The following is a 115,343-nucleotide window of genomic DNA, read 5'->3' as shown; positions in this document are numbered from 1 at the left end:
TCAACACAGTGGTATTGCCGGTCGCTACATCGGGCAGCACGGTGCCGAAACTCTTGATGGCAGCTTTGGCAATGGCAGGCATTTGAAGAAAGGGTTCCGGGCCGTAGAGATAGAAGCGATCGTGCCACTGGGCCAGATAGCTGCAGGCTCTGTCTGCCATTCCTTGCCAACCTAGTTGTTGCCACGCCTCCATATCTTGTGGGGTAGCAGCGGCTTGGGTGATAGCTTGCAGCAGCTTCAGAATGGCGGCCTTTTGCACCGGATTACCACCCAGAGTTCGGTATTCGGGGTGGGTGAAGATATCCTTGAGCCCGACCCGTCCCTTGTCGGCTACCGGGATCCAGGGTTCGTCGATCAGATTGAAGCGATGTTCCAAGGCTTACTCCTTGTATTTGGTAATGGTGAGACCCATGTCATCCCGATAGCGATAAGAGAGGCGATCGCTTAAGGGGAGTGAGCAACCATCGACGGCATGCAGTTGATGATCTGTAGTGACCAGGGCAATAGATATAGCGGCGTCATCATCATCCGGATGACCGAGATAGAGCACATTGCCCAAACCGGCTTTTTGACACCAGAGCCGTGCTGGTGGCCGAGGCAGTTGGCTTAAACGGCAGCTGACCAGATGCTGGGTCACCTGTGCCGCGCGGCCTCGCCACTCTGTTGGGGTAAGGCGATGGGTATGCCATGGAATAACAACCTGCTCACCGTCGAGAAAAGTCAGGAGTGTGGCCTGGTCGTGGTTGTCCAGAGACAGTTCAGACAGGAGCAGCAAATCACCACTCTCCTGCTCGCTATAGCGGGTTTGCGCTTTGGCCTCGGGTAGGGTCTTGCCCCCTTTGGAGAGCGTAAGCCGTGCAAGTTGCCGAAGACCGTTGACCCCTTTACGCAGGCGAGAGCCGTCAAAGAGCTCTCGTTTCCAGCGAGCCATCACGTCATCTTCGCTGCGATCCTGATAGGTGAGTTCCACCAGCGTGCGGATATGCTCGGGTAAGGAGACTGCCCCCTCCCTTACCTGGACAAGCCAAACCTCCAAAGAGCGGCAGAGCAAATAAGGGGAATAAACGTGGGCTGTGGCGCCAAAGGCCTGATAGGGGTCTTGGCGCGCAGCATCGAGGTCAGGGGTAAGGAGCCAGGCTTCTCTGCGGGCATTGGTGGGTCTGGGGGTTTGTTCATGACGCCAGAGACGGCCAAGACGCTGAAACAACATATCGGTGGGCGCCATGCGGCTGACCAGAAAGTCGGCGTCGATATCAAGAGATTGCTCCAGTACCTGAGTGCCGATCAAGATGCGGCCTTGCTTCTCACGGGCTGCTCTGCCCGCCTTGCCATAGCAGCTAACCCAATGTGTCTCATTGTTTTGCCGATGCCGTGCGGTAAAGCGAGAGTGCAGTAAACCACAGGCCACTCCCACTTCCTGTGCTCTGGCAGCGAGATCGAGATAACGTTCCTGTGCCTCAGCCACCGTATTTTCAATCCAAAGCACCTGCTGGCCCTGGGTCGCTCGCATGAGCGCTTCCTCTAACACACTCTGGTCTGCCATGGGTTTGCATTGCAGATGAACTGAGCGGGATTCCTCTGGTGTTACCGCCAGCTCTTGCAGCAGTGATGGCGTGATACCCGTTGATACGGATATGAGAGGGTAGGAGTCTTGCTGTGTCGGCTGCCCGAGCAGCTCGCTGCGGCGAGCCTGACTCAGAGTGGCGCTGAGAATAATTACGATGCAGTGCAGGGTTCGAAGTAGATGGATCAGCTCGTCGAGGATCACACTCGTGTAGGCATCGTAACTGTGCACCTCATCGAGGATCACCACCTTACCCGCTAGGCCAAAAGCCCTGACAAAACCGTGCTTGACGTTCATGGCGGCCATCAATGCCTGATCGAGGGTGCCCACGGCAAACGGTGCCAGCAAACCACGCTTCGCACTGTCAAACCAGCTACGGCCGGGTTTGCCCTCTTCTCCCAACGCCTGATTGATCAACCAGGCACTGCCATGAAGTAGTAGGGAGTGACGGTGTGGACTCTCTTCGGTCAGGATCTGCTTGAGGTAGTCATTGAAGCGGTCTAACAGCTTGTTGGATGTCAGTTGAGTGGGTAGAGCAAAATAAATGCCCGTGGCCTTGCCTTCTTCCAACATTTTATAGGCTGCATAGAGTGCGGCCTCGGTCTTGCCGAGCCCCATTGGCGCCTCAAGCACATAGACACCTACTCCCTGGATATGCTGGTGGAGAAGCTGTTGAGGTTCATTGGGTTGATAAGGTGTCCCATCCTCAGTCCTAAAAATATCACCAAAGGCCAGCCCTTTACGCACCTGGGGCAAGACAAACCCAGCATCATCCAATGCTTGTTCTATTCTTGGCTGCCAGGGGATTGTTGGGTCTTCAAAGTGATGACCAGAGCCAATCCAATCTGCCACAGTGGTCAGCCCTGCCAATAGTCTTGCTTGTTCCGGCGTCGTGATAGTGGGGATTTCTTCCCCCATAACCCGTTGTAACTCCTCCACCAGCCTGCACCGTTCTGCTTGCCAGGATTTCCCACCAAGCTGCTCGGCACTGGCGCTTAACATCGTATCAGGCGGATTAAAACCGTGGTGCTGCCCGGCGACTCGAGGAACAAACGGGTTGTCTGTGATTGCGGCGAGGGCCAGCTCACTGACACCGGCATGACCACCCCAGTCACGTTCCTGTATTGCTCTGAACTGAGGCATTCGTTGCAGCCAAGAAGAGTGCTCCCCCTCCACCGCACACTGTAATTTGAGGAAAAATACGGGGCTGATCTTACCGATGTCGTGAAGGGCGGCCTGTAGGGCGCTCCCTTGTGGAAAGAGGGCCTGTCGAATCGTCGTTGGCATGCGATCCAGCAAAGCCCGTGCAGTTTCCCCCACTATCTGACAGTGGTTAAACACACTCCGGCCCAAATGGGGTTCGCCTTGCCGATCTTGGTAGGTCTTGGCCGGGCACAATTCAAAGGGGACTGCTGTGATTTCTGACTCCGTGTCCGTCGTTTTTCGTCTTCGGTTCATCATATTGCTGCCGCCCTTTGTTTCATCACGTTGGCCATTATCTTCCTCTCACTGGCTCACCGGCTGGGCTACTGATGTGGTTGCTCCATGTTTTTTTAATCCCGCGTTCATGGCTGCTATCACGCGGTGACGTAGTTCCGGTGGTGCCAGTACTTCGAGCTCACCGCTAAAGCGCATCAGGTCGCGCACCAGTTCGCGTTGGTCGGCATAGGGGAAGCTCAAGCGAATATGGCCGCTCTGCTCTAGAGTCTGGATTTGATCGCGATGCCACTGCACATCTCTGACCCAAGGGGCCGCGCTTGGATCAAAGCGCAACTCGGCTTGCTGCATGGTGTTGCCTGTGAAGATGCCATAGCCGTTGGAGAAGAGTGCATCCAGCTCCTGCGTTTCGCAGTCGTAGGCGACCTCATCAAGTTCAAGGGGGTCGGCAATGCGGCTCAAAGCGAAGATTCGGAGTGCCTTTCGTTCGTGGCACCAGGCGAGCAAGTACCAGTTGTCCCGATACCAGCACAGGCGCTGGGGAGAGATGTGCCGGATTTCGGCCTGATGCGAGGTGGCACTATAGTGGAATTGGAGTTGGCGCCTGGCAAACATGGCCTGCACCAGCGGCAGGAATAGTTCAGGTGCTACATACTGGCGCCCTATGCTCTCAACTCGCAGCCGGTCTGCCTGACTCTGCCACTGGGGACCAAGTAATGTACCGATACGGTCCTGCAGTTGGGCTAGTCCTTGTTGGTGTAGGCCGGGCTGCACATCTTGTAGCAGGCGATTGGCCATCAACAGGGCGAAGGCTTCTGATTCGGTAAGCCAGACACCTGGCAAGGCAAATCGGCCATCATCGGTATCGTAACGATAACCTCGGGCGATCGGATCCCAGATGATCGGAGCCTGATAGCGGTCTCTCAACAATTCCAGTAGCCGTTTGAAGGTGCTGGCTGAGCACGCAAGTCGTTCGAGTATGACGGAGCGTGGAACAGGGTAACGGAAGTCCAATAGTAACTGGTGTAAGGCAAGGGCTCGGTTAAGTTGTTCCATCTCGTCGTTAACGGATTGATAAATATTGACTAGGCTATCACCTCAATGGAAACAAAACCCTATCGAGTCTCACATATGTCATTACTAGATACGGCGATATCGAACTCTATGCTGTCATTGCGAAAGGCTCTCTCGAGAGAGCTAGAGCTAAGGCATGTGCGAGAGGGAAAGGATCGTTTTAGTGATCACTGAGGGATCGGGGCATTGAAAAGCGATCGTTGAGCACGCTATTAACACTTTGAAATATATTAATATTTTTTATAGTGGTAATTTTTTACATGGTTTTTCAGACCTTGCGATGGCCTGAAAATGATCGTTTTTTTCGTATGTAGCGCCGGGCGGTGGAGGGATTCAAATTGTTCTCTACCGCATACTGGGCAATGGTGATTCCTCTGCTATCGTACTGCCACTCGTAACGGCGGCAGTGTATGGCCCACTTTTCACCCATCGGTTGGCGGTTCAACTCAAGCCTAGCTGTCTTATGTTGCAGTTTATGGGCCTGGATATATGCCTCAACGGTAATGCCAGTCTGGGCTCGTTCAGCCTGAAACTGCTGGCGTTGTTGTTCCCAAAACCTGCGCCTCAGAGTGGCGGCCCCCAGCGGTTGGAATTTCACATATGTCAGGCGTACGTCGAGACGGTATAGTTCGGCATCTCAGAGATCCCCTCATTTTTAGAGACTCAAATAATTCCAAGTGTGCGGGTATATAAGCGGTGTTGCTTCAGGTAGTAGATAAATTTATCCATCAACAAGACCGCATTGGCTTCTTTCATTTTAGGTAACAACTGGTAATAGATGACCCCTTGCCGAAAGAACGAATAGGTTCGGCTCTTGCTGGTATTGACCTTGATCGTTCTCTCTAGACCGACACTGTCTCCAGCCTTACCCAGCAGCGTCAGCAAGACGATGGCCAGGGCACTGAATAAAAACAGTCGGTCGCGCCGGACCGGATTACTGATGTGCACATCTCCCATACCCATGCCGAATTTGTAATCTTTGATATCACGAAAACTGGTCTCGATACCCCAGCGCTGGCCGTATAGTTGCAACGCCTTGGCGGCGCTCAGGTCGGTCCGGTTACTGGCCAGAAACCACGCGTCTTTCATGCCACTCTTATGACAACAATAGACCCGTTCGACAGGCTGTCGCTGCCCAGTTAGCTCCACCGCTTTGAGGGTTCGGGTGCGCCCGGTCGGCGTTAGCCAGTCCCGAGCTGGAACCTGCTCTACACCAGGGTAACCAACCAAAACATTTCCTTTAAATCTAATGAGATAAGCAAAGCCTAGCTCTTGCTCCAGGCGTTCGAACAGCTCCATGTAACCAAAGCCGCGGTCAGCTACTACCGTCACGAAGATACCCTCTGGCAACGTCTGCTTGAGCTTGGTGAGCAGCTCTTTCTCATGGGCATTGCGTTGCCCTTTGAGCAACGATTTCCGATGGGTTTTCCACAGCAGCGGAGTACTGCGACCGTGGTTGGTTTGCAGGCTGATAACCAAGGTACTGTGATCATCGGCATCGAATTCGGTCCAGTCCATGGAGACTACGATCTCGGTACGTTCACCGACCACATAGGGCACCCAATCGTCAAAGAGGCTCCAGACATTGAGCTTGGTGTTAGTGAGCAGGCGATCCACCTGTTTAACCGCATGTTTACGTTCGAGACCGTTGGCCAAGGAGAGGCCACTACCGATGGCGTGGATGGCCAGTGAACCTGACTCGATAACCCCGAGGGTAGCATTGGCGAGGGAAAGAACACGCTTAGCATGCATGTCCTGTCCAAATATATCGTCGATGTGGTTGAGGATTAGTTCGTGGTTAAACATGGGGATAGTCTGTTGGGTATTAGCTGGTCAAGGATGGCGATCATACCTCAGAAGCCGCGCCACGCCTCGCTCATATGAGGGGATGGTTAAGGTTCGGCATACGTCTTTATACTAATACCTTGCAGCAGCACCAGAGTGGCAAAGTTCTCTTGATGGTAACGCCAGAATACCTTGCGTTCACATAACCCCATTTCTCTCGGTTTCCTAATACGATTTGGTATTCTTGGTGCATAAATTCGGCTTTTCATTATTTACTGTATCCTGATGCTGCGGCTAATCTGGTAATCCTTGACGGCTGGTGGCCGATCTCCTTTGGTTTCTGCTTTGGCCAAATAACTCAAGCGGTAGATCAGCAGACGATGCTCGTCTAGACGGTCATGGTGAACGTGATAAAACGGATTTTCAGGTAGTGAAAGATAACCATATGTCCATTCCGCTTTGGCTAAACGGTAAACATTGTCTGAGTGTTTAACCTTTTGCCCATCTAGTAGCAGTGCCAGGTGGTAGTGCTGGGCTTTTGACCTTGCTGTCTCTCTGACCCAGATATAGCCGTGGTAGCAGGGACCATAATGTCGGATCAGTTTGGGTTTAAGCTGTTTGAAGAAATGGCTGATTGGCCGGTTGTCTATTGTCCCTTGCTTCATTTTTAGCTCCATACGAATGGCGGTAAGCTTGCTGGTTTTGCTGAAGAACTTTTCTAGTAATCGAAAAATGCCATCCATGATCTCTCGCCTGATATGGATGTGATTGATTACGGCCCAAGCATGGCCTTGATACTCATAGTTGAGGGGCAATGTTAAAGACGAGTTATTATTAATATTGGGCATATATTATTAATATCCTAGCGGTTCGGGTTAATACCGAAGACAGCTACCCCCCGTCATTGATGGTCGGACAGCTTTTCTGTGGCGTTTTCTGATTCAGAAAAAACGGCTTTAATGTTCCAGTTCGTTACATTAAGTGCCAAATAAAGGAGGCGATTGCCTCCTATTGTGGCTTCAGTGTGCCGTTAACCAAGCTTCAATCTGCTGCCTAGTCCATCCCATGATCCGCCCGTTGTTATGCTTAAGCGGTGCGGGAAGTTTTGATAATTCGATCCAGCGATAGATCGTCGTTCTTGAGCATCCCAGTACTCTTTGTAGATCTTTATGCTTGAGTATTGGTTGCAGCGTGCCGCTATCTGCTGCGGCTAAACTGCGATAGCTAAACGGAGCTCTAGCCATTATTGCCCCTCCATCAGCTCTGCTACCCATTTCTGGTAAACCGATTCAGGCCACCCTACGGTTTTACCGTGAACCTTAATCGGTTCAGGGAACACGCCATCGCGAACCCATGCCCACAGGGTTCGGCGATTGCGTCCGACAAGTTCACAAACTGCTGTAATGGATAGGATTTTTTGAGAAATCATTGCTCACCTCGTCTCGTTTGATTTGATAGAGGCAATGTTAGCGAGACGGATTTTTTACACCTCCGAAAAACAGACAGATAAAATTTCGGGAAGTTGGTTTAAAAGTGAGCAGCAGATTTGTAACTTACTGTTTTAACTCAATTCATGTTTGACAATCTTAGTTCCATGTCCCTGATCACACCATCTTCTGATGGCAGCTTGATAGTCATGTTCAGCAAATTTAAGTGCATTTGGCCGCCGAGTATCACTGATGTGTTTGGCTGTTATCGGATTGTCTGGATTGCCCAGGTGGCTGGGATACAGGATGTCGGCTAATTGATCATCCGTGTACTGGAAGCCGTTATGGCGAGCCCAGAGCATCAAATCCAGCATTGGAATGATGCTTTGTTCAATGATGTTCTTGATGATGCTGTTGCGCTTAGATTGATTTGGCTGTGGACAACCTAGTTGTTCCCGCCATATGGGGAGTAATGCCTTCAGGTCGGCAAGAATATCCTCATCTGCTGCGCTGAGATCAATGTCATTCAGCACCTGTGTTACATGATGTGGCATTGCAGCCGCGACACTGGCATGCAGGTTAACCAACGCGGGCTCCCTGTTAGCAAACCTATCTTTTTCATCCTGAATCGTTGTAGGAAATTGTTTTTCGATCAGTTGATGCAGATCGCTTAACGCCATAATCGAGATGGGACGGATTGATTGCGACGATGGCAGCTGAGCATCAGATTGTGCTGCAAAAACTCGGCTTCGTGGCTCATGCAGCAAACGAATCTGACCAGAGGCTAATCGTGTAATCAGATTTGATAGATCGCAAAAATGCGTCAACTTATAGGCTCTGTAAAAGGTTTCTTCACATAGTTGGTTGTTTGTTATTTCTAGTAAATCCGCGTATGAATCTAGTTTGAACCACGTTGGGGGGCGGCGGGTTCGTTCTTTTCTTGTCGCCATAGATGAGCCCTTTAATATAAATAGCGCGATGAAAGCTGTTGAATTTATATACAGCCAGTTACTGTCTACCTGCATGGCGAAGGGGGGTGACATTATCGCTGGTGGGACAATCCCAGATCATTGACTGCCATAGTTCCAGCGCAACTTTCTGTTCTGACAGGCGATGATCATGGATGTAGTGGCTCATTACACCTTTAAGGCTATGGCCCGAGATGATCTCGATAACATGGGGCGCAATGCCTGCTGCAGTGAGATGGGTGGCTAGAGAGCGTCGCAGGTCGTGAAAGGTCCAAAAGGGGGTGTGACCAAGCCGCACGGATAATTTATGGCCATAGGTGGACACTGTATTCAGTTTCTTCAGCGAGCCGAGGAGATAGTGGGTTTTGTTCTGTTTCGCTTGAGCGATTAGTTCGGCTATCACTGGTTTGATCTGTTCTGGTATGGCGCGAACAATCTTGTGATTTGTTTTTGAGTGTTCGATTGGAACAGTCCATATCCCAGCGGACAAGTCCCACTCCGTGATATGAGATTCCCGTACTTCTCCCGTTCTCGCGCCAAAAGTCAGTAGCAAGAGCGATAGTGCACGATAGTAGGAGTTGGAGGAGGGGCTTTTTATCCACTCCATGAGAGTGTGGATTTCCGTGAGGCTTAGAACACGATCCTTTTTCCCACCTCGTTTACCTACATCCGCAATGGTCAGGTCATTGAGTGCGTCAGAGAATGCATAGCGCCGAACACGGCAATACTTCAGTGCTTGTTTTGAGATCTGGAAGAGCATACCAGCAGAAACAGGCGCCTGCTTGTTGCATGCATCAAAGACCACCAGCCAGTGTCTGGCTTCACAATCGACTAGGGGGAGATCGCCTATCTTGGGAAAGAGCCACTTTTGGAACAGTTGCCTGATTTTTGGGGCGTTCTTCCTGTTCTGGGCAGCGTAGTTATCAAGCCAGTAACAAATCGCATCTTTTACCGTCACTGGTTTTAGCCGTTCTTCTTTGGCCAGTTTGAGCATCAGTGCTGGATTGTGGCCAGCGGCTAACCATCCTTTGCACTGTTCTGTCTTTCGACGAGCTTCTTCAAGGTCGATCCCTGCGTTGTTGTTGGTGAACTTCCCCAGGGTGACTTCCAGATTTTTGCCATCGAAGCGATAGCGAAAGACAAAGCTTACCTTTCCGCTCGGATGCCAGAACGCATTTAACCCATCTCCGCGATCAACCTTCCGGATTGGCTTGGAGCCATCATGCTTGGTGCCAAGCATTTTTCTGAGCGAGGTGATCCCTAGTGCCATTTCAAAACCCCACTAAACCCCATAAAAAACCCCACACATGTATCCCTAACTGATATCACAACCCATCACAAGATAGGACGATGATTCTCACTGGGCCTTATATATCATGGGGCTTTAGGAGGCAAGGCGGGTTTTCTTTGGACGAGGTGAAACGTCAGTTGAGGTCTTCGATGGAGAACTCGCCAGCGATACCATCACAGGAGATGGCGAAACCGCCGCTGAAGCGGGTGCTGAACTGGATCAGAAACGCATCATTGTCGTGCTCTTGCACAGGCAGGTTGATGGGCTTGCTGCGACGCAGGGGCTTGTGTGTTTGTACTGCTTTCATCATGGTATTTCTCTATATAAATTAGGTGTTTGCTCCTTGTATTGGCAAATGTCAGGTCAATGGGCGCGGTCGATTGGGTGAACGACAAGCGCGCAGGAATACCCAGCCCGGTTAAGGGGCGTCTGCACTTTCAAGGAATATGCTGATGCATAAATCAAATTGGGTGGGCAGATCGGGTCTGCACCGTGAGAGCCGGGCAACGCAGGCAGACAGCCTGACGGTTCTCAAGGCGAGTAAATCAGAAGAAGGTTATGCGGGTACTGGCAGGATTCATCGTGAGGTGAAGCATTGCAGGGTAAACATAAACAGGGCTGATTAACTAGCCGACGCGCATTCTCTCCTCGAAATGAATAAAAAGCAAACAATAATTTGCCGATGTTGAAGCCAGTACGCTTTTCCTCTGTGTAATCAAGGTGCTATCAGCAGCAAATATTCGCAACTATCCGCCATAAAAAGAGGGCTCCCGACGGGAGCCCTCTCTCATTCTGCAATCAGCACAGTGGACCGACTCAGTAGTCGCCACAGGCCTTTTTGGCAGCCGTGATCATCGGGGTGATGGTCATGCCTTGCACCACGATGGAGAACATCACCACCGAGTAGGTCATCACCAGGATGACCTGACGCAGGTCGACGCCATGTTCCGGGATCATCATGACGCCGGAGGGGAGTGCCAGTGCCATCGCCATCGCCAGACCACCGCGCAGGCCACCCCAGGTGAGGATCCGCACCGAGAAGGTGTTGTAATTGCGGAATCGGCGGAAAGCCACATAGGGCAGCGACACGCTGATAAAGCGGGCGCCCAGGCAGAGCGGCACCGCAATGACCAGCAGGATCCAGTCACGCCAGGCGAGATCCAGCAGTACCAGCGCCAGACCGATCAGCAGGAACAGCAGGGCGTTGAGGAACTGGTCCATCAACTCCCAGAAGTGATCCAGGTGATGGCTGCTCTGCTCGGAGAAGCCGGAGTGACGGGTCCAGTTGCCGATCATGATGCCGGTGACCACCATGGCCAGTGCGCCGGAGACGCCGATCATGTTGGCAAAGGCGAAGCCGGCGGTCGGGATGCAGAGGGTCAGCAGCAGCTCCAATGAACCATCGTCGGTGGCGCTGATCATCACGTGGGCGATGAGGCCCAGCACGGCACCGAACAGGATGCCGCCGAGGGCTTCGTGCAGGAACAGACCGGCTACGCTACCGAAGGTGGGCTCGACACCGCCAAAGGCGACGGCAAACACGGTGGCGAAGATGACGAGGCCAACACCGTCGTTGAACAGGGATTCCCCTTCGATCTGGATGGCGATCTGGGGTGGCGCTTTCATCTTCTTGACGATGGCCAGTACGGCAATCGGGTCAGTGGGGGAGATCAGCGCGCCGAACAGCATGCAGTAGACCAGCGGCAACTCCCAGCCCAGCAGCTTGGCGATAAACCAGAAGCCGTAGCCGATGAGGAAGGTGGAGAGCAGGGTGGCAATGATGGCCAGAATGGTGATCTCCCACTTCTGGCTACGCAGCGCCTTGAGGTTGATGCCGAGGCCACCGGCGAACAGCAGGAAGCCCAGAATCCCCTTCAGCAGGAAGTTCTGGAAGTCGATGCTCTCCATGGTCTTGACGGCAAGAGGTTCCAGGTTGAACCAACCCAGTTTGCCAAACAGCACCAGCAGTGCGGAGATCAGCATGGAGCCCGCAGTGATGGCGATGGTGGTCTGGATCTTCACAACATACTGGTTGGCAAAGGCGATAAAAATCGCCAACGCTGCCAGAAAACAGAGTGTGTAGTAGACGCTCATAGTTATTTTTTTCTCGTTGGTAGACAGCAAGCACGTATCCCTATGCAGGACGGGCATAGGTTACTCTCGGGCCCTATGTTACTCATTACCCATAAATGAGTATATGGTGACGCATTTGGACTGATAGACGGCTAGATTTCCATTTTATTTGTTTGCTGTTAGGATGCTGTTTACGCAGTTGCATGGATGTAAGAGGAACACGCGGTGTCGAACGTAATGTCGAGCAGAGAGCCGAGCAAGCAGTCGGACGTAACAAAGAAGCTGGAAGCCTGCCTCAGGGAGCGGATCCTGATCATCGACGGGGCCATGGGCACCATGATCCAGGGCTACAAACTCGGTGAGGCGGATTATCGGGGTGAGCGGTTTGCTGACTGGCATACCGACATCAAGGGTAACAACGATCTGCTGGTGCTGACTCGTCCGGCGGTGATCCGCGAGATCCACGAGCAGTATTGCGCTGCCGGAGCCGACATTCTCGAGACCAACACCTTCAACGCCACTCGCATCGCCATGGCCGATTACGAGATGGAAGAGTTTTCCGCCGAGATCAACCGGGAAGCCGCCCGTCTGGCCCGCGCCGTGGCAGACGAGTGGACGGCAAAAGATCCCGCCAAGCCGCGTTTCGTGGCAGGGGTGTTGGGCCCCACCAACCGCACCGCCTCCATCTCGCCGGATGTGAACGATCCCGGCAAGCGCAACGTCACCTATGACCAGCTGGTGGCCGCCTACACCGAATCGACCCATGCCCTGATCGAGGGCGGCGCCGACATCATCCTGATCGAGACCATCTTCGATACCCTCAACGCCAAGGCCGCCGCCTTCGCGGTGGAAGGGGTGTTCGAGGCGCTGGGCTACAGCCTGCCGGTGATGATCTCCGGCACCATTACCGATGCCTCCGGCCGAACTCTCTCCGGCCAGACCACCGAAGCCTTCTACCACTCGCTGCGCCACGTCAAACCGGTATCGTTTGGCCTCAACTGTGCGTTGGGGCCCGATGAGCTGCGCCAGTATGTGGAGGAGTTGTCTCGCATCAGCGAGACCCATGTCAGTGCCCACCCCAACGCCGGTCTGCCCAATGCGTTCGGTGAGTACGACCTCGATGCGGGTGAGATGGCAGAGCATATCCGCGAGTGGGCCCAAAGCGGCTTCCTCAACATGGTCGGTGGCTGCTGCGGCACCACCCCGACCCATATCCGCGCCATGGCCGATGCCGTGGCGGGCATCAAGCCGCGTGTGCTGCCCGAGCTGCCGGTAGCCTGCCGCCTGTCGGGTCTCGAGCCCCTTATCATCACCCCCGAGTCCATGTTCGTGAACGTGGGTGAGCGCACCAACGTTACCGGTTCGGCCAAGTTCAAGCGGCTGATCAAGGAGGGGCTCTACGACGAGGCGCTCGATGTTGCCAAGCAGCAGGTAGAGAACGGCGCCCAGATCATCGACATCAACATGGACGAGGGGATGCTGGACGCCGAAGCGGCCATGGTGCGCTTCCTGAACCTCATCGCCGGTGAGCCGGATATCGCCCGGGTGCCCGTGATGATCGACTCCTCCAAGTGGGAGGTGCTGGAAGCGGGCCTCAAGTGCGTGCAGGGCAAGCCGGTGGTCAACTCCATCTCCATGAAAGAGGGGGAGGAGAAGTTCATTCAGCAGGCGAAACTGCTGCGCCGCTACGGCGCCGCCGTCATCGTGATGGCGTTCGATGAAGCGGGTCAAGCCGATACCCGCGCCCGCAAGTTCGAGATCTGCCAGCGTGCCTACCGGATCCTGGTGGATCAGGTCGGTTTCCCGCCGGAAGACATCATCTTCGACCCCAATATCTTCGCGGTAGCGACCGGCATCGACGAGCACAACAACTACGCGGTGGACTTCATCGAGGCGGTGAAGGACATCAAAACGCACCTGCCCCACGCCATGATCTCCGGCGGCGTCTCCAACGTCTCGTTTTCGTTTCGCGGCAACGAGCCGGTGCGCGAAGCCATTCACGCCGTCTTCCTCTACCACGCCATCAAGAACGGCATGGACATGGGGATCGTCAACGCCGGTCAGCTCGCCATCTATGAAGACATTCCGGCGGAGCTGAAAGAGAAGGTCGAGGCGGTGGTGCTCAACCTCAATGACAACGCCACCGAGGAGCTGCTGGCCATCGCCGAGAAGTATCGTGGTGCCGGTGCCCAGGCTGAGGATCCGCGGGATCAGGAGTGGCGCAGCTGGCCGGTGGGCAAGCGGCTGGAGCACGCGCTGGTCAAGGGGATCACCGACTTTATCGAAGAGGATACCGAAGAGGCACGCGCTGGCGCCGAGAAGCCGCTGCACGTCATCGAAGGGCCGCTGATGGATGGCATGAACGTGGTCGGCGACCTGTTCGGGGCGGGCAAGATGTTCCTGCCGCAGGTGGTGAAATCGGCGCGGGTGATGAAGCGGGCTGTGGCCTATCTGCAGCCCTATATCGAGGCGGAAAAATCGGGCGGCTCCAGCAATGGCAAAATCGTGCTGGCCACCGTCAAGGGTGATGTGCACGACATCGGCAAGAACATCGTCGGGGTGGTGCTGCAGTGCAACAACTTCGAGATTGTCGACCTCGGGGTCATGGTCTCCTGCGAGATGATTCTCAAGACTGCGCGGGAGGTCGGCGCCGATATCATCGGGCTGTCGGGTCTCATCACCCCGTCGCTGGACGAGATGGTGCACGTGGCCAAGGAGATGGAGCGTCAGGGCTTCAAGCTGCCGCTGCTGATCGGCGGTGCTACCACCTCCAAGGCGCACACTGCGGTGAAGATCGAACAGAACTACTCGGAGCCCGTGGTCTATGTCTCCAACGCCTCCCGTGCGGTCGGGGTGGCCCAGAGCCTGCTCAGCCCGGATCTCAAGGAGGCGTTTGTCGCCCGCATCGACAAGGAGTACGAGATCGCCCGGGATCAGCATGCCCGCAAGCAGCCGCGCTCCCGCCCGGTCAGTCTGGCCCATGCCCGTGCCAACCGGCACCAGCTGGATTGGGTTGGCTACCACCCCCCCAAGCCCCGCGAGCTCGGGGTGAAGAAGTTCGAAGATGTGGCCATTTCGGTGCTGCGCCCCTACATCGACTGGACGCCGTTCTTCCTCAGCTGGGAGCTGGCGGGCAAGTATCCGCGAATCCTCGAGGACGAGATCATCGGCGAGGAGGCGACCAAGCTGTTTGCCGACGCCAACGCCATGCTGGACCAGCTGGAAAAGGATCAGAGCGTGCGCTGCGCCGGGGTGATCGGCCTGTTCCCGGCCAACGCGGTAGGAGACAGTATCGAAGTTTACAGTGACGAGTCGCGCACCGAGGTCATCAAGGTGCTGCATCACCTGCGCCAGCAGAGCGAGAAGCAGGGCTTCCCCAACTACTGTCTGGCGGACTATGTGGCGCCGAAAGAGAGCGGCAAACCCGACTGGATCGGTGCCTTCGCGGTGACCGGCGGTATCGGTGAGGAGGCCATCGCCAAGGCCTACAAGGCGCAGCACGATGACTACAACGCCATCCTTATTCAGGCGGTGTGCGACCGTCTCGCCGAAGCCTTTGCCGAGTACCTGCACGAGCAGGTGCGCAAGGTGCACTGGGGTTATGCTCCCGACGAGGCCCTCAGCAACGAGGAGCTGATCCGCGAGAACTATCAGGGCATCCGTCCGGCGCCCGGTTATCCGGCCTGCCCGGAGCACACCGAGAAGGGGAGCATCTGGGAGTTGCTGGATGTCGAGCAGGCCATCGGCATGCAGCTGACCGAATCCTACGCCATGTGGCCGGGGGCGGCGGTATCGGGTTGGTACTTCTCCCATCCCGAGAGCAAATACTTCGCGGTGGCGCAGATCCAGCACGATCAGGTGGAAGATTACGCTGTTCGCAAGGGGATGACGCTGGCAGAGGCCGAGCGCTGGTTGGGGCCAAACCTGAACTGACTCCCGCGTGACATCGGTTGATCTTTAACGAGAAACGGCGGCATCCTTGCTCGGGTTGAACAACCTGCGCAGAGCCGCCGTTTAACCTGTTGGTCACAGTGATGTGGTAGCGTGCGGTTTGGTGTGGTTTGTCTTGTTGTCAGGATAAACAATTGGCGTTGTCTTGGCGCTGTGGCACCTTATACTCTCCCGCCCCATCCTGCCCAGGCATAGCCTTCTAGCGGAATTGTCATGAAGATCGCCATTTTATCCCGTGAGCCGAAAAACTACTCCACCCGCCGTCTGGTCGAGGTGGCGCAGGCGCGCGGTCATCAGGTAGAGGTGCTCGACACCCTGCGCTGCTATATGAATATCGCTTCCCACAACCCCTCCATTCACTACGAGGGTGGGGAGCTGGGAAGTTATGACGCCGTGATCCCCCGGATCGGGGCCAGCATTACCGCCTACGGCACCGCCGTGCTGCGTCAGTTCGAGATGATGAACACCATGGCCCTCAACAGCTCGGTGGCCATCAGCCGTTCCCGCGACAAGCTGCGGGCGATGCAACTGCTCTCCCGCCACGGCATCGGCCTGCCCATCACCGGCTATGCCCACAGCACCCACGACGTGCCCGACCTCATCACCATGGTGGGCGGGGCGCCGTTGGTGGTGAAGCTGCTGGAGGGAACCCAGGGGATTGGCGTGGTGCTGTGCGAGACCCAGAAAGCCGCCGAGAGCGTGATCGAGGCCTTTATCCAGACCAACAACAACATTCTGGTGCAGGAGTATATCCGCGAGGCCAATGGCGCCGACATCCGCTGTCTGGTGGTCAACGGCAAGGTGGTTGCCGCCATGCGCCGTCAGGCCCAGCCGGGGGAGTTTCGCTCCAACCTGCACCGTGGCGGCACCGCCGAGGCGATCAAGATCACCCCGGAAGAGCGCGCGACTGCCGTGCAGGCCGCCAAGATCATGGGGCTGGATGTAGCGGGGGTGGATATCCTGCGTAGCGCCCGTGGCCCGCTGGTGCTGGAGGTCAACTCCTCCCCCGGCCTGCAAGGGGTGGAAGCCGCCTCCGGTAAGGATGTGGCCGGCAAGATTATCGAGTTCCTCGAACTCAAGGCGAGCCGCAAGAACAAACCGGCGGAGTGAGCCTCGGGCTTGCAGCTATCAGATAACAACAGGGCGCCATCGGGCGCCTTGTTGCTATCTGGCTGGTGCCGCAGTTCCCTCACCCTTGCCCTCTCCCAAAGGGAGAGGGAACTGTTCGGCAGTGATCATCGCCAGCCGGGCGCTAAATACGCCATCCTCGAGCCGGGTGTCGATCTGCCAGCCCAGCTTCTCGCAGATGCGCTGGATGATGGTGAGGCCACAGCCGTAGCCGAGGATCTGATCCGGTGCCGCCGCCGTCGGGTTGCTGATGGTGAGCACCGGGCCGCACAGCTCGATGTCGATATGTCCCTCGGCATAGCTCAGGGCATTTTTCAGCAGGTTGCCGAGGGCGATGGCGAGCAGGGAGAGGGGGGCGTTTACTTCGCTGCTCTCGTCCAGATTAAGCCGGATATCGAGCGCCTCCCGCTGCAACAGTGGGGCTAGGCGGGCCAGCTCCTGACGGATCAGCGGGGTGACCTGTTGCAGCGGTCGCTCCACAGCCTCCTTGCGGCCCAGTAGCAGGAATGTCTCGGTGAGCAGCGCCATCTCGTCGGCGGCGGCGCGGATGCGGGTGGTGGCGCGGGCGGCCGGTGCGGGCAAGTCCGTCACCTTGCCGAGCAGGGCCGCCGAGCCCTGGATCACCATGTTGGGGGTGCGTAGCTCGTGGCTGGCGAAGCGGCTGAACTCCTGCTCGCGAGCGAACACTGCGCTAACCTCCTGCTTGCCGGCCAGCAGCGCCAGCTCGATATCCCGCAGCTCCTGCCAGGGGGCATCGGGCTCGAAATCCGCCTGATCCGGGGTGAGGTGGGCGACCCTCTGTTGCAGCCGTTGCAGCGGCCCTGTGATATGGCGCACCAGCCAGATGCCGAAGCCGAGGCAGGCGAGCAGCAGCGCCAGCCCGATCAGTCGGGTGGCCAGATGCAGCTTGTCTTCGTAGGGGTCGAGGTAGTCGTCGGCGTCGTCGTTGAAGACCAGATAGAGCAGTCCCTCGCCGGAGGGGTGACGGGCCACCAGAAAGTGTTTGTCCTCCTTGCCCAGCTGGTGCTCGAAAAAGCCGGGGGTCTGGTAGGGCTTCAGCCATTTCGGCAGGCGGCCCGCTTCGGTCCAGTAGCTGGAGAACTGTCTGGGGCTCGGGGCAGCGGCGGCCGGGCCGAGTCGCAGCCAGTCATCGCTGTAGCGGGTTACTTCGGCTTCCAGCCAGTGGCGCAGGCTCAGCTCCTCCATCTTGTCCTCGGCCACCAGCATCAGGCCGGAGAGCAGGATCAGCAGCACCACCCCGGCGCCGCCGAGCGCCATGATCAGGCGGCGGCGCAGGCTCGGCAGGTTCATGCGTTCACCAGTCGGTAGCCCTGGCCGTGCAGGGTCTCCAGCATGGGAGTGGGGAAGGGCTTGTCGAGCGCGTTGCGCAGGGCGTAGATATGGCTGCGCAGGGCATCGGAGTCGGGCTCCTCATCCCCCCAGACGGTGTCGAGCACCTCCTGACGGCTGACGATGGCAGGGGCGCGGCGGGCCAGCAGGGCGAGGATCCGGAACGGGATCTTGCCGAGCTTGAGGGGCTCACCGGCGCGGGTGGCGCGGCCGCTGGCGACATCGACCGTCAGATCGCCAAAGCTGATGGCCCCCACATCGCCGCGCGGGCCACGCAGGCTCAGAGCTTGCAGCCGTACCTCCAGCTCCTCCATGGCGAACGGCTTGACCAGATAGTCGTCGCCACCGGCCTTGAACCCCGCCAGCTTGTCCTCCAGGCTGTCGCGGGCGGTGAGAAACAGCACGGGAGTGGCAATCCCCTGCTCGCGCAGGCGCGCTACTGTGCTGAGGCCATCGAGGCGCGGCATCATCACATCCATGATGATGACGTCGAAACGCTGCTCCTCCAGCAGTTGCAGCGCCGCCTGACCGTGATAGGCACAATCGAGGCGGTGACCGGCCAGCTCCAGATAATCCATGATGGTTTCCGCCACCTGAGGATTGTCTTCCACTACCAAAATCTTCATGCTTTGCTCTCCTGGTTGGCGAGCGTTTCACGCTCTTTTCACACCGGATTCGGCATCCTGTTTGCCAGTGTAACCCCGAGGATCCCTGATGAAGAAGTCTCTCTGCGCCCTCCTGTTGCTGATCTTGTTGCCACTTGGCACCGCACAGGCGACCGAATTCAAACTGACCGGCCGCACCACCTGGCAGCTTGGCCAGTTGATGGTCAACGGCATGCCGTTCGTGATCGACGACCAGACCCGCTTCAAGGATTGGCTCAACGAGGATGATCTCGGCGGTACCTGGGTCGAGATGAAGGGGGTGGTGGAGAACGGCGTGCGCTATGTACGCAAGGTCGAAGCCCTCGACGAAGATGACAAGGACGAGATGGATCTGGAGGGGCCGGTGGAAGGGGGGCGGATCTGGGGCTACACCACCTCTGACAACAGTCTGGCGCCGTTTGAAGGGCGCTGGCTGGAGCTGGAGTGCAAGTTTGACGGCATGCGCCTGAGCCGTTGCCGCGAGGATGACTGATCCGATCTCTGCGTTCCGATTAGAAATGCTCCCGAATGAAGCCCATGCTTGTCCAGCATGGGCTTTTTGTTCAGGGACGAACGAAGATGGAACAATCGAGAAAGTGGTGTGCATGGATGCTGGGTCTGCCGCTCTGGGCGGCGCAGGCGGGAGCCGACGAATTGTGGCTGGTGGAGCTGGAGCACAGCGATGGCATCCGCCTGCAATTTCAGGGGGCCGAAGTGGAGCTGGGCAGTGCCGCCGTCTGGCGACTGGGGGAGATTTGGCCACAGCCACTAAAACCCGGCGACCAGCTCGCCCTGCTGGTGGCCGATGGCGTTGCCACCCGGATCGAGTTGCTGGCCGCCAGAGCTCCGCTGGCCAATCAGCCTTGGCAGCGGGCGCAAGATCGCCTGCAATCCTTCGATGACCGGCAGCTCACGCTGGCCACCCTGGGCACTGTGCTACTCAATCCGCAGGTGCGCTGGGTCAACGGCTCGGTCGCCGATCTGCACGCCGGGAGCGAGCTGGTATTGATCCGTTCGGCGGATGGAATATTGCAGGGAATTGAAGTGATCAATCCGGAAGAGTAATTCAGCATCTTCTTATTTAATATGGTTTCACCATATTGTGGCAGCCATTAAATAATGGCTGCCACAATATTTATGATTTATTTCTCAATAAAGTCATCACTCTAATTATTTTCTTATACCACCATTATTTTGTTTGTCATGGATGTTTTTTGGTGGTTTATTTTATTTGTGTCAGGTTTTGTCGGAGTCCATACCTGTCAAATGAAAAAGGATATTTCTACACAATAACAATTATCGTATGTCTGAAAGAGGGATAAATGATGAATAGAATAATTACCGCCAATCTGGCGTTTTTGGCGTCTTCATTGATGCTCGCTCAGGTGCAGGCGGCTGAACCTGTCTACCCTGATCAGGTCAAGTGGGCGGGCCTTGGCACGGGCGTCTGTGCCAGTGGTTACCGTCCTCTGACCCGCGATGAAGCCATGAGTATCAAGGGTAATCTGGTCAGCCGCATGGGGCAGTGGCAGATAACCGGGCTGGCTGATCGCTGGGTGATTATGGGGCCGGGATATAATGGTGAAATCAAACAGGGCACTGCCGGAGAAACCTGGTGCTATCCCAATTCACCGGTTTCCGGAGAAATACCAACACTCTCTGACTGGAATATTCCGGCGGGTGATGAGGTCGATGTGCAATGGCGGCTTGTCCACGACAATGATTATTTTATCAAGCCAGTCAGTTATCTCGCCCATTATTTGGGATACGCCTGGGTGGGTGGAAATCATAGCCCCTATGTCGGGGAAGATATGGATGTTACCCGGGTTGGCGATGGCTGGCTGATAAAGGGAAATAATGACGGCGGCTGCTCCGGATATCGTTGTGGGGAGAAGAGTTCCATCAAGGTAAGCAACTTCTCATATACCCTGGAACCCGACTCCTTCAGCCATGGTCAGGTCACCGAGAGCGGCAAGCAGCTGGTCAAGACCATCACGGCCAATGCGACCAACTACACGGATCTGCCCCAGCAGGTGGTGGTGACCCTGAAGTACGACAAGGCCACCAACTGGTCGAAGACCGACACCTACAGCCTGAGCGAGAAGGTGACCACCAAGAACAAGTTTCAGTGGCCGCTGGTGGGGGAAACCGAACTGGCCATAGAGATCGCCGCGAGCCAGAGCTGGGCTTCCCAACACGGGGGCTCGACCACCGAGACTGTCTCGGTTGAAGCGCGCCCCACGGTGCCACCTCACTCCAGCCTGCCGGTGCGGGTTGCCCTCTACAAGTCCAACATCTCCTACCCCTACGAGTTCAAGGCCGAGGTCAATTATGACCTGACCATGAAGGGCTTCCTGCGTTGGGGCGGCAATGCCTGGTATACCCATCCTGATAATCGTCCGACCTGGGAGCACACCTTTGCCGTCGGCCCGTTCCGCGACAAGGCGAGCAGCATCCGTTACCAGTGGGACAAGCGTTATATCCCGGGTGAAGTGAAGTGGTGGGACTGGAACTGGACCATCAGCGAGTATGGTTTGTCGACCATGCAGAATAACCTGGGTCGTGTGCTGCGCCCGATCCGTTCGGCGGTGACCGGTGACTTCTATGCCGAGAGCCAGTTTGCCGGTGATATCGAAATCGGTCAGCCCCAGACCCGTTCCGCGAAGTCTGCCCAGTTGCGCAGTGCCTCTGCCGATGAGGTGGCGCTTACCGGTGTGGATCTGGACAGCGAGGCCCTTGCCAACGAAGGCTTTGGCAACGTATCCCTGACCATAGTTCCGGTTCAATAACCTCACTCGCAGGCCCCTTTCATAGGGGCCTGTTTCTGTTTGCCCTGCGCCCCTCGATTTTCCCTCTTTTTCTCCTCTTGTCCCTGAATGATCACAACAGGAAGCTATGGCTTGCCAAGGTGATGCCTACGCAGGTTTGACCTGTAGTTGGGGTGGCCCCGTGAGCGAGGCATCGTTCACTCATTTGTTGAAAGAGGCGTGTTGGCCAGATTGTTAACGGCTTGTGCTTTAGATTTTCCCCCTTATACTGGCGCCATCTTGTCGGAGTGCTGACCGTCGAACGACGCGAAGCTGAGACCGTTAATTCGGGATCCGTGGAACCTGATCAGGTTAAAACCTGCGAAGGGAACAAGGGTAAACTTGCGGGTTACCGCGCCGGAGGAGGAACAAGCCTCTTCCGCTCATCGAAGGGGTAACCCTGATGGGTCAGGGCGCACAGGAGGGAGTCTGTCCCGTCCGGTTGTCCAGCACGTGGGGGCCTTGCTCACAGAGTGCAGAGAGCGGGAAGCGACAGAACAGCAGCGCGGAGATCCATCCCGCGCGCACTCCCTCCCGAGATAAACACCCCGCCGCAAGTTCATCTTCTCCTCGAACTCCAGACAAGCAAACACCCATAACTTCAACCAGTTAATGTGAGTTTTGCTATGTCTACTTCTGTATCTGATACCAATAAATCCAGCCGCCGCGAGCAGCGCTCCAGCGCTCAGGCCTTTATCGACAGCCTCAAAGGGATGGCTCATCCCAACTCCCGTCGCATCTTTATCGAAGGCTCCCGCCCCGATATTCGTGTTCCCCTGCGGGAGATCCAGCTGGCCGACACCTTCGTCGGCGGCACCAAAGAAGATCCCCGGTTCGAGCCCAACGAGCCGGTGCCGGTCTACGACACCTCGGGCCGTTACGGGGAGGAGGGGGTCGCCATCGACGTGCGCCACGGCCTGCCGCGCCTGCGGGAAAACTGGGTGCTGGAGCGGGATGATACCGACGAACTGCCGGGGCTCAGCTCCACCTTCACTCAGGAGCGTCTGGCGGACGAGGGGCTCGACCACCTGCGCTTCGAACATCTGCCAAAGCCGCGCCGTGCCAAGCCGGGCCGCCGGGTGACCCAGCTCCACTACGCCCGCGCTGGCATCGTCACCCCCGAGATGGAATTTATCGCCATTCGCGAGAACATGGGCCGCGAGCGGGTGCGATCCGAGCTCCTGCGCACCCAGCATCCGGGCCGCGATTTCGGTGCCCGTTTGCCCCAGAACATCACCCCCGAATTTGTGCGCGATGAGGTGGCCGCCGGTCGCGCCATCATCCCCAGCAACATCAACCACCCGGAAGCGGAGCCCATGATCATCGGCCGCAATTTTCTGGTGAAGATCAACGCCAACATCGGCAACTCGGCGGTCACCTCCAGCATCGAAGAGGAGGTGGAGAAGCTGGTCTGGTCGACCCGCTGGGGCGCCGACACTGTGATGGATCTCTCCACCGGCCGCTACATCCACGAGACCCGCGAGTGGATCTTGCGCAACAGCCCGGTGCCCATCGGTACCGTGCCCATCTATCAGGCGCTGGAGAAGACCAACGGCATTGCCGAAGAGCTCACCTGGGAGCTGTTCCGCGACACCCTGCTGGAGCAGGCCGAGCAGGGGGTGGACTACTTCACCATCCACGCCGGCGTCTTGCTGCGCTTCGTGCCGATGACCGCCAAGCGCCTCACCGGCATCGTGTCGCGCGGCGGCAGCATCATGGCCAAGTGGTGCCTGTCGCACCACAAGGAGAACTTCCTCTACCAGCACTTCCGCGAGATCTGCGAGATCTGCGCCGCCTATGACGTGGCGTTGTCGCTGGGCGACGGTCTGCGTCCGGGCTCCGTCTATGACGCCAACGACGAGGCCCAGTTCGCCGAGCTGCGCACCCTGGGTGAGCTGACCAAGATCGCGTGGGAGTACGACGTGCAGGTGATGATCGAGGGGCCGGGTCACGTGCCGATGCACATGATCGAGCGCAACATGACCGAGCAGCTGGAGCACTGCCACGAGGCGCCTTTCTATACGCTGGGCCCGCTCACCACCGACATCGCGCCGGGTTACGATCACTTCACCTCCGGCATCGGTGCCGCGCTCATCGGCTGGTACGGCTGCGCCATGCTCTGCTACGTCACCCCCAAGGAGCATCTGGGGCTGCCCAACAAGGAGGATGTGAAGCAGGGGCTGATTACCTACAAGATCGCCGCCCACGCCGCCGATCTGGCCAAGGGTCACCCGGGCGCCCAGATCCGCGACAACGCCATGTCCAAGGCGCGCTTCGAGTTCCGCTGGGAGGATCAGTTCAATCTGGCCCTCGACCCCGACACCGCCCGTGCCTACCACGACGAAACCCTGCCGCAGGAGTCCGGCAAGGTGGCTCACTTCTGCTCCATGTGCGGGCCCAAGTTCTGCTCCATGAAGATCACCCAGGACGTGCGTGACTACGCGGCGAAGCTGGAAGCCGTGGAGATCAAGCTGGTCGGCATGGATGGCCAGCAGGAGCAGGTAGTGGCTCAGGTGGAGAGCGGCATGGCCCGCATGGCTGAGACCTTCAAGGAGACCGGTGGCGAGATCTACCATCAGGCGGCGGCACTCAAACAGGCCGCAGGGGAGGAGGCGTGAGCAGCGCAAGCGGGGCTGTCAGCCCCGCCGACTTGTCGCCCGTGACCGACTCGCTGCCTGTGGTCTGGACCATCGCCGGTTCCGACTCCGGCGGCGGTGCCGGCATTCAGGCCGACTTGCACACATTGCACGACCTCGGCGTGCACGGCTGCTCGGTCATCTCCGCCATTACCGCCCAGAACTCGGTGGCGGTGAAGATGGTCGACCCCGTGCTGATGCAGACCTTCACCGCCCAGATCGACGCCCTTGGCGTCGATCTGCCGCCCGCCGCCATCAAGATCGGCCTGCTGCCGACCCGGCTCCATGTGGAGGTGCTGGCCCGCCGACTGGCGGCCATCGAGGCCCCCTTTGTGGTCTACGATCCGGTGGCCATCGCCAGCACCGGCACCCCGATGGCGGAGCCCAATATGCTGGAGGCGGTGCGCGAGCAGCTGTTGCCACGTCTGTCGCTCATCACCCCCAACGGCCCCGAGCTGGAAGCCCTGACCGGCATTCCCGCGACCAGTCCTGTGCTGGTGCGCTTCGCCGCCCAGCGGCTGCGCGAACTCGGCGTCCGTGCCGTGCTGGTCAAGGGCGGCCATCTGGGCTGGAGCGGGGAGCTGTGTCTGGACTACTACCAGGATGAGACCCGCGAATTCTGGCTCGCCGCGCCGCGCCTGAATACCCGCCATGGCCACGGCACCGGTTGCTGCTACGCCAGCGCCATCGCCGCCGTGGTGGCGCAGGATTATCCGGTGGAGGACGCAATCACCCTGGCGCGTGCCTACCTGCAACAGGGCTTGGCGGCGGCGCAAGGAGTGGGCGCAGGCCCTGGGCCCATCGCCCATCTTGGCTGGCCAGCCGATCTTGCTCACTTCCCCCGTGCCGTGCTGGCAGGGTCTGCCCTCGACCGTCGTTTCGGGCTTTATGAGACAAGCAGCGCCCGCCTGCCGCAGGGCCCCTTCGCGTCGACCGAACCCAACCTCGGTCTCTATCCGGTGGTGGATTCGGTCAAGTGGCTGCGCCGCCTGCTGGGACAGGGGGTCAAGACAATCCAGCTGCGGATCAAGAATCTGCCTGCCGCAGAGGTGGCACCGGCCATTCGTGATGCGGTAGAGCTTGGTCGCCGTTATGGGGCGCGGCTCTTTATCAACGACTACTGGCAGCAGGCCATCGAGGCGGGAGCCTGGGGCGTGCATCTGGGGCAGGAGGACATGGAGACGGCGGATCTCGCCGCCATTCAGGCGGCCGGGCTGCGCCTTGGCATCTCAACCCACGGCTACTTCGAGCTGATGCGGGCCCGCGAGCTGGCCCCCTCCTATATGGCGCTGGGTCATATCTTCCCGACCAACACCAAGGCGATGCCTTCGCGCCCGCAGGGGCTGGTGCGGCTGCACCGCTACCGCGTCCTGATGGCGGAGTGGCCGACGGTGGCCATCGGCGGCATCAGCGAGGAGCGGGTGGCGGCGGTCAAGGCAAGCGGGGTGGGCAGTATCGCGCTGGTCTCGGCCATCACGGCCAGCGACGACTGGCAGGGGGCGACCGAGCGGCTGCTTGCTGCCGTGGGGGCGGGTGATGAGCCGCGCTCGGCCACCGTTATACGGGAGGCTGAACATGCGCTCTGATGGTGCGTCTCTTAGTGACCAAGAGTATCTGAGATACGGCCGTCAGCTGATGCTGGCGGAAGTGGGCGAGGCGGGGCAGGCGCGGCTCAAGGATAAATCCGTGTTGATCGTGGGCTTGGGCGGGCTCGGCTCGCCGCTGGCCCTCTATCTGGCCGGGGCCGGGGTGGGCACCTTGTGGCTGGCCGATGGCGATACCGTCGATTCCAGCAATCTGCCGCGCCAGATCCTGTTCGATAGCGAGGCGGTCAACCACTCCAAGGCGGAGCTGGCCCGCGAGCGGTTGGCGGCCCACAACCCGCTGGTGGAGCTGATCGCCATCAACCAGCGGCTCGATGCCGCCAGCCTGCCGGAGTTTGTGGCCGAGGTAGATCTGGTGATCGACTGCTGCGACAACCTCGCCACCCGCCAGACCATCAACGCCGCCTGCGTGGCTCAGGGCAAGCCCTGGATCTCTGCCGCCGCAGTGGGTTGGCAGGGGCAGCTGATGGCGCGAACCAGCAGTGAGCACGCCTGCTACGCCTGCCTCTATCCGCTGGATACCAAGCTCGCCCAGAGCTGCGAGACCAGCGGCGTCACCGGCCCGCTGGTCGGAGTGATGGGCTCTTTGCAGGCGCTGGAGGCACTGAAACTGCTGCTCGGGATGCCGAGCCCGGTCGCCGGCACATTGCGCCGTTTCGATGCTTTGACCCATCAGTGGCAGACCCTCACTCTGGCCCCGGATCCCGATTGCCCGGTTTGCGGACAGCGCCGATGCCCGACACACGATAAGGAGATCACCCCATGACCCTCACCATCCGACTCAACGATAAAGCGCAGCCTCTGACGGCAGGGCAGAGCGTGGCCGACCTGCTGGCGGCGCAAGACGTTAATCCACAGGGCGTAGCGGTGGCTCTCAACGGCGCCGTGCTGCCCCGTGGCCGCTGGGCCGAGACCCGTCTCAATGACGGGGACGAACTTCACCTCTTTACCGCCATTGCCGGAGGCTGACATGCTGACCATTGCCGATCACACTTTCTCTTCGCGCCTCTTTACCGGCACCGGCAAGTTTGCCCGCCCTGACCTGATGGCTGCCGCCATCGAGGCGAGCGGCTCCCAACTGATCACCATGGCCATCAAGCGGCTTGAACCCGGCAAGGCCCACGACGATATCCTGAGCCCCTTGTTGCAACTCGGGGTCAAGCTTCTGCCCAACACCTCAGGCGCCAAGACCGCCGCCGAGGCAGTGTTTGCCGCCCACCTCGCCCGCGAGGCGCTGGGGACGAACTGGCTGAAGCTGGAGATCCACCCCGATCCGCGCTATCTGCTGCCCGATCCCATCGAGACGCTGAAAGCCGCCGAGCAGCTGGTGAAAGAGGGCTTTGTGGTGCTGCCCTACTGCGGCGCCGACCCGGTGCTCTGCAAACGGCTCGAAGAGGTGGGCTGCGCCGCCGTGATGCCGCTCGGTGCGCCCATCGGTTCCAATCAGGGGCTGGTGACCCGGGAGTTTCTCGCCATCATCGTCGAGCAGGCCAATGTGCCTGTGGTGGTGGATGCGGGCATCGGTGCGCCGAGCCACGCCGCCGCCGCCTTTGAACTGGGCGCCGATGCCGTGCTGGTCAACACTGCCATCGCGGTGAGCGGCGACCCGGTCGCCATGGGCCGCGCCTTTGCGCTGGCCTGCACTGCTGGTCGCAGCGCCTATGAGGCGGGGCTTGGCGCCCGCGCCCTGCAGGCGCAAGCCTCCAGCCCGCTCACCGATTTTCTGGGGGCGTTATGAGTCATGATGCTGGCTCGGGGCAAGAGCCAATGGCCATGTCCTCTTTCTCGGTTTCTCCCGAGGCTGATGTGTTTAGCCCCCCTCTCCCTCTGGGAGAGGGGCTGGGGGTGAGGGCACTGGGTGTAAGGGCTAAGGAGCCCTCCTTTCTCGACCGTTGGCAGGAAATGGAGTGGGACGATATCGGCATGCAGATCCGCGCCAAAACTGCCGCCGATGTGGCCCGCGCCCTGAGCGCACCGCGCCGCACCCTGGCCGATTTTATGGCGCTGATCTCGCCAGCCGCCGAGGCGTATCTGCCGCAGATGGCGGTCGAGGCCGAGCGGCTGACCCGCCAGCGCTTTGGCAACACCATCGGCTTCTATGTGCCGCTCTATCTGTCGAACCTCTGCGCCAACGACTGCACCTACTGCGGCTTCTCCATGAGCAACCGCCTCAAGCGCAAGACCTTGAATGCAGAGGAGATTGAGCGCGAGTGTCTGGCCATCAAGGCACGCGGTTTTGACAGCGTGCTGCTGGTGACCGGCGAGCACGAGCACAAGGTGGGGCTCGCCTATTTTCGCGAGATGATGCCCATCATCCGCCGCCACTTCAGCACGGTAGGGATGGAGGTGCAGCCCCTCTCGCAGGCCGAATATGCCGAGCTGAAGAGCCTCGGCCTCGACGCCGTCATGGTCTATCAGGAGACCTACCACGCCCCCACCTACGCCCGCCACCATCTGCGTGGCAACAAGCGGGACATCGCATGGCGCCTCGCCACGCCAGACCGCCTTGGCCGTGCCGGTATCGACAAGATCGGATTGGGGGCGCTGATCGGCCTCTCCTCGGACTGGCGCGCCGACAGCTACTTTGTCGCCGAGCACCTGAGCTGGCTTGAGCGCCACCACTGGCAGAGCCGCTATTCCCTCTCCTTCCCGCGCCTGCGCCCCTGCACCGGCGGGCTGGAGCCTGCCGTGGTCATGTCGGATCGCCAGCTGGCCCAGCTTATCAGCGCCTGGCGCCTCTTCTCGCCGACTCTGGACTTGTCCCTATCCACCCGCGAGTCCGCCACCTTTCGTAACGGTGCGGTGCGCCTTGGCATCACCCAGATGTCGGCCGAGTCGCGCACCCAGCCGGGTGGCTATGCCGAGGGGGATTCAGAGGAGCTGGAGCAGTTCGCCATCCACGACGACCGCCCGGTGGGGGAAGTGGCCGCCGCCGTGCGGCAGGCGGGGTTGCAGCCGGTGTTTAAAGATTGGGAACCCTTCTTGGGTCGCTAAAGAGGCGTATCCCCAGTGATAACAGACTGTGGCAAGCAGATCGGAGGGGCAGCTCCTCGCCACTGCTTGCCGTTTTGCTTTGTGTGCGGCCACAGGATTATCTCTCTGGTGTAACAATGGTCGTTGGCATTGTGTTGCTGGCGTAAAAATAGCGGTGGGTGAATGGAACTCTGTGCGAGGGGCTGCCTTATCCACCCTATGCCCGATTTTGAGCTGGGTTTAGGAACATAAAAGGGCTTCCAGTTCCTCTGTAGGCCATCGATGTTGAACAATCAAAAATGAGATGACATTTTCTCGGCAGCTTGACAAATCAAGGAAAGCGCAAGATCATGCAAGGACATTTCACCGAGCACCCTTCTGGGCTACACCAACTCCTTGTTAGAGGATCTCTAAGTATGCAAAAACCGTGGGAATTAAATCCGGCATTATCACAAGAGCGACTAAAACGACTTGCATCTCTTATCCGAGATGTCAGAGATGATGTTATTGACAGGCATGATGATGAGCTTGGTGATACTGCCCGTGCGACAGGTATGAGAGCGTATGAGTGCTCGCGTAACAGAATTATTCGTGCGGCTGCAGATAATGCGGGATGGCCATGGCTTGGAATTGTCAAACCGGATGGAAAATTTACCTTCTCTGTTGGTTCTGTTCCCGTTCGGCTATATCGTGGGAGACCATCTTCCCCAGAGGAACGCAGATTAATTCCTTCTGTTGAAGCGATGAAACAAATGTCGCTATTGCCCCCAGAGATTGGGGATGCCGCAACTGTGCTTTGGTTTTTTGCCATCGAAGTAGATGAGTTTCGCTATGTAGAACGAGTCACGTTTGCCGGTTTTCAGAATAGTGTTCAAGTTTCCTGTTGGGAAATTGCACTTGATGAGCGTGTAACAGCTATGGGTCTTATTAACGAAGACCTTCCTGAGCCTATTAAAACTGATAAAGCATCAATCTCCATCAAGAGAAAAATCAAAAAAGTGGAGGATAGTGACAATGGTTAGTAGATTATGTCCATGACTTTCTATGGTGAGCGACTTCGTCTGGCTCGCATATTAAATGGCTTTACCCTGCAAGAGTTGGGTGAAGCTGTATCTGTATCTAGGCAAAGCATACATCAGTATGAAAGTGATATTCGCGCTCCTGCGTCTGATGTCACGAATGCTCTTGCTGAGTATCTAAGAGTACAGCCAGATTTTTTTGAAAGACCTCTGTCTGGTGATGTGAAACCAGAACAATGCCATTTTAGAAAGAGACAGACCACCCCTGTGGGTGTGAAAGAACGAGTTCAGGCATACAGTACAATCCTCGAGCAATTAGTGACAGAGTTGCATGAGCATTTGGATATGCCTGAGAATAAATTTAATCTTATCGACAACAGTAAAATAGATGTATTGACTTCGCCGATAATTGAAAAGATTGCGGAAGGGGCAAGAGAAAGATGGGGACTATCGTTAGATGCACCCATCGATAACATGATCAATGTTGTTGAAAATCAGGGGGCAATTGTTACTTGCTTTGATGGTGTTTCTGAAAAGGTTGATGCTTTATCAGTTAATAGAAAATATCCAATAATAATTCGAAACTCCGCCAAAGAAAGTGTATGCAGAATGCGTTTTGATCTAGCCCATGAGTGTGGGCATCTAGTTATGCATGATGGGATTGAAACTGGTTGCAAGCAAACTGAACGTGAAGCGGATGCCTTTGCTAGTGCCTTTCTTTTTCCTCGAAGCTCTTTTGCAAGAGAGTTTCCATCTTGCTTGGGAAGAGATGGCATTATTAATTGGAAAAAAATATATGATCTCAAGATTAGATGGAAGGTTAGTGCAAAGGCAATAATATATCGCGCCCATTTTTTGGGTTTTATTAACGCGCAGCAATATAGAGGTGCCAATGTTTGGTTTAGTCAGACACGGCAAACAAGGAAAGAAAGATTAGATGATGAGCTGGCTATGGAAGAGCCACATGTTTTACAGGAGAGTATCTCGTTACTTAAGAATGAATTAGGAATATCATTTGATATGCTTGCTAAAAAGCTTGGGGTACATGCAAGACTGTTAGCAGATATCTGTGGTGTTGACTATGAAGAAGTTGATGAGATTGAATTTGACGATGTAGTTGTTCCTTTCAACTTCTGACTTTTATCGATGGCCCCTATAGGGGCCATTACATACAGTACATGATTTATTTAAAAATAATTTCTTATAGTTTTTGTGAAAAACATCTACTCTAAATCTAAAAAGTGTGTAACGATTTTTATAAATTAGAGTGAACCTATTACTCTAGATAATAGTCTTTTGCTTATCCGGTGTAATAATCTGATTTAGTGTTAATTTTCCTGTCAATTAAATACTCGAGCTTGAAGGTTTTATTTTAGAGATGAAAAGGATTACTAGCCCCTATTGCCAGATATTCCTATATCCAAAGTACGTAGGGTATCTTTTCCAACTCAAAGCTGCTTGAGGTATTCGGTTAGTGAGAAGGGCTGAGCAAATTCCTTCATACCCGTGAATTCAGATAATAAGTGCAATGCCCATGGTGCATAGGAGAGAGGCGGTCAACTACCAGTTAGGGTACGCTTCTTCTCGCCAAAGAAACAAAGCGATACACCATGAAATACCAGCAGTTGACCGAGGGGCTACGATACCAGATTGCCTGCCTCCGTGACCATGGCCTGTCACAGGCCCGCATTGCCAAACAGCTCGGGGTTCATCCATCGACTATCAGTCGTGAGCTTCGTCGTAATTGTGCTGGGCAGGCCTATCAGCCGCAGCAGGCTCACCAACTTGCCACGGCACGACGGCTGACGAGTCAGAAGCGTACTGTCCCGTCTGATACCATCGACTTTGTTTGCATGGCGCTGGTCGCGGACTGGAGTCCCGAGCAAATCAGTGGCGTTGGAGACATGATTAACTGCCCGGTTAGCCACGAGTGGATATACCGCTATGTGGCACGCGACAAGGCCAACGGTGGCACGCTATACCGGCATCTGCGTCAGGGTCACAAACGCTATCGCAAGGGTAAGAACAGCAAACGCAGTGTCATTCCCAATCCGGTATCGATTGATGAACGCCCTGCGATAGTCAATGAGCGGAGCCGTGTGGGAGATTGGGAAGTCGATACCGTGTTGGGTAAGCAAGGCAGCGGTGCAATAGTGAGTCTGTTGGAGCGTAAGAGCCGGCTCTACCTGGTTCAATACGTTCCCAGCAAAACAGCCAGCGCGGTGGCGGACACCATTATCAGCATGCTGAAACCCTACCAGGCACATGTCCATACCATCACAGCTGACAATGGTAGCGAGTTTGTCGAACATGAACGTGTTGCAGCAGAGCTGGAAGCGCAGGTGTACTTTGCGCATCCATACAGTGCATGGGAACGGGGACAGAATGAGAATAGCAATGGTCTGCTGCGGCAATATGTGCCCAAAGGCAGTGATTTGAGTGTGGTGACAGCAGAGGCACTGTCAGCCGTCGAAAAGCGGCTGAACTTCAGGCCGCGCAAATGCTTGGGATTCAAACAGCCACAGGTGGTTTTTGACGAACTTCTGAAAGCAGCCTGATTTTTAATCGGGAATTGCACTTCGAAGTTGAATTCGCGCCTGCCAACCTGTCCAGCTCTGTCTGACCAATTTTCTGTAACTGGGTTTGCTGGGCGGGAGTGAGCGTGGTGGCTCTCGCCTTGATCAAGGTGTCGAGAAAACTGCGGTTTCCCTCTACCGCCTGATGGAACGCCTTGAGCGCCAGCGCATCGACTTCTGCTGCGGTGCAGCGCTCCATGCTTTTCTCATGCAGATAGATCAGCACGGTCGCCTGCTGTGCTTTCTCCAGTGACCAGAAGGGGTCGCTTTTTGCGGGCAGTATGGCGCTGTGTTGTGACTTGATCGCTTCACATCGCTCAAATGCCGGATCCAGATCGTGTAGTGACAGGGCAAAGGCGCTGGCGCTGGTTGCAAGCAGCGCAAAGAGCAAGGCAAGGCGTCTGTAGAAGGAGAGACTCCTGCTACCCGGCGCCTTGTCTATTGCAGGGCTGTTGCGGCTGCTCATCGGCTTATGACTGCTTTTTCAGAAAGTAACTGATATGCCCCGGCGGCATATCGGGCAGCTGGCCAAAGACTTCGTAACCCTGCTTCTGATAGAAGGGGAGAGCCTGAAAACTGGTGGTTTCCAGATGGTAGTTGCTGATGCCCTTGCTTTGGGCGTACAGCTCCATGGCGCCGAGCAGGCGGCCGCCCCAGCCATCGCGGCGGATGCTTTCATCGATCCAGAGCCAGTCGACATGCAGCCAGCCCCACTTGATGTCGGCGATGATGCCGCCGTGTACCTTGCCCTCTTCATCCTTGATAAAGCTGGCGATCCGCTCGCGCCGAAGTTCGTACAGTTGAGGGCCTGCCTGGCTTACGTTGTAGCCCGTCAGGCCAATGCGCAGCGCTTCAACATCATCGTCCTGCGGCGGTTGGGGTAGGGTTAGTTGCATATGGGCTCCTGCGGTATGGGTTGTGGCGGCGTCAAAGGGTTAAAGCAATACCCGTTTGGACTCTGTTTGGTCAAGTGCTCTGGTCGCTCGCCACCAGCGTGCATGGCATGGCGGCCAGTCAATGGCCCTTGCAACTACCATCCCCCTTGCATCACCCCAGAGTGAGGCGCAGACTGTTTGGCCTTGTTTTTATGCGATTCGATTCAAGGCAACCATCATGACTCCTGCCATCAACCTGCTGAAGAAGCTCAAAATCCCCCACAAGCTCTACCCCTACGAGTGCGAAGCCCACGACGATTTCGGCAAGCATGCCGCGACCCAGCTTGGGCTGCCGGAGGCGCAGGTGTTCAAGACCCTGGTTGCCCATCACGACAAGCAAGCAGTTGTGGCCATCGTTCCCTCATCCGGCATGTGCAGCCTGAAACAGCTGGCCAAGGCGACCGGCCTCAAGAAGGTGGAGATGATGAAACCGGCGGAGGCGGAGAAGCTGACCGGTTACAAGGTGGGTGGTATCAGCCCGCTAGCCCAGAAGAAATTGCTGCCCACCGTGCTCGACGAGTCGGCGCTGCAGTTTGACGAGATCCTGGTGAGCGGCGGCAAGCGCGGTCTCTCGGTCGGCGTGGCGCCGCAGGATATGCTGACGCTGATGAAGTGGATCGCCGCACCTATCGGCGAAGAGTAGTGCCGGGCACGGTGTGAACCTGCTCTCCGGGCCTGTGGTGGCCCGGAGGCGATGTGACTCGTGAGGATATCTGCCCGCATCCTCCTGTTTGTCGTGTTGCTTATCCTCGCACAGGCCGCGCCAAGGTGGGGGGCCCACGCTCAGGGCTACACTGAAAGTAACCCTTCAACCAAGGCGCGGTTTATGTCACCCCTGCATCTGCTGGCTGCCGCTCTGCTCTGCATGTTGTCGCTGACCGGACAGGCGGCCACCCGGTTTACCCATATCAGCCCGGAGAGCGAGCGGGATCCGCGTACCACCTATGATCGGGAGCTGCTGCGGCTCGCCCTCGACAAGACCCGCGACCAGTTTGGCGATTATCTTCTGGAGCCTGCGCCGCCCATGACCAAGGCGCGCGAGCGGCTCAGCATGCAGCTCGACAGCTATCCCAACCTCTTTGTGATGGACAGCTACAGCAGCACCCGCGAGGATCTGGGGCTCGCCTATGTCCGTTTTCCCATCCATCTGGGGATCGTCAGCTACCGCATCTGTTTTGTCAGCCCGCAGCAAAAGGCTGCGGTGAGCAAAGTGACCGACCTCAAGGGGCTGCGGCAGTTCACCTTCGGTCAGGGCAAGGAGTGGCTGGATGTGGATATCCTGCGTTACGCCGGGATGGAGGTGGTGGAAGTGGAGGGGTACGAGAAGCTGTTCAAAATGGTGGCGCGGGGCCGCTTCGATCTCTTCTGCCGCGGGGTGAGCGAGCTGCGCAGCGAGCAGCTGACCCACAAGGAGATGACGGATCTGCTGGTGGATGACGCGCTGTTGATCTACTACCCGCTGCCCCGGGTTTTCTACACCAATCCCAACAATCGCGAGGCTCTGCAGCGGGTCGAGCGGGGGTTGCAGCTGGCGTGGCAGGATGGCTCGCTACAGGCGCTGTGGCGCAAGAGCTTTGGCCCGGCCATCGCCTTTGCCAAGCTCTCCCAGCGCCGAATGTTGCGTCTGGATAACCCCTTCCTCGACGGGATCAGCTTCGATTACCGCCCCTACTTCTACAATCCGCAAACCGATCGCTTCGGCGATTACTGAGGCGCCTGCCGCTGGCGGCAGAGGGCCAGCCAGGCCTCGGCGGTGCGCGACAGATAGCGTTCGCTCGGCCAGATCACCCCGAGTCGCCAGCTCAGTTCTGGTTCCAGCGGTCGCAGCACCAGACCATCCGGGGTCAGCCGGTTGCAGACCGGCTCCGGCAAGAAGGCGACCCCCATGCCGCTGCGTACCATGGCGGTGAGAAAATCCCACTGGCTGCTGCGCGCCGCCACCTGTGGCACAAAGCCCGCCTCCTGACACGCCTGCTCCAGCCGCTCGCTCAGGGTAAACGCCTGGGTATAGAGCAGGAAGGGCTCCTCCTGCAGGGACTCCAGCCGCAGCGGCGCCTCGCCATGCCAGCGGGGTTGATCAGGCAGCACTACCCGGATCGGGTATTGATCCAGCTCCAGCGCGCTGAGGGCGCCCCCCTCTTTGGTCGGCAGCATGGTGATAGCGAGATCCAGCTCCCCCTCCAGCACCGCCTGTTCGATGCGGCGACCGCCGTACTCCACCAGGGTCAGCTCCACCTTGGGATAGCGGCTGCGGTAGGCGCGGATCAGATCCGCATAGACGTGACCCACCATGGGGGGAATGCCGAGGGTGAGGCGACCATGTTGCAGGCTCTGCAGATCCGCCAGTTCGGCCTCCAGCTGCTGCATCTCTGCCAAGATGGTCTGGGCCCGGTTGAACAGCACCTGGCCGCTGTCGGTCAGGGTGAAGCGGCGCCCTTCCCGGTTGAGCAGGGGTTGGCCCAGCTCCTCTTCGATATTGCGGATCATCTTGCTGATGGTGGGCTGGGTGACGAACAGCTTTTCAGAGGCGCGGGTGAAGCTTTTTTCCCGCACCAGTTCGACAAAATAGCGCAGGGCGCGAATATCCATGGACTCTCTCGACTCGTGTTGGCGGGTACAGGATGAAGTATGCCTATGCGGCATGAATTTGATAATTTTAATTCATTTCTGGCAGGTTTTGCTCAACTCTATACTGTGAGCCGGTTCACAGAAAGACGATGATCATGAAAGCCCTCTGCTTGCGCTGGTTACAGACTCCCTTCCAGATTGTGTTGCTGGCAGCCATCTGGCTGCTGGCCGATACCGCGGTGCGTACCCTCCATCTGCCGCTGCCCGCCAACCTCACCGGCATGCTGTTGCTGCTGGCCTGCATCCTGCTCGGGGTGGTAAAGGCCGAGTGGTTCAGCGCGGGGGCTCGCTGGCTGCTGGCGGAGATGCTGCTCTTCTTCGTGCCCGCCGTAGTCGCGGTGGTCAACTATCAGGATCTGCTGTTACAAGAGGGGTGGCGCATCATGGTGGTGCTGCTGGTGAGCACTACGCTAGTGCTCGGCACCACAGCGCTGGTGGTGGATCGGGTCTACCGCCTCGAACTGAAACTGGCCCGCCGGAGTCGCCGTCATGTCTGATACCCTGCTCGGGCTGATCTGTTTCGCCCTCACCCTGCTCTTCTACTACGCCAGCAAATGGCTCTACGGCAAAAAGCGGATCCTGCCGCTGATGCCGCTGCTGCTGGCGCCAACCCTGCTGGTGGCCGTGGTGCTGCTGTTCCACATCCCCTATCAGGATTACATGGCGGAATCCCACTGGCTGCTCTGGCTGCTGGGCCCAGCGACCGTCGCCTTCGCCGTGCCGGTCTACGAGAACCGCCAGCTCATTCGCCGCCACTGGCTGTCGCTGTCGGTCGGGGTGGTCGCCTCGGTCATCATGGCAGTGGGGAGTACCGTGCTGCTGGCTCGCTGGCTGGATCTCTCCGACATGCTGCAACGCAGTCTGGCGATGCGCTCCATCACCACGCCGTTTGCGGTGGAGGCGACCCGCGCCATCGGTGGTCAGAGCGACCTCACCGCGCTGTTTGTGGTGCTGACCGGCGTCATCGGCATGGCGGTGGGGGAGAGCGTGCTCACCGTGCTGGCCATTCGCAGTCGTCTCGGCAAGGGGGCGGGCTTTGGTGCCTCGGCCCACGGCGCCGGCACCGCCAGGGCCTATCAGATGGGCAACGAAGAGGGGGTGGTCTCCAGCATGGTGATGATGATCGCCGGCATGGTGACCGTGTTGCTGGCGCCCCTGCTGGGCCGGATGTTCTGGTAGGCCGAGCTTCCCTTTACAAGGCTGCTCGTCCCGGCGCTACACTCTAGTGAGCGTGTATTTCCGGGATGAGCAGTATGACCTTTCATCGCCTCGCTTCCTGCTTGCTGCTGTGCAGTCTCTTCCTCTTTGCCACTCCCCTACGGGCGAGCAACGTTTTTACCCACATCAGCCCGGAGAGCGACCGGGACTTGCGTACCCTCTATTTTCGCGACCTGTTGCAACTCGCGCTGGAGAAGACCCGCGACAGCTTCGGTGACTACGAGCTGCGAACCGCGCCGCCGATGAACCGTATCCGGATGCGACAGATTGTGCAGACTCAGCAATACCCCAATCTGTTTGTGGCCGACAGTCTGCGCCCGGCCGCAGAGAGCGGAGCGTTGGATTACGTCCGTTTTCCGGTGGAGCTGGGCATCCTCGGTTATCGCATCTGTTTTGTCAGTCCGCAGCAGGCCGATGCGGTGGCAAGGGTCAATACCCTGACCGAGCTGCAGCAATTTCTGCATGGGCAGGGGCGTGGCTGGCAGGATGCGGAGATCCTGCGTCAGGCCGGTTTCAAGGTGCAGGAGATCGACGGTTACGAGCGGCTGTTCAAGCTGGTGGCGCGCGGTCGCATCGACCTCTTCTGCCGCGGGGCCAACGAGCTCTTTATCGAGCAGGAGCAGCACAGTGATCTGCCCGGCCTCACCGTGGATCGGCGAGTGGCGCTGCACTATCCCTTCCTCCATCTCTTCTACACCCACAAGGAGAATCAGGCCGCCATCCGCCGCCTCTCGGTCGGCCTCAAGCTGGCGTGGCGGGATGGCTCGTTGCAACAGCTCTGGCTGCGCCACTTCAAACCTTCCCTCGAGCAGGCGCAGCTCCCCAGGCGCCTGTTGTTCGAGTTGGCCAATCCGCGCTTGGATAAGGTGGACTTTGATTATCGGGCCTACCACTACAACCCCGTCGACGGGACGTTCGGGCCCGGGCTGCCTTGATCCTGATGGGGCTGTTCCCGGATAAAGGGCCGTCTCTGCTGATGTACTAAGTCATGCCAAAAAGGCATGTTTTTTATTATTTAAATTCATTTTTTGAAGGTTGGTGCGCTGCATATACTGGGGGTCGCTTCACGGTTCAGGTTTGCTCCTGCCCGCTTCTGGCTTGTGTGAGTGAGCCTGAATCGTCCTGCTGCGGCGTCTTGATGTTCTGCATGAAGGCGTCCATCACTGGGCCGGGATCGATCCCGGCAGGTATTACAGCTGACGGAGCCTTGTTATGTTTAATCCCCACTCTTGCGCCCTGATTGTCGAAGGGGGCGCGATGCGCGGCATCTTTGCCAGCGGCGTGCTCGATGCGTTTGTCGAAAGTCACCACTACCCGTTCGATTTCGTCATGGGCGTCTCGGCCGGTGCCACCAATCTGGTCTCTTATCTGAGCGAGCAGCCGCGCCGCAGTCACCACATCATCACCGAGCTGGCTTGCAGCTCCCGGTTTCTCGATCCCCTGCGTTTCGTCAAAGGGGGCGATCTGGTGGACATCGGCTGGCTGTGGCAAGCCAGTCGCCATCGCTTCCCGCTTGATCTCGACACTTTCTGCGCCCGCGACATTCCCTTCTACGCGGTGGCGACCGATGTGGCGAGCGGCAAGGCCATCTATCTGCCGGTGCGGCCCGACAATATGGATGAGGTGCTGACTGCCACCTGCGCCCTGCCGGTGGTGCAACACGATACCCCCTGCGTTGATGGTCGCCCGATGGCCGATGGCGGCATCAGCGACTCCATTCCGGTGATCGAGGCTTATCGTCGCGGGGCGCGGCGGATGACGGTGGTGCTGTCTGAACCCTGGGGATATCGCAAGAAGCCGGCCCGTTTCTGCTGGATGGTCAAAGCCTTGCTGAAAACCCAGCCAGCGCTGGCGCAAGCCATGCTGGAACGGGATCGCGCCTACAACCGGGCGCTCGATTTCATCGCCAATCCCCCTGCCGATTGCGAGATCGAGGTGATCGCGCCACCGGCCGATTTCATGGTCTCCCGTTTTACCCAGGATCCGGTCAAGCTGGAGTCCGGTTATCTGCAGGGTTACTGGCAGGGGCGCCAGAGTCTGCTGCGGGCCCGTGGAGAGGCGCGAGCGGTGGCCTGACTGGTTTGCCGGGTGCTGAATATAGAAAGGGGAACCTTGCGGTTCCCCTTTTATCTTCCTGATCGGCAGCCGCTGGTTACAGCATCTGCTTGAGGCGATAGAGCAGGTCGAGGGCCTGACGGGGGGTCAATTCGTCCGGGCGCACTGCTTCCAGCTCTTCCACCACCGGATGGCTCTGGGGGGCCATGGCCACCGGAGCCGGGCGGCTTTCACCGGCGGCGACCAGAGTGGCGTTCTCCAGCTCATGCAGCTTGTGGCGGGCCTGCTGGATCACCGATTTCGGCACCCCGGCCAACGCTGCCACTTGCAGACCGTAGGAGCGGCTGGCCGCCCCTTCCTGCACCGCGTGCATAAAGGCGATGGTGTCGCCGTGCTCCACCGCATCGAGGTGGACGTTGGCCAGCCCGCTCATCAGCTCCGGCAGACGGGTCAGCTCGAAGTAGTGGGTGGCAAACAGGGTGTAGGCGCCAATCTTGCTCGCCAGCTGTTCGGCACAGGCCCACGCCAGCGAGAGGCCGTCGTAGGTGCTGGTGCCGCGGCCAATCTCGTCCATCAGCACCAGACTGCGGGCGGTGGCGTTGTTGAGGATATTGGCGGTCTCGGTCATCTCCACCATAAAGGTGGAGCGGCCGGAGGCGAGATCATCCGAGGCTCCGATGCGGGTGAAGATGCGGTCGATGGGGCCGATGCGGGCGCTGTCGGCCGGCACGAAGGCGCCGATATGGGCCAGCAGCACGATCAGCGCGGTCTGGCGCATGTAGGTGGATTTACCGCCCATGTTGGGGCCTGTTATGATCAGCATCCGCCGCTCCCGCTCCAGCCGGATGGGGTTGGCGATAAAGGGATCTGTCATCACCTGCTCAACCACCGGATGGCGGCCCGCCTCGATGATGATCTGATCTTCGTCGATGAGGGTCGGGCAGCTATAGTCGAGGGTCTCGGCCCGCTCGGCCAGGTTGGCCAGCACGTCCAGCTCCGCCAGTGCGGCGGCGGAATCCTGCAGATCGCCGAGATGGGGCAGCAGGGCATCGAGCAGCTCTTCGTAGAGCCGTTTCTCCAGCGCCAGCGCCTGGGACTGGGCGGTGAGTACCTTGTCCTCGTACTTCTTCAGCTCATCGATGATGTAGCGTTCGTTGTTCTTGAGGGTTTGACGGCGGATGTAGTGAGCCGGCACCAGATGGCTGTTGGCGCGGCTCACCTCTATATAGAAGCCGTGCACCTTGTTGTAACCCACCTTGAGGGTGTTGATGCCGGTCAGCAGTTTTTCCCGCTCTTCGATGCGGGCGAGGCTGGCGGTGGCACCGTTGGCCAGATCCCGTAGCTCGTCCAGCTCCTGATTGAAGCCGTCACGGATGACGCCACCATCGCGGATCAGCACCGGCGGCACCTCCATCACCGCGCGCTCCAGCAGGTCGAGCAGCTCGGGGAAGGTGCTGGCGCGCTCGGCCAGCTGTTGCACCGCTTCGTGCTCGTTGTCCGCCAGCAGGCGCTGTAGCTCGGGCAACTGGGCGAAGGCCTGACGCAGGCGGGTGAGGTCGCGCGGGCGGGCCGAGCGCAGGGCAAGACGAGCCAGCACCCGCTCCACATCACCCACCTGACGCAGCAGGTTGCCCAACTCGTCGTAGAGGTTCTGCTCAATGAGCTCCTTGATGGTGCTCTGGCGACCTTTCAGGATCACCCGATCGCGGATCGGCTGGTGGATCCAGCGCTTGAGCAGGCGGCTGCCCATGGGGGTGGCGGTGCGATCCAGCACCTCGGCCAGGGTATTTTCATAGCCACCTGCCAGATTCTGGGTCAGCTCCAGATTGCGGCGGGTGGCGGCATCCATGATGACCGCATGATCCGGCTGTTCAAGGCGCACGTTGCGGATGTGGGGCAGGGCGGTGCGCTGGGTATCTTTCACATACTGCATCAGGCAGCCAGCGGCGCACAGGGCAGTCTCGCTCTGCTCGACGCCAAAGCCCACCAGATCCTGGGTGCCGAATTGCTGGCAGAGCAGCTTGCGGGCGGTGCCCAGCTCAAACTCCCACTCCGGGCGGCGACGCAGGCCACGGCGACCCTCGATATGGTGCAGGAACTCGAACGATTCGGGATAGAGCAGCTCGGCCGGATTGGTGCGCTGCAGCTCTGCCAGCAGGGTCTCTTCTTTCTCGAACTGGTTGATGAAGAAGCGGCCGGAGCCGATGTCCATTGTGCCATAGCCGAAGCGGCGGCCATCGTGGTAGACGGCGGCGATCAGGTTGTCCTGGCGCTCGCTGAGCAAAGCCTCGTCGGAGACGGTGCCCGGGGTGATGATGCGAATAACCTTGCGCTCGACCGGTCCCTTGCTGGTGGCGGGATCCCCCACCTGTTCGCAGATGGCGGCGGATTCGCCAAGCTGTACCAGTTTGGCCAGATAGCCCTCGATAGCGTGATAAGGCACCCCCGCCATCGGGATGGGGCTGCCCGCCGACTGGCCGCGTTTGGTCAAGGAGATATCGAGCAGTTGGGAGGCCTTGCGGGCATCGTCATAGAACAGCTCGTAGAAGTCGCCCATCCGGTAGAACAGCAGGATCTCCGGGTTCTCGGCCTTGAGGTCAAGGTACTGCTGCATCATAGGTGTGTGTTGTTGTAGATTTTCTATTGTTATCAATGTCTGCTCGCCGTTAAGTTGCTGTTCTTAAACTGTCTTTATTCTTTGTTAAAGCTCAGCATGGTTCAGTTTGTCTCACCTAAGCTCACTGAATCTTGCTTCTAAGCGTAGGCTAAAGCGTAGGTTTGTGTGATGATGAACGTGATTAGAATGAAAACCTACGCTTTTCTCTCATAAAAAACGATATGAAAGGATGTAAGTGATGGCTGCGCCCCAGAATAGCAAACCGCTTTCTTACAAGGCAATTGAGTCGATGAAGCCAGGAGACAAAGATAAAGTCGACATCGGTGATTACCGAGGATTGCGAGTAGCGTGCGGGAAAACGGGAAAGAAAAGCTTTTACTACCGCTACAATGACCCTTTGAATCCGCGTAAACAAAAGCAAGTCACCTTAGGTGTCTTTCCTGCCATGTCATTGGAGGAGGCAAGGACCAAGTTCAAGGAATTGAAGCTTATGAGGCATCAAGGTGTCTGTCCGGCTACAGAGCTGAGCGCAGTTAAAGTCAAGCTCGAGCAGGAACCTGAAGTCGTTGCACCGTTTACCATCACTGACATGATCGAGCTTTACCTGACTGAGCACATCGAAGATCGGCACGCCAAGGAAGGAGGGATTTTACCTGGAGCCCGTAAACCCAAAGGGCAAGCAGAAACTCGAAGGACTCTCTATAACGATCCTGTGCGTGTATTCGGAGAGAGGTTAGCCACGGAGGTGCTAGCTAACGATATCGTGGCTTTGGTCATGGAGATTGTTGCGCGGGGAGCGAATGTTCAAGCTGGTAGTGTTCTTCGTGAGCTATCAGCTGCTTTCGATTATGCAATTGGAACGGGTAAACTGGATGAGCACTTTGTTAACCCAGTTACGAACGCAAAGAAAAGATTAAAATTAGCGAAAGTGCGTTTAACATGTCAAAAAGGAACTCGAATTCTTAGTGATGAAGAGCTAAAAAAATTTCTTCTCTGGTTACCAAGTTCTGGTTTTACTATTCCACAGAAAAACGTGCTCAGAATGACGCTATGGACAGGGTGTCGAACCGGAGAAATCTGTGGTGCTTATTGGCGAGATATTGATCTAAGTAATGGTACATTCCATTTAAAAGAAACGAAAACTGATACCGAGCGATATGTTCAGCTGCCAAGACAAGCTATCGACTTTCTTCATTCACTGAAATTAATCACAGGTGATTGTTTATTCCCCTCTCTTTTGACTAAAAAGCCGATACCTCAAAAGTTGTTAACTGAAACTGCGTGGCGATTGCGCAAAGACAATGTAATGATTGATATACCTTCGTGGACACCACATGACCTTAGGCGTACCGTTAGAACAGGACTTGCAAAGCTGAAATGCCCAAGTGATATTGCGGAGGCAATACTAGGTCATGCTCCAAAGGGCATAGAAGGAACATATAACCTCCACAGATACAATGATGAGTGCAAAGAGTGGTTGCAAAAGTGGGCGGATCATTTAGACAGGTTAACTGCAATATAGATGGTTTTTCTCGATTAAATATAGTTTTCCTGGGGGCGTAATAGCCCCCATGTAACATGTTATTTTTATAGTTAGTTCTTAACGGTTGATGCTATTTCTCATAGGGGTTGATGCTGCAGTATGCATCGTTAATTAGTTCTTCTAAGACTGCATTTCTTTTTAGTCCCTTTGCTTTTGTTATTGCTTTTAATTTCCTTTCAATATCTATATTCATGACAAAGTTATATTGCTTGTTGTGTGGGTTGTTTTTTCTGTAATTTTTTTGGGTTAGGGATTTTTTGATTTTATCAACTTTGATTATGCAGTCACTTTCTTTAAATACGAATAGTAAATCAAAGTAAGTTGTAATGGCTTCAGAAATATCTTCATTACTATTGCCGTCAATTATTTTTAAAAAAATGTCATCTTGATCTATCTGGTCTTTTATCCATAGCACATCTTCATCATCTAATTCTTTAAAGCTCAACCAGCTTTTAGGTTTTTGTCTTTTAATTATTTTACCCCAAAGCATTTCAATAAGCTGAAGTTGTTTGGACTTTATAGCGATACCATCTTCTAAGCGATCAAAATACTCAATTATCCTTTCTTTTTTTTGACGAGAAGTTTTGGCTCTGGGGTGACTATTGGTAAAACGCATGTGGCTTAATGAGAGTGTGTCTTCAAAAGAATTACTTCTAAAATAAGCTAGCCCTGGTTGACTGAGATTTGGGATGATTTTCTTGTAAAGGTCACTGTCTTTGTCAAAAAAATAACTCCAATTATTAGTTATAGCGAATACAAAATTACACACTCTTTGGTTCGCTACCTGTATCCAATAAAAGTGCTCCATCTCTAGGCAGTTTCTACTGAACTGTTTGAATAGAAATTCTGCGATAGCGTCGGTGTTATCTAGCTGGATTGAGCTATCTATCTTTCGAATGTAGTTTGCGAAAATATAATCTTGCTTGGTTTTTAAATGGTCATTAAAAATTGATAAAATTGAGTCAAAATCAGTGTTTATGGTGTCAAATTGTAGTTGATGCAAAATATACTCTGCAAATCTTCTCATTTCCTCTGTGGCTTTCAATCTATTGAAACGATCACCCCATGGGTATTTTGAATCACTTGCTATTGGTTGTTCATAGCTGGATGTTTTCATATAAATCCATTCCATTTAAAAATAATTTAAATTTGATACTAGGGTTTTTCTAGTGCTAGTCAAGTGTCCTCATAGGGTTTTTATTGAGTTTTTGTAGTCGAGTTATAGTATCTACGTTTGGACTGTTACCCCCATTCCTTGTGCTTTTTCATTGATTTTCATTAGCTTCTTATGGAGGGGGAGAGTTTTGGTTCTCGTGGTTCTCGTGGTTGGCGTGAGCTTGCTCATCACTCGTTTTTAGAGAGAGCTGGTATGTGAATGCCTGTAGTAGCATCGGTGAGGCGTTGGTGATTTGGTATTTGCTGTGGATCAGTGAGTATAAATTGTGGGGTAATGGATCCTACTGTGATGATGGCGTCTGGGATATGTAAAAATGAACACAACGAACCTTAGGTATGAAAAAATCTAAGGAGAGTAAGATGGGTCTCATTAAAATAAATGAATTGATAGCAATGACTAAGCTGTCTCGCCCTACAATCTACCGGCTAATCAAGGCTGGAAAGTTCCCTTCACAACTCAAAACATCGCCCAAGACTGTGGCATGGGAAAAATCAGAAATAGAGGACTGGATTCGCAAATTGATAATGGAGCGAGAAGGCTAACAACTAACAATTTACTGGGCTCCCCTTTGGGGAGCCTTTTTTAGCTTGGTGGTTTAATTTTATCTATTTAGGGGAGGTAAATGTTGGTCGTCAACTTTCTTTGCTAGTTAATTTCGTGGCATGGAGTAGTTGCTTGTACGTTGAAGCTAAGTTCAGAGTAACTTTCTTGCCTTAACATCCGGTTCTGCTGGGGTTTTATTTAAAATAATCACGTGTTCCCCGGTGATCTAGGAGGTCGCTAAGTTCGGTAATAGTATTACATATACACACAAGGTGTATACCAAGGTAGAGGGTGTAGGAGATATATCGAGGATGAGAGTGATACACCATCAGAGTGTATCACAGGGTATACCAACGAGAGCATGTGATATATACACGAAGTGTATACCAATCAGATATACATCAGGCTTGTACGTCAGATACAAGCCATTAGCCGTATACATCGGCATAGCGCAGCATATGCAAAGCACAGAGTGCTAAATGCAGGTTGGTATATCAACCTAGTGGTTTGATAAGAGAGCAAGGTATCAGGTGGCTGTAAAGTTTTACGTAGCAATCCTCATTAATGACGATAAGTTAAGTCACCTGAGTATCTAACCAACAGGTATGGGTATTCCATGCGAGCTATAGGAGCTTATATGAAATCAGAAGTTGGGTATCATTTAATAGCCGACGAGCTAGAAAACTTACGAGTTGTGGCTGAGACCAAGTATGGTTCAATATCTTTTGAACAGTTGAAAACATCCGTGGAGGTAATCGCTAACTTCTTGAATAAATACCCACGAGTGTTTGCAGTGCGCGTTGATCTACGCTTTCCCCAGATACCAGTTATGGATGATCCGGACATGCCGACAAGCTTTCCACCGGAGGTAGAGGAGGAAAGGGTGATTAAGCGCTTTATAGCTTCACTAAAAAGCCAAATACAGGCGGCACGTCACCGTAAGGGTAAGGCTGGTAAACCATTCTTCTTGGGATTTATCTGGGTGAAGGAGCAAGTAACAAGCCAGTATCCTCATTATCACGTGGTGCTACTATTTAACCGAGATGATTATGGTCATCTTGGGGATTACTCTAATTTCGATGCGGATAACATGGCTACACGCATCCGTAAAGCTTGGTGTAGTGCATTGAGGCTCGCATACCCTGATTATGCGTCTTTGGTGCATTTCCCTGATGATGCAGAGTATCGATTTGATCGCCGAGATGCTGACCTACACAATGAGAAATTTTATAAATTCTTGGAGAGGACTGCGTATTTATTTAAATTACGTTCGAAAGTACGAGGTGAGCGTAATTTCGGGCGTAGTCAACTGATAAGGTAATGTTTACACTTAATTCATGGGCTCTAAATAACTGATCCTAATAGTGCTACACCTTCGCTGTGCCATAGCCATTCCCGGCGAAAGGAGACACGGTATCCATGAAGTGTTTCACTCGGGCCAGCAGGCTGGCCATTCCTCTACATTGATGATTGCGCGTGATGGTTTCATGTAACTTGTGCCACAGCCGTTCTATGTGATTAACCCAAGGGCTGTAAACTGGCTGGAACACCAAGCAGAACTTGGGGTTCTTCTTCAACCATCGCTCGGTCTGCTTGCTTTTGTGGGTGATGCATCCGATCGGTTGAGTTGATATGATGAACTCTTTTGAGACCGACAGCTTCATGGCATCCATCCCCGTTCACTGTCCTCGTTGCAACTCTGACCACGTATATCGCCATGGTAAGACCCCTGCTGGCCATGTTCGCTATCGTTGCCCCGTCTGTCCGCACGTGTTTCAGCTCACCTACACCTATGAAGCCCGCAAGCCTGGCGTCAAAGACAAGATTGTTGATATGGCGTTCAACGGCTCAGGTGTTCGTGATACTGCTCGCGTCCTCAAGATTGGCATCAACACCGTCATACGCACCCTAAAAAACTCACCCCAAGGCAAGTAACCTCCGAAAAGGGGGGGCTCGATGACGTGGCGCTTATCTGTGAACTTGATGAGCAATGGGCCTATGTTGGCAACAAACTGCATCGACATTGGCTTTGGTATGCCTTTGATACCAAGAGAAAACGAGTCGTGGCATATACCTTTGGCCCACGCAACGATGAGACATGCCGTCGGTTGCTGAGCCTGCTTTCTCCGTTCCAGATAGGCTTTATCACCAGTGATGACTGGGGAAGCTATGCCAGAGAGGTGCCGAGCGAGATGCATCTGACCGGGAAGATATTCACCCAGCGTATCGAGCGTAACAACCTGACGCTCAGAACGCGCATCAAGCGATTGGCTCGCAAGACCATCTGCTTCTCTCGTTCCGTTGAGCTCCACGAGAAAGTGATTGGTGCCTTTATAGAAAGACACCATTTCAACTGATTGGAGTCATTACCGTGAGCTGATCACCACGATCCTCTTCAAGTCTGCATCATGGGCAAGTCGCTTCACCCCATTACCAACTGGCCTCAATACAACAAGTCTCTGATTAGCCGTGGCTCTCTCACCTTCTGGGTTGATGCAGGCGCCATGGATAACTGGTTTCACCAAAACCAACACGGGCGACGGGGCCGCAACCAGCTCTACACCGACCAGACCATCTGCACCTTCCTGATGCTCAAGGGGATTTTCAACCTCACTCTGCGGGCCACTCAGGGACTACTCGACTCCCTGTTCGAGTTGATGAATGTGCCGTTGTGCGCACCGGACTATAGCTAATGGGATGGTCGCCCCTCCCCAAAACGGCATCTGAGTGCCCAAGTGGCGAATGTATGTAGTTGGTTAGCCAGAGCTGTTCGCTGCTCAACTATGAGCTGGCGAGCACTACGTAACGCCTTGATATCTTGTTGTTCTGTAGTTTTAACTGATACGAATTGGATCCCTGGTCGGAAAGCGCCATGAAAAAGGGACTGCCGGAGCAGTCCCTGAGGTAGGTTCATAGAGATAACATATATCTGAGATTTGGTTCAATTGTATTATCCACATGTTAATCAAAGCTGCTTACTGAGAGCGTTGTTTAACTAAACTAAGTCCAATGCTCATCGCTTAGCAATACGGCTATACCATGACCAGTTTGGAAATAGTTGACCACTACAATATTGAGGTGTCAGCGAAGATATCAGAATAGGCCGGCTCCGGCTGAGGGCTTACAGATATAGATGCTCGGGGCCAGACCGCTTACTTGGGGATAACGAATATTAACCTGTTCGCACAATGCTGCTGTCAGTGACTGTGGAACCAATGCAACCACACAACCACCAAACCCGCCACCTGTCATCCTCACACCACCACGACTGCCGATGATATCTTTGATTATGTCGACCAGGGCATCAATGGCGGGCACTGTGATGGCAAAATCATCACGCATCGAGGCATGAGAGGCTGCCATTAATTCGGCCATCATGACCATGTCTTCATTGGCAAGCGCATCGGCCGCTGCCAGCGTTCGTTCATTCTCGGAGATGACGTGGCGTGCACGGCTCGCGACGACAGGAGCCAGTTCGTTGGCTCGCTCCGTGAACTGGGTCATAGTCAGGTCGCGCAGTGCCTTGACCCCAAAATGCCGTGCGGCCTCTTCACACTGTGCTCTGCGGGTATTGTATTCGCTATCCACCAGGCCCCGGCGTACGTTCGAGTTGATTATGACCACATCAATGTCGGCCGGCATGCTTACAGGACGGGTTTTCAGGCTACGGCAATCGATCAGCAGGGCATGATCCTGCTGACCCAGGGCGGAGATGAACTGATCCATGATGCCGCAGTTGCAACCGACGAACCTGTTTTCCGCCAGTTGTCCGTTCAGGGCGATATCTGCCTGGCTGATGTCGAGGTGATTCATCTCTTTGAAGATCTGTCCTACCGCCACTTCCAGAGAGGCGGAAGAGCTCAGACCGGCTCCCTGCGGTACATTGCCACTGAGCACCAGGTCAGCCCCGGTCAGTTGACAGCCTCGCAATAGCAAATATTTGACGACACCTCGCACATAGTTGGCCCACAGGTATTCCGGGCGCGGCTCTATGGGGTGGCGCAAGTCAAATTCATCCAGCTGGTTGTCATAGTCGGCAGCGATCACCCTGATCAGGCTGTCTTGGCGGGGGGCCGCACTGATCACTGTCTGATAGTCAATGGCGCAGGGGAGCACGAAGCCGTCGTTGTAGTCCGTGTGTTCCCCGATGAGGTTGACACGCCCTGGAGCCTGAATGGCGAGGGTAGGGGGATAACCGTACTGGGTGTAAAAGGTGCGTTCAGTCACGCTGCGTGGCGATTCAATACTCATATCTCAACCTCAAACCTGTTCACGAAAATGGATATCACTGACGGAACGCAGGCGTTCGGCCGCCTGTTCTGCCGTCAGGTCACGCTGTGTTTCCGCCAGCATTTCATAGCCCACCATAAATTTGCGTACGCTCGCAGAGCGCAGCAGGGGCGGGTAGAAGTGGGCATGCAACTGCCAGTGGTCATTCTCCTCGCCATTGAAAGGCGCACCATGCCATCCCATCGAATAGGGGAAGGAGCACTGAAACAGGTTGTCATAGCGGCTGGTCAGCTTCTTGAGCGCAAGCGCGAGGTCTTCACGCTGTTGTGTTGTCAGGGCCGGTAGACGTGTTACCGCAAACTTGGGAAGCAACAGGGTTTCGAAGGGCCAGGCCGCCCAATAGGGCACCACTGCCAGCCAGTGCTCCGTTTCCACTACGGTACGGCGGCCGTCAGCCTGTTCGCGCTCCACATAATCGAGCAACATGGCACGACCATTTTTTGCAAAATACTCCCGTTGGGCATCATCTTCCCGCGCGGCTTCGTTGGGCAAGAAGTCGTTGGCCCAGATCTGCCCGTGTGGGTGGGGATTGGAGCAACCCATCATGGTTCCCTTGTTTTCGAATACCTGGATCCAGGGGTAGTCGCACCCCAGCTCTGCAGTTTGCTCGCACCAAGTGTTGACCACGGCGGTGAGGGAGGGGACGGACAACTCGGGTAAGGTCTTGCTGTGATCCGGTGAGAAGCAGATTACCCTGCTGGTGCCGCGCGCACTCTCTAGCTGGAAGAGGGGATCCTCGCTGGTTGGGGCCATCGGAGTATCAACAATCAGGGCTGCAAAGTCGTTGGTAAAGACGAAGGTCGACTGATAATCCGGATTTTTGTCACCAGTGACGCGAGTGTTGCTGGCGCAGAGGAAACAATCCGGATCGTGAGCTGATCGCTGGGTGCGATCGGGTTCATCCTGCTGCCCCTGCCAAGGGCGCTTAGCCCTGTGGGGAGAAACTAGAACCCACTGCTGGATCAATGGGTTGTAACGACGGTGGGGGTGATCGGTCGGTTCAAATTGCATAGGAAGGCCTGTCTCGTTCTGTACATTCATGGAAGGGGGTAACCGTTCGGATTTTGGGATTGCCAGCGCCAGGTATCGGCCGTCATCTCATCAAGCGTGCGATGAGCCTTCCACCCCAGCTCGTTGTAGGCTCGTGTTGGATCGGCCCAACACTGCGCTATGTCCCCGGCGCGGCGCGGCACGATCTCATAAGGCAGTTCGCGGCCACAGGCCTTGGAGAAGGCGGCATGAATGTCTAGGACGCTGTAGCCATGCCCAGAGCCCAGGTTGTAAACATGGACGCCAGCTTGCCCAAGAGTATGTTTCAAGGCTGCAACATGGCCATCGGCTAGATCCATGACATGAATGTAATCCCGCACGCCGGTACCATCCGGTGTCGGGTAGTCATCACCAAATATGGCGAGTTTGGCACGGCGGCCCACTGCCACCTGGGCAATATAAGGCATCAGGTTATTGGGAATGCCCTGGGGATCTTCGCCCATCAGGCCGCTGGGATGGGCTCCTACCGGATTGAAATAGCGCAACAGGGTTAATGACCAGTCGGGAGCTGATCGTGCAAAGTCCTTGATGAGACGCTCCACCATCAGCTTGCTCTGACCATAAGGGTTGGTGGCGCTAAAGGTTGGCGATTCCTCGGTGATGGGCATAGTCTCTGGTTCACCATAAACGGTGGCAGATGAGCTGAATAGCAAGGTCTTGACCCCGGCGCGTCGCATAGCCTGCAATAGCACCAAGGTGCCGCTGACATTGTTGTCATAGTACTCGAGAGGTTTTTGTACTGATTCACCTACAGCCTTGAGGCCAGCGAAGTGGATTACGGCATCTATTTGCTGGTCGGCAAAAACTCGATCAAGCAGGTCGGCATCTCGCACATCACCGTGATAGTGCAGAGGGCGTTGTCCGCTGAGAGTGTGGATACGTTCTAGGACACTTTCTCTGCTGTTAACCAAATTGTCCAACAAAATGGGGGTCATCCCGGCAGCGATAAGCTGCAAGCAGGTATGACTACCTATGTAACCAGTTCCACCCGTGACGAGTATCTTCAACATGAATCTCTCCTTGGCGCTCGTTTTGATTGGGTTTCATTAGTGTAACCGCTTACCCTTATTCTGCGCTTGTGGAAGTATGCCGGGAAGATTCACCTCCATTTTATGTGATTTTTGTCACGTTTTTATTCGCAATACGCATGATGCTGGAGAGCGGTGTATGTAAGATGATTACACGGCGAGGCGCTCGTATTGATAGAATGATCCCGCTTTTGGTATGAAAGCCGTGTCAGGCATTGGAAATGTCGGTAGTATCCTTACCATGTAAAGCACAGGTTTTTATTTATCCCGTTCACCGGAAAAACTAATTCATGGCAACTATCAAAGATGTAGCACTCCTGTCAGGCGTATCCGTCGCCACAGTCTCACGTGTCATCAATAAGTCGCCAAAGGCAAGTCAGGCATCACGCGATGCCGTCTTCAAGGCGATGCATGAACTCAACTACCACCCCAACGCGAACGCGAGAGCATTGGCCCATCAGAACAATGAAACTTTGGGATTGATTGTTGCTGATGTGTCTGACCCGTTCTTTGGCACCATGGTTAAAGTTGTTGAGCAAGTGGCACAGGCCACGGGGAATTTTCTGCTTATCGGAAATGGTTACCACGACGCAGCCAAAGAGAAGCATGTAATAGAGCAGTTGATAGGGCATCGCTGCTCTGGCTTGGTGGTTCATGCCAAAATGCTGCCAGATGAAGAGCTGATCCAGATGATGAGCTATGTTCCAGGCATGGTACTAATCAACCGTATTGTTCCAGGATTCGAGTCCCGTTGTGTTGCGCTAGATGATCGCTATGGTTCCTGGCTTGCGACTCGGCATTTGATTCAGGAAGGCCATAAGAAGATAGGATTTTTATGCTCAAATCATCAGATATCAGACTCTCAGGACCGTCTGCAGGGTTATCTGGATGCTCTGCAAGAGCACAATATTCCGGTTGATGAACGCCTGATCTCCCGCGGTAGTCCTGATGAATTGGGGGGGGAGGCTGCGATGACCGAGTTGCTGGGTCGGGGACCGCAGATGACAGCCGTCGTTTGCTATAACGATTCGATGGCGGCGGGGGCCTTGTCAGTGCTTAGCGATAACGGGATTGATGTTCCTCAAGACCTCTCTTTGGTGGGCTTTGATGATGTGCTGATATCTCGCTACTTGCGTCCGCGTCTCACCACAGTTAAATACCCCGTGGTGGCTATGGCAACGCAAGCTGCTGAGTTGGCTGTGGCTCTGTCGCGTGGTGAGGCCATCAATTCAGCGACCAACTTGTTTAGCCCGACCTTGGTTCGGCGCCATTCAGTCAAAACCTTGTAAATCTGACTCCCGCCTCTCTAAGTGGTCAAGATCCAATGATCTGGCCACTGCTTCTTCTTGACGTTGCCTTTAATGCCCGTCTCGCTATCCGCTCTGTTAGCTAAGACCTCTGCCTAAGTCGTTGGCTTAGGGCCTCTTTCAGTCCGCAGTGTCTGCTTGACAGCCTTGGTTGTGCGAAAACACTTTATTAACAGTGTAATCGATAACACTCCAGTGGTGATTTATTTTTATTGATTATCAATACCTTACATTAAGTCTTGTGTTGATGTAATGTGTTTTCACCATTTCAATGATGCTTGTTTCATGAATGTGTGATGCATGTCATGACAAAAGTTCAATCGTCGCGCATATAATCCGTTCCGTCGGTGAGAGCGTTTTCTTGGATGCTGACGTTCATCGCCATACATATATAGATACAACGGAGGAAGGAACGCACATGAAGACCAAATATTTGACATCATCGATTGCACTCGCTGTTGCTATGATGGCTGCGAATGCTCACGCTGTTGATTTTACTGGTTATTTCCGTTCTGGGGTCGGTGTTTCCCAAGATGGTAAACAGCAGACAGCGAATAAGGATCTATTAGGTCGCCTGGGTAATGAAGATGATACCTATGGCGAAATTGGTCTTGGACAAGAGCTGTTTAAAAAAGATGGCGTCTCGTTCTATGTAGACAGTATGGTCAGCATGGAAAGTGATGGTTCTAATGACGGTGAAAGTACCAAAGATGATGATGCAAAATTTGGTCTTCGTCAGTTTAATGCTAAAGTTAAAGGCCTCATTGCTAGCGATCCAGATGCAATACTGTGGGTTGGTAAGCGTTATTATCAGCGTCATGATCTGCATATTATCGACACCAAGTATTGGAACGTGTCCGGTGCAGGCGCAGGCTTGGAAAATCTGAAAGCAGGGCCAGGAGCATTCTCTTTTGCCTGGATCCGTTCCGACGGCAATGATATTGATAATTCCATTACCAATAATGATCTGAATATCAACTTCCTTGATGTACGCTATGCAGGATTAAAGCCCTGGAGTGGTGCTTGGACTGAGTTTGGTGTTGATTACGCTATGCCCAACCCAACTGATGAGCAAAAATCTGCTGGCTCCAGTTATGATCCAAAGAATGGGGTAATGGTGACTGGTGAAATCAGCCAATATTTTGATGGCTCAGGCATCAATGAAAAGCTGGTACTGCAGTATGCCAATAAAGGTCTGGCTCAGAATATGATCTCGCAAGGTGGTGGTTGGTATGACGTATGGCATACAACCGACGATGCCACTGGCTACCGCGTCATTTTGACTGGTGATATTCCAGTTGGTGAGCGTTTCTCAATCAACCATGTTTTCACTTATGGCAAGGGTGAAAAACTCCAAGCTTGGCACGACAATACTGAACTCTTTAGTGCAGTAGCTCGTGGTTCATATGCTTGGACTGATATTACTAAGACCTTGGTTGAGCTTGGCACTTTCGAGCGCACCAAAACTTGGACCAGTGGTTCTGAAGACAAAGAAAGTGGTCAAAAATATACGTTGGCACAAGCTTGGTCTGCTGGCCCTAGTATGATGGCTCGTCCTGAAATCCGTGTTTATGCAAGTTATCTGACAGATGGTGAAGGTGATTCCTTCAATGGTAACACCGATGACCATGCGTGGAACTTTGGTGTCCAAGCTGAAGCGTGGTGGTAATATCTACTCGGGTTTGTTACATGCTGCCCCCTTTTGGGGGCAGTCTTGTTTGTGTCACCATTTGATAGGGAAATACGATGAAGTTGGCCAATTATCTCCTTGCCGCCGCGGTGGCAGTCGTGTTGTCGGGCTGTTCAAGCATGACGGTTCCCCTGCAGCCGCATGAAGCCGTGTTAAATTCCCCCGATGCAGCTAAACAGGCGCTGCTTTCAGCCCAGAGTTGCTGCGCTTCCCTGTCGGCGCTTAAATATCAGCCTCTGGCGGAAGGCGATACGCTGCTGACCATTGATGGCGCTTCCCAGGTTTATAAATTTCAGGAAGGGTTGAGTTACCTGGCTGCCTACCAGTTGCCCACCAATACCGGTGATATGGTGGTCAAGGTTGCAGCCCAAGTGGGCAAGAGTGTCTTGATGCCGCAGGTATTGATGCTCAACAGCAATTTTGAAGTGACCCGGGTATTGGGCAAATCTCTGTTTAGTTACAAACCGGCACACCTGCTCGATAATGACCGTATTGAGGGCACCATTTACGTAAGCCGTAATGCACTCAAGCCAGAGGCGTATATGGTCATCTATTCACCGGCCACCGAGCTCTCGGGTTCGACCACGATTTTGCACCCCGCTAAGGCGTTTGCCCGAGCGACCTCCACTCAGGAGCCGCCGGTCAATGATCCGGTTATCCCGCACTCCCCGTGGGGATTGGTCAAGATTGAGCTGGTGGATCGCGCCAAGCTGGAAGGGGTCGATAATGTGTTTAAATCAGAATACAGCGACAAACTGGCATTGAGCCAAGGTGTGCAACCCAGTGCCATGGCGCTTGGCGCCGGTGCTGGCGCTGTGGCGGCAACGGCGATAAAGAATCAGCCAGCCGTCGCGACTCCGACCATGTTGGGTGAAACGGAGAACTTCTATCTGACCCAGATTGAGATAGCGGTGCAGGCTGGTGATATCGACAAGGCGATGAAACTGGTGGATGAAGCTGAGCGGGCTGGCTCGACCAAGGCCAAGACCACCTTTGTCGAGGCGGTCAAGCGCAGTCAGAAATAAGACGAGCCACGTTTCTTAAATAACAACGCCTGCTTAAGCAGGCGTTGTTATTTAAGAAACATAATGCCAGCTAATTTTTACGGGTTGGCATTATTTGTCGGTATTATCTGTGCGGCAATATTTAATCTTTACTGACGGTGACGATCACCTTGGCCGGGTCACGACGATCAAGCGTAAATGTGTAACTTCCATCAGCAGCTGGTGTAAATTTCATATCGCCCCACTGGTAACCGGCTTTGACCACCACGGGCTTGCCTGACTCGACTTTGCTGGTGGGATCGACCTGGCCATAGGTCGTGTCACTTTTCCATTTTTCATCAGCAATCTTGAACTTGTAAGCGCCGTGACTGGCTTGCAGTTGCGTCTTTACGCTCAATAGGTCGATCGCCTGAACCGTCATCTTGGCGGCAGCTGACGCTTCCCAGTTGTTCATCTCGCCACGTAAAAACAGAGCACGGGTTTGCGCCGAGTCATCATCGGCAAATGCAGGTTGCAGGCAACTGAGCATAGCCGCGACAAGCAGAGTACGTTTGAGCATGTTAGTAGGTCCTCATGGTCATGGGATATCTCCCGTTTTGGTCAGGTATTTTGCAGAACAAAGCGCTGTACCAGAGATTGCTGCTGTGATGAGAGCTTTTGCAGTTGCCCGCCGGTATGAGCCACATTGCCCAGCACTTTTTGGTTTTCATTGGCAATAGAGCTGATATTGCTGATGTTTCTGGCTATTTCTGTACTGGTTTGGCGCTGCTGTAGGGCCGCTGTAGCGATTCGACTGCTCAGTTCGGCCACTGAGTGAAGACTGTCTGAAAGAGCGCCAAGCATCATTCGGGTTTGTTGACTGTCCTGGCTACATGCCTGCATTACTCCGTGGCAGCGGACAATGGTCTCGACCGCTCCGGTAACCCCTTGCTGCAGGGCCGCAATGTGCGACTGGATCTGGGTTGTTGACTCTGCGGTATGACGGGCTAGCTGGCGTACCTCGTCGGCAACAACCGCGAAGCCACGGCCGTGCTCGCCGGCTCTGGCGGCTTCTATTGCCGCATTGAGCGCGAGCAGGTTAGTTTGCTCTGTGACCCGCTCAATGATCTCAAGAATGCCACCGATATTGACACTCAAGTGATGCACTGACTCAATGGCGTGGCAGGAGTTGGTCAGGTCGTCAGCTAATCGACTCATTCGCTCTGCAGTGTGCTTACTCATCATGCTGGTCTGAGTGGCTTCTTTCGCCACCTGTGCCAGCGTCTGTTCGGCCATTTCAGCACTGGTTGCCACTTCTCGCGCCGAATAATCCATCTCCTCCATCGCGGCGCAGACACTGTTAGTTTCACTTCGCTGCTGCTCAAGCTGGCGGGTGGCGCTTTGTTGTGCGCTCAGGTTGAGCTCGGCCATTTCCCCGAGTGAACGGGCGGCATGTACCACTTGGCTGAGCATATTGCTCATCTCGTGTGCCAAAGAATTGATCCCTTCGCCTACTTGCCCCAGTTCGTCATGACGATCCAGAATGGCTCGCTGTGTCATGTCACCACGACTTAGTGAGAGCAGTGTTGTGAGCAGTTGTTGCATGGGCTTACGAATGGCGCGAATCAGATGCAGTAAAATAAGAGCGCTCAAACACAGTGAAACCAGTAGCCCAACCGAGAGCCCGATTTCCAGTTGCAACAGAATACCCTGGCTTTGTGAAACCCGCGCACTGAGCTGGGCGTCCACGATGTCATCAATGGCAGAGAGTTCTGCGAGCAGTGAGTCAACCATGCGGGTTGCTTGCTCGCTTTGATTGCGCAATTGTTCACTGCGCATAGAAAGTTCCAGGTGTTTTGCCAAGAGTGCTTGGGGGCCGGAGAGCAAGGCAAATACGCTATCTAGGGTGATCCCGGCACTTTGTTCAAGGTCAATATAGTCACCAAAGGCACTTTCCTGCGTGCGTAATTGCACTGAGAGTTGCTTGCGCAGTGCAGCCAGTTTCATCGCTGATGCGGTGAGTTGCTCAACCTTGCTGGCAATCAGCTGGGGATCACGTTGTTTGAGAGAGTCTGTCACACTACTTGTTTGTAGCTCCAACTCTTGTAACAGCTGATTTTTTGTAAGCACGGCAGGATGAGCCCCCAGTGGCGCAACCAATATATCCAGTTGTCCGCGTAATTTTCGAAAAGCACTATTGAGTCTGTTATCGCGGCTGAGCGTCTGCTGATGGGAGAGATTAGTGGCATAGTCAGTTGCAAGTTGCTTTATCAGTGCCCAGTACTGGCTCTGCTGCTCGTCCAGCGTCAAGACCTTCTCTTGTAAATCGGCATCACTGTTGGTCTGCTCTTTTAGACGCTGCGCGTCTTGCTGGTAGCTTTGTTGCCATTGCTGCATGAGGGCTATCGCTTTATCGATATCCTCCACAGAGGGCTGCAATAAGGCGACTCGCAGGCTCTTATCGAGAGAGAAAAGGTCACGCGTCACCGCGCGGCTCTGTACCAACGTCGGGGCAGTGTGTCCGGTAAGCTCATTGACTTGGGCTGCCAATCTCTGTCCGGTATAAAGCGAAAGCCCGACCGAGAGAATCAGCAATAAGATGATGGTAAGAAATCCCAGTGCGATGCGCTGAATAATGGAAAAATGTCGTTTTGATGTCTTCATTGTAATCAATTACACGGATTAAGAGTTATGACACTCGGTTGATTGATGACCGAAGACCTCTTCGGCGACTCGTTGCTGATGCGTCGCAACACGTCTATAGCGCGTCTTTTGATCGCCAGGAACTTCTTGTGTAACGTTTACACAATTAAGTGAGTATTTTACACCGCCTAGTTCAGGACGAAATTACAACTCACCGGAGCTGAGAGATAGCTCTCATTTTCCTTTTAATAACAAATGAATAAAAAAAAGCCCCCGGCTCTGCTGGGGGCAAATCTGGCATGGCTTGTGATGAAATCAGTGGTTGATGCGTAATCCTTCTGCATCAAAAACGAGACAATGTTCGGGTGAGAAAAAGACATCCATCTTCTGGTAGGGGCTAAATGCGCTGTCGCCGGCAAGTAACAGTTTGAATCCATCGACGCCGCAGCACTGGCCAAACAGATAGGTACTGTTGCCCAGGCGTTCAACGACTTCACAGGTAAAAGTGAGGTGAATGCCTTGGCCGTTTGGCACAACATGCTCCGGACGCAGGCCCAGTGTCACTTCGCTGCCTTCTGCTACGTGAGAGGTGGCTATGGGCAAAGTCAGGATCTGTTGCTCACTGACTTGTACGGTCAGCTCATTTTCACTCCAAGCAAGCACTTTACCGGGCAGGAAGTTCATCTTGGGGGATCCGATAAAACCGGCGACAAACTTGTTGGTTGGTTTGTAGTAGAGTTCCATCGGAGAGCCCACCTGCTCTACCTTGCCGTAGTTCATGACCACGATCTTGTCTGCGAGGGTCATTGCTTCCACCTGATCGTGTGTAACGTAAATCATGGTGGTCTTGAGTTCCTGATGCAGCTTGGCGATATGTAGACGCATCTCCACACGGAGTTCTGCATCAAGGTTGGATAGTGGCTCGTCAAACAGGAACACCTTGGGGTTACGCACGATAGCTCGGCCGATGGCTACGCGCTGACGCTGCCCGCCGGAAAGTTGCTTGGGTTTACGGTCGAGCAAGTGGGAAAGTTGCAGTGTTTTGGCCACCATGCTGACCTGATGTGCGATCTCCTCTTTCACCACACCATTGACCCGCAGGCCATAGCCCATATTTTCGGCCACAGTCATGTGGGGATACAGGGCATAGGATTGGAACACCATGGCCACCCCGCGATGAGCTGGGGCTACATCGTTGACCACCTGCTCATCAATCGCAATGTGGCCGTCCGAAATCTCTTCCAGACCGGCGATCATGCGCAGCAGAGTGGATTTACCACAACCGGAAGGACCGACAAAGACGGTGAACTCACCGTCTTCTACATCCAGATTCACATTATGTAGGGTCACATTGCTGCCAAAACGCTTGATCACATTGTTCAGTCTGATACTCGCCATGAGCTTTAACTCCTTGATAATAAATGCATTAGCTGCGAGTGCTGGGGCGGTCATACCCCTTCTGCGGCTTTTTTGCCCTAGGAGGGAGAAGGCGTTTCACACCGTTTCACTCTGTGGCTTTAGAGGGACTATATCAGGCTGGTGTAATCGGTTGCACAAAATGCTGTTTCTTTTGTGCATGAGATCACAGCCTTGATATGTGCTGCTGGCAGGCAGAGCAAGCACCGCTTACCGTAGAGGTATTCGGTGTAATCGTTACCTTTTTTGCTGTTCCAGTGCACCCGAAGACCTGTGCCAAGCAAAAATCAAGTGATAGAGCGTATTGCTCCGGATCTGATGTATGGGATTAAACCATTTATTTTTCATTGCATTAGGTGGTGGTTAGGTTGTGTCGTAGAGGCCAGACCAGTCCGGCGTGAAATGTGGCTTTGCTTTGTTTTACACCCGAATTGGTAACAATCTTCAGAAGTTACACCGACTGGATGGAATCGTAACACTCACTTTACCTACGTGGTCTGACAAGACCTGCTTTTACCTGAGTTGGGGACAAGGAAATTATATGAAAATCAACAAATTGACTGCTGCAATGTTGTTGTCTTTGGGCGTTATGGGGTTGGGCCAGTTAGCCCGCGCCGCTGACGGTGAACTTCTGGTGTGGGAAGACATCAAGAAATCAAACGGCATTGAGGAGGCTGTCAAGGCGTTCGAAGCCAAGCACAACGTCAAGGTGAAGATCCTCGAAACCCCGTATGCCCAGCAGATCGAGAAGCTGCGCTTGGACGGTCCGGCCGGTATCGGTCCGGATGTACTGGTACTGCCCCATGATCAGGTTGGTACTGCCGTGGTGCAGGGGCTCATCAGCGAGATCAAGCCGGGGGCCGACTACCTTGCTGGTTTCACCAAACCTGCGGTGGATGCCCAGACTTATGAAGGCAAGCTCTATGGCCTACCCAAGGCGGTCGAGACCATTGTCATGGTCTACAACAAGGACTTGTTACCCAAGGCTCCTGAGAGCTTTGACGAGCTGATCAAGGCTTCCCAGACCCTGCGCGGGGAGGACAAATACGGTCTGCTCGCCAAGTTTGACGAGATTTATTACTCCTATGGTGTAGTTGCAGCCATGGGGGGTTATATCTTCGGCCAGAACCCCAACGGTTCGCCCAACGTCAAGGATGTGGGCCTAGCCAACCAGGGCTCGGTCGATGCAGTGAGTCTCCTCAAGCGTTTCTACAGCGAAGGCCTTTTCCCGGCCGGTATCGTGGGTGAGACCGGTGCTAACGCCATCGATTCCCTGTTCACCGAGAAGAAGGCCGCGGCCGTCATCACTGGACCCTGGTCGTTCCAGCCCTACAAGGATGCGGGAGTGAACTACGGTGTTGCCCCGCTGCCGACATTGCCCAATGGCGAGCATATGCGCTCTTTCCTCGGCGTGAAAGGGTACAGCATCTCTACCTATTCCAAGCAGAAAGAGTTGGCACAGCAGTTCATCGAGTTCATCAACCAGCCTGAGTACGCCAAAGTCCGCTTCGAGAAGACCGGCGAGATCCCGCCCCTCAAGGCGCTGATTGACGATCCGCTCATCAAGAATGACGAGAAATCCCGTGCCGTGGCCATTCAGGCCGGTTTCGCTACTCCGATGCCGAGCGTGCCCGAGATGCAAGAGGTGTGGACCCCTGCCAACAGTGCACTGCAGCTTGGCGTGACTGGCAAGCAGGATGTGAAGGCGGCACTGGAAGGTGCAGTCAAGAACATCAACATGCAGATCGAAGTCAATCACTCGCAGCAATAACACAAGTTGGGCACAGGCCCAATTCGGGCCGGGCGGCGTTCGTGGCCGCCCGGGCTCTCAATGGAAAGGAGGTACATTGTGGTTGTCGATTCCGGATCGCTTACCCAGATCGGTACAAGAACCCATCATGCCAAGGTGGCCGCCCTGCTCTCGCTGATCCCGGGACTCGGTCAGTGGTATAACCGGCAATGGGTCAAGGGCACCCTGTTTTTCATCGTCATGGCCTGTTTCTTCGGCGTATTCCATGATTTTCTATCTCAAGGGTTCTGGGGGCTGTTTACCCTCGGTACCGAGTTGCCCCGGGACAATTCCGTCTTCCTCTTGGCCAAGGGGGTTATCAGCGTACTAGTGGCCATCTTTGGTTGCGCCATCTATTACTGGAGCGTCCGTGATGCTTATGTTAACGGCGATCGCCGGGATCGTGGCGTAGCGCTGACCAGTGTGCGTAAGCAATACCAATTGTTGCTGAGCGAAGGTTTCCCCTACCTGATGATCACCCCGGGCTTTATATTGTTGGTATTCGTGGTGGTGTTCCCCATCATCTTTGGTTTCTCCATCGCCTTCACCAACTACGATCTCTACCACACTCCGCCTGCCAAGCTGGTGGACTGGGTGGGGATGAAGAACTTCATCAACATCTTCAAGCTCGATCTGTGGCGTTCGACCCTGCTCGATGTGCTGCAGTGGACCGTGATTTGGACGCTGATCGCCACCACGCTGCAATGCACGGTCGGGGTACTGCTGGCTATCCTAGTCAATCAGAAGGATCTGCGCTTCAAGCCGCTCATTCGCACTATCCTGATCCTGCCGTGGGCAGTGCCCGGTTTTGTCACCATTCTGGTCTTTGCCGGCATGTTCAATGAGACATTTGGTGTGATCAACAATGGCATCCTGGCTGCGCTTGGCATTGAGCCCAAGGCATGGATGACAGATCCCTTCTGGACAAAGACGGCCCTAATCCTGATGCAAACCTGGCTTGGTTTCCCGTTCGTCTTTGCCATGACCACCGGGGTACTGCAGGCGATCCCGGATGATCTCTATGAGGCCGCCACTATCGACGGCGCCAGCGCATGGCACAAACTGACTACCATCACACTGCCTCTGGTGTTGTACTCGATCGCCCCGATTCTGATCACTCAGTACACCTTCAACTTCAACAATTTCAACATCATCTACCTGTTTAACAATGGTGGCCCTGCTGTGGCAGGCTCAAACGCGGGTGGGACCGACATCCTGGTCTCCTGGATCTATAAGCTGACCATGTCATCGTCCCAGTATGCGATTGCGGCGAGCATCACCATCCTGCTCTCTATCTTCGTGGTCGGCATCGCCCTGTGGCAGTTCCGTGCGACCAATTCGTTCAAACAAGACGACATGGTGTAAGGAGACCCTGCCATGAGTGTCAAACACAGTCTGAAAAAGCGTAATGCCATTCGCCTGACCCTGAGCTACCTGCTTCTAGCCATGGTCGCGGTTATCATCATCTATCCCCTGATCTGGACGGTTGGAGCCTCTCTCAATCCGGGCAGCAGCCTGCTCAATACGTCGATCATCCCGGAAAACTTCTCCTTTATTCATTATCAGGAGCTGTTTGACGGTCGCATCGACTATGCAGCCTGGTACTGGAACTCGATGAAGATCAGTTTCCTGACCATGGCGTTTACCCTCATCAGTGTCAGCTTTACTGCCTATGCCTTCTCACGCTTTCGTTTCCGTGGGCGGCAAAATGGCCTGATGTTGTTCCTGTTGTTGCAGATGGTGCCCCAGTTCTCGGCCCTCATCGCCATCTTCGTGCTGGCCCAGATGCTGGGTCTGGTCAACAGCCACCTGGCGCTGGTGCTGGTCTATGTGGGCGGCATGATCCCGATGAACACCTATCTGATGAAGGGTTACCTCGATGCCATCCCCAAGGATCTTGACGAGTCGGCGCGCATGGACGGGGCGGGCAACTTCCGCATCTTCATCGAGATCATCATGCCGCTCTCCAAGCCCATCATTGCGGTGGTTGCACTGTTCTCCTTCACCGGCCCGCTTGGCGACTTCATCCTGGCCAGCACCATATTGCGCACCCCGGATCAGTTCACCCTGCCCATTGGTCTCTACAACCTGGTCGCCCAGAAGATGGGGGCCAGCTACACCACCTATGCAGCGGGAGCTGTGCTCATCGCGGTGCCGGTGGCCATCTTGTACCTCTCCTTGCAGAAGTACTTCGTTTCCGGTCTTACCGCAGGTGGGACCAAAGGTTAATCCGTTAAACAGGACGTTCGACATGAAAATCAAGAAGACGCTGGTGATGGCGGCGCTGCTCGCCACCGGCATGTTGGGTATGCAGGCCCACGTCGTGGCTGCCGAAAGTGTGGTGGTGCAACCAGTAGCGGTACCGCAGGAGTTCATCAAGGGGGCCGATGTCTCCATGCTGGCCGAAGTGGAGAAATTTGGTGGCAAGTTCTTCGATGCCAGCGGCAAGCAGCAGGATGCCATGGCCATCCTCAAGGAGAACGGCTTCAACTACATCCGCCTGCGCCTGTGGGTGGACCCCAAGGATGCCGACGGCAAGCCTTACGGCGGCGGCAACAACGATCTGGCCGCAACGATCGAACTGGCCAAGCGTGCCAAGGCGCACGGCATGAAGTTCCTGCTCGATTTCCACTACAGCGACTTCTGGACCGATCCGGGTCGCCAGAACAAGCCCAAGGCGTGGCGCACCATGTCGGTCGAGCAGTTGGCGGATGCGGTCTATGCCCACACCAAGGAGAGCATGGACGCCCTGGCCAAGGCCGGCGTGATGCCTGACATGGTGCAGGTTGGCAACGAGATCAACGGCGGCATGCTGTGGCCGGAGGGTAAGAGCTGGGGCCAGAACGGTGGCGAGTTTGATCGCCTGGCCACCCTGCTCAAGGCCGGTGTGCGTGCGGTGAAAGAGCACGGCAAGGATATCAAGGTGATGCTGCACCTGGCCGAAGGCACCAAGAACGACACCTTCGTCTGGTGGTTTGACGAGATAGCCAAGCGCGAGGTGCCCTTCGATATCATCGGGCTCTCCTTCTACACCTACTGGAATGGCCCCATCAGTGCCCTCAAGGCCAACATGGATGACATCAGCAAGCGCTATGGCAAGGATGTGATCGTGGTCGAGGCCGCCTACGGCTACACCACGGAGAACTGCGACAACGCCGAGAACAACTTTACTGCCAAGGAAGCGAGCGACGGTGGTTACCCGGCCAGCGTACAGGGGCAGGCCGACTTCCTGCGCGATCTGATCAAGAGCGTGGTGGCGGTACCGGACGGGCGTGGCAAGGGAGTTTTCTACTGGGAGCCTGCGTGGCTGCCAACCCCTGGTGCCACTTGGGCTACCAAGGCTGGGATGAAGTACAACAACGACGACTGGAAAGAGGGCAATGCCCGGGAGAACCAGGCGCTGTTTGACTGCTCCGGCCATGTGCTCCCCTCGATCAAGGTATTCAACTGACCCGGTTTCAACCGATAGGGCGACCGGCCATGGCCGGCGCCCCCTCGTTTTAGGAGATGTGTGATGTTCAAGTTTCCCCCGCTCAGTGAACGGGTCCCCGCCCTGCTGCATGGTGCTGATTACAACCCGGATCAGTGGCTGGATGATCCCCAGGTGTTCGAGCGCGATCTCGAGATGATGAAGCAAACCCGCTGCAACGTGATGTCGGTCGGCATCTTCAGTTGGTCTTCCCTGGAGCCACAAGAGGGGCGCTATGAATTCGGCTGGCTCGATACGGTGCTCGATCGCCTGCACGAAAGCGGTGTGTCAGTTTTCCTCGCCACACCAAGTGGTGCTCGTCCGGCTTGGCTTTCCCAGCGTTATCCCGAGGTGTTGCGGGTCAGCAAGGAACGTGTGAAGGCACTGCACGGTGGCCGTCACAATCACTGCATGAGTTCGCCTGTCTATCGTGACAAGGTGCGAGCTATCAACGGTGCCCTGGCCGAACGCTACGGCCATCATCCCGGTGTCATCGCCTGGCACATCTCCAACGAGTACGGTGGCGAGTGCCACTGCGAGCTTTGTCAGGAGCGCTTTCGTGACTGGCTCAAGGCTCGTTATGGCAGCATAGAAGCGCTCAATCACGCCTGGTGGAGCAGCTTCTGGAGCCATACCTACACCGACTGGTCACAGATCGAATCCCCGTCTCCCATCGGCGAGAGCTCGATCCACGGCCTCAACCTCGACTGGAAGCGTTTCAATACCGCCCAGGTGAGCGATTTCTGTGCCGAGGAGATCAAGCCCTTGAAGGCGGCCAACCCGAGCCTGCCGGCCACCACCAACTTCATGGAGTACTTCTACGACTATGACTACTGGCAGTTGGCCAAGGAGATCGATTTCATCTCCTGGGACAGCTACCCCCTCTGGCACAACAGTGGCGATGACTCGACCCTGGCGGCGTACACCGCCATGTATCACGACCTGATGCGCACTCTCAAGGGAGGCAAACCTTTCTTCCTGATGGAGTCGACCCCGAGCCTGACCAACTGGCAGCCCATCAGCAAGCTCAAGAAGCCTGGAATGCATATCCTATCCTCCTTGCAGGCGGTAGCCCACGGCTCCGACTCGGTGCAGTACTTCCAGTGGCGCAAGAGTCGTGGTTCGGTCGAGAAGTTCCACGGCGCCGTGGTCGATCACGTTGGTCACATCGATACCCGGGTGGGCCGCGAGGTACAGGCACTAGGCGAGATCCTGGCCAAGTTGCCAGAGGTCGCGGGCAGCCGCGTCGAGGCCAAAGTGGCCATCATTTTCGACTGGGAGAGCCGCTGGGCCATGGACAATGCTCAGGGGCCGCGCAATGCCGGCCTCTTCTACGAGAAGACGGTAGCCGAGCACTACCGCCCATTCTGGGAGGCAGGGGTGGCGGTGGATGTCATCAATGCCGACTGCGCGCTTGATGGCTATGACCTGGTTATCGCCCCCATGCTCTACATGGTGCGCGATGGCTTTGCCGAACGGGTTGACGCCTTTGTCAAACGAGGCGGGCAGTTCGTTACCACTTACTGGAGCGGCATCGTCAACGAGACCGATCTCTGTCACCTGGGGGGATTCCCAGGGCCGCTGCGCCCGGTCCTTGGGATCTGGGCAGAGGAGATAGACGGTCTCTATGACGAGGAACGTAACGCCGTCTCGGGTTTTGCCGGCAACGAAGCCGGACTCTGCGGCCCTTACGAAGTCACTCACCTTTGCGATCTCATCCACCTGGAAGGCGCGAGGGCCCTGGCCAGCTATGACGGTGACTTTTATGCCGGACATCCGGCGGTGACGGTCAACGAGCACGGGACAGGTCGCGCCTATTACGTCGCCTCGCGAAATGATCTGGCGTTCCAACGCGACTTCTTTGGCCATCTCATCGAGACCCTGGCTCTGCCGCGTGCCTTGCCAGCCTTGCCGGAGGGGGTCACCGCCCAGTGTCGCACCGACGGTGAGCAGGTGTTCGTATTCGTGCAAAACTTCGCCAACGCCGAGCGCCTGGTCACTCTGCCGGGTGGTCACAGTGACATGGTGAGCGGTGAGGCGCTGAGCGATTTACTGGTGCTGCCTCCATTCGGCTGCCGGGTGCTGCGTCGCGCCTGTTGATTGCGGGGCGGAGCCAGTGGCTTCGCCCTCTTTTTTACGTTTAGGAGACTCAAATGGTCAAGATGCAGGACTTCAAGCGGCTGTTCGCCGCGGCCCTCGGCCACAAGGAGGAGAAATCGGCCGAGGCACCGCTCTCCGGGCTGGACGAAGCGGCCATCACCGCGCTCATCGCTGCCTTTGGCGGGCGCGACAACATCGTGGGCTTTGACGCCTGCCTGACCCGGCTGCGGGTCAGGGTCAATGCCTTGCAGCCGGTCGACAGCGAGGCGCTGCAGCGTCTCGGCGCCATAGGCGTCATCATCATCGGCGACGAGGTGCAGGCCATCTTCGGCAAACGCTCGGACAACCTGCGTCGTGATCTCGGTCAGTGGTTCGAACTGCACGAGCCGGAGCAGCACTAGGATGCGCCCCCCGCTGAGCTGGCCACTGTTGGTCATGCTGGGAGCCATCAGTGCAGGGGCTGGTGCCGCTCCTCATAACCTGGCCATCCGAGGGGCGGATGTCTCCACCCTGGCCGAACTCGAGCGCCTGGGCGTTCACTATCAAGACGGAACGCGGCAGGGGGATTTGCTAACCCTGATGCGCAAGCGTGGCCTCAACCTGGTACGCCTGCGGCTGTGGGTCGATCCCCGTTCGGCCAAGGGGGAACCCTTTGGTGGTGGCAACAATGACTTGGAAAAGGTGATTGCACTGGCGCAGCGAAGCCGGTCCCTCAACCTGCCCTGGTTGCTCGATCTTCATTACAGCGACTTCTGGGCCGACCCTGGCAAGCAGCACACGCCACGGACCTGGCGAGGCAAGTCGGATGCAGAGTTGGCGGCAATGCTGCACGATTACAGCGCCGCCGTGATACAACGCCTGCGCGAGGCCGGGGTGCCACCGCAAATGGTGCAGGTCGGCAACGAACTCAATAACGGCATGCTGTGGCCGCAGGGGCAACTACACCGGCAAGAAGAAGAGGAGGGGTTCGATCGATTAGCCCAGTTGCTCAAGGCGGCCATCGCCGGGATCCGTGCTGGCAGCGAGGGGGGTATCACCCCACGACTGATGCTACATCTTGCTGAAGGAGGGGATGAGGCTCAGTGCCTACGCTGGTTCAAGGCGATGCAGGTACGCGATGTGCCGTTCGATCTGGTGGGTATCTCCTTCTACCCATATTGGCACGGATCTCTGGGCGACCTCTCGCGCACCATGAACAGCCTTGCCACCCAAATCAGGCGTCCGCTGCTGGTCGTTGAGACCGCCTATGGGCATGACACCGTCAACCAGGACGAGGTTCGTAACGCCTTCGGTGAGCAGGAGGCCGTACGCGGCGGGTTTGCTGCGACGCCCGAGGGGCAACTAGCGTTTCTCGATGCACTGCGTGCTGCTATTGCCGCAGTGCCGGATCAGCTCGGGCTCGGGTTTGTCTATTGGGAGCCGGGCTGGATCCGGGTCCCCGGCGACAGTTGGGCCAGTCGCGCTGGCATGGCGTTCCTCGGGATAGATGAGCCCCTCGGCAATGGCTGGGAGAACCAGGCCCTGTTTGATCGGGAGGGCAGAGGACTGCCGGCGTTGGCCGCCTTTGTCCTGACCCGCTGACTATTTCACATTGAAGAGATGACAACAGCACAATGAAGATTGACATGAAAAAGACCAAAATTGTCTGCACCATCGGTCCGAAGACCGAATCCAAAGAAATGCTGGCCAAAATGCTGGACGCCGGCATGAACGTCATGCGCCTGAACTTCTCCCACGGTGACTACGCCGAGCACGGCAGCCGCATCAGCAACCTGCGCGCTGTGATGGCCGAGACCGGCAAGCACGCAGCTATCCTGCTGGACACCAAGGGTCCGGAAATCCGTACCATGAAGCTGGAAGGCGGCAACGACGTCGCGCTGGTCGCTGGCCAGACTTTCACCTTCACCACCGACCAGACCGTGGTTGGCAACAAAGACAAAGTGGCCGTGACCTATGCAGGTTTCGCCAACGATCTGCGCGTCGGCAACCGCATCCTGGTTGATGACGGCCTGATCGGTCTGGACGTTATCGAAATCACCGAGCGCGAAGTTATCTGTAAAGTACTGAACAACGGTGACCTGGGCGAGAACAAAGGCGTTAACCTGCCGGGCGTCTCCATCAAGCTGCCGGCCCTGGCCGAGAAAGACAAGCGCGACCTGATCTTTGGTTGCGAGCAAGGCGTTGATTTCGTTGCTGCTTCTTTCATCCGTAAGAAAGAAGACGTTCTGGAAATCCGTGAGCACCTGAAAGCCCACGGTGGCGAGAACATCCAGATCATCTCCAAGATCGAAAACCAGGAAGGCCTGGACAACTTCGACGAGATCCTGGCTGTCTCCGACGGCATCATGGTTGCCCGTGGCGACATGGGTGTCGAGATCCCGGTAGAAGAAGTGATCTTCGCCCAGAAGATGATCATCGCCAAGTGCAACAAAGCCCGCAAAGTGGTCATCACCGCCACCCAGATGCTGGACTCCATGATCAAGAACCCGCGTCCGACCCGTGCCGAAGCTGGCGACGTGGCCAACGCCATCCTGGACGGTACCGACGCAGTGATGCTGTCCGGTGAGTCCGCCAAGGGCAAGTACCCGCTGGAAGCCGTGACCATCATGGCCACCATCTGCGAGCGTACCGATGCCGTGATGCCGTCCAACCTGTCTGCTGCCAACGACAGCAACAAGCTGCGCATCACCGAAGCCGTATGTAAAGGCGCCGTAGAGACCTCCGAGAAGCTGGACGCCCCGCTGATCGTGGTCGCTACCGAAGGCGGCAAGTCTGCCAAGGCCATTCGCAAGTACTTCCCGAAAGCCTGGATCCTGGCTATCACCACCAACAAGAAAACTGCTGCCCAGCTGGTTCTGACCAAGGGTGTAGTTGCTCACGTGGTTGACAGCATCGCCTCTACCGACGATTTCTATCGCATCGGTAAAGAAGCCGCGCTGGAAATCGGCATGGGTCTGAAAGGTGACGTGGTTGTGATGGTCTCCGGTGCTCTGGTACCGAGCGGCACCACTAACACCGCCTCCGCACACATACTCTGAGCTGAAATGGAGTCTTTTGAGTCCCGAGGTGGATTTAACATTCTTATCTAACTTCTAGCTACTCAGAACCTGCGACGCACCATATCGCGGGTTCTGTATTTCAAGGGGGGGGGGACGCATATGTTATAAGTATGCGCTATCCTACCGTCTTGATCTCACTGCAAAAAGCATGGTTTCCCACCTTTCCCTCTTCTGCGAGGCTCTTTCATTTTACCTATGCTCCTGAAGCGCTCATACATCACAGCCAGTAGTACTTCATCAAATTTGAGCAACTAGTTCAGCACATATGCAATAGCAGATGAAGTGTAGTGGAGAGAGCTGTTGCCATGCTGGTCAAAGAAGGGCGATTACGTTTTGTTGGGCCGCGTAAGAGCGGACGTTGGGAGGTACTGGATCCTGACGCGTAAACCATCCAGCCCCGCAACTAACCGACTCAGGACTACCTCGCCACCGGCAGGTCTTCCCAGCGGGTGGTGTAGCAGGGGCTCCGGTGCTCTTGTCGCATCATCCACTCAGGCGACCCCGTGCCTTGGCTGGCAAAGCCTACGCGCCCCAATCCCTTGGCTTTGATCTGGTCCATCACTGCCATCAGCGCGTCCGATTGAGCGGAAGATGGGGCAAACAGGTCGGCCTGTTGCTGCCCCTTGGGGGTGAACTCACTCAGCATGACGCCCCCCTTCTGATAACGGTAACCGTCGCGCCAAATCTGCGGTAGCAGCACGTTCACTTGCTGCAGCAGCAACCGGGTATCATCGCTAGGGCAGACCAGCCGGATGCCCGCCTGCTCACGGTAGTAAGGGGCTCGTTCATCAAAGGGGCTGGTTCGCACGAACAGGTGCACCCGCTGGCAACACATCCCCTCGGCCCGCAGCTTCTCGGCTGCACGAGCCATAAAGCCTGACAACGCTTGGGCCATTTCTCCACGGTCAGTCACGCGCTCACCAAAGGAACGGCTCGAGAGGATCTGCTGCTTCGCCGCCGGTTCAACGGTCAGCTCTGCGCAAGGCAGGCCACGCTGCTCCTGTACGATCCGCTCGACCACCACGCCGTATTGGGCGCGTAACCCTTTGGCGTCGCTAACCACCAGGTCAGCCACGGTGTTGATGCCTTGTGCCACCAACTTGGCTCCCAAGCGCCGTCCTATGCCCCACACCTCGTCCACCGGGGTGATAGCCATCAGCCGGGCACGGCGCAGCTCGTCACGCAAGTCCACGACGCCGCCCGTGGCAGGCCACTTCTTGGCTGCATAGTTGGCCAGCTTGGCGAGGGTCTTGGTGGGGCCGATCCCAACCCCTACCGTTAGGCCGGTCCACTGCCACACTCGCTGCCGGATCTGTTGTCCATAGGCCGTCAGGTCCCCGGCAAACGACTCCGACAGTGACAGGAATGCTTCATCGATGGAGTAGACCTCCAGCTCGGGGGCCATTGTCTCCAACGTGCTCATCACCCTGCCAGACATATCTCCATAGAGCGCGTAGTTGGAGCTGAACGCCACACCGCCATGCGCCTCCAACTGCTCGCGGATCTTGAAGTAGGGCCCGGCCATCTTGATGCCCATCGCCTTGGCCTCGGGGCTGCGCGACACCACACACCCATCGTTGTTGGAGAGCACCACGATCGGGCGGCCACGCAGCTCAGGGCGAAACAGCCGCTCACAGCTGGCGTAGAAGTTGTTTACATCAACGAGCGCTATGGCCATCACGTTGCCTCAGATTGCCAATCACATGGGTGACCACCCCGAATAGCTCCAGGGAGAGGCTCATACAAGGGTCGATAGGCGCGAACGCCGGATTGGCTGGCAACAGCCGCAACCTCGGCTTGAGCTGTAAGGTCTTTACCGTGAAGCCGCCATCGAGTAGTGCAATCACCACATCACCATGGCGCGGAGTGAGGCTCTTATCGACCACCAGCAAGTCACCGGGAAAGATGCCGACCCCGGTCATGCTCTCCCCCTCGGCACGCAGATAGAAGGTTGCAGCAGGGTGTGACACGCAGTGGGTGTTGAGGTCCAACTTCCCTTCCAGATAGTCGCTGGCTGGGCTGGGAAAGCCGCAAGAGGCGCGGTGCAAGAACAGCGGGATGGTCACCTCGGCGGGTGATGGGTCTGGGGTTAACAGCTTCATGGCAACAACACCTGTATTTATATACAGGCATTATAGCGCACCACCTTTGAACCAGCGCAAGTCCCGCATGCCAGTGATGGCGTACCATGGCGCCAACAAATGGCAAAGAGGTCAGTATGAGTCACAATCTGTGTGCCCTACCGAAAGATCAATAGGAACAACTTTGGATTTGAGCAACAAGGTCCCTCTCAAGTCGTAAGTTTGAAAATTTTGCATTATTCTATCGTTCTTTACCTCGATTTGGCCCACGTCATGACCCCGAGCAACCGCGAAGGCGAGATTCTCACCATTAGGGAAGTTGCCGAGTACTTAAAGATCACTGAACGGACGGTTTATCGCCTTGCCGCAGGCAAACAGATACCCGCTTTCAAAGTGGGGGGCTCTTGGCGATTTCGTATTTTAGATATTGATAACTGGATCGCCGCTCAGTTGAAAAAGGCGGAGGGAACAGATTGATCTCTGCGTATCAAGCCAAGTATTACGCCCACGAGCTGATCCGGCGGCATGCTGCCGATGGGGTAGACCGCCTGTCTCAATCCTTGTTCGATGCAAGTGTCGATCTGAATCCACATCAGATCGAGGCAGCCTTATTTGCATTGCGCAACCCTCTGCAAGAGGGGGTGCTGCTGGCCGACGAAGTGGGCTTGGGCAAAACCATCGAGGCAGCATTAGTTGTTTGCCAGTACTGGGCTGAACGCCGTCGCAAACTGTTGGTGATTTGCCCGGCTAGCCTGCGCAAGCAATGGGCACAGGAGCTACATGACAAGTTTGCAGTCCCTACCACTGTGGTTGATGCAGTCTCACTTCGTAAGCAATCCGCTGGTGACATGTTCTCCACTCTACAGAGGCTGGCTGGCAAGGCGGTCGTGATCATGTCATATCAGTTCGCAGCTAGGTTGGAAGCTGAATTGCGTGCAGTACCATGGGACATGGTGGTGATCGACGAAGCTCACAAGTTGCGCAACGCCCATCGTGCTAGCAACCGCACAGGTCAGGCGCTCAAGCGTGCATTGGCTGGCCGTAAAAAATTACTGCTTACTGCAACACCGCTTCAAAACTCGCTGATGGAACTGTACGGCCTATCCACGGTGATTGACGAGCACTTGTTCGGCGACGAAACCGCGTTTCGCAAGCAGTTCATGAACAGCGATTCGAGCATGGACGAACTGCGCGAGCGCCTCGCAAGTTTCACCAAACGCACGTTACGTCGTGATGTGCTGGAGTACATCAAATATACCGAACGAAAGGCGCTGACTCAGCCCTTTGAGCCGACCGACGATGAGCAATCGCTCTACGAACGCATCTCGGCCTTCTTGCAGCGCGAGGATTCCTATGCACTGCCTAAACAGCAGCGCCATCTTACCGCACTGATCCTCCGCAAGCTGCTGGCCTCCAGCTCACACGCTGTTGCCGCTACTCTTGTCACCATCCGCGAACGGTTAGAACGCTTGCTGGCTGACCTGACGGGGAATATTGACGAACAACTGCTTGAGCAGCTGATTGTCGAAGACGATCTTGAGCAGGATTATCTGGAGGAGGTCAATGAGGACGAAGATGAAGCGGTTCCTGTTAAACCATTGGTGGCTGATAGGACGCTCGACAGCAAAGCTATTCGTGCCGAAATCGTCGAGCTAACCTCCTTTATCGATGCTGCTCGTGCACTACAAACCGACACCAAGGCACAAGCACTGCTTAAGGCGCTTATGCTGGGATTCGGCAAAATGGCAGAGCTGCACGCGCCGCGTAAAGCCATTATTTTCACCGAGTCCAAGCGCACGCAGGAATACCTGCATCGTTTTCTCTCTGCCAATGGTTACGAGGGCAAGTTGGTGTTGTTCTCTGGCGCTAACTCACACGAAGAATCCACAGCCATTTACCAACGCTGGCTGGAGGAGTTCAGAGGGACTGATCGCGTTACCGGTTCTCCCCAGGTAGATCGCCGCACTGCACTTATCGATCACTTCCGTAAGGACGATGGTAGTGGTGCGGAGATCATGATTGCCACCGAAGCCGCAGCAGAGGGTGTCAACCTTCAGTTTTGCGCACTTATCATCAACTACGATCTGCCGTGGAACCCGCAGCGGGTCGAGCAGCGTATTGGTCGATGCCACCGTTACGGTCAGCGCTTTGACGTGGTAGTCATCAACTTTCTCAACACCCGCAACCAGGCAGATCAGCGCGTGCTGGAACTTCTCACTGAGAAGTTCAGCTTATTCTCCGGCGTGTTAGGGGCGAGCGATGAGGTGCTCGGGAGCATCGAGGGCGGCCTCGATTTTGAGAAACGCATCCTCCAGATTTACGACACCTGTCGCCAGCCGGAGCAGATAGAAGCAGCCTTTAATACCTTGCAAGCGGAATTGGAAGAGGTGATCGCCGATCGAATTAAAGATACCCAGTCACAACTGCTGGAGAACTTTGATGAGGATGTTCACGACCGACTCAAGCTACGTCTGGATGAAGCAGAAGCTCGGCTCGATAAATTTGGTCGCTGGTTTTGGGGGGTGACTCGCTATGCCCTGAGTGACTCAGCGCATTTTGATGAGCAGTCCTATGCCTTCTCTTTGAGCCATCCCCCACAAGGGATCGAACCGGGTCGTTATCAACTTATTCGGGGCCGCATGGAGCAGCCACGACAGACAGATATGCTGTCTCACGCCTATCGTCTGAGTCACCCCCTAGGCGAATGGAGCATCAATGCCAGCCTCTCTGCTCCTACGCCGCCAGCCGTTTTAACACTGGATTACGAACAGCACGGTATGCGAGTCTCCGTTGTTGAAAGGTTACGTGGCCAGTCCGGTTGGCTGACCTTGGCGCGGTTGGAGGTCAATGCCTTCGAGATCACCGAAGCGCTGCTATTTTCTGGCCTCACGGACCATGGGGAGCCACTGGATCAGAATACCTGCGAGAAATTGATGAGTATGCCTGCCATGAGCAGGCCGACCGCGCTTAACACGACTATCCCGGCAACCTTGATTGCTAACAGCCAACGAGCAGTCGATGCCACCATCGCCCAAGTGTTGGAGGCGAATCAACGGCTATTTAACGAAGAACGCGACAAGCTGGAACGCTGGGCCGACGACAAGCTGTTGGCCGCCGAAGAAGCCCTCAAGAACACCAAGACGCGTATTGCTCAGTTGAAGCGTGACGCCCGCAAGGCCACCACCTTGCAAGAGCAGGAGGTTATTCAGCATGAGCTAGTTGAATTGGAGCGCAAGCAACGTCGCCTTCGGCAAGAGATCTTCAACGTTGAGGATGAGATTATAGCCAAACGCGATGAGCTGATCGCCTCACTCCAGCAACGGCTGCAAGAAAAGACATTTAACGAGACACTGTTCAGCGTGCGCTGGCAGGTCATGTAATCACCGAATAACGTTTCCCAAGATCAGGGCAAGCCATGACCAATAAAAACAATCCCAAATACCAGTCGCTCGTCGCCAAGTTGCGCGAGATTTTCCAGATTGATCGTCCTGAACTCGATTTCGGTATCTATCGAATCCTCAATGCTCGTGCCGGGGAAGTGAACGACTATCTGGATAACCGACTGGCTGCCAAGGTGCAGGCAGCGCTCAACAGCGGCAGTGATACCCTGCGTGAGCAACTCACCCGTGAATTGAAAGAGAAGGAGGCGCAGTACCAGGCTGACGGCATTAACCCCGATACAGTGCCGAAAGTGCTGGAGTTGCGCCAGAAGCTCGCGCAATTAGGTGCAGGTGCCAATGAACATGAAAATGCCGTGTTCTCGCACCTGCTGGCTTTCTTCTCACGCTACTACGAGCAGGGGGATTTTATCAGCCAGCGCCGCTACAAGGGTGATACCTACGCCATCCCCTATGCGGGGGAAGAGGTAATGCTGCATTGGGCCAACAAGGATCAGTACTACACCAAAAGCGGCGAAAACTTTTCCAACTACAGCTTCAAGTTACCCGAGGAGAACGGTGAGCCGGGTCGCACGGTGCATTTTCGCCTGACTGCCGCCGACACCGCCAAAGATAACCGCAAAGACAACGACAAGGAGCGCCGCTTTGCGCTGATCGAGAAGAAGATTGTCACCCGTGTGGATGAAGAGGGTAATGATGTCGACGAGGAGATCCTGCCGGTAGAGGAGGTGGATGGCGTCAGTGGTCGCGAGTTGATCATCCGCTTCGAATATGCCGTGCAGCCCAAGGGCACCAAACAAGAAGCGTTGATCAGCAAGGCGACCAGCACAGTGCTTGCCGATACCGTAGTCAAAACGCATTGGTTGGCACTCGGCAGCCGAGCACCCACCGAGAAGAACCCACAGCGCACCCTGCTGGAAAAACACCTCACCCACTACACCACCAAGAACGCTGCTGACTACTTCATCCACAAGGATCTGGGGGGCTTCCTGCGCCGTGAGCTGGATTTCTACATCAAGAACGAGGTGATGAATCTCGACGATGTGCAAACTGCTGGCACCTTCGCGGATATCGAAAAATCCCTTCGGATGATCCAGTGCCTGCGTGCCATCGCATTGGATCTGATAGCCTTTCTGGCTCAGTTGGAAAATTTTCAGAAAAAGTTGTGGCTCAAGAAGAAATTTGTGGTCTCCAGCCACTATTGCATCACCTTGGATCGAGTGCCGGAAACGCTTTATCCCGAAATCGTGGCAAATGAACGGCAGTGGGAGCAGTGGAAGCAGCTTGGCGTGTGGAATGGCAATATGTCTGGAACAATGGCGGACTTGAAAGCTGGGCTTTATAGGATGGTGGACACTTGCTTGTTCGATGTTGAATTCGTGCAGAAGCTGGTGGCAAATATTGAGGATATTGATGAGAGCGTTAGTGGCCTGCTTATCAATAGCGATAATTTTCAAGGGCTTTCATTGTTGCAGGAGAGGTACCACGAGCGAGTAAATTGTATCTACATTGATCCACCGTACAACACTGATGCTTCCGCCATTATCTACAAGAACGGATACAAAGACTCCTCTTGGCTCTCTTTGATTCAGACCCGGCTTGATTCAGCCAAGCGTCTTATGCAAGAAGATGCATTGATTGGAGTTGCTATTGATGACCAAGAGGCATCACCACTAGTACAAGTGCTTAACTCGACATTTGAGAAGCAAGTTGGTGTCGCTGTGGTTAAGTCAAACCCTCAAAGCCGAAAAACGAAGGGGAAGTTTTCTCCTGTCCATGAATACGCGTTCTTTTATGGAAAAAGTGAGAAGTCCTTGCCGTACACCATTGGATACAGCGCAAGCAAAGCTGCGCGTTACCCATTAGAAGATGAGCAAGGAAGATATTCATGGATGAACTTCATTCGAGCAGGAAGTAACGATTTACGAACGGATCGTCCAAAACTCTACTACCCAATAGCAGTTAGTGACTCAAATAAGTTAAGAATCTTGAAAATGGAGTGGAACCAAGAAAGGCAAGAATATGATCTGCTGGAGCAGCCTAATGTAGATGAAACCCTTGTCTACCCAAATCGAGAAGTAGACGGAAATCTTGTCGAGAAAAACTGGCAGCGTGGTCATATTCGGGTAAGTGGAGAGTATGAGGAATATCGTGTACGTCGAAATGCACAGGGTGAGATTAGCATTGACTTCAAGACTAGGATGGACGATGAAGCCCCACCAGTCACTTGGTGGGACAAGGGGGAGTACGCCTCTGCGAATTATGGAGCACCAGAGCTGAAGGAGCTTTTTGGAGAAAAATTATTCGATTTCCCTAAGGCAAAGAAGCTAGTCGAGGATGCTGTTCGTTCATGTGGTGCAGCAGAACCTGAAAGCATTACGTTGGATTTCTTTGCTGGCTCAGGTACTACAGGGGAAGCTGTAATTCGGATAGGGCGAGAAACAAAAGCTAACCATCGTTATATTCTTGTTGAGCAAGGAGGCTATTTTGACACCGTCGTCAAGCCACGTATCCAGAAGATCGTGTATTCAGCCGATTGGAAGGATGGCAAACCTACCTCACCAGAAACAGGCATATCTCACTGTTTTAAAGTTCTTAAGCTCGAAAGCTATGAAGACACCTTGAATAACCTGCAACTGCGTAAACCGGTAGGCACAGATGACCTGTTCAATACGCTGCCGCAAGAGGTAAAAGATGACTACCTGCTCAATTACATGCTGGATGTGGAGAGCCGTGGTTCGCTGCTGTCGGTTGAGGATTTCAAGAAGCCATTTGACTACATGTTGAACGTGGCGGTGGATTCGGCGGGGGCGTTTGAGCCGCGCAAGATCGACCTGGTGGAGACCTTCAACTACCTGATCGGACTACGGGTGAAGCACATTGATGCCCAGCAGGAGCGTGGTTTCGTCACTGTGACCGGCACTCTGCCCAGTGGTGAAACCTGCCTTGTGCTCTGGCGTGACTGCGATGTGTTGGACTATGACGGCATCAATCAGCTCTGCGACAAGCTGGCGATCAACCCGGCCGATAACGAATTTGATCTGGTCTATATCAACGGCGATCACAATATTCCGACCAAGCTGACCCAGACGGGGGAAGACGGTGGGGCAACCCAATCATTTAAATTGCGCCAGATTGAACCGGAATTTTTGGCCCGTATGTTTTCGGTGGAGGATCTGTAATGGCTAACTTAGACAAAGCCCTATTGAAGAAAGTCCCAGCGCGTATCCAGTCGGTGACCATTGAGGGTTTTCGCAGCTTGCGTCATATAGACAGACTGGAACTTCCCCAACTGACGGTATTGATTGGTGCCAACGGGGCTGGCAAATCGACGCTGATCCGCTTTTTTGAAATGCTCAGCTGGATGTTGAAGTCACAGAACCTACAAGAGTTTGTTTTGCGCCATGGCGGTGGTGACGATCAGTTCTTTATGGGGGCACGTAAGACAGCGCGTATTCATGCTGAGTTATGTCTGGATACTGGTTCAGGCATGAACGATTACCGCTTCGACCTGATGCATCTCTCTGCGGGCGATACTCTAATGGTTTCGAATGAGGCATATCGTTTCGCACCTCGACGTCTCTCTCGTGAGGCGTCATGGACAGAGCTTTCTACTGTGGGTAAAGAGTCTTGTTTACCGGAACAAAAAAATAAAACGGCAAAGACAATCTGTAGTCTATTAAGGCAATGTCAGACGTATCAGTTTCATGATACATCGGTAAATTCCTCAATTCGGTTGCGATGGGATATTAGCGAGTCTTACCGCTTGCGTTCAGATGGTGGCAACCTTGCGGCTGTATTGCTGGATTTACAGGCTAATGATCCTCTGCGTTACAAGGTCATTGTCCGGCAGATTCAGCGGGTATTGCCCACGTTCAAGACCTTTGTGTTGGAACCCGTTGCCGGTAAAGTCGAGCTGCGCTGGCAGGGATTACACAGTGACAAGATTTTTGGTGCTCACTTGACATCTGATGGCTCCTTGCGCCTGTTCTGTCTACTGACGCTGTTAAATTTACCGCCAGAACGGCTGCCTGATGTGATGTTCTTCGATGAGCCAGAATTGGGGCTTCATCCACATGCCATCACCCTGGTGGCCGAGATGCTCAAGCGCCTTGCCAAAAGCCGCCAAATATTTGTGGCGACCCAATCGCCTTATATGGTCGATTGTTTTGACTTGGAAAATATTATCGTGGCAGAAAGCAAACAGGGTGAAACCTCATTGCGCAATTTGCCCCGCGAACAGTATCAATCCTGGCTGGACGATGATTATCTGCTCTCAGATATCTGGCTTACCACCCCTGTTGGGGGGCTGTGATGCGCAATATCTGTATCATCTGTGAAGGGCCAACAGAGACCGAGTTTGTTACCAAGTGCCTTGTTCCCCATCTGATTGAACATGGCGTCTACCCCCATGCCCGCATATTGCAAGCGCCTTCCGGGCGCCATCGCGGTGGGCGGGTCTCGGTCGAGCGACTGGTTAAACATTTATCCCATGAGTACCGAAGCTATGACCGGTTAACGACGCTCGTGGATTTCTACGGTTTTCAGGATCGTGATGGTCGCAATCGTGCCGAACTTGAAGATGCCATCCTTGAAGCCCTTCGAGCCTGTACCACTGGATTTGATGAACGATTTGTTCTGCCCTATGTGCAGATGCATGAGTTCGAAGCGCTGCTATTTAGCGATATCGAACAGTTTGAATGGGTACAAGATGGTTGGTGTGAGGAGTCCAGAGCCAAGCTGCAAGCTGTACGCGCAGCCTATGCCAATCCAGAGGATATTAACAATAGCCCACAGACCGCCCCCTCCAAGCGGCTTCTTGCCATCCTAGGGGAGGAAAACTACTCAAAGGTAGAGCATGGTCCGCTTGTCGCCGAGGCCATCGGGCTGGATGAAATCAGGCGTCAATGTCCGCAATTTAACCAATGGCTCAGTGCGTTGGAGGCATGGGGTAACTAATGGCAAAACAACCAAAAAAAACAAAGAAGCGTAGCTTTCATCAAGAGCTGGTGCTGAATCGCTGGATGCTGCGTTTCTTTAATGCCGAACATTTGAGTGCCTTGAAACTCAGGCTGGGCGATGATCGCCATGAGGGCATCGACGAGGATGGGCAGAGCCTGTTCTTTCATGAGCTGATCCGTGGACTGTTTAATCCTAATCGGGTGACAGAATCCGATCTGCGTCGTTATGACCTGAGTATTGTCAACCACTGGCAGGCCATCACCTCCCAACGTAGCCAGCACGAAGGCCACGAATTACAGATGAAGTACTTCCAGTACCTCTCTCTGTTGTTCTCCGAGATCTATCTGGACTGGTATTTCAACAAGCGGCAATCTCTGCTGAATGGCCTGAATGAAGAGCTGGAGGAGTACCGTAAAGAGGTTGGTGCAGAGCCTTTCTGCGATTTCGAGGCAGATGATCTTAACAAGATCGCCTTCTGGAACGCGACCGGCAGTGGCAAGACATTGTTGTTGCACGTTAACATCCTGCAGTACCTGCACTATTTCCAGAATGGTCACATCGATAGCTACCCGGACAAGATTATCTTACTGACACCCAACGAAGGATTGTCACGTCAGCATCTGGAAGAGTTGAACTTGTCTGGATTTTCGGCCCAGCATTTTAACAAGAATCAGACTATGCGTTTCCCTGGCATGGTCGAGATCATCGACATCAACAAGCTGGGCGATGAGATGGGCGATAAAACAGTCGCCGTGGATGCTTTCGAAGGCAATAACCTGGTGTTGGTGGATGAAGGCCATCGTGGAACGGGCACGGCGGCAGGGGCTTGGATGGCGCGACGAGATGCCTTGGTGCGTGGTGGTTTTGCCTTTGAATACTCGGCTACCTTTGGACAGGCCGTTGCCAAAGGAATGACAGTTGCTGCAGCAGAAGAGGATATTAAAAAGAAGCGCGCCAAAATGTTGTTCGAGACGACCAGCCTGAGAAAGCTGAATGCAGAGCAACTTGCGCAGCTTACGTTGACTCCGGAGGAGACCCGCCGCGCACGGCTCACAGCGACTCGCGAGATCTACGCCAAGTGCATTCTGTTTGATTACTCCTACAAGTTTTTTTATGAGGATGGCTACGGCAAGGAGTCACTGATCCTCAACATGAGCGGTGAGGCTTACGAACAGGCCGACAATGCACGTAAGTATTTCACTGCCTGTCTGCTCTCTTTCTACCAGCAGCTTTGGTTGTGGAGCACGCAACAACACAAGTTGGCGGACTTCAATATCGAGAAGCCGCTCTGGGTCTTCGTCGGTAACACTGTATCGGGTGAAGAGTCAGACATTCTGGAAGTGGTGCGGTTTCTCGCCGATTTCCTCAATGACGAGGCACAGAGCAAAGTTTGGCTAGCTGACTTGATTGCCGATCGTGCACAGATCCTGGATGCTAAGGGCAACAACATCTTCATGGGGCGTTTTACGCCGTTGATGGGGTTCACTGATCGAGTGGATGATCTGTATGCCGATATTTTGCAGCGGGTGTTTAATGCGCCAGCAAAGCAGCGATTGAAGCTGGTCAACATCAAGAGCAGCAAGGGAGAGTTGGCATTACGGGTGGGTGATGCTGAGCCTTTCGGGCTGATCAACATCGGTGATGATGCGGGGCTTTTCTCTGTGGCTGAGGACGTCACCGCCTTCGATAACGAGCGCGATGATTTCGGTGGTGCGCTGTTTGGGACGCTGAACAATAAGGATAGCCATCTCAATGTGCTGGTCGGTTCGCGCAAATTTACCGAGGGCTGGAGCAGTTGGCGTGTTTCCACCATGGGTCTGTTGAACATGGGTCAGGGGGAAGGCTCGCAGATTATCCAGTTGTTTGGTCGCGGTGTTCGCCTCAAGGGTAAAGGTTTTTCGCTCAAGCGTACCTTACCGCAGGATCGGCCCACAGGAGCACACCTGGATAAGCTGGAGGCACTCAATATCTTCGGTGTGCGTGCCAGCTACATGGCTGCCTTCAAGGAGTACTTGCGTGAGGAGGGGATTACTCCCAGCGATGAAGTGCTGGAGCTGGACTTTCCTACGCGGGCCAATTTACCCAAGGGAAAACTCAAGACGCTGTCATTGAAAGATGGTTATAAAGACAACCAAAAGATGGGCTTCAAAAGAGTTCATTTCCCTTGGTTGTATGAGGTCCCTAAGCAATTTAAGGACAAGATCAAAATATTGCCTGTCGTGTTGGATATGTACCCGCGTGTCGAAGCCTTGTCTACCCAAAGCAAGGGGAGTGCCACTACGATGGAGGCACGGCACAAAGGTAAGTTGGATCAGCGGGTGTTCCCGGCGTTTGACTGGGATCGTATCTATTTGGCATTGCAGGAGCATAAGTTGCAGCGTAGCTGGAGCAACTTGCCTCAGAGATCCCCTCATTTTTAGAGACTCAAATAATTCCAAGTGTGCGGGTATATAAGCGGTGTTGCTTCAGGTAGTAGATAAATTTATCCATCAACAAGACCGCATTGGCTTCTTTCATTTTAGGTAACAACTGGTAATAGATGACCCCTTGCCGAAAGAACGAATAGGTTCGGCTCTTGCTGGTATTGACCTTGATCGTTCTCTCTAGACCGACACTGTCTCCAGCCTTACCCAGCAGCGTCAGCAAGACGATGGCCAGGGCACTGAATAAAAACAGTCGGTCGCGCCGGACCGGATTACTGATGTGCACATCTCCCATACCCATGCCGAATTTGTAATCTTTGATATCACGAAAACTGGTCTCGATACCCCAGCGCTGGCCGTATAGTTGCAACGCCTTGGCGGCGCTCAGGTCGGTCCGGTTACTGGCCAGAAACCACGCGTCTTTCATGCCACTCTTATGACAACAATAGACCCGTTCGACAGGCTGTCGCTGCCCAGTTAGCTCCACCGCTTTGAGGGTTCGGGTGCGCCCGGTCGGCGTTAGCCAGTCCCGAGCTGGAACCTGCTCTACACCAGGGTAACCAACCAAAACATTTCCTTTAAATCTAATGAGATAAGCAAAGCCTAGCTCTTGCTCCAGGCGTTCGAACAGCTCCATGTAACCAAAGCCGCGGTCAGCTACTACCGTCACGAAGATACCCTCTGGCAACGTCTGCTTGAGCTTGGTGAGCAGCTCTTTCTCATGGGCATTGCGTTGCCCTTTGAGCAACGATTTCCGATGGGTTTTCCACAGCAGCGGAGTACTGCGACCGTGGTTGGTTTGCAGGCTGATAACCAAGGTACTGTGATCATCGGCATCGAATTCGGTCCAGTCCATGGAGACTACGATCTCGGTACGTTCACCGACCACATAGGGCACCCAATCGTCAAAGAGGCTCCAGACATTGAGCTTGGTGTTAGTGAGCAGGCGATCCACCTGTTTAACCGCATGTTTACGTTCGAGACCGTTGGCCAAGGAGAGGCCACTACCGATGGCGTGGATGGCCAGTGAACCTGACTCGATAACCCCGAGGGTAGCATTGGCGAGGGAAAGAACACGCTTAGCATGCATGTCCTGTCCAAATATATCGTCGATGTGGTTGAGGATTAGTTCGTGGTTAAACATGGGGATAGTCTGTTGGGTATTAGCTGGTCAAGGATGGCGATCATACCTCAGAAGCCGCGCCACGCCTCGCTCATATGAGGGGATGGTTAAGGCAACTTGCGACTGGAGCGGCAGAGGCTTATCAGTTTTTGTGAAGGTTCCTCAGATTGGTACACGCTGTTTATTCCAGCGGCAGAATTGAAGGTGACCAGTTTCAACGATATTCGCAAGCAGGAAGATATTTTAATCCGGCTGCTGACGGATTATACCGATCGCTTTTATAAGGCGCTCAAAACCGGCTATGAAGGGCAGTTCTACGACATCATCCATATCGATGAAGATCATGGTTCCATGCTTAAGCTGTACCAGTTCGAGTTCGATAACAGTGATGATGGCTTGCAGTATCACACTAAGCTGGATGCGCTGAAAAATCTGGTAGCTAGTGGAAAAATTGGTGAGGCGAGTAAGTGGAATGCACCACATATGGTTGCCATCAGCTTTGATCGTCATCTGTTCTACCCACTGTTCAGCTTTGAGAATGATGGTGACAAGGATCTGGTTCCCTTAAAACTCAAGCCTCTTGGCCTTGGAGCCCCCAGCGAAGTTGAGTTTGTGCGTGATCTGGAAGCATTTTACAAATCGGATAATGGTAAGGAGGCTATTGGCAAGCGCAGCCTATACCTGCTTCGCAATGCCGATAGAGAAGGAAAGGGATTAGGCTTCGCGTTAGCAGGCAATTTCTATCCGGATTTCTTGTTGTGGTTGGTAGATGATGAGAGTGGAAAGCAGTGGCTGACGTTTGTTGATCCCAAAGGACTCCGCAATATCGATCTCTCCCATCCTAAGTTGGGGTTGTACAAGGAAGTTAAAACTTTGGAGGCAACACTGGCTGGACAGGCTCAACCAGGGGAGCCGCCATTGGTCTTGAATGCATTTATTCTTTCACCCACAAAGTTTGCCAATTTGCTCAACGTAGGAGACTCAACGAAGAAAGCGGAACTGGAGGGGAAACATGTGCTCTTCATGGAGGATGGGGCGAATAGTTATCTTTCGAAAATGTTTGCCAAGTTGATATAAGTAAGAACCATAGCCATGTCGCTGAATGAGTCATTAGCGACGAAAAAAATGGTCGGGGATAACCCGACCATTTTTATAATCACCGCCTACGTAAATGTGACAAAAAGCCGTGATATGGCACAGCAGGGGGGAGTCAGCCTCGGTTGACAATGCCAGTGCGCCAAAACGTGGTTGAACTTGGGTGTGTAATCCCCAACTGCCTATGGTTCCCATTTTCTGTGTACTCCTAATGATGGTAAGTCGTCGTAGAGCTTACTGCTGGCCATGCCTTCTTCCTCCATGAACGGGCCTCCTGACCGGCGTGGCAGTTACAAATTCCCTCGTTCTGCCAGCGACACCACTCCCTCAGTACCGACGACCAGATGGTCCAGGGTGCGGATATCCACCAGTGCCAGGGCATCCTGTAGGCGCAGGGTGATCTCGATATCTGCCCGGCTGGGTTCCGGGTATCCCGACGGGTGGTTATGCACCAACATCAGGGCGGCAGCATTGTGGTGCAGTGCCCGCTTGACGACATCGCGAGGGTAGACGGTCGCAGCGGACAGGGTGCCAAGGAACAGCTCCTCGTAGGCCAGGATCCGGTGTTGGTTATCGAGGAACAGTGCTGCAAAAACTTCGCGGTCTCGTGTTTGCAGCAGCCCTTGCAGGGCCTGATGGGCCAAGTGTTTATCGGTAATAGCTTCTCCCTTGGCCAGTTTCTGCCGGGCAACGGCTTGGGCGATGGTGAGCAGGTCATCGTCGGTGACAAGGTCAGTCACCCGGTAGGTGCCGGGGGTCTCCCCGGCGATCAGCTTGTGATGCAACATGATTGTGCTCCATACACCATCGCCCCACCGAGTGGGGTGCGGCAGGGTAGGCGAAGTAGTTGGTTAATGAGTTACTGAATGGGGTGTGACCGCAGGCTTGGTTGGCAGTTTTCAGGCTGCCAAGGTGTGCGGGGTGTAGTCGTGCAGCGGAATGTGGTAACTGGTGGCTAGTAGGGTGCCGAACTGGGTTAGCCAGCGGTGATCCGGGTGGTCGCACAGCCATTGAGCCAGTGCTTTGCCCTGTTCGTTTTCATAGCGCAGGTAGAGGGCATAACCGTCCACTGGCTGGCCTTGGTCATGCACCACTTCAATCTGACCATCGTGTTCAAGGTAAGCCTCCAGCTCGATGGCGAGCACGGCGTTAATCATCTTCGGTCTCCTTGTCAGGGATGGGGTCACTCTCCACGGCATAGCCACGATGGATGCAGATGCGCTGCAAGTCGGTAAGAAAGCTTGCCAGCACGCGGGGTTGCTCGATGAGTGGCACGGGCCCTGCTTGGCAATGCCAAAAACAGCGGCGCTTGGGGTCGATACAGATTTCATCTCTCGGCTGGCTCATTGTGTGCCAGTCCTCGGCATTGGTGATGGAGAGTAACTGCCACTGCATGCCAGACCAGCGCACTTGCAGGGTGATGGTGCGAGCGTGTGGGCTATCCGGGGTCAGGTGCAGCAGCCAGCGCTGACCACTGCGGGTGGGGGTCAGCTTGGCGTTGGCGGCGACGTGTCCCAGCCACTGGCGAGAGTAGTGGGAGAGCGCTAATTCTTGGCTCATCGTGACCTCCTAATCTCCTGCGACCGTGACGCTGAAGCATTCCAACCGGCAGTAGGCAATAAAGTTGCTCTGCCAGATGTCGAATAATTCCCGCGCTTCGGCCAGCCGCAACTGTCCCCAGCCCAACATGGTGTGTTCCCCATCGAGGAAGTTAAAATCGAGCTCCTTGCAGAGCTCGGCATCATGGCCCTGCCCCTGGTAGCTGAAGTCGGTGACGTAATCGAATAGCCAGCCATCGAGCCCACGGATCAGGCGGATCTCGACTGGGTGTACGCCGCCTTGCTCGGCGCTGTAGCCGGGATTGCGAAAGTTGAAGGTCAGTTGGGTTAAGCGATCGATATTGAGCTCGGTTTTAGCGATTTCCTGGTTGAGCAGAACTAGCAATGCTTGGGCTACGGGCAGGGCAAAGCCGTCCCGGAAAAAGGGAATAGTCATGATGTACTCCTTGTGGGGGTTAATCTTGTCCGAACAGCTCGCGCATTTTTCTGGCTGTACGGGCACGGATCTGTTCATCAATAAAGGCGGCAATGCTGGCGAGTGCTGCACTCAGTACCGCGATGTCATCGGTGAGCCCCATCGGCAACACGTCCGGGATCGCATCGATGGGGGAGATAAAGTAGGCCAGCGCACTGTAGATCAGCAGTTTGGCCCAGAGCGGTAAGTCATCCTTCTGGCTGGTGTAGTAGAGCAGCAAGCAGGTCTCGATAAAGGGCCGACCGGCACGTTTGGCAAAGGCCCAGAGTTTGTGCCAAAAGCCTGTGTGATCGAACGGCTCGCATTCAGGGGGAATGCAGGGGGGCATAGTGCGTCTCCTTCACGGGGGGAATTGCAGAAATAAAAAGAGGAGGCAAATGCCTCCTCTTGGATGGGAATGGGTGTGAACTATTGGTCCCACATCAAGCAGTCAAACTCGGGGGTATTGGTGGCGGGCAGTACAGAGGCTACCTCTTGGGTCGGCAGTGCAAGCTGCTTGCCGTCAGCCGTCAAAATGCGGATCGACTTGGCCTTGCGCAGCTTGCCCCACATGTCGAAGAAGTTGTTCTCACCGACACGGGATTCGGTCTCATAGGGCGCATCGTATTGGCTGCCATCGACGATGATGGAGAAAGCCTGCCCAGCATAAGAGCCGTACTCCTTGCCCTGCACGGTAGCCGTCATGCTGACTTTGCGGGTGTCATTACAGGCGATATAGAGATGGTTCTGTTCGTTGACCACCGCCGTATATTCACTGGTACCCTGACCCCAGCCGCTGCTCCAGCGTCCGGCCTCGCCATAGGCCAGGGCGTTGTTGCATAGCAGGATGGCCGTCAACGTGATCCAACATTTGTTCATGGTTAACTCTCCTTATCCAACGTAGTAACCCAACACATTTTGTAAAAAGCCACCTGCCGCGATGTAGCCCACCACACCCCCGATGAGCTGGGGACCAACTTTCCAAAACAACTTTTTCTTGAACATTTCCTGTGCGCCGTCAGCCAGCAGTAAATCGGGCTGGGTAAAGCGGCGGAACAATTCCCCTCCCATCAGGCCCAGCGAGGTGAAAAGCGAGCCAAAGACAAAGTGCCAGATATGGCCCCAGAACCCGAGCTGCGGAGAGCTACCGGTCCAGAGTGAATAAATGGTGACGACGAGAAAAAACAGGGTGGCAATAACGGGGTAACGAGTCATGTACTTTTCCTTATGTAACAGAGCAATAGTAACAATGGCAGCCGCCCTAACCGCTCGCGTAAAAGCGCTTTACCCGAGATAGGAGGGGACCCCACAAACGAGAATTGATGTTTGTTGTCGGTGGGTCGGTCAGCGTAGCGATCATCGATTTACGACTGGGTGCAACCTGCTGGGTTGATATTCGCCTTTTTGAGTCCTTATCGTCAATGGGTCTATGGTCAACCATAGAGGTTGACTGGAGGAACCATGACAGACATCAACCTTGAGCTGTTAGCCAAGAGCGTCGGCAAGGCGATTAGCCACAAGCGCATCCAAGCCGGATTCACGCAAGAGCAGGTGGCGGAGCACCTTGAGATAGGAATGGAAGCCGTCTCCCGGATGGAGCGGGGAATTGTGGTGCCGACCGTGGTGCGGTTGGCGGAGTTGGCTCAGCTGTTTGGCTGTGAGCTGGCGGACTTTCTGCGCGAGACCAGCAACCGCCCGACCGAGCAGGGCATAGTGCTGAGCCAGCAACTGGCCCGGCTCGATGATGCCGACCGGACCCTGTTGCTGGAAACGGTTGAGCGGTTGGTGGAGCGGTTAGCCCGTCCCGGCTGAACGCCCGCCATTCACTGGGGAGAGGATGGGCTCCCTTTCCCCAATTTGTTGGTGAGTGGACTCCTTCTTGGTTGTGGCCTCTGCGGCATTCTGGTTACTTGGCTTTGCGGTGCGTTATGCGAGGCAACCTCCACTGCCCCTACGTTTCCATTCGCCGTATCGTCGCTGTTTGCTTCGGGATAGAACTCCTCCAGCAACATCGGCACCTCTTCATCGATATCCTCAAACTGGCCATTACGCAGCAAGTCACGAGCGACCTGCTCCATATTGTCGATGGCGAGCCCCGCCTCTTGGTCACGCTGGGCCTCCTCCTGAGCCTGTCTGACTACCTCGGTCAGGTTGGTCTCTTCCCGCAAGGTTAAATCCACGTAGTAGACCGGTGTGCGGTAGGACTGGGTGGTGCTCTTGGCTCGCAATCGCAGGGTGAGCGGCAGGTAGCGGGTATGGCCCCCGCTCACAGCCTCCAGGTACTTCAGTCGAGCCGCCAGAGTGCGCACCGAGTTGTAGCCGGTGGTGCGGAAGATAAAGCTACCCAGCTCATCCCCTTGTCCCTCCACAAACAGGTTCAGTCGTCCGTACAGCTTGCAGCCCTGTTGCCCTGCAAAGGCGCAGCGCTCTGGTCCAGGGCAGCTGACTTCCTCCATGCCTTGCGCCCCCACACGTCTCGCCACCTCCCCATTCCCGACACAGAGCGGCCTGCCGGTTTGCCGGTCAAATGCGCTGTATTCCGCCCGCAGATTCAAGTCGCTGTCGTTGAACAACACCCGCACCGGAATGGCGCGGATCTTGGTTTGCTCCTGCCCTTGGCCACTTTTCTGCGATGAGTAGTGTTGATGCAGGGGATGGAGCAACCATCCCCCCTTTTGCTGTATCTGGGTGGTGAGGGTGAAGCTGTCGTCCTTCTCCGGTACCCACTTATCCTGTTTTTGCACCAGCTTGCCGATGCAGATCCGCCCAATCACGGGCGGGGTGATCGCCAGTCCTTTGATCATGGTGTTTGCCTCAAGGGTTGAATGGTGAAACGGCGCACGCCGGGTACCGGTTTGACGTAACGGGTGAGCAGGTCGGGATGATCCTGACCGAGCTTATCGAGATCCGGTGCCAACCGGTCTTTGCTGCGCTTCCAGGTGATCTTGCCATCGGCAAACAACCCGGCTGTCGCTTCACCCAAGGTCGCTTGCAGCCGCTGCTTGAGCTGCGACTCCTGCAGCTCGACCGCTTCCTTTTGCTGGCGCAAGCGCAGTAGCTCGCCAAACAGCTGGTTGAACTCGGGGGAATCGGAGAGATCCACCGTCTGGCCATCGTCACGCGGAAACAGCCAGCTCAGCGCATTGGCGGCATCACTGGAGCCGTCAGGCTCGGGCTGCCGGTCTTGTTGCACCATCTGCCAGAACAGCGCTTCCCGTTCGGTGAGATCCAGGAGCTTCTCCTCATCGCGCTCGATGCGGTAAATCCGAAAGTCCTGGCCGCCGATCAGCACTGCCACCTCAGCCCAGGCATGGCCGGTGACGGCCAGCTGATGCAGCACCTGACACTGGTACGCCACCGGCACCCCTTCCTCCCACTGGGGGGCACTGTGATAGCTGGCGGTCTTGATCTCCAGAATACCCGGCCCATCGGGATGGCCGACTACCTCCCGGTCGAGGTTGGCGAGCATGAAGGGGTGCTCGGGGTGTTGCAGCACTGCATTGACCCGGCGCACCTTATAGCCGGTGCGTTTGGCATAGACCTGCGCCAGCACAGGTTCGAGCTCAATACCCCACAGCACCGCCTCCTTGTGGGAGATATCCTCTGGCTCCTTGCGACCAGTTTTCTCCAGCCACAGGCTGAGTGGGCATTTGTAGGGGGATAGCCCCACTGCCACGGCGGCATCGGAGGAACCAATGCCGAGTTTGCGGATCGCAAGCCACTGCTCGCGGGTTAACTGGGTAGTGGAGGCCAGCCGTAGGGCTTGGCCATATTTGGCTTTTGCTTTCATGACTATTCCTTGTTGACGGCATAAATGGCTACGCCCGGATTGGCTTGCGCCAGTCCGGGTGAGGTCGTTATGCGGTTTAAATGGGGAAGCGGAATTACTGCAGCAGAGTGAGTGCCTGATTCAGGGCTTGGGATTTGAGTTGGGCGCCCTGACCAAACCAGGCGGAATCGAGCCGGTGATCCTGGCTGCGGGCACGGCGGTGGTGATCCACGTATTCCGTTACCGCATTGACCAGCCCCCAGGCGGTATTGCGGGAACTGGCAAGCTCTGAGCCCATGCCTGCGCCTTGATAGAGCTCATGAAGCCGTTGCACCGGCTTGGTGAGGATGATGTTCTCCTCATCCAGCGGTTGCGCCAACAAGTCGCTGAAAAAGCGCAGCGCCTCTTCAGGGGCGACGGGCCGTTGTGCCAGTGCCTTGGTCTGGACTTTGAACTCATCCCAATGGGAGAGTCCCAGGCCGAGCGACTCTTTGACGGCAGCGGCATCGAACTGAGTGGAGTGGGGCACCTTGATGGCACCGGTAGCACTCCGCAGTGCCATCTGCAGGGTGTTGTTGCAGACCACCCGCAGCGAGGTGAACTGCGCTGTGGTGCAGAGTGTGCCGTCGCAGCTGGTCGCCAGCAGCAGATAGGACTTCACCAAATCACCGCCTGCTAGCTTGAGATCCTGACCGGTTTTGGCCAGTGCCCACAGCTTGCGGCCCCCTTTGAGCGAGCCCGCGGTCTCCAGCTCAAAACCACCGGCTTCCACCAGGTCTTGATAGAAGTGCAGCACCTCGTGAGGCTGTACCACGTTGTAACGACTTGAGACCACCGATAGGGGGGCGAGGGTATCGGAGCGATACAGCACCTTGCTGTCGCTGTAGGGGCGGATATGCAGTGCATCGGAGGCGACGTTAAACATCACGTCGCTCTGCTCGATGGTCCAATCCATCCCGGCTGCCTGTAGCCAGATATCGAGAGATTGTTGCGGGGGCAAAACATTGCCAAGGCCATGCCAAGGGGTTTGGCCCGTGTAGGCCATGGTGTCGATCAGATGAGCCATATCTCCTCCAGGAATTGTGAAATGCAGGCAGGAGCCTGCTAACTCATGGAGGTGATGTAGGTTTGAAAGTTTTTTGAATAGGATGTAGTCGTGTTTTTATTTGTGTGTGCTGTTAAGCAGCATACAGGTTGTTATGTTTGGACAATGCCCTTCATTGGAGATGTGGGTGCAGGATTGGTAAAAGAGGCTCAATCATGAAGGGTGTTTATAGCGTAGGTTAAAGCGTAGGCAGACAAATAAATTTCAAAAAAACACATTAAAATCAACATATAAACACCCTTGCATCATGGGCGTGTGGGCGCTCAGATTTGCGCCGGGAGCGGAGCTTGTGGCGCCGCTGGCTTGGTGTTGTGCGGTCATGTTCTGTTCCAGAAGGGGCCTCTGCGGGCCAGTGTCTGCGGTGATGAGCCTTGAGCTTGATGGCGCCATTCTACACATAAGCGCCGCGACGGGGGAGCGGGTGTTCCGGGCACGGTTGTTCTGCACTATTGAAGGCATGACACAGGTGCAGCACCTCACCTTGCGGCAGGCAAGGGCGGTCTGCCGTGGTTGCGGGCGGCGCTAGCGGGATCGCATAATGTGCCTCTTGAGCGGATCAGAAAGGAGTCGTGATGAAACTGGATGCAGAGATAGAGCACCTTGCCATCGAGCTGGGACGGGCCCTTGGCCAGCGGGGCTGGCTGGCGGCGACCGCCGAATCCTGTACCGGCGGCGGGGTGGCCAGCGCCATCACCGACATCGCGGGCAGCTCCGGCTGGTTCGATCGCGGATTTGTCACCTACACCAACGAGGCCAAGCAGCAGATGTTGGGGGTGAGCAGCGAGAGCCTGGATCAGCACGGTGCAGTGAGCGAGGCCGTGGTGCTGGAGATGGCCCGCGGCGCGCTGGCGCACTCGTCTGCCTCCATCAGCGTTGCTATCAGTGGCATCGCTGGCCCCGGCGGTGCCACCGAGGGCAAGCCGGTCGGCACCGTCTGGTTCGCCTGGGCCGACCGCAATGGCCGCCACCACTCCCTGCTGGCCCGTTTCGACGGGGATCGCCGGGAGGTGCGCCAGCAGGCGGTGAGACAGGCCTTGTCGGGTCTGTTGGCCCTGCTCAGATAAATTGGGCTTGATACTGTATGAATAGACAGTATACTTAGCCCAACTTCACTTCTTACTCACGATTTCCAGCGGAGATTGGCATGGATCAGAACAAACAGAAGGCACTGGCGGCTGCGCTGGGTCAGATTGAAAAGCAGTTCGGCAAAGGTTCCATCATGCGTCTGGGCGACAGCAAGACCATGGATATCGAAGCCATCTCTACCGGTTCCCTCTCGCTGGACGTGGCGCTGGGGATCGGCGGTCTGCCGTGTGGCCGTATCGTCGAAATCTACGGCCCGGAATCTTCCGGTAAAACCACCCTCACCCTGCAGGTGATCGCCGAAGCCCAGAAGAAAGGCAAGACCTGTGCCTTCGTCGATGCGGAACACGCCCTCGACCCTATCTACGCTGCCAAGCTGGGCGTCAACGTCGACGACCTGCTGATCTCCCAGCCGGATACCGGCGAACAGGCGCTGGAGATCTGCGACATGCTGGTTCGCTCCAACGCGGTTGACGTCATCATCGTCGACTCCGTGGCGGCCCTGACCCCGAAAGCGGAAATCGAAGGGGAGATGGGTGACTCCCACGTTGGTCTGCAGGCCCGTCTGATGTCCCAGGCGCTGCGCAAGCTGACTGCCAACATCAAGAACGCCAACTGCCTGTGCATCTTCATCAACCAGATCCGGATGAAGATCGGCGTCATGTTCGGTAGTCCGGAGACCACTACCGGTGGTAACGCGCTCAAGTTCTACGCCTCCGTGCGTCTGGATATCCGTCGTATCGGCGCCATCAAGGAAGGTGACGAAGTGGTCGGTAACGAGACTCGCGTCAAAGTGGTCAAGAACAAGGTGGCCCCACCCTTCAAGCAGGCTGAATTCCAGATCTTCTACGGTGCCGGTATCTCCAAAGAGGGCGAGCTGGTGGATCTCGGTGTCAAGCACAAGCTGATCGACAAGGCCGGCGCCTGGTACAGCTACAACGGCGAGAAGATCGGCCAAGGCAAGGCCAACGTGATGAAGCTGTTCGCCGAGAACAAAGTGATGGCTGGCGAAGTGGAAGCCCGCTTGCGCGAGCTGCTGCTCTCCGGCGCCGTGCCAGTCGATGACAAGGCTGCACCGGTTGAGGTAGACGAGTTCGATGCCGAAAGCGAACAAGAGTTCGAATAAGGAACAAAGGAAGGCCGGGTAGATACCCGGCCTTGTTATTTATGATGGTTGATGAATCCGTTACCGAACCGGTCGAGCCTGCCGAACCGACCTTTGCCGAGCAGTTTACCGCCGCCCGCGCCTTTGCCATGCGCAGCCTGGCCCGCCGCGAGAGTGCCGAGTCAGAGCTGGCCAACCGGCTGCGCCAGCAGGGCTTCAATGAAGAGGTGATCGAGGCGGTGGTCGACTACTGCCGCGGTTACAACTGGGTCAATGACGAACGTTACGGCGGTATGGCAGTACGGGCCGGTGCCGCCAAGGGGCATGGCCCCATCAAGATCCGCTTCGATCTGCGCCGCAAGGGGCTCGACGATATGCAGATTGATGCCGCCTTCGATCAGCCGGAGCTGGACTGGTTCGAGCTTGCCTTCGAACTGCTGGAGCGACGGGCAAAAATTGTCGATCTGGCCGATTTCAAGCTGCGGATGAAGTGGCTCAAATATCTGCTGGGGCGCGGCTTTACCCAGGATCAGGCACGTTACGCTATCTCTGCCCTGCAGGAGCGGGAAGAGTAACGCCACTGCGTGGCAAACGTCGTTTCAGCTCTCCTTTTTGTATGTTTTTCCTGCCGGCTCAGTAGCTTGCGCGCACAATCCCGAAAAAGCAGCCTTTTGTTCATCTCATCCCTCTTTATGCGCTGCTTTTTTGCCTCTCAACAGTGAAAAAAGCCACTGTGAGCAGTGGCGCTCTTTTCTGGCCCGTTTATGTGCGCTTTTTCGCCCGTGGCGGCCCTGTCCGTTTTACTTTACCCCGCAGAAAACTTACATTAATGCGGTTAAAAGTCCGTATTCGAATCAAGCAGGATTTTCCATGTATATGTCCACGTCAGAGATTCGCGCTGCGTTTCTCGAGTATTTCCGTTCCCAGGGGCACCAGGTTGTCTCCTCCAGCTCGCTGGTACCGCATAACGACCCGACCCTGTTGTTTACCAACGCGGGTATGAACCAGTTCAAGGACGTGTTCCTTGGCGCAGACAAGCGTGCCTACAATCGCGCGACGACTTCCCAGCGTTGCGTGCGTGCCGGTGGTAAGCACAACGATCTGGAAAACGTCGGCTATACCGCTCGTCACCACACCTTCTTCGAAATGCTGGGCAACTTCAGCTTCGGTGACTACTTCAAGCAGGATGCCATCAAGTTTGCATGGGGCTTCCTGACCGAGGTGCTGCAGCTGCCGAAAGATCGCCTGCTGGTAACCGTCTACGCGACTGACGATGAAGCTTTCGACATCTGGGAAAAAGAGGTCGGTGTCCCGGCCGATCGCATCGTGCGCATCGGTGACAACAAGGGTGCCCCTTACGCTTCCGACAACTTCTGGGCGATGGGCGATACCGGCCCGTGCGGTCCCTGCACCGAGATCTTCTATGACCACGGCGATCACATCTGGGGTGGCCGTCCCGGCTCACCGGAAGAGGATGGCGACCGTTTCATCGAGATCTGGAACGTGGTGTTCATGCAGTTCAACCGTCAGGCTGACGGCACCATGGAGCCGCTGCCGCGTCCGTCCGTGGATACCGGCATGGGACTGGAGCGGATCTCCGCCATCATGCAGGGTGTCCACTCCAACTACGAAATCGACATCTTCCAGGCGCTGATCAAGAAAGCGGCCGAGATTGTCGGCACCACCGATCTGAGCAACCAGTCCCTGCGCGTCATCGCTGACCACATCCGCTCCTGCGCCTTCCTGGTGGCAGATGGCGTGATGCCGTCCAACGAAGGTCGTGGCTATGTGCTGCGCCGCATCATCCGCCGCGCCGTGCGTCACGGCCGCAAGCTGGGTGCCACCGACGTCTTCTTCTACAAACTGGCTGCCGAGCTGGCGGTGCAGATGAAAGACGTCGCTGCCGAGCTGATCGCCCAGCTGCCGCTGGTCGAGCGAGTGCTGCGCATCGAAGAGGAGCAGTTTGTCCGCACTCTGGATCGCGGTCTGCTGCTGCTGGAAGACGCTCTGGCCAACCTGGGCGATGCCAAGGTTATTCCGGGCGAAGTGGTGTTCAAGCTCTACGACACTTACGGCTTCCCGGCCGACCTGACTGCCGACGTGGTGCGCGAGCGCGAGATCGGTATCGACGAAGAGGGCTTCAAGGCCGAGATGGAGAAGCAGCGTGCTCGTGCCAAAGAGGCCTCCAGCTTCGGCGTGAACTACAACGAGATGCTCAAGCTCGACTTCGAGACCCCCTTCACCGGTTACAAGACCCTGAGCGAGCGCACTCGCGTGGTTGGCATCTACAAGGGTGTGGAAGAGGTGAGCGGTCTTATCGCCGGTGACGAAGCAGTCATCGTGCTGGAAGAGACCCCCTTCTACGCCGAGTCCGGCGGCCAGATTGGCGACAGCGGTACCCTGAAAGTGGACGACGGCATCTTTGCCGTAACCGACACCCTAAAAGCGGGCAAGGCGATCATCCACAAGGGCTACATGGAGCTGGGCACCCTGGAGAAAGGGGCCGAGGTTGAGGCCGTGGTAGACGCTGACCGTCGTCAGGCCATCGCCCTGAACCACTCCGTGACTCACCTGCTGCATGCAGCTCTGCGTCAGGCTCTGGGCGAGCACGTCACCCAGAAAGGTTCTCTGGTTGGAGCCGAGCGCATGCGTTTCGACTTCTCCCACTTCGAGGGGCTGACCATGGCGACCATTCGCCGGGTCGAGGAGCTGGTCAACAACCAGATCCGCGCCAACCACGAAATCACCACCCAGCTGATGGATCTGGAAGCGGCCAAGTCCGCCGGTGCTATGGCGCTGTTTGGTGAAAAATATGAAGACGACGTGCGCGTGGTGCGCATGGGCGACTACTCCACCGAGCTGTGCGGCGGTACTCACGCCAAGCGCACCGGTGATATCGGCTTCTTCAAGATCATCGCCGAGAGCGGCATCGCTGCTGGCGTGCGCCGTATCGAAGCGGTGACCGGCAAAGCGGCCATCGACTTCATGCATCAGGTTGGCGAGCAGATTGAAGAGGCTGCCGCCCTGGTGAAAGGCGACCAGTTCTGCATCGCCGACAAGGTTCGCCAGATGCTGGACAAGGCCAAGATGATGGAGCGCGAGCTGGAGCAGCTTAAGGCCAAGCTGGCCGCTCAGGCTGGTAACGATCTGCTGGGTCAGGTGATCGAGATCAACGGTCAGAAGGTGCTGGTTGCAGCGCTGGAAGGGGCCGATCCGAAATCCCTGCGCGGCATGCTGGACGAGCTGAAGAACCAGATGAAGTCCGGTGTTGTGCTGCTGGCAACCTGTGCCGATGGCAAGGTCAACCTGATCGCGGGCGTCACCAACGACCTGACCGGCAAGGTCAAGGCCGGTGAGCTGGTCAATCTGGTTGCCCAGCAGGTGGGTGGCAAGGGCGGTGGCCGTCCGGACATGGCACAGGCGGGTGGTACCCAGCCTGAGGCGGTGCCGGCAGCGCTGCAATCCGTTCACTCCTGGCTGGAAGAGCGCCTGTAATCGGGCGAGGTGATCTGTGGCACTCTATGTACAGAAGTACGGCGGCACCTCGGTCGGCACACTGGAGCGGATCGAGGCGGTAGCTGAGCGGGTCGAGCAGACCCGCGCCCAGGGACACGACGTGGTGGTGGTTGTCTCCGCCATGTCGGGCGAAACCAACCGGCTGCTGGGCATGGCCCAGCAGCTGGATCCTGATGCCAACCGGCGGGAGATGGATGTACTGGTCTCCACCGGTGAGCAGGTCACCATAGCGCTGCTGGCCATCGCGTTGAACAAACGCGGTTGTCCTGCGGTCTCAATGACCGGTGATCAGGTACGGATTCACACCGATTCCGCCTATGGCAAGGCGCGCATCACCCACATCGACACCGAGCTGGTTCAGGCCGAACTGGCTGCGGGCAAGGTGGTGGTGATCGCCGGTTTCCAGGGCCGTGACGAGCATAACGCGATCACGACGCTGGGCCGCGGCGGTTCGGATACCACGGCGGTTGCCGTGGCGGCGGCCATCAAGGCCGATGAGTGCCAGATCTTTACCGATGTGGATGGGGTATACACCACGGATCCGCGCATCGAGCCCAAGGCGCGTCGTCTCGACACCATCACCTTCGAGGAGATGCTGGAGATGGCAAGTCTCGGCGCCAAGGTGCTGCAGATCCGCTCGGTGGAGTTTGCGGGCAAGTACCGCGTCCCGCTGCGGGTGCTGTCGAGCTTTATCGATGGAGAGGGAACCTTAATCACATATGGAGGTGATAGGATGGAAGCTCCCCTGGTATCCGGGATCGCTTTTAACCGCAACGAGGCCAGCCTGACCATTCTGGGCGTGCCGGACAGACCAACCGTTGCCGCGCAGATCCTGAATCCGATCAGCGACGCCAACATTGATGTCGACATGATTGTGCAGAACACCCTGGGAGATGGCACCGCCGACTTCACCTTCACGGTGAATCGTGATGACTATCGCCGCGCCCGGGCACTGCTGGAGGAGACAGCCACCGAACTTGGCGCCTCCTGCGTGCAGGGCAATGGCGAAATTGCCAAGGTTTCCATTGTCGGTGTCGGCATGTGGAACCATCCCGGTGTTGCGCGCACCATGTTCAAGGTATTGGGCGAGGAGGGGATCAACATGCAGTTGATCTCGACCTCTGAAATCAAAATCTCTGTGGTGATTGACGAGAAGTATCTGGAGCTGGCGGTGCGAGCCCTGCACGCGGCTTTCGGGTTGGATCAGGCACCGCAAGAGCAGCCCTTGGGCTAACAATCTCTGATTGATTTAGTTTCAACCATTTACCATATCGGTATCTTTGTTAGATAATGTCGCATATCGATATAAAAACAAAACAGGATACAGGAGCAAGCGAATGCTTATTTTGACTCGTCGTGTTGGGGAAACCCTGATGATTGGTGATGAAGTGACTGTCACCGTACTGGGCGTTAAAGGCAACCAGGTCCGTATCGGTGTTAACGCGCCGAAAGAGGTCTCCGTACACCGCGAAGAGATCTACCAGCGCATCCAGGCCGAGAAAGTTCCGGGCCAACCGGGCTTCTAAGCCACTTTCATGGCTGTGACAAGGCGACACCTCATGTGTCGCCTTTTGTTTTTTCTCGGCCCCTGAAATCGCCCTGCAGGGCGCGAAACTGCGGGATAAGTGCCGATATTGTTTGAATATTCCACGCTTTGACCAAATGCTGAGCGAACGCACTTTTTTCTCCAAAAAAGTGTTTGACTAAAAATCCCTGTGAAGTATTATCAGCCCCGCAAACGGAGAGGTGGCCGAGAGGCTGAAGGCGCTCCCCTGCTAAGGGAGTATGCGGCTTATACCCGCATCGGGGGTTCGAATCCCCCCTTCTCCGCCATTTGCGCCCGTAGCTCAGCTGGATAGAGTGCCTGGCTACGAACCAGGTGGTCAGAGGTTCGAATCCTCTCGGGCGCACCATATTACGACTCAAGCAAGAGTCATGTGTTGACCATCAGCAAGTCGACACTTTGGAAAAGGCTTACTGATAAGTAAGCTTTTTTTATCGTTTTAAAACAGGGCGCCCGTAGCTCAGCTGGATAGAGTACCTGGCTACGAACCAGGTGGTCAGAGGTTCGAATCCTCTCGGGCGCACCATTTAAAACGACACAACGATTTATGAGCGCCCGTAGCTCAGCTGGATAGAGTACCTGGCTACGAACCAGGTGGTCAGAGGTTCGAATCCTCTCGGGCGCACCATTTTTCAAGCAGTACACAAAAGTTTGTGAGCGCCCGTAGCTCAGCTGGATAGAGTACCTGGCTACGAACCAGGTGGTCAGAGGTTCGAATCCTCTCGGGCGCACCATATTTCAAGCAGTACCAAAAGTTTATGAGCGCCCGTAGCTCAGCTGGATAGAGTACCTGGCTACGAACCAGGTGGTCAGAGGTTCGAATCCTCTCGGGCGCACCATACAGACAGCCTCGACTTCGGTCGGGGCTGTTTTTTTATGGGCGATATTTAGCTTTTGGTGCGGATCCCCGTGCGCTGTTGCGGGTGGATCGCCCGTTTACCTGGCTGTTCTTGTCCTCATTTCTTCCCCTTTCTGTGATTGCGCACAGTTCTTCTGATCGTTGCACCGCATCACCACCCTTTGCCTCATCTATAGGTGCCTTGTATGCCTGCTGTTGCAACGGCTGATTCCGCGCAGCTTATCACTCAAGGTTTGGCTATCAACATCCTGCAAGGCCTGCAAGGCCTGCAAGGCGTTTTGCGGGCAATAAAAAAGGATGCCGCAGCATCCTTTTTTGTGAAGAGATCCACTCAGCTTTTCAGCCATTTGCGAATGCGGTTGGCATCGCCGATGGGGGTGCGTTTGCCCACCGAGTTGAGCAGCACGATGGCGAGCTCGCGGCTGTCCGGTTTGGCGCGCATCACCAGGCAGCGACCCGCTTCGTCAGTGAAGCCGGTCTTGGAGAGGCGCACGTCCCAATCCGGGTTTTTCACCAGCGGGTTGGTGTTGTTGAACATCAGGCTGTAGGCGGGGGCGCTGAAGCGCATCTCCCGGTTCTCATCCTGAGTGAACTGACGGATCAGCGGCTGGCGATAGGCGGCGGCGGCCAGCTTGCCCAGATCCTGGGCGGTGGAGACGTTGCGGGTGGAGAGGCCGGTGGAGTCGTAGAAGTGGGTATTACGCATACCCAGCTGTCTGGCCTTGTTGTTCATGGCTCGCACGAAGGCGCTGCGGCCGCCCGGATAGTGACGCGCCAGTGCCGAGGCCATCCGGTTTTCGGAGGACATCAGCGCCAGATGCAGGGCGTCGCGGCGGGTCACTTTGGTGCCCATGCGGATGCGGGAATGAGTGTGTTTGACCCGATCCAGATCGTTCTTGTCGACTGTGATGGTCTGGTTGAGATTCTGTTTGGCATCCAGCACCACCAGCGCTGTCATCAGCTTGGTAAGGGAGGCGATAGGACGCACCTTGGTGGCATTCTTCTGGTAGAGCGTCTTGCCCGTTTTTACATCCACGACCAGGGCGCTGCTCGAGCGTACTTCCAGTTTGGCAGGGTTGGGTGCCGCGCTGACCGCAGGCAATCCCAGCATTCCCATCAACCCGACAACCAGCGCTGCTGCGCGAATCCGACACCACATACAACCGACTCCATTCCCATCCAAAAAAAGGCGCTAGATTCACTCATTTTTACCCCGGCTTTACAAGGGCCGAGCGGGACTATTTCTGCTATTTGCGCAAAATTGGCGATCAAAAAAGCCCTCTGGCGAGGGCTTTCGGGTCGGGCGTTGGGCGAAGGGTCAATCCCGTGGCTGCGCGGCCCTGCGTTTGCTGATCCAGCGCCAGACCAGCGCCACCATGCCACCCACCAGCAGGGCCACCGGCAGATAGATGATGATGTTGAAGAACTGGGTCTGGTATTCGGCGGCCAGCTTGGTGTGGCTCAGGTAGTAGCCAAACCCGACCAGCGGGCAGATCCACATGATGGAGCTGATCAGATTGACGATGAGAAAGCGCCCCTGGGGCAGTTCGGTGGCACCCACGATATAGGGGTAGGCGGTGCGCACGAAGGCGATATAGCGCGCGGTGATCAGGGTGATGATCCCGTACTTGTCCAGCAGGTGGTAGACCTTCTGCTGGTGTCGCTCTTCCACATGGGACATCAGCCGATGGTAGAGCTGGGTGTGGCCGAGAAAGCGCCCCTGCATGTAACCGAGCCAGGTGCCGACAAAGGTTGCCATGATCAATAGCGGGATCACCCCGAGAGACAACACATCCTGATAGATGAGTACGCCGGTGAGGATCAGCAGGCTGTCACCGGGTAGAAAGGCGGTAGGGATGAATCCGTTTTCCAGTACCAGAAACGTCAGAATCACACCACAGATCATGAAGGCCATCTTGGGATCGGAAAGTGTGTTCAGATCGTGGTTCATAAAGGCGTGAGCCAGTTGGTAAAACTGCTCCATACTTGCAAACTCCGCAGGTTAGCTGGGTTGATCGGTCAAGGGCATGGCGAGCACCTTGTCGATGCGCAGGCCATCCATGTCAACAATTTCCAGTTGCCACTGTTCCAGTGTCACCAGGTCTCCGGTTTGTGGAACACGACCAAGGAGCAGCATGATAAGCCCTCCGAGGGTGTGATAGTGATGTTTTTCTTCTTCTGGCAGACGAACCAGCTCCAGACAGTCCTTCAACTCCGGCAGCGGGATCAGGCCATCGAGCAGCCAGCTGCCGTCGGCGCGCCGGAATGCCCAGTTGTCCTCGCCATCCTCCTGCTGGAAATCCCCCGCCAGCGCCTCCAGCAGATCCTGCTGGGTGACCAGTCCCTGCAGCTCGCCATATTCGTCCACCACCAGCGCCATCTGTTCGCTGTGGGTGCGGAAGTGGTTGAGCAGCTCTACGCCGTTGAGGGTCTCGGGCAGCAGGCTGCCCTCCTGGGTCAGGGCAGCCAGATCGATGGGCTCCCCCTTGATATAGGCGTGCAGCACCTTGCTGACATTGATGATACCCACCAATTCTGACAGGTTGCCGTCGCAGACCGGAAAATAGCTGTGGCGATACTCCACCAGTCGCTGCAGGTTGGTCTCCAGCGGCAGCGCCAGATCCAGATAGCGGATATCGCTGCGTGGCACCATCAGGGAGGAGAGGCTGCGCTCGTCGAGACGGAAGACGTTGCGCAGCATGGTGTGCTCATGATCCTCGATCACCCCGGCTTCAGAGCCCTCCACCAGCATGGCGTGGATCTCCTCCTCGGTGACGTTGGCGCTGCCGTTCTGGTTGACCCGCAGCAGCCGCAGGCTGGCATTGGTAGAGGCCGACAGCAGCCAGACGAAGGGGCGTGTCAGGGTGGCGAGCCAGTGCATGGGGCGGGCCACCAGACAGGCGATGCGCTCGGCATTGAGCTGGCCAAGCCGCTTGGGCACCAGCTCCCCCACCACGATGGAGAGATAAGTAACCACCACCACCACTATGATTGTGGCGATCAGGCCACTGCTCTTGGCCGGGAGTCCCCACTCCTGCAACCAGAGGGAGAAGGGCTGGGCCAGCAGGGATTCGCCGTAGATACCGTTGAGCAGACCTATGCTGGTAATGCCGATTTGGACGGCAGAGAGAAAATGGGTCGGGTCTTCGCCCAGTTTGAGGGCAATGGCGGCGGAGCGGTTGCCTTCAGAGGCAAGCTTGCCGAGGCGAGCCTTGCGTGCGGTGACGATGGCGATTTCTGACATGGCGAAGACGCCATTAAGCAAAATCAATCCCAGCAGGATCAATATTTCCATACAGCAACAGCACTCCTTGAGTGGATAAGATCGCTGGCAGTGTAATGAATTTGGCGGCGATGCGCTTGTGAAAGCGGGTGATCCGGCTCGCTAATTTGATGACAGCGCTTTGTGATGGCTGAAAAAAATGGCCGGAAAAGGGAAGGTCGACCCCGTCAAACTGCGTAATGGGCGAGGCTGCATTGCTGGATGGAAAAGGGCGGGAAGTCCCGCCCTTGCTTGTCATGGTTCAGACAACCCTTATCAGAACTGCTGGAACCAGCGCTGGATCTGGGCCGGATCCTTGCTCTGGGTCAGGGAGAGCATCAGCAGCACCCGCGCTTTCTGCGGGTTGAGAGTGCCGGAGGCCACGAAGCCGTACTTGGCATCATCGATCTCGGCATCCAGGGTGGTGGCGCCGGTCGGCACGCGGGCGGAGCGCACGACGCGGATGCCATCCTTGCTCGCCTTGGCCAGGGTATCGAACAGGGTGTGGTAGAGGTTGCCGTTACCCACCCCGGCGCTGACGATGCCGTCGAACTTGGCATCCACCATCGCCTTGGCTGGCAAGTCGGTGGCGTTGGCGTAGCTGTAGACGATGCCCACTTGCGGCAGCTTGTCGAGCTTGCTCACGTCAAACGGCGTCTTGCTGGTGTGTAGACGGGTCGGGCTGCGCTGATAGTCGATCTTGCCGTTGTGGATGTAGCCGAGCGGGCCGAAGTTGGGGGAAGCAAAGGTCTGCACGCCGGTGGTGTTGGTCTTGGTGACGTCGCGGGCATCGAGCACTGTGTCGTTCATCGCCACCATGACGCCACGGCCCTTGGAGGCGGGGTCGGAGGCGGTCACCACGGCGTTGTAGAGGTTGAGCGGGCCATCAGCACTCATTGCGGTGGAGGGGCGCATGGCGCCAACCAGCACTACCGGCTTGTCGCTCTTGACGGTCAGGTTGAGGAAGTAGGCGGTCTCTTCCATGGTGTCGGTGCCGTGGGTAATGACGATGCCATCCACGTCATCCTTGGCCAGCAGCTCGTTGACCCGCTTGGCCAGCTTGAGCCACACCTCGTCGTTCATGTCCTGGGAGCCGATCTTGACCACCTGCTCACCCTGCACATCGGCCACGTTCTTCATCTCGGGCACGGCGGCTATCAGGGTTTCGATGGCCACCTTGCCAGCCTCGTAGTTGGACTGGGTAGCCGACTGGCCTGCCCCGGCAATGGTGCCGCCGGTGGCCAGAATATGGACGTTGGGCAGCGCCATCGCCATGGGGGAGAGGGTCAGGCCAACGACGGCGGCGAGCAGGGTCTTGCGGATCGGTAGGGTCATGCTGCAAATCCTTATGGTTGGAATAATCGCAGCAAGTTTGCCCGTTTAATAACCCGGGTCTGTGATAAAACTCACCAAAAGACAGGTGAGTACAGATTTTTAACCTGTTTTATACCTCTATGGAGATAATTTAACTCGCAGAGAAACCCTTGGCTTCGATCAGGGCGATCAGCTCGGCCTTGCTCAGCTCGCTCTCGATAACGGCCTTGCTGCTGGCGAAATCGACGGTTGCGGTGGTGACCGCAGGCTGGGCCAGCAGCACTTTTTGCAGACTGGCGGCGCAGCCACCACAGGACATGCCGGACACGGTGAGTTCGATGGTCATGGGATATCTCCTCTGTTGATGAGCGCCAGCCTAAAGCTGCCGCCTCCGGCAAGGTCAAGCCGTCAGTACATCAACCCTAGGTAATTCATCAGAGTTGCCCCGAGGCTGGTAGTGACCAGCGAACCGAGGGTGGTGGTGGCGATGATGTTTGCGGCCAGCACGCTGTCGCCCCCCATGGCGCGGGTCATCACATAGCTGGCGGCGGCAGTCGGGGTGGCGCTGATGAGAAACAGAATACCCAGCTCCAGATGGCTGAAGCCGAGCAGAGCAGCCCCCAGAGTGAACGCAGCCGGAATGAGGCAGAGCCGCATGATACTGGCCCACCCGGCAATGGCTGCGCCACCGCGCAGGGCGTCGAGGCTGAGAGAGGCGCCGGTGCAGAGCAGCGCCAGCGGCAACGTCATGTTGGCGAAGTAGCTGCCGGTGGTGAGCAGCAGTTGCGGCATCTTGATACCGAGCAGAGTAAAAGGCAGCGCCGCCACGATGGCGATGATCAACGGATTCTTGATGATGCCGAGCAGAATGGGGCGGATACCGGTGGCACCGCCGAGACTGCGGGTGAGGGTGATCACAGCGAGAATGTTGTAGAGCACGGTCACCGCGCCGACATAGAAGGCCGCCGCCCCCAACCCTTCGTGGCCATAGGCGTTCTGCACATAGGCGAGCCCGATAATGGCGCTGTTGCCGCGAAAGCTCCCCTGCACGAAGATGCCGCGCAGCCGCTGCTCCCCGATAAAACGTCCGGCCAGCAGCTCCAGCACCAGATAGCTGATAACGGTGGCGAGCAGGCCATAGCCGATAAACCAGAGGCTCGGCATGGTGGCGAAGTTGGTACCCAGAATACTGAGAAAGAGCAGAGCGGGCAGGGTGACCTGAAACACCAGTCGCGAGGCGGATTCGGTAAAGGGATCCGGCAGCAGCCCCAACCGCTTGAGCAAGATGCCGAGCAGCAGCACCACGCAGATGGGGCCTGTGATGGAGAGGGAGAAGAGCAGACTGGCCAGCAGATCCATGATGGGCATCCTGTGCTGTGCCCACACACCCTGACGGCGGGGCAAAAAGGGCATTCTAACGCCATGGGCTTGTATTCACAGGGGTTAATCACAACAATGTGGGCAATTCCACCGCCTAGCCTCCTGTGAGCCAATTCATGGACAAGAAACTGACCATCCTCGATATCGCCAGACTGAGTGGCGTCGGCAAGTCGACCGTCTCCCGGGTGCTCAATCAGGATCCCAAGGTGAAGCAGGAGACCCGCGAGCGGGTAGAGCAGGTCATCGCCGAGCATGGCTTCGTGCCGAGCAAGTCGGCGCGGGCCATGCGCAGCCAGAGCCAGCAGGTGGTGGGGATCATTGTCTCGCGGCTCGACTCCAGCTCGGAGAATCAGGCGGTGCGCGGCATGCTGGAGACTCTCTACCAGCGTGGCTACGATGCCGTGCTGATGGAGAGCAAGTTCTCCCCCGCCAAGGTACAGGAGCATCTGGCGGTGCTGGAGCGGCGCGGGGTAGATGGCATTATCCTGTTCGCCTTCAATGACTTGGACTATGCCGCCATGGCGCCGCTGCAAGAGAAGCTGGTGCTGGTCGCCCGTGAATATCCCGGTTTCTCCTCGGTCTGCTTTGACGACGCCGGTGCGGTGCGCACCATGCTGGCGCAGCTGGCAAGCCGTGGCGCCCGCGACATCGCCTATCTGGGGGTGGATGCCTCGGATCTCACCACCGGCCAGCGCCGCCTCGACGCCTATCTCGCTTACTGCGCAGAGCAAGGGTTGCGCCCGCGCAGCGCCCTCGGCGATCTCAGCCTGCAGAGCGGCTACCGGCTGGCGGCCGAGCTGTTGACGCCCTCCACCCAGGCGCTGGTCTGCGCCAGCGACACCCTCGCCATCGGTGCGGCAAAATACCTGCAAGAACAAGGGCGTAGCGAGGTGCTGGTGACAGGACTTGGCAACAATCCCATGCTCAGTTTCCTCTTCCCCAACGCCCTCAGTCTCGATCTTGGTTACAAAGGGGCGGGGGAGCAGGCGGCGCGTCAGCTGCTCGGCCAGATTGAGCAGGCTCAGCCCCCGCTGGTGACTATCGCCCCCTGCCGAACCCTGTGAGCCCCATCACTTCCGACTGAACAAAAAGTGTGCTTTTTGTGACGCTGGCCACGAATTGGGAACGTTCCCATTTCGACCTGGCCAGATTGTCGGCATGCTAAATGGGAACGATACCAAAAACGCTCCGGCCGACAGACTGGCTCAAAAGGGCGATACAGACCACTATTCAATGGCGTCACAGAGGGAAGACCCATGTCCAAGATCAACGCACAGCAGCTTGCCACCCTGATCGACAAGATCGGCGGCAAGGAGAACATCGCCACCGTCAGCCACTGCCTGACCCGGTTGCGCTTCGTCCTGAACGATCCGGCCAAGGCCGACAGCAAGGCTATCGAAACCATCCCGGCGGTTAAGGGAAGCTTCACCCAGGGCGGTCAGTTCCAGGTGGTGATCGGTAACGAGGTAGAGCAGTGGTACAAGGCGCTGACCGAACAGCTCGGCGTCAGCGGTGGCAGCAAGGAGACCGCCAAGCAGGCGGCGCGCCAGAACATGAACCCGCTGGAGCGGGGCATCTCCCATCTGGCGGAGATCTTCGTACCGTTGCTGCCCGCCATCATCACCGGCGGTCTGATCCTGGGCTTTCGCAACGTCATCGGCGACATCAAGATGTTTGACGATGGCACTCACACCCTCACCGAGATCAGCCAGTTCTGGGCTCAGGTACACGCCTTCCTCTGGCTGCTGGGCGAGGCGATTTTCCACTTCCTGCCGGTGGGTGTTTGCTGGTCTGCAGTGAAGAAGATGGGCGGCTCCGAGATCCTCGGTATCGTGCTGGGGGTGACGCTGGTGTCACCGCAGTTGATGAACGCCTACGGCATCGGTCAGCAGACTCCCGAGGTGTGGGACTTCGGCCTGTTCGTGATCCAGAAGGTGGGCTATCAGGCACAGGTCATTCCGGCGCTGCTGGCAGGTGTCTTCCTGGCTTGGGTTGAGACCAACCTCAAGCGGATCATTCCGGCCTATCTCTATCTGGTGATTGTGCCGTTTGTCTCGCTGCTGCTGGCAGTGATCGTGGCTCACGCCTTTATCGGCCCGTTCGGTCGCTGGATTGGTGATGGCGTTGGTTTCGCTGCCAAGGCCGCCATGACCGGCTCCTTTGCTCCCATCGGCGCAGCCCTGTTCGGTTTCCTCTACGCACCGCTGGTCATCACCGGTATCCACCACACCACCAACGCAGTGGATCTGCAGCTGATGCAGAGCATGGGGGGCACCCCGATCTGGCCGCTGATCGCCCTCTCCAACATCGCTCAGGCTTCTGCAGTCGTCGGCATCATTCTGATTAGCCGCAAGGAGAACGAACGGGAGATCTCGGTACCTGCCGCCATCTCTGCCTACCTCGGGGTGACCGAACCGGCCATGTACGGTATCAACCTCAAGTACAAGTTCCCCATGCTGTGCGCCATGGTGGGCTCCAGCCTTGCGGCCCTCATCTGCGGTTTCGCCGGGGTGATGGCCAACGGCATCGGGGTAGGCGGCCTGCCGGGCATCCTCTCCATCCAGCCGCAATACTGGGCGGTGTTTGCCATCGCCATGCTGGTCGCCATCGTGGTGCCGGTGGTGCTGACCCTGCTGGTCTACAAGCGCCAGCAAGCCGCTGGCAAGTTGGCCCAAGCTAGCGCCTGACACTGATTATCAGGGCGACCCGCGGGTCGCCCTCTCCCTTTTCAATTTGTGACAAGAGAAAGAGCCATGAGCCAAACACCCTGGTGGCAGAGCGCCGTGATTTACCAGATCTATCCCAAGAGCTTTCAGGATTCCGGCGCCCGTGGCACCGGCGATCTCAAGGGGATCATGGCCCGCCTCGATTACCTCAAGACGCTGGGGGTCGATGCCCTCTGGCTGACCCCGGTCTACGTCTCGCCGCAGGTGGACAATGGCTACGACATCGCCGACTACCTTGCCATCGACCCCGCCTACGGCACCATGGCAGATTTCGAGGCGCTGCTGGCCGCCGCCCACGCGCGCGATATCCGCATCGTGATGGATATCGTGGTCAACCACACTTCCACCGAGCACGCCTGGTTCAAGTCGGCGCTGGGGGATAAAAACAGCCCTTACCGCGACTACTACATCTGGCGCGATCCGGTGGACGGCGGCGTACCCAACAACTGGCAATCCAAGTTTGGTGGCAGTGCATGGGAGCTGGATGCAGCCACCGGTCAGTATTACCTGCACCTGTTTGCCCGCGAGCAGGCGGATCTCAACTGGGAAAATCCCACAGTGCGCGCCGAGGTGAAAAAGATCATCCACTTCTGGGCCAAGAAGGGGGTGGACGGGTTCCGCCTCGATGTCATCAACCTTATCTCCAAGGATCAGGCGTTCCCGGACGACGAGATTGGCGATGGCCGCCGCTTCTACACCGACGGGCCGCGCATCCACGAATTCTTGCAGGATGTGAGCCGCGACGTCTTTGCCCCGGTGGGCGCCATGACGGTGGGGGAGATGTCCTCTACTTCGCTGGAGCACTGCCAGCGCTATGGTGCGCTGGATGGCTCCGAGCTCTCCATGGTGTTCAACTTCCACCATCTGAAGGTGGATTACCCCAACGGCGACAAGTGGACCAAGGCGCCGTTCGACTTCCTCGAACTCAAGCGCATCTTCAACCACTGGCAGAGCGGCATGCACGGCAAGGGGTGGTCGGCGCTGTTCTGGTGCAATCACGACCAACCGCGCATCGTCTCCCGTTTCGGCGATGAGGGCGAGCATAGAGTTGTAGCCGCCAAGATGCTGGCCAGCACGCTGCACGGTTTGCAGGGCACCCCCTACATCTATCAGGGGGAGGAGATCGGCATGACCAACCCCGGCTATCAGCGCATCGATGACTATCAGGATGTGGAGAGCCGCAACATCTTCGCCATCAAGCAGGCGGAAGGGATGAGCGAGGCCGAGATCCTCGCGATTCTCGGTGCCAAGTCCCGCGACAACTCGCGCACCCCGATGCAGTGGAGCGTTGCGGCCAATGCCGGTTTCACCCAAGGGACGCCCTGGCTCAAGCCAGCTGCAAACTATTCCGAGATCAATGCCGAGGCGGCGCTGGCCGACCAGCACTCGGTGTTCTGGCACTATCGGGATCTCATCGCCCTTCGCAAGGTGCACCCCATCTTCACTCAGGGGGATTATCAGGAGCTGCTGACCGGGCACCCGCAGATCTGGGCCTATGCCCGCCGTGCCAACGGTCAGACCCTGCTGGTGGTGAGCAACTTCTACGGCGAGCCGGTGGAGTTTGCCTTGCCTGCTGAGCTGCAAAGCGGGCAAGGTCGGCTGCTGCTCGGCAACTACCCCGATAGCCCGGCCCGACCGCAATCGGGTATGCTGCGCCCTTATGAATCCCTGATCTGGCTGATGGAGTAGGCGATGACGAAAGTGGTGCGCGGTACCGAGTGGCAGAAGATGGTGGCGGGGGAGCCTTATGATGCGGGCGACCCTGAGCTAAAAGCGGCGCGCGAGCGCTGCCGCAAGCTCTACCACACCTTCAACACCAGCTGGCAGGAGAAACCGGCGCGGGATGCTTTGCTGCACGAGCTGCTCGGTGGTCGCGGCCATGAGTGCGCCATCAATCCGCCGTTCTTCTGCGACTATGGCGCCAATATCTTCGTCGGCGAGAACTTCTACGCCAACGTCAATTGCACCATCCTCGACGTCTGTGAGGTGCACATCGGCGACAACGTGCTGCTGGCGCCCGGGGTGCAGATCTACACCGCCGCTCATCCGGTGGCGGTGGCGCCACGTATCAAGGGTGTCGAGTTCGGCAAGCCTGTACGGATCGGTCACAACGTCTGGATCGGCGGTAGCGTCGTCATCTGTCCCGGTGTCACCATTGGTGACAACAGCGTCATCGGTGCCGGTTCGGTGGTGACCAAAGATGTGCCAGCCAACGTGGTGGCGGCTGGCAACCCTTGCAAGGTGCTTCGGCCGATGACGGCACAGGAGCTTGAAGGCGTCATCCAGCGGTGAACAGGGCCATGAATACTATTGCTATCTGATTGATAGAAAAGCGACTTTCAGATTGTTTTGCATTCAGTGCTTATGTTCGGGGCCGCTTGGCCGATACTGTTGAGTGCAGGAGGAACCCTATGGATATATCAAGTTCTGCAAATGCGTCGTTTGGTTCTGCTCTGATGACGGCCAGTCTGGCCAAGAAACAGCAGACCCAAGAGGGCGAAGCTGCGCTGAAGCTGCTGCAAAACGCAGCGCAATCAGCGCCGGTTGCACCGACATCGGCCAGCGCTTCTCTGGGAAGCAAGATCGATATTCGCGTCTGACCCTAATGAAAAAGCCCCCATCTCGCGATGGGGGCTTTTTTATCTCTGCGATTTGGCGCGAGCCTCTTCCGCTCAGAGCGGGAAGGGGGCTGGTGCCTCGAAGGTCATCCGCTCGCCGCTGCGGGGGTGGCTGATGGTCAGACTGGCCGCATGCAGATAAAGGTGCGGTGCCGCCGCCAGCGCATCCGGATGGGCGTAGAGGTTATCGCCGAGGATGGGGTGCCCCAGCTCCAGCATATGGACGCGCAGCTGGTGCGAGCGACCTGTGATGGGGGTCAGCTTAATCAGGCTGTTGCCGTTCTCCACCTTCAGCTTTTCCCACAGGGTCAGGGCGTGGCGCCCCTCCTCGTGATCCACCTTCTGCTTCGGGCGGTTGGGCCAGTCGACGCAGAGCGGCAGGTCAACCTGTCCCGACTCTGCTTCCGGCTCGCCCCACACCCAGGCGAGGTAGTGCTTCTCGGTCTCCCGCTCGCGAAATTGCCGGCTCAGCTCCCGATGAGAGTTGGGATTGAGGGGAATGACAATGACGCCAGTGGTGGACATGTCGAGGCGATGAGCCGCCGCCGCCTTGGGGTGCTGCTGCTTCACCCGATGCAGGACGCTGTCTTCATTCTCGGGGCCGCGCCCGGGGACGCTCAGCAGGCCAGTGGGCTTGTTGACCACCATGATGTCCTTGTCCTTGAACAGGATATCGAGCCAGGGTTCCAGAGGCGGTGAGTATTCAAACATAAATGTCTCGCATCAGAAGGTGGGGGCAAGCCCCCATCAGTTATGGGTAACCACGACAAAGCGGCCTTGGGTATCCAGTTTGAGCTGGGTCTGGCCGCTGTCGGTCGGTACCTTGTCAGTTATGGGTGACCACGATAAAGCGGATGGCATCCAGCTTGAGTTGGGTCTGATCGATCAGGTGGTGCAATTCTGCCTGCAGATTGCGCAGATAATCCAGTTCGCTGTCGCGCACGTTCGGGTTGACCGCCTTGAGCGCTTCCAGACGATCCAGATCCTGCTGCAGGGTCTGCGCCATCTGGGCACGGGCCTTGTCGACAATCCCGGCTTTCAGCTCTTCGGCAATGGCCTGGCCCTTGCCGATCAGAGCGTGGATCACCGGTTGGGATGCAGTCACGAGCTTGCTGCCGAGGTGGCGATTGACCGGAGTCAGCTGGCGGTTGAAGGCATCGAACGCCACTTTCTCACCCAGATTCTGGCCGTTCTTGTCCATCAGCAGACGGATCGGCGTCGGCGGCATGAAGCGGTAGAGCTGGGGATGGGCCGCAGACTCGGCAACGAAGATCAGCTCAAGCAGGATGGAGCCGATGGGCAGCGCCTTGTTCTTGAGCAGTGCGACCGAGGTGGCACCGATCTCGGAGCCCAGGATCAGGTCGATACCGCCGCGCATCATGGGGTGATCCCAGGAGAGCAGCGCCATGTCATCCCGCGACAGGGCGGTGTTACGATCGAAGGTGATGGTCATGCCATCTTGCGGCAGGCCCGGGAAGCTGGAGACCAGCATGTGATCCCCGGGGGTCAGCACCAGCGCGTTCTCGCCACGGTCATCCTGATTGACGCCGATCTCGTCGAACATCTTGAGAGCGAAGGAGATCATGCCGGTGTCGTCATCTTCGGCGGCCAGCTTGTCGACCAGTTGCTGGGCGGCTGCGCCACCGCTGGAGTGGATCTCCAGCAGGCGATCGCGACCCTGCTCCAGTCGAGCCTTGAGCGGCTCGTGCAGTTCGCGGGTCTTGATCAGCAGGGCGTCGAGAGCTGCCTGATCGCCGGTGTTGGCGGCCAGCAGCTCGAACAGCTCTTCACGTACCGCTTCGAATACCGGGCGGGCAGTCGGGCAGGTCTGCTCGAACGCGTCCAGACCATCGTGATACCAGAGCTGCAGGGCGCGCTGGGCAGTCCCTTCCAGATAGGGCACGTGGATCTCGACGGTATTCTGCTGACCGATACGATCCAGTCGGCCGATACGTTGTTCCAGCAGATCCGGATTGAGCGGCAGATCGAACAGCACCAGATGACTGGCAAACTGGAAGTTGCGTCCTTCTGAACCGATCTCGGAGCAGAGCAGCACTTGGGCGCCACCCTCTTGCTGGGCGAAATAGGCGGAGGCCTTGTCCCGCTCGAGGATCGACATCCCTTCGTGGAACACGGCACCACGGATCCCTTCACGGGTACGCAGCGCCTCTTCCAGCGCGATGGCGGTCGCCGCTTCGGAGCAGATCACCAGCACCTTCTGCTGGCGGGCTGAGAGCAGCAGCTCCAGCAACCATTCTACGCGCGGGTCGAACTGGGTCCAGGTGGCGTTGTCGCCTTCGAACTGCTGGAAGATCTTCTCGGGATAGAGGTAGCGCAGGGCACGGGTCTGCAGATCGCCACCGTTACCACCCATCATGCCCATCACCTTGATGGCAGTCTTGTACTGCTCCGGCAGCGGCATAGGGTAGACGTTGAGGTGACGCTCGGGGAAGCCCTGAATATTGGCGCGGCTGTTACGGAACAGCACCCGGCCGGTGCCGTGCTGGTCCAGCAGCTTGGCGACTGCCTGCTGGCGGGCCTCAGCATCGCTCAAGTCCAGCCCTTCCAGCTGGCTGGCGAGGATCTGTCTGGCTTCATCGCTCAGGGTCTCGCCATCCAGCAGCTCTTGTGCGGCGCTGGCGACCTGACCATAGGCCTGCTCCTCGGCGAGGAAAGCCTCGTAGTCGTAGAAACGTTCGGGATCGAGCAGGCGCAGACGGGCAAAGTGGCTCTGGTGGCCCAGCTGATCCGGTGTCGCAGTCAGCAGCAGCACGCCCGGCACCTGTTCGGCCAGCGCTTCCACCATTTCATAGGCACGGCTCGGCGCCTCTTCACTCCACTCCAGATGGTGGGCTTCGTCGACAACCAGCAGATCCCACTCGGCTTCCAGCACCTGCTCGAAGCGACGACGCTTCTTGCGCAGGAAGTCGAGGCTGCAGATCACCAGCTGTTCGGTCTCGAAGGGGTTCTCCGCATCTGCAAACGCCTCGATGCAGCGCTCCTCGTCAAACAGGGAGAAGTGCAGGTTGAAACGGCGCAGCATTTCGACCAGCCATTGGTGCTGGAGCGTCTCGGGCAGCAGAATGAGCACCCGATGGGCGCGGCCGGAGAGCAGTTGCTGATGAATGATCATGCCCGCTTCGATGGTCTTGCCCAGGCCAACCTCATCGGCCAGCAGTACGCGCGGAGCGTAGCGGTGACCCACTTCATGGGCAATATAGAGCTGGTGCGGGATCAGGCTGACCCGGCCACCGGCCAGACCACGAGTCGGGTTGCGACGACGTTGGTGCTGGTTGATCAGCGCTTCGTAGCGCAGGGTGAAGCGGGACATCCGATCGATCTGACCGGCGAACAGGCGATCCTGCGGCTTGTTGAACTTGATAAAGTTGTTGAGAAACACTTCCTTGAGGGCAACGGGCTCATTATTGTCGGTGCGCACACCTACATATATAAGCAGGCCGTCTTTCTCCTGCACTTCTTCGACCGTCATGGTCCAGTCTTCGTGACTGGTGATCTGATCGCCCACATTGAAGCTGACCCGGGTGACCGGCGCCTCTTCTTTGGCATACATGCGGTTTTCACCGGTAGCCGGAAACAACAGGGTAACCATGCGTCCTTCAACAGCAACGACAGTCCCCAACCCCAGATCCGTCTCTGTATCACTAATCCAACGCTGGCCAAGTGCAAAAGGCATTAAACTCTCCAAAGCCCAAGAGTGTGTGAATCGCAAAGGGGCGCTATGTTACCCGAAGGCGTGACCTCGATCACCATGCATATAGATGTAGAGAGACCAAATCGCCACAACCTTGATCTGCTACCACCGCCACGCCATCTAGAGGATAGCGAGCTCGCCAAACGGGTGTGTTGTTGCAGGATAAATGCGCTTTTTGGGTGATTAGTGAACGGTTGAACCCAAAATGCGAATTTAATTCGAAAACACCCTTGCAAGCGTGATCCAGATCCCTATAATGCGCCTCCATCGACAGGGCAAGCGGCAACGCAAACAACCTCGTCGGTAACCTCGAAAAGCCTTTGAAAATAAGGCTTGACTCGAGAAGGCGGTTGAGTAGAATTCCACTCCCGCAGCAACACACTGTTGC

The 115,343-nt window shown here is 56.1% G+C and carries 100 protein-coding genes, 6 tRNA genes, 3 pseudogenes and 1 riboswitch (1 of these 110 running past the window's edge); of the genes and pseudogenes, 61 read left to right on the top strand and 48 right to left on the bottom strand.

The features are described from left to right. The 11 genes from casA to ACTG2U_RS11105 form a co-directional block, all read right to left on the bottom strand. Positions 1–376 carry the 5' portion of a type I-E CRISPR-associated protein Cse1/CasA gene (casA, locus tag ACTG2U_RS11155; protein ID WP_429014192.1) on the bottom strand. It extends 1,112 nt beyond the left edge of the window, so 376 of the gene's 1,488 nt are visible here — the first part of the coding sequence; the start codon lies at positions 374–376; its stop codon lies beyond the left edge, outside the window. Between the two features lie 3 nt (positions 377–379). After that, the gene (gene cas3 / locus ACTG2U_RS11150; RefSeq protein ID WP_439975122.1) at positions 380–3,022 is read right to left on the bottom strand and encodes a CRISPR-associated helicase Cas3'; all 2,643 of its coding nucleotides are present in this window, start codon (positions 3,020–3,022) and stop codon (positions 380–382) included. Positions 3,023–3,070: 48 nt separating this feature from the next. Further along, positions 3,071–4,057 carry a helix-turn-helix transcriptional regulator gene (locus tag ACTG2U_RS11145; protein ID WP_429014197.1) on the bottom strand — a complete coding sequence of 329 codons (987 nt, stop codon included), beginning with the start codon at positions 4,055–4,057 and terminating at the stop codon, positions 3,071–3,073. A gap of 681 nt (positions 4,058–4,738) precedes the next feature. Next, positions 4,739–5,881 carry an IS4-like element ISAs18 family transposase gene (locus tag ACTG2U_RS11140; RefSeq protein ID WP_041204923.1) on the bottom strand — a complete coding sequence of 381 codons (1,143 nt, stop codon included), beginning with the start codon at positions 5,879–5,881 and terminating at the stop codon, positions 4,739–4,741. 251 nt (positions 5,882–6,132) lie between these two features. Further along, on the bottom strand, positions 6,133–6,603 hold the full coding sequence (locus ACTG2U_RS11135; RefSeq protein ID WP_244059015.1) for a YagK/YfjJ domain-containing protein: 471 nt from the start codon (positions 6,601–6,603) through the stop codon (positions 6,133–6,135). 276 nt (positions 6,604–6,879) lie between these two features. Next, positions 6,880–7,104: a helix-turn-helix transcriptional regulator gene (locus tag ACTG2U_RS11130; protein WP_335834328.1), complete on the bottom strand. Its 225-nt coding sequence runs from the start codon at positions 7,102–7,104 to the stop codon at positions 6,880–6,882. Next, complete coding sequence (locus ACTG2U_RS11125) at positions 7,104–7,289, bottom strand: helix-turn-helix transcriptional regulator (RefSeq protein WP_081050801.1); 186 nt, start codon at positions 7,287–7,289, stop codon at positions 7,104–7,106. The genes ACTG2U_RS11130 and ACTG2U_RS11125 overlap by 1 nt, the downstream gene beginning before the upstream one ends. 132 nt (positions 7,290–7,421) lie before the next feature. Continuing rightward, complete coding sequence (locus tag ACTG2U_RS11120; protein ID WP_244053678.1) at positions 7,422–8,237, bottom strand: DUF6387 family protein; 816 nt, start codon at positions 8,235–8,237, stop codon at positions 7,422–7,424. A 58-nt stretch (positions 8,238–8,295) separates the two neighbouring features. Further along, positions 8,296–9,525: a tyrosine-type recombinase/integrase gene (locus ACTG2U_RS11115; RefSeq protein WP_270666547.1), complete on the bottom strand. Its 1,230-nt coding sequence runs from the start codon at positions 9,523–9,525 to the stop codon at positions 8,296–8,298. A gap of 154 nt (positions 9,526–9,679) precedes the next feature. Next, the gene (locus ACTG2U_RS11110; protein ID WP_005340085.1) at positions 9,680–9,856 is read right to left on the bottom strand and encodes a hypothetical protein; all 177 of its coding nucleotides are present in this window, start codon (positions 9,854–9,856) and stop codon (positions 9,680–9,682) included. A 506-nt stretch (positions 9,857–10,362) separates the two neighbouring features. Beyond that, positions 10,363–11,640 (bottom strand): cation:proton antiporter, encoded by a 1,278-nt coding sequence (locus ACTG2U_RS11105; protein WP_021231596.1) that lies wholly within the window; start codon positions 11,638–11,640, stop codon positions 10,363–10,365. 216 nt (positions 11,641–11,856) lie between these two features. Here ACTG2U_RS11105 and metH point away from each other — a divergent pair, with 216 nt between their 5' ends. After that, positions 11,857–15,552: a methionine synthase gene (gene metH / locus ACTG2U_RS11100; RefSeq protein WP_374810512.1), complete on the top strand. Its 3,696-nt coding sequence runs from the start codon at positions 11,857–11,859 to the stop codon at positions 15,550–15,552. 231 nt (positions 15,553–15,783) lie between these two features. Next, positions 15,784–16,680, top strand: coding sequence for a 30S ribosomal protein S6--L-glutamate ligase (gene rimK, locus ACTG2U_RS11095; RefSeq protein WP_005340088.1), 897 nt, complete (start codon positions 15,784–15,786; stop codon positions 16,678–16,680). 54 nt (positions 16,681–16,734) lie between these two features. Here rimK and ACTG2U_RS11090 read toward each other — a convergent pair whose 3' ends face one another. Then, positions 16,735–18,009 carry a sensor histidine kinase gene (locus tag ACTG2U_RS11090; protein ID WP_439974476.1) on the bottom strand — a complete coding sequence of 425 codons (1,275 nt, stop codon included), beginning with the start codon at positions 18,007–18,009 and terminating at the stop codon, positions 16,735–16,737. Further along, positions 18,006–18,674, bottom strand: coding sequence for a response regulator transcription factor (locus ACTG2U_RS11085; RefSeq protein ID WP_058054173.1), 669 nt, complete (start codon positions 18,672–18,674; stop codon positions 18,006–18,008). The genes ACTG2U_RS11090 and ACTG2U_RS11085 overlap by 4 nt, the downstream gene beginning before the upstream one ends. An 88-nt stretch (positions 18,675–18,762) precedes the next feature. Here ACTG2U_RS11085 and ACTG2U_RS11080 point away from each other — a divergent pair, with 88 nt between their 5' ends. The 12 genes from ACTG2U_RS11080 to ACTG2U_RS11025 all read left to right on the top strand — a co-directional run bounded on the left by ACTG2U_RS11080 (position 18,763) and on the right by ACTG2U_RS11025 (position 32,289). After that, positions 18,763–19,185, top strand: a complete 423-nt coding sequence (locus ACTG2U_RS11080; RefSeq protein WP_005340092.1) for a hypothetical protein — start codon at positions 18,763–18,765, stop codon at positions 19,183–19,185. Between the two features lie 86 nt (positions 19,186–19,271). After that, a complete protein-coding gene (locus ACTG2U_RS11075) occupies positions 19,272–19,757 on the top strand; it encodes a hypothetical protein (RefSeq protein ID WP_439974475.1) in 486 nt (161 codons plus the stop codon). 260 nt (positions 19,758–20,017) lie between these two features. Continuing rightward, positions 20,018–21,481 carry an aerolysin AerA gene (gene aerA / locus ACTG2U_RS11070; protein ID WP_439975121.1) on the top strand — a complete coding sequence of 488 codons (1,464 nt, stop codon included), beginning with the start codon at positions 20,018–20,020 and terminating at the stop codon, positions 21,479–21,481. A 252-nt stretch (positions 21,482–21,733) separates the two neighbouring features. After that, positions 21,734–21,846: riboswitch (TPP riboswitch) on the top strand. Between the two features lie 279 nt (positions 21,847–22,125). After that, entirely contained in the window at positions 22,126–24,117 is a 1,992-nt protein-coding gene (gene thiC, locus ACTG2U_RS11065) for a phosphomethylpyrimidine synthase ThiC (protein WP_439974474.1), read from the top strand. After that, a complete protein-coding gene (gene thiE, locus ACTG2U_RS11060) occupies positions 24,114–25,721 on the top strand; it encodes a thiamine phosphate synthase (RefSeq protein WP_439974473.1) in 1,608 nt (535 codons plus the stop codon). Before thiC ends, thiE begins: the two co-directional genes overlap by 4 nt. Beyond that, positions 25,711–26,505 (top strand): HesA/MoeB/ThiF family protein, encoded by a 795-nt coding sequence (locus ACTG2U_RS11055; protein WP_439974472.1) that lies wholly within the window; start codon positions 25,711–25,713, stop codon positions 26,503–26,505. The genes thiE and ACTG2U_RS11055 overlap by 11 nt, the downstream gene beginning before the upstream one ends. After that, entirely contained in the window at positions 26,502–26,708 is a 207-nt protein-coding gene (gene thiS, locus ACTG2U_RS11050; protein ID WP_069555221.1) for a sulfur carrier protein ThiS, read from the top strand. The genes ACTG2U_RS11055 and thiS overlap by 4 nt, the downstream gene beginning before the upstream one ends. Before the next feature lies 1 nt (position 26,709). Further along, on the top strand, positions 26,710–27,477 hold the full coding sequence (locus tag ACTG2U_RS11045) for a thiazole synthase (RefSeq protein WP_179902695.1): 768 nt from the start codon (positions 26,710–26,712) through the stop codon (positions 27,475–27,477). A gap of 35 nt (positions 27,478–27,512) precedes the next feature. Further along, positions 27,513–28,733: a 2-iminoacetate synthase ThiH gene (gene thiH, locus ACTG2U_RS11040; protein ID WP_439974471.1), complete on the top strand. Its 1,221-nt coding sequence runs from the start codon at positions 27,513–27,515 to the stop codon at positions 28,731–28,733. Between the two features lie 395 nt (positions 28,734–29,128). After that, complete coding sequence (locus tag ACTG2U_RS11035; RefSeq protein WP_439974470.1) at positions 29,129–29,734, top strand: peroxidase; 606 nt, start codon at positions 29,129–29,131, stop codon at positions 29,732–29,734. Between the two features lie 12 nt (positions 29,735–29,746). Next, positions 29,747–30,868, top strand: a complete 1,122-nt coding sequence (locus ACTG2U_RS11030; RefSeq protein ID WP_439974469.1) for a helix-turn-helix domain-containing protein — start codon at positions 29,747–29,749, stop codon at positions 30,866–30,868. A gap of 473 nt (positions 30,869–31,341) precedes the next feature. After that, positions 31,342–32,289 (top strand): IS30-like element ISAeca1 family transposase, encoded by a 948-nt coding sequence (locus ACTG2U_RS11025; protein ID WP_012564931.1) that lies wholly within the window; start codon positions 31,342–31,344, stop codon positions 32,287–32,289. Here ACTG2U_RS11025 and ACTG2U_RS11020 read toward each other — a convergent pair. Further along, positions 32,243–32,773: a hypothetical protein gene (locus tag ACTG2U_RS11020; protein ID WP_439974468.1), complete on the bottom strand. Its 531-nt coding sequence runs from the start codon at positions 32,771–32,773 to the stop codon at positions 32,243–32,245. The genes ACTG2U_RS11025 and ACTG2U_RS11020 overlap by 47 nt on opposite strands. A gap of 4 nt (positions 32,774–32,777) precedes the next feature. Next, a complete protein-coding gene (locus tag ACTG2U_RS11015) occupies positions 32,778–33,203 on the bottom strand; it encodes a GNAT family N-acetyltransferase (protein ID WP_439974467.1) in 426 nt (141 codons plus the stop codon). Positions 33,204–33,420: 217 nt separating this feature from the next. Here ACTG2U_RS11015 and ybaK point away from each other — a divergent pair, with 217 nt between their 5' ends. Beyond that, complete coding sequence (gene ybaK, locus ACTG2U_RS11010; protein WP_005336092.1) at positions 33,421–33,885, top strand: Cys-tRNA(Pro) deacylase; 465 nt, start codon at positions 33,421–33,423, stop codon at positions 33,883–33,885. A gap of 183 nt (positions 33,886–34,068) precedes the next feature. Then, a complete protein-coding gene (locus ACTG2U_RS11005) occupies positions 34,069–34,953 on the top strand; it encodes a hypothetical protein (protein ID WP_439974466.1) in 885 nt (294 codons plus the stop codon). Here ACTG2U_RS11005 and ACTG2U_RS11000 read toward each other — a convergent pair. Continuing rightward, on the bottom strand, positions 34,947–35,831 hold the full coding sequence (locus ACTG2U_RS11000) for a LysR family transcriptional regulator (protein WP_139430208.1): 885 nt from the start codon (positions 35,829–35,831) through the stop codon (positions 34,947–34,949). The two genes, ACTG2U_RS11005 and ACTG2U_RS11000, sit on opposite strands and share 7 nt — an antisense overlap. A gap of 134 nt (positions 35,832–35,965) precedes the next feature. On the opposite strand from ACTG2U_RS11000, the gene ACTG2U_RS10995 reads away from it, so the two are divergent. From ACTG2U_RS10995 to ACTG2U_RS10980, 4 genes are all read left to right on the top strand, one after another. Then, entirely contained in the window at positions 35,966–36,367 is a 402-nt protein-coding gene (locus ACTG2U_RS10995; RefSeq protein WP_040069042.1) for a CidA/LrgA family protein, read from the top strand. Next, a complete protein-coding gene (locus ACTG2U_RS10990) occupies positions 36,360–37,049 on the top strand; it encodes an LrgB family protein (protein ID WP_005341581.1) in 690 nt (229 codons plus the stop codon). Before ACTG2U_RS10995 ends, ACTG2U_RS10990 begins: the two co-directional genes overlap by 8 nt. Before the next feature lie 74 nt (positions 37,050–37,123). Continuing rightward, positions 37,124–38,023 carry a hypothetical protein gene (locus ACTG2U_RS10985; protein WP_439974465.1) on the top strand — a complete coding sequence of 300 codons (900 nt, stop codon included), beginning with the start codon at positions 37,124–37,126 and terminating at the stop codon, positions 38,021–38,023. A gap of 277 nt (positions 38,024–38,300) precedes the next feature. Continuing rightward, the gene (locus tag ACTG2U_RS10980; protein WP_005357796.1) at positions 38,301–39,164 is read left to right on the top strand and encodes a patatin-like phospholipase family protein; all 864 of its coding nucleotides are present in this window, start codon (positions 38,301–38,303) and stop codon (positions 39,162–39,164) included. A gap of 76 nt (positions 39,165–39,240) precedes the next feature. Here the strand turns inward: ACTG2U_RS10980 and mutS are convergent, their stop codons facing one another. Next, positions 39,241–41,796, bottom strand: coding sequence for a DNA mismatch repair protein MutS (gene mutS, locus ACTG2U_RS10975; RefSeq protein WP_439974463.1), 2,556 nt, complete (start codon positions 41,794–41,796; stop codon positions 39,241–39,243). A gap of 202 nt (positions 41,797–41,998) precedes the next feature. On the opposite strand from mutS, the gene ACTG2U_RS10970 reads away from it, so the two are divergent. Beyond that, positions 41,999–43,282: a tyrosine-type recombinase/integrase gene (locus ACTG2U_RS10970; RefSeq protein WP_123173875.1), complete on the top strand. Its 1,284-nt coding sequence runs from the start codon at positions 41,999–42,001 to the stop codon at positions 43,280–43,282. Between the two features lie 91 nt (positions 43,283–43,373). Here the strand turns inward: ACTG2U_RS10970 and ACTG2U_RS10965 are convergent, their stop codons facing one another. Next, positions 43,374–44,420 carry a hypothetical protein gene (locus ACTG2U_RS10965; RefSeq protein ID WP_130631636.1) on the bottom strand — a complete coding sequence of 349 codons (1,047 nt, stop codon included), beginning with the start codon at positions 44,418–44,420 and terminating at the stop codon, positions 43,374–43,376. 419 nt (positions 44,421–44,839) lie between these two features. On the opposite strand from ACTG2U_RS10965, the gene ACTG2U_RS10960 reads away from it, so the two are divergent. Both ACTG2U_RS10960 and ACTG2U_RS10955 read left to right on the top strand, forming a co-directional pair. Continuing rightward, positions 44,840–45,022 carry a helix-turn-helix transcriptional regulator gene (locus ACTG2U_RS10960; RefSeq protein ID WP_162517042.1) on the top strand — a complete coding sequence of 61 codons (183 nt, stop codon included), beginning with the start codon at positions 44,840–44,842 and terminating at the stop codon, positions 45,020–45,022. Between the two features lie 638 nt (positions 45,023–45,660). Continuing rightward, positions 45,661–46,344: an inovirus Gp2 family protein gene (locus ACTG2U_RS10955; RefSeq protein WP_439974462.1), complete on the top strand. Its 684-nt coding sequence runs from the start codon at positions 45,661–45,663 to the stop codon at positions 46,342–46,344. Positions 46,345–46,390: 46 nt separating this feature from the next. Here ACTG2U_RS10955 and ACTG2U_RS10950 read toward each other — a convergent pair. Beyond that, positions 46,391–46,633, bottom strand: a pseudogene (locus ACTG2U_RS10950) (transposase); the annotation flags it as partial. Positions 46,634–46,685: 52 nt separating this feature from the next. On the opposite strand from ACTG2U_RS10950, the gene ACTG2U_RS10945 reads away from it, so the two are divergent. Both ACTG2U_RS10945 and ACTG2U_RS10940 read left to right on the top strand, forming a co-directional pair. Further along, positions 46,686–47,380, top strand: a protein-coding gene (locus ACTG2U_RS10945) for an IS1 family transposase (protein ID WP_162849160.1) whose coding sequence is annotated in 2 segments (ribosomal slippage) — positions 46,686–46,932 and positions 46,932–47,380 — 696 coding nt in all. Because the reading frame shifts where the segments join, the coding sequence is not laid out codon by codon here. Positions 47,381–47,431: 51 nt separating this feature from the next. Further along, positions 47,432–47,713 (top strand): annotated as a pseudogene (locus ACTG2U_RS10940) (transposase); the annotation flags it as partial. A 59-nt stretch (positions 47,714–47,772) separates the two neighbouring features. On the opposite strand, the pseudogene ACTG2U_RS10935 reads toward ACTG2U_RS10940, so the two are convergent. The 4 genes and pseudogenes from ACTG2U_RS10935 to galE all read right to left on the bottom strand — a co-directional run. Further along, positions 47,773–47,886: pseudogene (locus tag ACTG2U_RS10935) on the bottom strand (IS110-like element ISSod21 family transposase); the annotation flags it as partial. 230 nt (positions 47,887–48,116) lie between these two features. Next, the gene (galK, locus tag ACTG2U_RS10930) at positions 48,117–49,274 is read right to left on the bottom strand and encodes a galactokinase (protein WP_252657424.1); all 1,158 of its coding nucleotides are present in this window, start codon (positions 49,272–49,274) and stop codon (positions 48,117–48,119) included. A gap of 9 nt (positions 49,275–49,283) precedes the next feature. Then, a complete protein-coding gene (galT, locus tag ACTG2U_RS10925; protein WP_042080899.1) occupies positions 49,284–50,324 on the bottom strand; it encodes a galactose-1-phosphate uridylyltransferase in 1,041 nt (346 codons plus the stop codon). Between the two features lie 26 nt (positions 50,325–50,350). Beyond that, positions 50,351–51,370: a UDP-glucose 4-epimerase GalE gene (gene galE, locus ACTG2U_RS10920; RefSeq protein WP_204524411.1), complete on the bottom strand. Its 1,020-nt coding sequence runs from the start codon at positions 51,368–51,370 to the stop codon at positions 50,351–50,353. A 311-nt stretch (positions 51,371–51,681) separates the two neighbouring features. On the opposite strand from galE, the gene galR reads away from it, so the two are divergent. The 3 genes from galR to ACTG2U_RS10905 all read left to right on the top strand — a co-directional run bounded on the left by galR (position 51,682) and on the right by ACTG2U_RS10905 (position 55,413). After that, the gene (gene galR / locus ACTG2U_RS10915; RefSeq protein ID WP_042080901.1) at positions 51,682–52,680 is read left to right on the top strand and encodes an HTH-type transcriptional regulator GalR; all 999 of its coding nucleotides are present in this window, start codon (positions 51,682–51,684) and stop codon (positions 52,678–52,680) included. Between the two features lie 436 nt (positions 52,681–53,116). Beyond that, positions 53,117–54,367: a maltoporin gene (locus tag ACTG2U_RS10910; RefSeq protein WP_042080902.1), complete on the top strand. Its 1,251-nt coding sequence runs from the start codon at positions 53,117–53,119 to the stop codon at positions 54,365–54,367. Between the two features lie 77 nt (positions 54,368–54,444). Further along, positions 54,445–55,413 (top strand): MalM family protein, encoded by a 969-nt coding sequence (locus ACTG2U_RS10905; RefSeq protein ID WP_042080903.1) that lies wholly within the window; start codon positions 54,445–54,447, stop codon positions 55,411–55,413. Positions 55,414–55,534: 121 nt separating this feature from the next. Here the strand turns inward: ACTG2U_RS10905 and ACTG2U_RS10900 are convergent, their stop codons facing one another. From ACTG2U_RS10900 to ACTG2U_RS10890, 3 genes are all read right to left on the bottom strand, one after another. Further along, complete coding sequence (locus ACTG2U_RS10900) at positions 55,535–55,951, bottom strand: hypothetical protein (RefSeq protein ID WP_042080904.1); 417 nt, start codon at positions 55,949–55,951, stop codon at positions 55,535–55,537. Positions 55,952–55,992: 41 nt separating this feature from the next. Further along, on the bottom strand, positions 55,993–58,035 hold the full coding sequence (locus ACTG2U_RS10895; protein WP_252657143.1) for a methyl-accepting chemotaxis protein: 2,043 nt from the start codon (positions 58,033–58,035) through the stop codon (positions 55,993–55,995). Positions 58,036–58,329: 294 nt separating this feature from the next. Continuing rightward, the gene (locus tag ACTG2U_RS10890; RefSeq protein ID WP_042080906.1) at positions 58,330–59,412 is read right to left on the bottom strand and encodes an ABC transporter ATP-binding protein; all 1,083 of its coding nucleotides are present in this window, start codon (positions 59,410–59,412) and stop codon (positions 58,330–58,332) included. Positions 59,413–59,971: 559 nt separating this feature from the next. Between ACTG2U_RS10890 and ACTG2U_RS10885 the strand changes: the two genes are divergently transcribed. From ACTG2U_RS10885 to pykF, 8 genes are all read left to right on the top strand, one after another. Beyond that, complete coding sequence (locus tag ACTG2U_RS10885; RefSeq protein ID WP_042080907.1) at positions 59,972–61,201, top strand: extracellular solute-binding protein; 1,230 nt, start codon at positions 59,972–59,974, stop codon at positions 61,199–61,201. 78 nt (positions 61,202–61,279) lie between these two features. Beyond that, positions 61,280–62,584: a carbohydrate ABC transporter permease gene (locus ACTG2U_RS10880; protein ID WP_257688013.1), complete on the top strand. Its 1,305-nt coding sequence runs from the start codon at positions 61,280–61,282 to the stop codon at positions 62,582–62,584. A 12-nt stretch (positions 62,585–62,596) separates the two neighbouring features. Then, entirely contained in the window at positions 62,597–63,448 is an 852-nt protein-coding gene (locus ACTG2U_RS10875; protein WP_042080909.1) for a sugar ABC transporter permease, read from the top strand. Between the two features lie 22 nt (positions 63,449–63,470). Then, a complete protein-coding gene (locus ACTG2U_RS10870) occupies positions 63,471–64,670 on the top strand; it encodes a glycoside hydrolase family 53 protein (RefSeq protein ID WP_047434901.1) in 1,200 nt (399 codons plus the stop codon). A gap of 63 nt (positions 64,671–64,733) precedes the next feature. Further along, positions 64,734–66,788, top strand: a complete 2,055-nt coding sequence (locus ACTG2U_RS10865; protein WP_042080910.1) for a beta-galactosidase — start codon at positions 64,734–64,736, stop codon at positions 66,786–66,788. A 53-nt stretch (positions 66,789–66,841) separates the two neighbouring features. Continuing rightward, positions 66,842–67,189: a glucose PTS transporter subunit EIIB gene (locus ACTG2U_RS10860; RefSeq protein ID WP_042080911.1), complete on the top strand. Its 348-nt coding sequence runs from the start codon at positions 66,842–66,844 to the stop codon at positions 67,187–67,189. Position 67,190: 1 nt separating this feature from the next. Beyond that, positions 67,191–68,369, top strand: coding sequence for a glycoside hydrolase family 53 protein (locus tag ACTG2U_RS10855; RefSeq protein WP_042080912.1), 1,179 nt, complete (start codon positions 67,191–67,193; stop codon positions 68,367–68,369). A gap of 44 nt (positions 68,370–68,413) precedes the next feature. Beyond that, positions 68,414–69,826, top strand: coding sequence for a pyruvate kinase PykF (gene pykF, locus ACTG2U_RS10850; protein WP_257124509.1), 1,413 nt, complete (start codon positions 68,414–68,416; stop codon positions 69,824–69,826). A 439-nt stretch (positions 69,827–70,265) separates the two neighbouring features. On the opposite strand, the gene umuC is transcribed toward pykF, so the two are convergent. Then, positions 70,266–71,525 carry a translesion error-prone DNA polymerase V subunit UmuC gene (gene umuC, locus ACTG2U_RS10845; RefSeq protein WP_371153072.1) on the bottom strand — a complete coding sequence of 420 codons (1,260 nt, stop codon included), beginning with the start codon at positions 71,523–71,525 and terminating at the stop codon, positions 70,266–70,268. Next, positions 71,506–71,949: a translesion error-prone DNA polymerase V autoproteolytic subunit gene (gene umuD, locus ACTG2U_RS10840; RefSeq protein WP_025201139.1), complete on the bottom strand. Its 444-nt coding sequence runs from the start codon at positions 71,947–71,949 to the stop codon at positions 71,506–71,508. Before umuD ends, umuC begins: the two co-directional genes overlap by 20 nt. A 201-nt stretch (positions 71,950–72,150) precedes the next feature. Between umuD and ACTG2U_RS10835 the strand changes: the two genes are divergently transcribed. The 6 genes from ACTG2U_RS10835 to ACTG2U_RS10810 are packed head-to-tail and all read left to right on the top strand — an operon-like array spanning position 72,151 to position 82,708. After that, positions 72,151–72,405: a helix-turn-helix domain-containing protein gene (locus ACTG2U_RS10835; protein WP_370560680.1), complete on the top strand. Its 255-nt coding sequence runs from the start codon at positions 72,151–72,153 to the stop codon at positions 72,403–72,405. Further along, positions 72,402–75,308 (top strand): SNF2-related protein, encoded by a 2,907-nt coding sequence (locus tag ACTG2U_RS10830; RefSeq protein WP_130631641.1) that lies wholly within the window; start codon positions 72,402–72,404, stop codon positions 75,306–75,308. The genes ACTG2U_RS10835 and ACTG2U_RS10830 overlap by 4 nt, the downstream gene beginning before the upstream one ends. Positions 75,309–75,343: 35 nt before the next feature. Continuing rightward, positions 75,344–78,508: a site-specific DNA-methyltransferase gene (locus ACTG2U_RS10825; protein ID WP_130631642.1), complete on the top strand. Its 3,165-nt coding sequence runs from the start codon at positions 75,344–75,346 to the stop codon at positions 78,506–78,508. Continuing rightward, positions 78,508–79,641 (top strand): AAA family ATPase, encoded by a 1,134-nt coding sequence (locus ACTG2U_RS10820; RefSeq protein WP_130631643.1) that lies wholly within the window; start codon positions 78,508–78,510, stop codon positions 79,639–79,641. Before ACTG2U_RS10825 ends, ACTG2U_RS10820 begins: the two co-directional genes overlap by 1 nt. Beyond that, entirely contained in the window at positions 79,641–80,285 is a 645-nt protein-coding gene (locus ACTG2U_RS10815) for a DUF4276 family protein (RefSeq protein WP_130631644.1), read from the top strand. The genes ACTG2U_RS10820 and ACTG2U_RS10815 overlap by 1 nt, the downstream gene beginning before the upstream one ends. Continuing rightward, positions 80,285–82,708 carry a DEAD/DEAH box helicase family protein gene (locus ACTG2U_RS10810; RefSeq protein ID WP_439974461.1) on the top strand — a complete coding sequence of 808 codons (2,424 nt, stop codon included), beginning with the start codon at positions 80,285–80,287 and terminating at the stop codon, positions 82,706–82,708. Before ACTG2U_RS10815 ends, ACTG2U_RS10810 begins: the two co-directional genes overlap by 1 nt. Before the next feature lie 4 nt (positions 82,709–82,712). Here ACTG2U_RS10810 and ACTG2U_RS10805 read toward each other — a convergent pair whose 3' ends face one another. Then, a complete protein-coding gene (locus ACTG2U_RS10805; RefSeq protein ID WP_041204923.1) occupies positions 82,713–83,855 on the bottom strand; it encodes an IS4-like element ISAs18 family transposase in 1,143 nt (380 codons plus the stop codon). A gap of 96 nt (positions 83,856–83,951) precedes the next feature. Between ACTG2U_RS10805 and ACTG2U_RS10800 the strand changes: the two genes are divergently transcribed. After that, positions 83,952–84,911 carry a hypothetical protein gene (locus ACTG2U_RS10800; protein WP_439974460.1) on the top strand — a complete coding sequence of 320 codons (960 nt, stop codon included), beginning with the start codon at positions 83,952–83,954 and terminating at the stop codon, positions 84,909–84,911. Between the two features lie 308 nt (positions 84,912–85,219). Here ACTG2U_RS10800 and radC read toward each other — a convergent pair whose 3' ends face one another. From radC to ACTG2U_RS10765, 7 genes are all read right to left on the bottom strand, one after another. Continuing rightward, positions 85,220–85,717, bottom strand: coding sequence for a RadC family protein (gene radC, locus ACTG2U_RS10795; RefSeq protein WP_130631646.1), 498 nt, complete (start codon positions 85,715–85,717; stop codon positions 85,220–85,222). 111 nt (positions 85,718–85,828) lie between these two features. Further along, a complete protein-coding gene (locus tag ACTG2U_RS10790) occupies positions 85,829–86,086 on the bottom strand; it encodes a hypothetical protein (RefSeq protein ID WP_130631647.1) in 258 nt (85 codons plus the stop codon). After that, entirely contained in the window at positions 86,079–86,489 is a 411-nt protein-coding gene (locus ACTG2U_RS10785) for a hypothetical protein (protein WP_130631648.1), read from the bottom strand. Before ACTG2U_RS10785 ends, ACTG2U_RS10790 begins: the two co-directional genes overlap by 8 nt. 9 nt (positions 86,490–86,498) lie before the next feature. Further along, positions 86,499–86,924, bottom strand: a complete 426-nt coding sequence (locus ACTG2U_RS10780) for a DUF2787 domain-containing protein (protein WP_130631649.1) — start codon at positions 86,922–86,924, stop codon at positions 86,499–86,501. Between the two features lie 19 nt (positions 86,925–86,943). Then, entirely contained in the window at positions 86,944–87,291 is a 348-nt protein-coding gene (locus ACTG2U_RS10775) for a YkvA family protein (protein WP_094696757.1), read from the bottom strand. 80 nt (positions 87,292–87,371) lie between these two features. After that, complete coding sequence (locus tag ACTG2U_RS10770; protein WP_130631650.1) at positions 87,372–87,821, bottom strand: hypothetical protein; 450 nt, start codon at positions 87,819–87,821, stop codon at positions 87,372–87,374. Between the two features lie 12 nt (positions 87,822–87,833). Further along, positions 87,834–88,157: a hypothetical protein gene (locus ACTG2U_RS10765; RefSeq protein ID WP_113721893.1), complete on the bottom strand. Its 324-nt coding sequence runs from the start codon at positions 88,155–88,157 to the stop codon at positions 87,834–87,836. A 246-nt stretch (positions 88,158–88,403) separates the two neighbouring features. On the opposite strand from ACTG2U_RS10765, the gene ACTG2U_RS10760 reads away from it, so the two are divergent. Continuing rightward, the gene (locus ACTG2U_RS10760; RefSeq protein ID WP_113721892.1) at positions 88,404–88,754 is read left to right on the top strand and encodes a helix-turn-helix domain-containing protein; all 351 of its coding nucleotides are present in this window, start codon (positions 88,404–88,406) and stop codon (positions 88,752–88,754) included. Between the two features lie 11 nt (positions 88,755–88,765). On the opposite strand, the gene ACTG2U_RS10755 is transcribed toward ACTG2U_RS10760, so the two are convergent. The 3 genes from ACTG2U_RS10755 to ACTG2U_RS10745 all read right to left on the bottom strand — a co-directional run bounded on the left by ACTG2U_RS10755 (position 88,766) and on the right by ACTG2U_RS10745 (position 91,777). Then, complete coding sequence (locus ACTG2U_RS10755; protein WP_130631651.1) at positions 88,766–89,746, bottom strand: recombination directionality factor; 981 nt, start codon at positions 89,744–89,746, stop codon at positions 88,766–88,768. Next, positions 89,743–90,732 carry a YqaJ viral recombinase family nuclease gene (locus ACTG2U_RS10750; protein WP_130631652.1) on the bottom strand — a complete coding sequence of 330 codons (990 nt, stop codon included), beginning with the start codon at positions 90,730–90,732 and terminating at the stop codon, positions 89,743–89,745. Before ACTG2U_RS10750 ends, ACTG2U_RS10755 begins: the two co-directional genes overlap by 4 nt. Before the next feature lie 94 nt (positions 90,733–90,826). After that, on the bottom strand, positions 90,827–91,777 hold the full coding sequence (locus ACTG2U_RS10745) for a DUF932 domain-containing protein (protein WP_130631653.1): 951 nt from the start codon (positions 91,775–91,777) through the stop codon (positions 90,827–90,829). A 611-nt stretch (positions 91,778–92,388) separates the two neighbouring features. Here ACTG2U_RS10745 and pncC point away from each other — a divergent pair. From pncC to ACTG2U_RS10685, 12 genes are all read left to right on the top strand, one after another. Next, on the top strand, positions 92,389–92,880 hold the full coding sequence (gene pncC, locus ACTG2U_RS10740) for a nicotinamide-nucleotide amidase (RefSeq protein ID WP_439974459.1): 492 nt from the start codon (positions 92,389–92,391) through the stop codon (positions 92,878–92,880). Between the two features lie 80 nt (positions 92,881–92,960). Further along, positions 92,961–94,025: a recombinase RecA gene (recA, locus tag ACTG2U_RS10735; protein WP_074042703.1), complete on the top strand. Its 1,065-nt coding sequence runs from the start codon at positions 92,961–92,963 to the stop codon at positions 94,023–94,025. Between the two features lie 44 nt (positions 94,026–94,069). Beyond that, positions 94,070–94,579 carry a regulatory protein RecX gene (locus ACTG2U_RS10730; protein ID WP_439975120.1) on the top strand — a complete coding sequence of 170 codons (510 nt, stop codon included), beginning with the start codon at positions 94,070–94,072 and terminating at the stop codon, positions 94,577–94,579. A 295-nt stretch (positions 94,580–94,874) separates the two neighbouring features. Next, the gene (gene alaS / locus ACTG2U_RS10725; protein WP_042033273.1) at positions 94,875–97,499 is read left to right on the top strand and encodes an alanine--tRNA ligase; all 2,625 of its coding nucleotides are present in this window, start codon (positions 94,875–94,877) and stop codon (positions 97,497–97,499) included. Between the two features lie 16 nt (positions 97,500–97,515). Next, positions 97,516–98,754, top strand: coding sequence for an aspartate kinase (locus ACTG2U_RS10720; RefSeq protein WP_111809428.1), 1,239 nt, complete (start codon positions 97,516–97,518; stop codon positions 98,752–98,754). A gap of 103 nt (positions 98,755–98,857) precedes the next feature. Continuing rightward, positions 98,858–99,046, top strand: a complete 189-nt coding sequence (csrA, locus tag ACTG2U_RS10715; protein ID WP_005336053.1) for a carbon storage regulator CsrA — start codon at positions 98,858–98,860, stop codon at positions 99,044–99,046. Positions 99,047–99,260: 214 nt separating this feature from the next. Beyond that, positions 99,261–99,353: transfer RNA gene (locus ACTG2U_RS10710), tRNA-Ser, on the top strand. Positions 99,354–99,356: 3 nt separating this feature from the next. Further along, positions 99,357–99,433 (top strand) — tRNA-Arg (locus ACTG2U_RS10705). Between the two features lie 100 nt (positions 99,434–99,533). Further along, positions 99,534–99,610, top strand: a tRNA-Arg gene (locus ACTG2U_RS10700). A 25-nt stretch (positions 99,611–99,635) separates the two neighbouring features. Next, positions 99,636–99,712 (top strand) — tRNA-Arg (locus ACTG2U_RS10695). 29 nt (positions 99,713–99,741) lie between these two features. Next, positions 99,742–99,818, top strand: a tRNA-Arg gene (locus tag ACTG2U_RS10690). A gap of 28 nt (positions 99,819–99,846) precedes the next feature. Next, positions 99,847–99,923: transfer RNA gene (locus ACTG2U_RS10685), tRNA-Arg, on the top strand. Between the two features lie 351 nt (positions 99,924–100,274). Here ACTG2U_RS10685 and pbpG read toward each other — a convergent pair. From pbpG to ACTG2U_RS10650, 7 genes are all read right to left on the bottom strand, one after another. Continuing rightward, positions 100,275–101,102, bottom strand: coding sequence for a D-alanyl-D-alanine endopeptidase (gene pbpG, locus ACTG2U_RS10680; protein ID WP_005348750.1), 828 nt, complete (start codon positions 101,100–101,102; stop codon positions 100,275–100,277). Positions 101,103–101,261: 159 nt separating this feature from the next. Then, positions 101,262–101,927: a DedA family protein gene (locus tag ACTG2U_RS10675; protein WP_005343012.1), complete on the bottom strand. Its 666-nt coding sequence runs from the start codon at positions 101,925–101,927 to the stop codon at positions 101,262–101,264. An 18-nt stretch (positions 101,928–101,945) separates the two neighbouring features. After that, complete coding sequence (locus tag ACTG2U_RS10670) at positions 101,946–103,238, bottom strand: hemolysin family protein (RefSeq protein WP_005336050.1); 1,293 nt, start codon at positions 103,236–103,238, stop codon at positions 101,946–101,948. Continuing rightward, a complete protein-coding gene (locus ACTG2U_RS10665) occupies positions 103,201–103,464 on the bottom strand; it encodes a hypothetical protein (protein WP_139463587.1) in 264 nt (87 codons plus the stop codon). The genes ACTG2U_RS10670 and ACTG2U_RS10665 overlap by 38 nt, the downstream gene beginning before the upstream one ends. A gap of 17 nt (positions 103,465–103,481) precedes the next feature. Continuing rightward, positions 103,482–104,540: an L-asparaginase 2 gene (gene ansB, locus ACTG2U_RS10660; protein WP_128834860.1), complete on the bottom strand. Its 1,059-nt coding sequence runs from the start codon at positions 104,538–104,540 to the stop codon at positions 103,482–103,484. 130 nt (positions 104,541–104,670) lie between these two features. Continuing rightward, positions 104,671–104,865, bottom strand: a complete 195-nt coding sequence (locus tag ACTG2U_RS10655; RefSeq protein ID WP_263084849.1) for a heavy-metal-associated domain-containing protein — start codon at positions 104,863–104,865, stop codon at positions 104,671–104,673. Between the two features lie 62 nt (positions 104,866–104,927). Further along, on the bottom strand, positions 104,928–105,878 hold the full coding sequence (locus tag ACTG2U_RS10650) for an AEC family transporter (protein ID WP_005336047.1): 951 nt from the start codon (positions 105,876–105,878) through the stop codon (positions 104,928–104,930). A 137-nt stretch (positions 105,879–106,015) separates the two neighbouring features. Between ACTG2U_RS10650 and treR the strand changes: the two genes are divergently transcribed. From treR to ACTG2U_RS10625, 5 genes are all read left to right on the top strand, one after another. Next, positions 106,016–106,963, top strand: a complete 948-nt coding sequence (gene treR, locus ACTG2U_RS10645; RefSeq protein ID WP_257697711.1) for a trehalose operon repressor TreR — start codon at positions 106,016–106,018, stop codon at positions 106,961–106,963. 192 nt (positions 106,964–107,155) lie between these two features. Further along, positions 107,156–108,586, top strand: a complete 1,431-nt coding sequence (gene treB / locus ACTG2U_RS10640; protein ID WP_005336043.1) for a PTS trehalose transporter subunit IIBC — start codon at positions 107,156–107,158, stop codon at positions 108,584–108,586. Positions 108,587–108,652: 66 nt separating this feature from the next. After that, on the top strand, positions 108,653–110,314 hold the full coding sequence (gene treC, locus ACTG2U_RS10635; protein ID WP_429014130.1) for an alpha,alpha-phosphotrehalase: 1,662 nt from the start codon (positions 108,653–108,655) through the stop codon (positions 110,312–110,314). A 3-nt stretch (positions 110,315–110,317) separates the two neighbouring features. Beyond that, a complete protein-coding gene (locus tag ACTG2U_RS10630) occupies positions 110,318–110,917 on the top strand; it encodes a sugar O-acetyltransferase (RefSeq protein ID WP_429014127.1) in 600 nt (199 codons plus the stop codon). Between the two features lie 119 nt (positions 110,918–111,036). After that, positions 111,037–111,225, top strand: a complete 189-nt coding sequence (locus ACTG2U_RS10625) for a hypothetical protein (RefSeq protein ID WP_005336040.1) — start codon at positions 111,037–111,039, stop codon at positions 111,223–111,225. Positions 111,226–111,297: 72 nt separating this feature from the next. Here ACTG2U_RS10625 and rluA read toward each other — a convergent pair whose 3' ends face one another. Both rluA and rapA read right to left on the bottom strand, forming a co-directional pair. Then, entirely contained in the window at positions 111,298–111,954 is a 657-nt protein-coding gene (gene rluA / locus ACTG2U_RS10620; protein ID WP_042058808.1) for a bifunctional tRNA pseudouridine(32) synthase/23S rRNA pseudouridine(746) synthase RluA, read from the bottom strand. 115 nt (positions 111,955–112,069) lie between these two features. After that, positions 112,070–114,937: an RNA polymerase-associated protein RapA gene (gene rapA, locus ACTG2U_RS10615; RefSeq protein ID WP_429014125.1), complete on the bottom strand. Its 2,868-nt coding sequence runs from the start codon at positions 114,935–114,937 to the stop codon at positions 112,070–112,072. Positions 114,938–115,343 lie beyond the last annotated feature (406 nt).

The organism is Aeromonas sp. 95A (assembly GCF_051919235.1).
Taxonomy (GTDB): Bacteria; Pseudomonadota; Gammaproteobacteria; order Enterobacterales; family Aeromonadaceae; genus Aeromonas; species Aeromonas veronii.
This window is presented reverse-complemented; position numbering and strand designations above follow the sequence as displayed.

Bases quoted from the DNA above. Each gene is read 5' to 3' on its own strand.
- ACTG2U_RS10785 (WP_130631648.1), bottom strand. From the start codon at position 86,489: ATGAGCCAAGAATTAGCGCTCTCCCACTACTCTCGCCAGTGGCTGGGA.
- ACTG2U_RS10625 (WP_005336040.1), top strand. From the start codon at position 111,037: ATGGATATATCAAGTTCTGCAAATGCGTCGTTTGGTTCTGCTCTGATG.
- ACTG2U_RS10675 (WP_005343012.1), bottom strand. From the start codon at position 101,927: ATGGAGCAGTTTTACCAACTGGCTCACGCCTTTATGAACCACGATCTG.
- ACTG2U_RS11135 (WP_244059015.1), bottom strand. From the start codon at position 6,603: ATGGATGGCATTTTTCGATTACTAGAAAAGTTCTTCAGCAAAACCAGC.
- ACTG2U_RS10670 (WP_005336050.1), bottom strand. From the start codon at position 103,238: ATGGAAATATTGATCCTGCTGGGATTGATTTTGCTTAATGGCGTCTTC.
- alaS (WP_042033273.1), top strand. From the start codon at position 94,875: ATGTATATGTCCACGTCAGAGATTCGCGCTGCGTTTCTCGAGTATTTC.
- ACTG2U_RS10870 (WP_047434901.1), top strand. From the start codon at position 63,471: ATGAAAATCAAGAAGACGCTGGTGATGGCGGCGCTGCTCGCCACCGGC.
- treR (WP_257697711.1), top strand. From the start codon at position 106,016: ATGGACAAGAAACTGACCATCCTCGATATCGCCAGACTGAGTGGCGTC.
- ACTG2U_RS10790 (WP_130631647.1), bottom strand. From the start codon at position 86,086: ATGATTAACGCCGTGCTCGCCATCGAGCTGGAGGCTTACCTTGAACAC.
- ACTG2U_RS10730 (WP_439975120.1), top strand. From the start codon at position 94,070: ATGGTTGATGAATCCGTTACCGAACCGGTCGAGCCTGCCGAACCGACC.
- ACTG2U_RS10655 (WP_263084849.1), bottom strand. From the start codon at position 104,865: ATGACCATCGAACTCACCGTGTCCGGCATGTCCTGTGGTGGCTGCGCC.
- ACTG2U_RS11045 (WP_179902695.1), top strand. From the start codon at position 26,710: ATGCTGACCATTGCCGATCACACTTTCTCTTCGCGCCTCTTTACCGGC.
- ACTG2U_RS11090 (WP_439974476.1), bottom strand. From the start codon at position 18,009: ATGAACCTGCCGAGCCTGCGCCGCCGCCTGATCATGGCGCTCGGCGGC.
- ACTG2U_RS10900 (WP_042080904.1), bottom strand. From the start codon at position 55,951: ATGCTCAAACGTACTCTGCTTGTCGCGGCTATGCTCAGTTGCCTGCAA.
- ACTG2U_RS11035 (WP_439974470.1), top strand. From the start codon at position 29,129: ATGCAAAAACCGTGGGAATTAAATCCGGCATTATCACAAGAGCGACTA.
- ACTG2U_RS11125 (WP_081050801.1), bottom strand. From the start codon at position 7,289: ATGATTTCTCAAAAAATCCTATCCATTACAGCAGTTTGTGAACTTGTC.
- metH (WP_374810512.1), top strand. From the start codon at position 11,857: ATGTCGAGCAGAGAGCCGAGCAAGCAGTCGGACGTAACAAAGAAGCTG.
- ansB (WP_128834860.1), bottom strand. From the start codon at position 104,540: ATGACCCTACCGATCCGCAAGACCCTGCTCGCCGCCGTCGTTGGCCTG.
- ACTG2U_RS11055 (WP_439974472.1), top strand. From the start codon at position 25,711: ATGCGCTCTGATGGTGCGTCTCTTAGTGACCAAGAGTATCTGAGATAC.
- ACTG2U_RS10905 (WP_042080903.1), top strand. From the start codon at position 54,445: ATGAAGTTGGCCAATTATCTCCTTGCCGCCGCGGTGGCAGTCGTGTTG.
- ACTG2U_RS10960 (WP_162517042.1), top strand. From the start codon at position 44,840: ATGGGTCTCATTAAAATAAATGAATTGATAGCAATGACTAAGCTGTCT.
- recA (WP_074042703.1), top strand. From the start codon at position 92,961: ATGGATCAGAACAAACAGAAGGCACTGGCGGCTGCGCTGGGTCAGATT.
- thiS (WP_069555221.1), top strand. From the start codon at position 26,502: ATGACCCTCACCATCCGACTCAACGATAAAGCGCAGCCTCTGACGGCA.
- umuD (WP_025201139.1), bottom strand. From the start codon at position 71,949: ATGAAGCTGTTAACCCCAGACCCATCACCCGCCGAGGTGACCATCCCG.
- ACTG2U_RS10865 (WP_042080910.1), top strand. From the start codon at position 64,734: ATGTTCAAGTTTCCCCCGCTCAGTGAACGGGTCCCCGCCCTGCTGCAT.
- ACTG2U_RS10910 (WP_042080902.1), top strand. From the start codon at position 53,117: ATGAAGACCAAATATTTGACATCATCGATTGCACTCGCTGTTGCTATG.
- ACTG2U_RS10885 (WP_042080907.1), top strand. From the start codon at position 59,972: ATGAAAATCAACAAATTGACTGCTGCAATGTTGTTGTCTTTGGGCGTT.
- ACTG2U_RS11145 (WP_429014197.1), bottom strand. From the start codon at position 4,057: ATGGAACAACTTAACCGAGCCCTTGCCTTACACCAGTTACTATTGGAC.
- ACTG2U_RS10665 (WP_139463587.1), bottom strand. From the start codon at position 103,464: ATGACAAGCAAGGGCGGGACTTCCCGCCCTTTTCCATCCAGCAATGCA.
- treB (WP_005336043.1), top strand. From the start codon at position 107,156: ATGTCCAAGATCAACGCACAGCAGCTTGCCACCCTGATCGACAAGATC.
- ACTG2U_RS11030 (WP_439974469.1), top strand. From the start codon at position 29,747: ATGACTTTCTATGGTGAGCGACTTCGTCTGGCTCGCATATTAAATGGC.
- galK (WP_252657424.1), bottom strand. From the start codon at position 49,274: ATGAGTATTGAATCGCCACGCAGCGTGACTGAACGCACCTTTTACACC.
- ACTG2U_RS10955 (WP_439974462.1), top strand. From the start codon at position 45,661: ATGAAATCAGAAGTTGGGTATCATTTAATAGCCGACGAGCTAGAAAAC.
- ACTG2U_RS11015 (WP_439974467.1), bottom strand. From the start codon at position 33,203: ATGCAACTAACCCTACCCCAACCGCCGCAGGACGATGATGTTGAAGCG.
- ACTG2U_RS10650 (WP_005336047.1), bottom strand. From the start codon at position 105,878: ATGGATCTGCTGGCCAGTCTGCTCTTCTCCCTCTCCATCACAGGCCCC.
- ACTG2U_RS10770 (WP_130631650.1), bottom strand. From the start codon at position 87,821: ATGAACAAATGTTGGATCACGTTGACGGCCATCCTGCTATGCAACAAC.
- thiH (WP_439974471.1), top strand. From the start codon at position 27,513: ATGTCCTCTTTCTCGGTTTCTCCCGAGGCTGATGTGTTTAGCCCCCCT.
- ACTG2U_RS10860 (WP_042080911.1), top strand. From the start codon at position 66,842: ATGGTCAAGATGCAGGACTTCAAGCGGCTGTTCGCCGCGGCCCTCGGC.
- ACTG2U_RS11115 (WP_270666547.1), bottom strand. From the start codon at position 9,525: ATGGCACTAGGGATCACCTCGCTCAGAAAAATGCTTGGCACCAAGCAT.
- ACTG2U_RS10815 (WP_130631644.1), top strand. From the start codon at position 79,641: ATGCGCAATATCTGTATCATCTGTGAAGGGCCAACAGAGACCGAGTTT.
- ACTG2U_RS10755 (WP_130631651.1), bottom strand. From the start codon at position 89,746: ATGATCAAAGGACTGGCGATCACCCCGCCCGTGATTGGGCGGATCTGC.
- ACTG2U_RS11020 (WP_439974468.1), bottom strand. From the start codon at position 32,773: ATGAGCAGCCGCAACAGCCCTGCAATAGACAAGGCGCCGGGTAGCAGG.
- ACTG2U_RS10895 (WP_252657143.1), bottom strand. From the start codon at position 58,035: ATGAAGACATCAAAACGACATTTTTCCATTATTCAGCGCATCGCACTG.
- pykF (WP_257124509.1), top strand. From the start codon at position 68,414: ATGAAAAAGACCAAAATTGTCTGCACCATCGGTCCGAAGACCGAATCC.
- thiC (WP_439974474.1), top strand. From the start codon at position 22,126: ATGTCTACTTCTGTATCTGATACCAATAAATCCAGCCGCCGCGAGCAG.
- ACTG2U_RS10825 (WP_130631642.1), top strand. From the start codon at position 75,344: ATGACCAATAAAAACAATCCCAAATACCAGTCGCTCGTCGCCAAGTTG.
- ACTG2U_RS11075 (WP_439974475.1), top strand. From the start codon at position 19,272: ATGGAACAATCGAGAAAGTGGTGTGCATGGATGCTGGGTCTGCCGCTC.
- ACTG2U_RS10805 (WP_041204923.1), bottom strand. From the start codon at position 83,855: ATGTTTAACCACGAACTAATCCTCAACCACATCGACGATATATTTGGA.
- ACTG2U_RS11140 (WP_041204923.1), bottom strand. From the start codon at position 5,881: ATGTTTAACCACGAACTAATCCTCAACCACATCGACGATATATTTGGA.
- ACTG2U_RS11130 (WP_335834328.1), bottom strand. From the start codon at position 7,104: ATGGCTAGAGCTCCGTTTAGCTATCGCAGTTTAGCCGCAGCAGATAGC.
- ACTG2U_RS11025 (WP_012564931.1), top strand. From the start codon at position 31,342: ATGAAATACCAGCAGTTGACCGAGGGGCTACGATACCAGATTGCCTGC.
- ACTG2U_RS10780 (WP_130631649.1), bottom strand. From the start codon at position 86,924: ATGACTATTCCCTTTTTCCGGGACGGCTTTGCCCTGCCCGTAGCCCAA.
- ACTG2U_RS11105 (WP_021231596.1), bottom strand. From the start codon at position 11,640: ATGAGCGTCTACTACACACTCTGTTTTCTGGCAGCGTTGGCGATTTTT.
- ACTG2U_RS10750 (WP_130631652.1), bottom strand. From the start codon at position 90,732: ATGAAAGCAAAAGCCAAATATGGCCAAGCCCTACGGCTGGCCTCCACT.
- ACTG2U_RS10745 (WP_130631653.1), bottom strand. From the start codon at position 91,777: ATGGCTCATCTGATCGACACCATGGCCTACACGGGCCAAACCCCTTGG.
- ACTG2U_RS10630 (WP_429014127.1), top strand. From the start codon at position 110,318: ATGACGAAAGTGGTGCGCGGTACCGAGTGGCAGAAGATGGTGGCGGGG.
- ACTG2U_RS10965 (WP_130631636.1), bottom strand. From the start codon at position 44,420: ATGAAAACATCCAGCTATGAACAACCAATAGCAAGTGATTCAAAATAC.
- ACTG2U_RS11080 (WP_005340092.1), top strand. From the start codon at position 18,763: ATGAAGAAGTCTCTCTGCGCCCTCCTGTTGCTGATCTTGTTGCCACTT.
- ACTG2U_RS10985 (WP_439974465.1), top strand. From the start codon at position 37,124: ATGACCTTTCATCGCCTCGCTTCCTGCTTGCTGCTGTGCAGTCTCTTC.
- ACTG2U_RS10855 (WP_042080912.1), top strand. From the start codon at position 67,191: ATGCGCCCCCCGCTGAGCTGGCCACTGTTGGTCATGCTGGGAGCCATC.
- cas3 (WP_439975122.1), bottom strand. From the start codon at position 3,022: ATGAACCGAAGACGAAAAACGACGGACACGGAGTCAGAAATCACAGCA.
- rimK (WP_005340088.1), top strand. From the start codon at position 15,784: ATGAAGATCGCCATTTTATCCCGTGAGCCGAAAAACTACTCCACCCGC.
- rluA (WP_042058808.1), bottom strand. From the start codon at position 111,954: ATGTTTGAATACTCACCGCCTCTGGAACCCTGGCTCGATATCCTGTTC.
- umuC (WP_371153072.1), bottom strand. From the start codon at position 71,525: ATGGCCATAGCGCTCGTTGATGTAAACAACTTCTACGCCAGCTGTGAG.
- ACTG2U_RS10970 (WP_123173875.1), top strand. From the start codon at position 41,999: ATGGCTGCGCCCCAGAATAGCAAACCGCTTTCTTACAAGGCAATTGAG.
- pncC (WP_439974459.1), top strand. From the start codon at position 92,389: ATGAAACTGGATGCAGAGATAGAGCACCTTGCCATCGAGCTGGGACGG.
- ACTG2U_RS10760 (WP_113721892.1), top strand. From the start codon at position 88,404: ATGACAGACATCAACCTTGAGCTGTTAGCCAAGAGCGTCGGCAAGGCG.
- aerA (WP_439975121.1), top strand. From the start codon at position 20,018: ATGAATAGAATAATTACCGCCAATCTGGCGTTTTTGGCGTCTTCATTG.
- ACTG2U_RS10890 (WP_042080906.1), bottom strand. From the start codon at position 59,412: ATGGCGAGTATCAGACTGAACAATGTGATCAAGCGTTTTGGCAGCAAT.
- ACTG2U_RS10875 (WP_042080909.1), top strand. From the start codon at position 62,597: ATGAGTGTCAAACACAGTCTGAAAAAGCGTAATGCCATTCGCCTGACC.
- rapA (WP_429014125.1), bottom strand. From the start codon at position 114,937: ATGCCTTTTGCACTTGGCCAGCGTTGGATTAGTGATACAGAGACGGAT.
- ACTG2U_RS10980 (WP_005357796.1), top strand. From the start codon at position 38,301: ATGTTTAATCCCCACTCTTGCGCCCTGATTGTCGAAGGGGGCGCGATG.
- ACTG2U_RS11000 (WP_139430208.1), bottom strand. From the start codon at position 35,831: ATGGATATTCGCGCCCTGCGCTATTTTGTCGAACTGGTGCGGGAAAAA.
- ACTG2U_RS10765 (WP_113721893.1), bottom strand. From the start codon at position 88,157: ATGACTCGTTACCCCGTTATTGCCACCCTGTTTTTTCTCGTCGTCACC.
- ACTG2U_RS10810 (WP_439974461.1), top strand. From the start codon at position 80,285: ATGGCAAAACAACCAAAAAAAACAAAGAAGCGTAGCTTTCATCAAGAG.
- ACTG2U_RS11120 (WP_244053678.1), bottom strand. From the start codon at position 8,237: ATGGCGACAAGAAAAGAACGAACCCGCCGCCCCCCAACGTGGTTCAAA.
- galT (WP_042080899.1), bottom strand. From the start codon at position 50,324: ATGCAATTTGAACCGACCGATCACCCCCACCGTCGTTACAACCCATTG.
- treC (WP_429014130.1), top strand. From the start codon at position 108,653: ATGAGCCAAACACCCTGGTGGCAGAGCGCCGTGATTTACCAGATCTAT.
- ACTG2U_RS11005 (WP_439974466.1), top strand. From the start codon at position 34,069: ATGTCACCCCTGCATCTGCTGGCTGCCGCTCTGCTCTGCATGTTGTCG.
- csrA (WP_005336053.1), top strand. From the start codon at position 98,858: ATGCTTATTTTGACTCGTCGTGTTGGGGAAACCCTGATGATTGGTGAT.
- radC (WP_130631646.1), bottom strand. From the start codon at position 85,717: ATGTTGCATCACAAGCTGATCGCCGGGGAGACCCCCGGCACCTACCGG.
- pbpG (WP_005348750.1), bottom strand. From the start codon at position 101,102: ATGTGGTGTCGGATTCGCGCAGCAGCGCTGGTTGTCGGGTTGATGGGA.
- ACTG2U_RS11110 (WP_005340085.1), bottom strand. From the start codon at position 9,856: ATGATGAAAGCAGTACAAACACACAAGCCCCTGCGTCGCAGCAAGCCC.
- ACTG2U_RS10995 (WP_040069042.1), top strand. From the start codon at position 35,966: ATGAAAGCCCTCTGCTTGCGCTGGTTACAGACTCCCTTCCAGATTGTG.
- ybaK (WP_005336092.1), top strand. From the start codon at position 33,421: ATGACTCCTGCCATCAACCTGCTGAAGAAGCTCAAAATCCCCCACAAG.
- galR (WP_042080901.1), top strand. From the start codon at position 51,682: ATGGCAACTATCAAAGATGTAGCACTCCTGTCAGGCGTATCCGTCGCC.
- ACTG2U_RS10775 (WP_094696757.1), bottom strand. From the start codon at position 87,291: ATGCCCCCCTGCATTCCCCCTGAATGCGAGCCGTTCGATCACACAGGC.
- ACTG2U_RS10820 (WP_130631643.1), top strand. From the start codon at position 78,508: ATGGCTAACTTAGACAAAGCCCTATTGAAGAAAGTCCCAGCGCGTATC.
- ACTG2U_RS11085 (WP_058054173.1), bottom strand. From the start codon at position 18,674: ATGAAGATTTTGGTAGTGGAAGACAATCCTCAGGTGGCGGAAACCATC.
- ACTG2U_RS10990 (WP_005341581.1), top strand. From the start codon at position 36,360: ATGTCTGATACCCTGCTCGGGCTGATCTGTTTCGCCCTCACCCTGCTC.